Source organism: Phyllobacterium sp. TAF24 (genome assembly GCF_052113785.1).
Taxonomy (GTDB): Bacteria; Pseudomonadota; Alphaproteobacteria; order Rhizobiales; family Rhizobiaceae; genus Phyllobacterium.
Map to the genome: position 1 here is coordinate 1 of NZ_JBFRDN010000019.1, position 112271 is coordinate 112271.

Annotated in this window: 111 protein-coding genes and 1 tRNA gene; 47 read left to right on the top strand and 65 right to left on the bottom strand. The window is 54.2% G+C overall.

What is annotated here, in order from left to right:
* Nucleotides 1–668 precede the first annotated feature (668 nt).
* Complete coding sequence (locus AB4Y96_RS16435) at nt 669–1187, bottom strand: hypothetical protein (protein WP_441918512.1); 519 nt, start codon at nt 1185–1187, stop codon at nt 669–671.
* Between the two features lie 260 nt (nt 1188–1447).
* Entirely contained in the window at nt 1448–3364 is a 1917-nt protein-coding gene (dnaK, locus tag AB4Y96_RS16440; protein ID WP_091879277.1) for a molecular chaperone DnaK, read from the bottom strand.
* A gap of 226 nt (nt 3365–3590) precedes the next feature.
* On the opposite strand from dnaK, the gene AB4Y96_RS16445 reads away from it, so the two are divergent.
* Nucleotides 3591–4751 carry a zinc metalloprotease HtpX gene (locus tag AB4Y96_RS16445; protein WP_091879278.1) on the top strand — a complete coding sequence of 387 codons (1161 nt, stop codon included), beginning with the start codon at nt 3591–3593 and terminating at the stop codon, nt 4749–4751.
* A 12-nt stretch (nt 4752–4763) separates the two neighbouring features.
* On the opposite strand, the gene AB4Y96_RS16450 is transcribed toward AB4Y96_RS16445, so the two are convergent.
* From AB4Y96_RS16450 to AB4Y96_RS16460, 3 genes are all read right to left on the bottom strand, one after another.
* Nucleotides 4764–5264 (bottom strand): YegJ family protein, encoded by a 501-nt coding sequence (locus tag AB4Y96_RS16450; RefSeq protein ID WP_441918513.1) that lies wholly within the window; start codon nt 5262–5264, stop codon nt 4764–4766.
* The gene (locus AB4Y96_RS16455; RefSeq protein WP_441918514.1) at nt 5261–6250 is read right to left on the bottom strand and encodes a Gfo/Idh/MocA family protein; all 990 of its coding nucleotides are present in this window, start codon (nt 6248–6250) and stop codon (nt 5261–5263) included. Before AB4Y96_RS16455 ends, AB4Y96_RS16450 begins: the two co-directional genes overlap by 4 nt.
* A 69-nt stretch (nt 6251–6319) precedes the next feature.
* Entirely contained in the window at nt 6320–7204 is an 885-nt protein-coding gene (locus tag AB4Y96_RS16460) for a LysR family transcriptional regulator (protein ID WP_441918515.1), read from the bottom strand.
* A gap of 98 nt (nt 7205–7302) precedes the next feature.
* On the opposite strand from AB4Y96_RS16460, the gene AB4Y96_RS16465 reads away from it, so the two are divergent.
* Entirely contained in the window at nt 7303–8298 is a 996-nt protein-coding gene (locus tag AB4Y96_RS16465) for an aldo/keto reductase (protein WP_441918516.1), read from the top strand.
* A gap of 24 nt (nt 8299–8322) precedes the next feature.
* On the opposite strand, the gene AB4Y96_RS16470 is transcribed toward AB4Y96_RS16465, so the two are convergent.
* A complete protein-coding gene (locus AB4Y96_RS16470; RefSeq protein ID WP_441918517.1) occupies nt 8323–9108 on the bottom strand; it encodes an MmyB family transcriptional regulator in 786 nt (261 codons plus the stop codon).
* A gap of 125 nt (nt 9109–9233) precedes the next feature.
* Between AB4Y96_RS16470 and AB4Y96_RS16475 the strand changes: the two genes are divergently transcribed.
* The gene (locus AB4Y96_RS16475; RefSeq protein WP_441918518.1) at nt 9234–9632 is read left to right on the top strand and encodes a hypothetical protein; all 399 of its coding nucleotides are present in this window, start codon (nt 9234–9236) and stop codon (nt 9630–9632) included.
* Nucleotides 9633–9840: 208 nt separating this feature from the next.
* On the top strand, nt 9841–10653 hold the full coding sequence (locus AB4Y96_RS16480; protein WP_091879288.1) for an aspartyl/asparaginyl beta-hydroxylase domain-containing protein: 813 nt from the start codon (nt 9841–9843) through the stop codon (nt 10651–10653).
* A gap of 232 nt (nt 10654–10885) precedes the next feature.
* Here AB4Y96_RS16480 and pheT read toward each other — a convergent pair whose 3' ends face one another.
* The 6 genes from pheT to infC all read right to left on the bottom strand — a co-directional run bounded on the left by pheT (nt 10886) and on the right by infC (nt 16688).
* Nucleotides 10886–13300 (bottom strand): phenylalanine--tRNA ligase subunit beta, encoded by a 2415-nt coding sequence (pheT, locus tag AB4Y96_RS16485; protein ID WP_441918519.1) that lies wholly within the window; start codon nt 13298–13300, stop codon nt 10886–10888.
* 109 nt (nt 13301–13409) lie between these two features.
* Nucleotides 13410–14492 carry a phenylalanine--tRNA ligase subunit alpha gene (gene pheS, locus AB4Y96_RS16490; RefSeq protein WP_091879293.1) on the bottom strand — a complete coding sequence of 361 codons (1083 nt, stop codon included), beginning with the start codon at nt 14490–14492 and terminating at the stop codon, nt 13410–13412.
* 134 nt (nt 14493–14626) lie between these two features.
* Nucleotides 14627–15028: a 50S ribosomal protein L20 gene (gene rplT / locus AB4Y96_RS16495; RefSeq protein ID WP_091879294.1), complete on the bottom strand. Its 402-nt coding sequence runs from the start codon at nt 15026–15028 to the stop codon at nt 14627–14629.
* A gap of 30 nt (nt 15029–15058) precedes the next feature.
* Entirely contained in the window at nt 15059–15259 is a 201-nt protein-coding gene (gene rpmI / locus AB4Y96_RS16500) for a 50S ribosomal protein L35 (RefSeq protein ID WP_008127399.1), read from the bottom strand.
* 193 nt (nt 15260–15452) lie between these two features.
* Nucleotides 15453–16076 carry a methyltransferase family protein gene (locus AB4Y96_RS16505; RefSeq protein ID WP_091879296.1) on the bottom strand — a complete coding sequence of 208 codons (624 nt, stop codon included), beginning with the start codon at nt 16074–16076 and terminating at the stop codon, nt 15453–15455.
* Nucleotides 16077–16151: 75 nt separating this feature from the next.
* On the bottom strand, nt 16152–16688 hold the full coding sequence (infC, locus tag AB4Y96_RS16510) for a translation initiation factor IF-3 (protein WP_091879298.1): 537 nt from the start codon (nt 16686–16688) through the stop codon (nt 16152–16154).
* Nucleotides 16689–16913: 225 nt separating this feature from the next.
* Here infC and AB4Y96_RS16515 point away from each other — a divergent pair, with 225 nt between their 5' ends.
* The 10 genes from AB4Y96_RS16515 (at nt 16914) to AB4Y96_RS16560 (ending at nt 26327) form a co-directional block, all read left to right on the top strand.
* A complete protein-coding gene (locus tag AB4Y96_RS16515) occupies nt 16914–17705 on the top strand; it encodes an alpha/beta hydrolase (protein WP_091879299.1) in 792 nt (263 codons plus the stop codon).
* Nucleotides 17706–17730: 25 nt separating this feature from the next.
* The gene (locus tag AB4Y96_RS16520; RefSeq protein ID WP_441918520.1) at nt 17731–18876 is read left to right on the top strand and encodes a benzoate/H(+) symporter BenE family transporter; all 1146 of its coding nucleotides are present in this window, start codon (nt 17731–17733) and stop codon (nt 18874–18876) included.
* A 115-nt stretch (nt 18877–18991) separates the two neighbouring features.
* On the top strand, nt 18992–19447 hold the full coding sequence (locus tag AB4Y96_RS16525) for a DUF2852 domain-containing protein (protein WP_441918521.1): 456 nt from the start codon (nt 18992–18994) through the stop codon (nt 19445–19447).
* A 123-nt stretch (nt 19448–19570) separates the two neighbouring features.
* Nucleotides 19571–20329 (top strand): M48 family metallopeptidase, encoded by a 759-nt coding sequence (locus tag AB4Y96_RS16530; RefSeq protein WP_091879304.1) that lies wholly within the window; start codon nt 19571–19573, stop codon nt 20327–20329.
* Nucleotides 20329–20970: a YdcF family protein gene (locus AB4Y96_RS16535; RefSeq protein WP_441918522.1), complete on the top strand. Its 642-nt coding sequence runs from the start codon at nt 20329–20331 to the stop codon at nt 20968–20970. The genes AB4Y96_RS16530 and AB4Y96_RS16535 overlap by 1 nt, the downstream gene beginning before the upstream one ends.
* Nucleotides 20971–21227: 257 nt before the next feature.
* Nucleotides 21228–21887: a phosphoribosylanthranilate isomerase gene (locus tag AB4Y96_RS16540; RefSeq protein ID WP_441918523.1), complete on the top strand. Its 660-nt coding sequence runs from the start codon at nt 21228–21230 to the stop codon at nt 21885–21887.
* Nucleotides 21888–21904: 17 nt separating this feature from the next.
* Nucleotides 21905–23155 carry a tryptophan synthase subunit beta gene (gene trpB, locus AB4Y96_RS16545; RefSeq protein WP_091880190.1) on the top strand — a complete coding sequence of 417 codons (1251 nt, stop codon included), beginning with the start codon at nt 21905–21907 and terminating at the stop codon, nt 23153–23155.
* 2 nt (nt 23156–23157) lie between these two features.
* A complete protein-coding gene (gene trpA, locus AB4Y96_RS16550) occupies nt 23158–23997 on the top strand; it encodes a tryptophan synthase subunit alpha (RefSeq protein WP_091879305.1) in 840 nt (279 codons plus the stop codon).
* 41 nt (nt 23998–24038) lie between these two features.
* A complete protein-coding gene (accD, locus tag AB4Y96_RS16555) occupies nt 24039–24956 on the top strand; it encodes an acetyl-CoA carboxylase, carboxyltransferase subunit beta (RefSeq protein WP_441918524.1) in 918 nt (305 codons plus the stop codon).
* A 42-nt stretch (nt 24957–24998) separates the two neighbouring features.
* Nucleotides 24999–26327 carry a bifunctional folylpolyglutamate synthase/dihydrofolate synthase gene (locus tag AB4Y96_RS16560; protein WP_441918525.1) on the top strand — a complete coding sequence of 443 codons (1329 nt, stop codon included), beginning with the start codon at nt 24999–25001 and terminating at the stop codon, nt 26325–26327.
* Between the two features lie 50 nt (nt 26328–26377).
* Here the strand turns inward: AB4Y96_RS16560 and trxA (AB4Y96_RS16565) are convergent, their stop codons facing one another.
* The 18 genes from trxA (AB4Y96_RS16565) to AB4Y96_RS16650 form a co-directional block, all read right to left on the bottom strand.
* Nucleotides 26378–26701 (bottom strand): thioredoxin, encoded by a 324-nt coding sequence (gene trxA, locus AB4Y96_RS16565; RefSeq protein ID WP_091879310.1) that lies wholly within the window; start codon nt 26699–26701, stop codon nt 26378–26380.
* Between the two features lie 76 nt (nt 26702–26777).
* Complete coding sequence (gene addA / locus AB4Y96_RS16570) at nt 26778–30281, bottom strand: double-strand break repair helicase AddA (protein ID WP_441918526.1); 3504 nt, start codon at nt 30279–30281, stop codon at nt 26778–26780.
* The gene (gene addB / locus AB4Y96_RS16575; protein WP_441918527.1) at nt 30278–33421 is read right to left on the bottom strand and encodes a double-strand break repair protein AddB; all 3144 of its coding nucleotides are present in this window, start codon (nt 33419–33421) and stop codon (nt 30278–30280) included. Before addB ends, addA begins: the two co-directional genes overlap by 4 nt.
* On the bottom strand, nt 33414–34145 hold the full coding sequence (locus AB4Y96_RS16580; protein ID WP_441918528.1) for a nucleotidyltransferase family protein: 732 nt from the start codon (nt 34143–34145) through the stop codon (nt 33414–33416). The genes addB and AB4Y96_RS16580 overlap by 8 nt, the downstream gene beginning before the upstream one ends.
* Nucleotides 34146–35657, bottom strand: coding sequence for a tRNA (adenosine(37)-N6)-threonylcarbamoyltransferase complex ATPase subunit type 1 TsaE (gene tsaE / locus AB4Y96_RS16585; protein WP_441918529.1), 1512 nt, complete (start codon nt 35655–35657; stop codon nt 34146–34148).
* A 7-nt stretch (nt 35658–35664) separates the two neighbouring features.
* On the bottom strand, nt 35665–38196 hold the full coding sequence (locus AB4Y96_RS16590) for an ATP-binding protein (RefSeq protein WP_441918530.1): 2532 nt from the start codon (nt 38194–38196) through the stop codon (nt 35665–35667).
* A gap of 207 nt (nt 38197–38403) precedes the next feature.
* A complete protein-coding gene (ahcY, locus tag AB4Y96_RS16595) occupies nt 38404–39804 on the bottom strand; it encodes an adenosylhomocysteinase (RefSeq protein ID WP_441918531.1) in 1401 nt (466 codons plus the stop codon).
* A gap of 142 nt (nt 39805–39946) precedes the next feature.
* Nucleotides 39947–40744 carry a glutamate racemase gene (locus AB4Y96_RS16600; RefSeq protein ID WP_441918532.1) on the bottom strand — a complete coding sequence of 266 codons (798 nt, stop codon included), beginning with the start codon at nt 40742–40744 and terminating at the stop codon, nt 39947–39949.
* A 1-nt stretch (nt 40745) separates the two neighbouring features.
* Entirely contained in the window at nt 40746–41060 is a 315-nt protein-coding gene (locus AB4Y96_RS16605) for an HPr family phosphocarrier protein (RefSeq protein WP_091879320.1), read from the bottom strand.
* Nucleotides 41061–41073: 13 nt separating this feature from the next.
* Nucleotides 41074–41475 (bottom strand): PTS sugar transporter subunit IIA, encoded by a 402-nt coding sequence (locus tag AB4Y96_RS16610; RefSeq protein WP_091879322.1) that lies wholly within the window; start codon nt 41473–41475, stop codon nt 41074–41076.
* Nucleotides 41476–41659: 184 nt separating this feature from the next.
* Entirely contained in the window at nt 41660–42118 is a 459-nt protein-coding gene (locus tag AB4Y96_RS16615; protein WP_441918533.1) for an HPr kinase/phosphorylase, read from the bottom strand.
* On the bottom strand, nt 42118–43905 hold the full coding sequence (locus tag AB4Y96_RS16620; RefSeq protein ID WP_091879325.1) for a sensor histidine kinase: 1788 nt from the start codon (nt 43903–43905) through the stop codon (nt 42118–42120). Before AB4Y96_RS16620 ends, AB4Y96_RS16615 begins: the two co-directional genes overlap by 1 nt.
* 146 nt (nt 43906–44051) lie before the next feature.
* Nucleotides 44052–44771, bottom strand: coding sequence for a response regulator transcription factor (locus AB4Y96_RS16625; protein ID WP_162700334.1), 720 nt, complete (start codon nt 44769–44771; stop codon nt 44052–44054).
* Between the two features lie 179 nt (nt 44772–44950).
* Nucleotides 44951–45676, bottom strand: coding sequence for a ribonuclease activity regulator RraA (locus AB4Y96_RS16630; protein WP_441918534.1), 726 nt, complete (start codon nt 45674–45676; stop codon nt 44951–44953).
* A 15-nt stretch (nt 45677–45691) separates the two neighbouring features.
* Entirely contained in the window at nt 45692–47428 is a 1737-nt protein-coding gene (araD, locus tag AB4Y96_RS16635; RefSeq protein WP_441918535.1) for an L-arabinonate dehydratase, read from the bottom strand.
* 46 nt (nt 47429–47474) lie between these two features.
* Nucleotides 47475–48344, bottom strand: a complete 870-nt coding sequence (locus AB4Y96_RS16640; protein ID WP_091879331.1) for an ABC transporter permease — start codon at nt 48342–48344, stop codon at nt 47475–47477.
* 4 nt (nt 48345–48348) lie between these two features.
* On the bottom strand, nt 48349–49161 hold the full coding sequence (locus AB4Y96_RS16645; RefSeq protein WP_091880193.1) for an ABC transporter ATP-binding protein: 813 nt from the start codon (nt 49159–49161) through the stop codon (nt 48349–48351).
* An 88-nt stretch (nt 49162–49249) separates the two neighbouring features.
* Nucleotides 49250–50251, bottom strand: coding sequence for an ABC transporter substrate-binding protein (locus tag AB4Y96_RS16650; protein WP_441918536.1), 1002 nt, complete (start codon nt 50249–50251; stop codon nt 49250–49252).
* 140 nt (nt 50252–50391) lie between these two features.
* Here AB4Y96_RS16650 and AB4Y96_RS16655 point away from each other — a divergent pair, with 140 nt between their 5' ends.
* The 5 genes from AB4Y96_RS16655 (at nt 50392) to AB4Y96_RS16675 (ending at nt 54684) form a co-directional block, all read left to right on the top strand.
* Nucleotides 50392–51084 (top strand): GntR family transcriptional regulator, encoded by a 693-nt coding sequence (locus AB4Y96_RS16655; RefSeq protein WP_441918537.1) that lies wholly within the window; start codon nt 50392–50394, stop codon nt 51082–51084.
* 199 nt (nt 51085–51283) lie between these two features.
* Nucleotides 51284–52897 (top strand): phosphoenolpyruvate carboxykinase, encoded by a 1614-nt coding sequence (locus tag AB4Y96_RS16660; protein WP_441918538.1) that lies wholly within the window; start codon nt 51284–51286, stop codon nt 52895–52897.
* Nucleotides 52898–52990: 93 nt separating this feature from the next.
* Entirely contained in the window at nt 52991–53428 is a 438-nt protein-coding gene (arfB, locus tag AB4Y96_RS16665; protein WP_091879337.1) for an alternative ribosome rescue aminoacyl-tRNA hydrolase ArfB, read from the top strand.
* 109 nt (nt 53429–53537) lie between these two features.
* The gene (gene lysM / locus AB4Y96_RS16670; protein ID WP_091879338.1) at nt 53538–53996 is read left to right on the top strand and encodes a peptidoglycan-binding protein LysM; all 459 of its coding nucleotides are present in this window, start codon (nt 53538–53540) and stop codon (nt 53994–53996) included.
* A gap of 73 nt (nt 53997–54069) precedes the next feature.
* Nucleotides 54070–54684 carry an alpha-ketoglutarate-dependent dioxygenase AlkB family protein gene (locus AB4Y96_RS16675; protein ID WP_441918539.1) on the top strand — a complete coding sequence of 205 codons (615 nt, stop codon included), beginning with the start codon at nt 54070–54072 and terminating at the stop codon, nt 54682–54684.
* On the opposite strand, the gene coaA is transcribed toward AB4Y96_RS16675, so the two are convergent.
* From coaA to hisB, 7 genes are read right to left on the bottom strand one after another with little or no spacing between them, the layout of a single operon-like run.
* Nucleotides 54671–55627, bottom strand: a complete 957-nt coding sequence (gene coaA / locus AB4Y96_RS16680) for a type I pantothenate kinase (RefSeq protein WP_091879341.1) — start codon at nt 55625–55627, stop codon at nt 54671–54673. The genes AB4Y96_RS16675 and coaA overlap by 14 nt on opposite strands.
* Before the next feature lie 53 nt (nt 55628–55680).
* Entirely contained in the window at nt 55681–56004 is a 324-nt protein-coding gene (locus AB4Y96_RS16685; RefSeq protein WP_091879343.1) for a phosphoribosyl-ATP diphosphatase, read from the bottom strand.
* Entirely contained in the window at nt 56001–56807 is an 807-nt protein-coding gene (gene hisF / locus AB4Y96_RS16690; RefSeq protein WP_441918540.1) for an imidazole glycerol phosphate synthase subunit HisF, read from the bottom strand. The genes AB4Y96_RS16685 and hisF overlap by 4 nt, the downstream gene beginning before the upstream one ends.
* Nucleotides 56804–57547: a 1-(5-phosphoribosyl)-5-[(5-phosphoribosylamino)methylideneamino]imidazole-4-carboxamide isomerase gene (hisA, locus tag AB4Y96_RS16695; RefSeq protein ID WP_441918541.1), complete on the bottom strand. Its 744-nt coding sequence runs from the start codon at nt 57545–57547 to the stop codon at nt 56804–56806. Before hisA ends, hisF begins: the two co-directional genes overlap by 4 nt.
* Nucleotides 57544–58194 carry an imidazole glycerol phosphate synthase subunit HisH gene (gene hisH, locus AB4Y96_RS16700; RefSeq protein ID WP_091879347.1) on the bottom strand — a complete coding sequence of 217 codons (651 nt, stop codon included), beginning with the start codon at nt 58192–58194 and terminating at the stop codon, nt 57544–57546. The genes hisA and hisH overlap by 4 nt, the downstream gene beginning before the upstream one ends.
* A 2-nt stretch (nt 58195–58196) precedes the next feature.
* A complete protein-coding gene (locus tag AB4Y96_RS16705; protein ID WP_441918542.1) occupies nt 58197–58691 on the bottom strand; it encodes a DUF2628 domain-containing protein in 495 nt (164 codons plus the stop codon).
* Nucleotides 58692–58709: 18 nt separating this feature from the next.
* Complete coding sequence (gene hisB, locus AB4Y96_RS16710; protein ID WP_182509196.1) at nt 58710–59318, bottom strand: imidazoleglycerol-phosphate dehydratase HisB; 609 nt, start codon at nt 59316–59318, stop codon at nt 58710–58712.
* A gap of 203 nt (nt 59319–59521) precedes the next feature.
* Here hisB and hslV point away from each other — a divergent pair, with 203 nt between their 5' ends.
* From hslV to AB4Y96_RS16730, 4 genes are all read left to right on the top strand, one after another.
* Complete coding sequence (hslV, locus tag AB4Y96_RS16715) at nt 59522–60076, top strand: ATP-dependent protease subunit HslV (protein WP_091879351.1); 555 nt, start codon at nt 59522–59524, stop codon at nt 60074–60076.
* A complete protein-coding gene (locus tag AB4Y96_RS16720) occupies nt 60066–60548 on the top strand; it encodes a GNAT family N-acetyltransferase (protein ID WP_441918543.1) in 483 nt (160 codons plus the stop codon). The genes hslV and AB4Y96_RS16720 overlap by 11 nt, the downstream gene beginning before the upstream one ends.
* On the top strand, nt 60548–61855 hold the full coding sequence (gene hslU, locus AB4Y96_RS16725; RefSeq protein ID WP_091880195.1) for an ATP-dependent protease ATPase subunit HslU: 1308 nt from the start codon (nt 60548–60550) through the stop codon (nt 61853–61855). The genes AB4Y96_RS16720 and hslU overlap by 1 nt, the downstream gene beginning before the upstream one ends.
* A gap of 173 nt (nt 61856–62028) precedes the next feature.
* Entirely contained in the window at nt 62029–62997 is a 969-nt protein-coding gene (locus AB4Y96_RS16730) for a DUF1402 family protein (RefSeq protein ID WP_441918544.1), read from the top strand.
* A 22-nt stretch (nt 62998–63019) separates the two neighbouring features.
* Here the strand turns inward: AB4Y96_RS16730 and AB4Y96_RS16735 are convergent, their stop codons facing one another.
* Genes AB4Y96_RS16735 through AB4Y96_RS16750 form a run of 4 tightly spaced genes read right to left on the bottom strand, consistent with a single transcriptional unit; the run spans nt 63020 to nt 65768 of the window.
* Entirely contained in the window at nt 63020–63391 is a 372-nt protein-coding gene (locus tag AB4Y96_RS16735; RefSeq protein WP_441918545.1) for a helix-turn-helix domain-containing protein, read from the bottom strand.
* On the bottom strand, nt 63388–63945 hold the full coding sequence (locus tag AB4Y96_RS16740; RefSeq protein ID WP_441918546.1) for a Smr/MutS family protein: 558 nt from the start codon (nt 63943–63945) through the stop codon (nt 63388–63390). Before AB4Y96_RS16740 ends, AB4Y96_RS16735 begins: the two co-directional genes overlap by 4 nt.
* Nucleotides 63942–65042, bottom strand: coding sequence for a murein transglycosylase A (mltA, locus tag AB4Y96_RS16745; protein ID WP_441918547.1), 1101 nt, complete (start codon nt 65040–65042; stop codon nt 63942–63944). Before mltA ends, AB4Y96_RS16740 begins: the two co-directional genes overlap by 4 nt.
* Before the next feature lie 24 nt (nt 65043–65066).
* Nucleotides 65067–65768 carry a Tim44/TimA family putative adaptor protein gene (locus AB4Y96_RS16750; protein WP_091880196.1) on the bottom strand — a complete coding sequence of 234 codons (702 nt, stop codon included), beginning with the start codon at nt 65766–65768 and terminating at the stop codon, nt 65067–65069.
* A gap of 191 nt (nt 65769–65959) precedes the next feature.
* Between AB4Y96_RS16750 and AB4Y96_RS16755 the strand changes: the two genes are divergently transcribed.
* The gene (locus AB4Y96_RS16755; RefSeq protein WP_441918548.1) at nt 65960–66445 is read left to right on the top strand and encodes an FxsA family protein; all 486 of its coding nucleotides are present in this window, start codon (nt 65960–65962) and stop codon (nt 66443–66445) included.
* Nucleotides 66446–66561: 116 nt separating this feature from the next.
* Nucleotides 66562–67068 (top strand): protein-export chaperone SecB, encoded by a 507-nt coding sequence (gene secB, locus AB4Y96_RS16760; protein ID WP_091879362.1) that lies wholly within the window; start codon nt 66562–66564, stop codon nt 67066–67068.
* Between the two features lie 54 nt (nt 67069–67122).
* On the opposite strand, the gene dnaQ is transcribed toward secB, so the two are convergent.
* From dnaQ to AB4Y96_RS16785, 5 genes are all read right to left on the bottom strand, one after another.
* The gene (gene dnaQ / locus AB4Y96_RS16765; RefSeq protein WP_091880198.1) at nt 67123–67830 is read right to left on the bottom strand and encodes a DNA polymerase III subunit epsilon; all 708 of its coding nucleotides are present in this window, start codon (nt 67828–67830) and stop codon (nt 67123–67125) included.
* Between the two features lie 81 nt (nt 67831–67911).
* On the bottom strand, nt 67912–68496 hold the full coding sequence (gene coaE, locus AB4Y96_RS16770; protein ID WP_091879363.1) for a dephospho-CoA kinase: 585 nt from the start codon (nt 68494–68496) through the stop codon (nt 67912–67914).
* Entirely contained in the window at nt 68493–69344 is an 852-nt protein-coding gene (locus tag AB4Y96_RS16775; protein ID WP_441918549.1) for a shikimate dehydrogenase, read from the bottom strand. Before AB4Y96_RS16775 ends, coaE begins: the two co-directional genes overlap by 4 nt.
* Nucleotides 69337–69930: a Maf-like protein gene (locus AB4Y96_RS16780; RefSeq protein WP_441918550.1), complete on the bottom strand. Its 594-nt coding sequence runs from the start codon at nt 69928–69930 to the stop codon at nt 69337–69339. Before AB4Y96_RS16780 ends, AB4Y96_RS16775 begins: the two co-directional genes overlap by 8 nt.
* A gap of 29 nt (nt 69931–69959) precedes the next feature.
* Nucleotides 69960–70781 (bottom strand): pyruvate, water dikinase regulatory protein, encoded by an 822-nt coding sequence (locus AB4Y96_RS16785; protein WP_091880199.1) that lies wholly within the window; start codon nt 70779–70781, stop codon nt 69960–69962.
* 413 nt (nt 70782–71194) lie between these two features.
* Here AB4Y96_RS16785 and hemE point away from each other — a divergent pair, with 413 nt between their 5' ends.
* From hemE to rho, 3 genes are all read left to right on the top strand, one after another.
* Nucleotides 71195–72220, top strand: coding sequence for a uroporphyrinogen decarboxylase (gene hemE / locus AB4Y96_RS16790; RefSeq protein WP_441918551.1), 1026 nt, complete (start codon nt 71195–71197; stop codon nt 72218–72220).
* Between the two features lie 20 nt (nt 72221–72240).
* On the top strand, nt 72241–72780 hold the full coding sequence (gene hemJ / locus AB4Y96_RS16795; RefSeq protein ID WP_441918552.1) for a protoporphyrinogen oxidase HemJ: 540 nt from the start codon (nt 72241–72243) through the stop codon (nt 72778–72780).
* Nucleotides 72781–72977: 197 nt separating this feature from the next.
* Nucleotides 72978–74243, top strand: coding sequence for a transcription termination factor Rho (rho, locus tag AB4Y96_RS16800; protein WP_091879370.1), 1266 nt, complete (start codon nt 72978–72980; stop codon nt 74241–74243).
* Here the strand turns inward: rho and AB4Y96_RS16805 are convergent.
* Nucleotides 74240–76258, bottom strand: coding sequence for a thioredoxin domain-containing protein (locus AB4Y96_RS16805; RefSeq protein ID WP_441918553.1), 2019 nt, complete (start codon nt 76256–76258; stop codon nt 74240–74242). The genes rho and AB4Y96_RS16805 overlap by 4 nt on opposite strands.
* 73 nt (nt 76259–76331) lie before the next feature.
* Here AB4Y96_RS16805 and mnmE point away from each other — a divergent pair, with 73 nt between their 5' ends.
* The 5 genes from mnmE to AB4Y96_RS16830 all read left to right on the top strand — a co-directional run bounded on the left by mnmE (nt 76332) and on the right by AB4Y96_RS16830 (nt 82097).
* A complete protein-coding gene (gene mnmE, locus AB4Y96_RS16810) occupies nt 76332–77666 on the top strand; it encodes a tRNA uridine-5-carboxymethylaminomethyl(34) synthesis GTPase MnmE (protein ID WP_441918554.1) in 1335 nt (444 codons plus the stop codon).
* A gap of 144 nt (nt 77667–77810) precedes the next feature.
* Nucleotides 77811–79679: a tRNA uridine-5-carboxymethylaminomethyl(34) synthesis enzyme MnmG gene (gene mnmG / locus AB4Y96_RS16815; protein ID WP_441918555.1), complete on the top strand. Its 1869-nt coding sequence runs from the start codon at nt 77811–77813 to the stop codon at nt 79677–79679.
* Nucleotides 79676–80320, top strand: coding sequence for a 16S rRNA (guanine(527)-N(7))-methyltransferase RsmG (gene rsmG / locus AB4Y96_RS16820; RefSeq protein WP_441918556.1), 645 nt, complete (start codon nt 79676–79678; stop codon nt 80318–80320). The genes mnmG and rsmG overlap by 4 nt, the downstream gene beginning before the upstream one ends.
* Before the next feature lie 54 nt (nt 80321–80374).
* A complete protein-coding gene (locus tag AB4Y96_RS16825) occupies nt 80375–81169 on the top strand; it encodes a ParA family protein (RefSeq protein WP_441918557.1) in 795 nt (264 codons plus the stop codon).
* 40 nt (nt 81170–81209) lie between these two features.
* A complete protein-coding gene (locus tag AB4Y96_RS16830; RefSeq protein WP_091880202.1) occupies nt 81210–82097 on the top strand; it encodes a ParB/RepB/Spo0J family partition protein in 888 nt (295 codons plus the stop codon).
* Nucleotides 82098–82173: 76 nt separating this feature from the next.
* On the opposite strand, the gene holA is transcribed toward AB4Y96_RS16830, so the two are convergent.
* Together holA and AB4Y96_RS16840 are read right to left on the bottom strand one after the other, a co-directional pair.
* Nucleotides 82174–83223, bottom strand: a complete 1050-nt coding sequence (gene holA / locus AB4Y96_RS16835; protein WP_441918578.1) for a DNA polymerase III subunit delta — start codon at nt 83221–83223, stop codon at nt 82174–82176.
* 1174 nt (nt 83224–84397) lie between these two features.
* Nucleotides 84398–85195, bottom strand: a complete 798-nt coding sequence (locus AB4Y96_RS16840) for a hypothetical protein (protein ID WP_441918558.1) — start codon at nt 85193–85195, stop codon at nt 84398–84400.
* Nucleotides 85196–85409: 214 nt separating this feature from the next.
* Here AB4Y96_RS16840 and AB4Y96_RS16845 point away from each other — a divergent pair, with 214 nt between their 5' ends.
* Nucleotides 85410–85649 carry a helix-turn-helix domain-containing protein gene (locus AB4Y96_RS16845; RefSeq protein WP_441918559.1) on the top strand — a complete coding sequence of 80 codons (240 nt, stop codon included), beginning with the start codon at nt 85410–85412 and terminating at the stop codon, nt 85647–85649.
* Between the two features lie 24 nt (nt 85650–85673).
* Here the strand turns inward: AB4Y96_RS16845 and AB4Y96_RS16850 are convergent, their stop codons facing one another.
* The 7 genes from AB4Y96_RS16850 to AB4Y96_RS16880 form a co-directional block, all read right to left on the bottom strand.
* Nucleotides 85674–85973 (bottom strand): PAAR domain-containing protein, encoded by a 300-nt coding sequence (locus tag AB4Y96_RS16850; protein ID WP_441918560.1) that lies wholly within the window; start codon nt 85971–85973, stop codon nt 85674–85676.
* A gap of 149 nt (nt 85974–86122) precedes the next feature.
* Entirely contained in the window at nt 86123–86482 is a 360-nt protein-coding gene (locus AB4Y96_RS16855) for a hypothetical protein (protein ID WP_441918561.1), read from the bottom strand.
* A gap of 70 nt (nt 86483–86552) precedes the next feature.
* A complete protein-coding gene (locus AB4Y96_RS16860; RefSeq protein ID WP_441918562.1) occupies nt 86553–87299 on the bottom strand; it encodes a hypothetical protein in 747 nt (248 codons plus the stop codon).
* Nucleotides 87296–88255 (bottom strand): DUF4123 domain-containing protein, encoded by a 960-nt coding sequence (locus AB4Y96_RS16865; RefSeq protein ID WP_441918563.1) that lies wholly within the window; start codon nt 88253–88255, stop codon nt 87296–87298. Before AB4Y96_RS16865 ends, AB4Y96_RS16860 begins: the two co-directional genes overlap by 4 nt.
* Nucleotides 88256–88261: 6 nt before the next feature.
* Nucleotides 88262–90637, bottom strand: coding sequence for a type VI secretion system Vgr family protein (locus AB4Y96_RS16870; protein ID WP_441918564.1), 2376 nt, complete (start codon nt 90635–90637; stop codon nt 88262–88264).
* 111 nt (nt 90638–90748) lie between these two features.
* Complete coding sequence (locus AB4Y96_RS16875; protein WP_441918565.1) at nt 90749–91225, bottom strand: Hcp family type VI secretion system effector; 477 nt, start codon at nt 91223–91225, stop codon at nt 90749–90751.
* A gap of 363 nt (nt 91226–91588) precedes the next feature.
* Nucleotides 91589–91663 (bottom strand) — tRNA-Gly (locus AB4Y96_RS16880).
* Between the two features lie 234 nt (nt 91664–91897).
* Between AB4Y96_RS16880 and AB4Y96_RS16885 the strand changes: the two genes are divergently transcribed.
* From AB4Y96_RS16885 to AB4Y96_RS16910, 6 genes are all read left to right on the top strand, one after another.
* Nucleotides 91898–92407 carry a prolyl-tRNA synthetase associated domain-containing protein gene (locus tag AB4Y96_RS16885; protein WP_441918566.1) on the top strand — a complete coding sequence of 170 codons (510 nt, stop codon included), beginning with the start codon at nt 91898–91900 and terminating at the stop codon, nt 92405–92407.
* 66 nt (nt 92408–92473) lie between these two features.
* Nucleotides 92474–93454, top strand: coding sequence for a thioredoxin (trxA, locus tag AB4Y96_RS16890; protein ID WP_441918567.1), 981 nt, complete (start codon nt 92474–92476; stop codon nt 93452–93454).
* A 61-nt stretch (nt 93455–93515) separates the two neighbouring features.
* Nucleotides 93516–94178: an LON peptidase substrate-binding domain-containing protein gene (locus tag AB4Y96_RS16895; protein WP_091879382.1), complete on the top strand. Its 663-nt coding sequence runs from the start codon at nt 93516–93518 to the stop codon at nt 94176–94178.
* Between the two features lie 22 nt (nt 94179–94200).
* Nucleotides 94201–94395: a Trm112 family protein gene (locus AB4Y96_RS16900; RefSeq protein ID WP_112522786.1), complete on the top strand. Its 195-nt coding sequence runs from the start codon at nt 94201–94203 to the stop codon at nt 94393–94395.
* Nucleotides 94396–94468: 73 nt separating this feature from the next.
* On the top strand, nt 94469–95041 hold the full coding sequence (locus AB4Y96_RS16905; RefSeq protein ID WP_091879385.1) for a TetR/AcrR family transcriptional regulator: 573 nt from the start codon (nt 94469–94471) through the stop codon (nt 95039–95041).
* A gap of 67 nt (nt 95042–95108) precedes the next feature.
* Nucleotides 95109–95531, top strand: coding sequence for a metallopeptidase family protein (locus AB4Y96_RS16910; protein ID WP_441918580.1), 423 nt, complete (start codon nt 95109–95111; stop codon nt 95529–95531).
* A 102-nt stretch (nt 95532–95633) separates the two neighbouring features.
* Here AB4Y96_RS16910 and AB4Y96_RS16915 read toward each other — a convergent pair whose 3' ends face one another.
* On the bottom strand, nt 95634–95840 hold the full coding sequence (locus AB4Y96_RS16915) for a DUF1737 domain-containing protein (RefSeq protein ID WP_091879388.1): 207 nt from the start codon (nt 95838–95840) through the stop codon (nt 95634–95636).
* Nucleotides 95837–96766, bottom strand: a complete 930-nt coding sequence (locus AB4Y96_RS16920) for an HpcH/HpaI aldolase/citrate lyase family protein (protein ID WP_441918568.1) — start codon at nt 96764–96766, stop codon at nt 95837–95839. The genes AB4Y96_RS16915 and AB4Y96_RS16920 overlap by 4 nt, the downstream gene beginning before the upstream one ends.
* Before the next feature lie 105 nt (nt 96767–96871).
* Here AB4Y96_RS16920 and leuD point away from each other — a divergent pair, with 105 nt between their 5' ends.
* Entirely contained in the window at nt 96872–97477 is a 606-nt protein-coding gene (gene leuD, locus AB4Y96_RS16925; protein ID WP_091879391.1) for a 3-isopropylmalate dehydratase small subunit, read from the top strand.
* Nucleotides 97478–97575: 98 nt separating this feature from the next.
* Here the strand turns inward: leuD and AB4Y96_RS16930 are convergent, their stop codons facing one another.
* The gene (locus tag AB4Y96_RS16930; RefSeq protein ID WP_091879392.1) at nt 97576–98610 is read right to left on the bottom strand and encodes an aspartate-semialdehyde dehydrogenase; all 1035 of its coding nucleotides are present in this window, start codon (nt 98608–98610) and stop codon (nt 97576–97578) included.
* 549 nt (nt 98611–99159) lie between these two features.
* Between AB4Y96_RS16930 and AB4Y96_RS16935 the strand changes: the two genes are divergently transcribed.
* Nucleotides 99160–101043: an MFS transporter gene (locus AB4Y96_RS16935; RefSeq protein ID WP_441918569.1), complete on the top strand. Its 1884-nt coding sequence runs from the start codon at nt 99160–99162 to the stop codon at nt 101041–101043.
* 64 nt (nt 101044–101107) lie between these two features.
* Here the strand turns inward: AB4Y96_RS16935 and leuB are convergent, their stop codons facing one another.
* Entirely contained in the window at nt 101108–102220 is a 1113-nt protein-coding gene (gene leuB, locus AB4Y96_RS16940; protein ID WP_441918570.1) for a 3-isopropylmalate dehydrogenase, read from the bottom strand.
* Between the two features lie 220 nt (nt 102221–102440).
* Here leuB and AB4Y96_RS16945 point away from each other — a divergent pair, with 220 nt between their 5' ends.
* From AB4Y96_RS16945 to AB4Y96_RS16955, 3 genes are all read left to right on the top strand, one after another.
* Nucleotides 102441–102827, top strand: coding sequence for a hypothetical protein (locus AB4Y96_RS16945; protein WP_244518306.1), 387 nt, complete (start codon nt 102441–102443; stop codon nt 102825–102827).
* A 110-nt stretch (nt 102828–102937) separates the two neighbouring features.
* Complete coding sequence (locus AB4Y96_RS16950) at nt 102938–103612, top strand: response regulator (protein WP_091879399.1); 675 nt, start codon at nt 102938–102940, stop codon at nt 103610–103612.
* Nucleotides 103609–105045, top strand: coding sequence for a sensor histidine kinase (locus tag AB4Y96_RS16955; RefSeq protein ID WP_441918571.1), 1437 nt, complete (start codon nt 103609–103611; stop codon nt 105043–105045). Before AB4Y96_RS16950 ends, AB4Y96_RS16955 begins: the two co-directional genes overlap by 4 nt.
* Nucleotides 105046–105052: 7 nt before the next feature.
* Here the strand turns inward: AB4Y96_RS16955 and AB4Y96_RS16960 are convergent, their stop codons facing one another.
* On the bottom strand, nt 105053–105529 hold the full coding sequence (locus tag AB4Y96_RS16960) for a MarR family winged helix-turn-helix transcriptional regulator (RefSeq protein ID WP_441918572.1): 477 nt from the start codon (nt 105527–105529) through the stop codon (nt 105053–105055).
* Between the two features lie 154 nt (nt 105530–105683).
* Here AB4Y96_RS16960 and AB4Y96_RS16965 point away from each other — a divergent pair, with 154 nt between their 5' ends.
* Complete coding sequence (locus AB4Y96_RS16965) at nt 105684–106106, top strand: organic hydroperoxide resistance protein (RefSeq protein ID WP_441918573.1); 423 nt, start codon at nt 105684–105686, stop codon at nt 106104–106106.
* A gap of 193 nt (nt 106107–106299) precedes the next feature.
* Nucleotides 106300–107121, top strand: coding sequence for an alpha/beta fold hydrolase (locus AB4Y96_RS16970; protein WP_441918582.1), 822 nt, complete (start codon nt 106300–106302; stop codon nt 107119–107121).
* Between the two features lie 51 nt (nt 107122–107172).
* Here AB4Y96_RS16970 and AB4Y96_RS16975 read toward each other — a convergent pair whose 3' ends face one another.
* The 4 genes from AB4Y96_RS16975 to AB4Y96_RS16990 form a co-directional block, all read right to left on the bottom strand.
* Complete coding sequence (locus AB4Y96_RS16975) at nt 107173–109224, bottom strand: M3 family metallopeptidase (protein ID WP_441918574.1); 2052 nt, start codon at nt 109222–109224, stop codon at nt 107173–107175.
* A gap of 144 nt (nt 109225–109368) precedes the next feature.
* On the bottom strand, nt 109369–110592 hold the full coding sequence (locus AB4Y96_RS16980) for an argininosuccinate synthase (protein ID WP_441918575.1): 1224 nt from the start codon (nt 110590–110592) through the stop codon (nt 109369–109371).
* An 84-nt stretch (nt 110593–110676) separates the two neighbouring features.
* Entirely contained in the window at nt 110677–111471 is a 795-nt protein-coding gene (locus tag AB4Y96_RS16985) for a phosphatase PAP2 family protein (RefSeq protein ID WP_441918576.1), read from the bottom strand.
* Between the two features lie 202 nt (nt 111472–111673).
* Nucleotides 111674–112271 (bottom strand): methyltransferase domain-containing protein (locus AB4Y96_RS16990; RefSeq protein ID WP_441918577.1); only part of this gene is annotated, 598 nt, incomplete at its 5' end.

Sequence of the window (112271 nt, forward strand, 5' to 3'; positions counted from 1 at the left end):
AAGAGCGGAACCTCTMCAGCTTGCGAGACTACCACCCGCAAACAGAAGCGCCGGTCCTTTCCTGACTTCGAATAGTTTCCGGAAGCATTCCCGCCGGAAAGGACATGAGTAGAATAAGGGAGGCGGAGGAAACGTGGATAAGTTGGTGGTGTTTTTTTTGAGAATGGTGGTTTGGTAAGGATTCACAGTGGTGCTCACCCCCCTCTGTCCTGTCGGACATCTCCCCCACAAGGGGGGAGATCACATTGACAGTAATGCCTTTGCACAGCAGAAAACGTTTCAGATTGTGCAAAGACAGTCATGTAGGCTGATCTCCCCCCTGTGGGGGAGATGCCCGACAGGGCAGAGGGGGATGATTGCATCTGCCAATGTTGCAGGTGTTGTTGAACACAATTTCTCGTTGCATCAACATCGTGCGTGGTTCGACAGGCTCACCATGAGGGAGAGCGTTGGCTGCAACGCTAATCGCGAACGTCGCAGATCATAGCACCCTGCAACCTAACCATCTCCCTCATGGTGAGCCCGTCGAACCATGCACGATCTTGATGCAAATATTTGAAAACGATACGGAAAATGCGATGCCGTACGCGATTCATCCTTCGGCAGGCTCAGGAAGCGCCATGAGAGACGTATAAGCTCGTCAACAGGATGCGAGACGATTTTGAACCTTAATCCCATCCCTCGAACTCGTGATACTCCAATTCTCGCCATGTGAGGTCGCTGTCACCTGCAATCAGATCCCGTGCGGCTTCCATGATGGAGGCGCCATCATAGAGGACTTTACAATCGCAGTCTGACAGTGCGCCGTGGGTCAGCGTCGCAATGATCGCACTGGTCAAACTTGCAAAGCGAAGTTCAAAACTGTCGGAAGCACCGGTGAAATAGAAACTGACCAGCTTGCGATAGGTTTTAAGTTTCTCCTGATCTTCCTCGCTGTGGCCATCGTCTTCATCCATTTCGTTGTCATCAACAGAAAGCTCAAAACCGCTCACGAGATCCTTGTCTCTCATGTTCTCGAATGTAGAACTCGGCACGCGAAACCTGATTGGCAGGAAGCCTGATTGGCTCTCCAATGAAAAATCGGGAGGAAACTCACAAATCATGCCAAACTTGTTCAGTTCCTCTAGAATCGCTGGAATAAGATCGTCAGAAATTTCGTTCGTATACACATTGATATCGATACTCATTGCGTAATCCTTTGAAAAATTTTGATAAAATAATCGGCTTCAACCTCCGGAGCGCGAATAAGCCGGAGATCGCGATGGGAATATTGATTCCAATAGGCACTCTAAAAATCTGCACATGTTCTTCATATGTTCACACGCATTTGACGTCAATTAGGCGAAAGTCGCACCTCGTTTTCCGCACTGCGCGCAAGCCGGAAACAAACAGGCAAACAAAAAGCCCGGCACAAGGCCGGGCTTTTCATCAGATTATGTGCTGCAGATTATGCAGATTTCTTCTTGCCGTTTTCGTCGATTTCTTCGAAATCGGCATCGACAACATCGTCATGTTCCTTGGCCGTGGCTGCGGTCGCCTCGCCTTCGCCTTCGGCAGCCTGTGCGGCTTCGTACATGGCCTGACCAAGTTTCATTGAAACTTCGGCCAGAGTCTGTGTTTTTGCCTTGATGGCTTCGGCATCTTCGCCTTCGGTAGCAGTCTTCAATTCGGCCAATGCCGTTTCGATGGACTGCTTGTCCTCGGCAGAAACCTTGTCGCCATAATCCTTCAACGACTTTTCAGTCGAATGGATCAGAGCTTCGGCCTGATTCTTGGATTCGACGGCATCACGGCGCTTCTTGTCGGTTTCCGCATTGGCTTCGGCATCCTTGACCATCTTTTCGATATCGGCATCGGAAAGACCACCGGAAGCCTGAATGCGGATCTGATGTTCCTTGCCGGTGCCCTTATCCTTGGCCGAAACATTGACGATACCGTTGGCATCGATGTCGAAACCGACTTCGATCTGCGGGATACCGCGTGGTGCCGGCGGAATGCCAACGAGATCGAACTGGCCAAGTGCCTTGTTGTCGGCAGCCATTTCGCGCTCGCCCTGGAAGACGCGGATCGTCACGGCGGACTGGTTGTCCTCTGCCGTGGAGAAGGTCTGCGACTTCTTCGTCGGGATCGTCGTGTTACGGTCAATCAGACGGGTGAACACGCCACCGAGTGTTTCGATGCCGAGGGACAGCGGTGTCACGTCGAGCAACAGAACATCCTTGACGTCACCCTGCAGAACGCCGGCCTGAATGGCTGCGCCCATGGCAACAACTTCATCAGGGTTCACGCCCTTGTGGGGTTCCTTGCCGAAGAAAGCCTTTACGACTTCCTGAATCTTCGGCATGCGGGTCATACCGCCGACGAGAACTACTTCATCGATTTCACCAGCCTTGAGGCCCGCATCCTTGAGCGCTGCCTTGCAGGGCTCGACGGTACGCTGAACCAGATCGTCAACCAGGCTTTCGAACTTGGCGCGCGACAGCTTCATCGTCAGGTGCTTCGGTCCGGAAGCATCAGCGGTGATGAATGGCAGGTTGATTTCGGTCTGCTGTGCCGAGGAAAGTTCGATCTTGGCCTTTTCCGCAGCTTCCTTGAGGCGCTGCAGGGCAAGCTTGTCGTTCTTCAGGTCGATGCCCTGTTCCTTCTTGAATTCGGCTGCGAAATATTCGACCAGACGCATGTCGAAATCTTCACCGCCAAGGAACGTATCGCCATTGGTCGATTTTACTTCGAAAACGCCGTCGCCGATTTCCAGAACCGAAACGTCGAACGTGCCGCCGCCCAGATCGTATACGGCAATGGTTTTGCCTTCCTTCTTGTCGAGGCCATAGGCCAAGGCAGCAGCGGTCGGCTCGTTGATGATACGCAGGACTTCAAGACCGGCAATCTTGCCCGCATCCTTGGTGGCCTGACGCTGGGCATCATTGAAGTAAGCAGGAACGGTGATAACAGCCTTCTCGACCTTTTCGCCCAGATAGGCTTCCGCCGTTTCCTTCATCTTCTGCAGAATCATCGCGGAAATCTGCGATGGCGAATATTTCTGCTTGTGAACTTCTACCCATGCGTCGCCATTGTCGCCTTTGACGATTTCGTAAGGCACAAGCTTCTTGTCTTTTTCAACGGTCGGATCGTCAAAACGGCGACCGATCAGACGCTTGACCGCAAAGACAGTTCCTTCCGGATTGGTGACAGCCTGACGCTTGGCCGGCTGGCCAGCAAGGCGCTCATCGCTATCCGTAAAAGCGATGATCGAAGGTGTTGTGCGTGCACCTTCCGCATTCTCGATGACCTTCGCGCTCTTTCCGTCCATGACGGAGACGCAGGAATTGGTCGTACCCAAATCGATACCGATAACTTTAGCCATTATACTTCTCTCCATTCAGCAGGCTGCCGGGACCTCTGCCGAGCATTCCATTCAGCAGCCCCTAGGGGGGTTAAACAATGCAAGACGACTACGGCGAGCCATACTTACGTGTTGTTGGCTATATAAGAAGGCTGAAATTACCATGCAAGTCAGAAGCTGCGGCATTTACACGCCTAATTGCCTTAAAAGACTCGGCAAACCGGCTTTTTAGCGCCATATATCGCCTATGACCGATGATACCCTTCACTTCAACCTTCCCGAACACCGGCGCAGCCAGTTGATCAATACACTGCACACATGGCTGCTTCTCGCCGGAAGTCTGGCATTGCTCGTTGTCTGCGCTTTTACGCTGGCGGGTCCTGCAGGCATTATCTACGCCTTTGTTTTCGGCGCAATAAGCCTTGTCGCCATCAGGCGCATTAGTCCTCAAATGGTGCTGAAAATGTATAAAGCAAGGGCGGTTACGCGGGCCGAGTTCCCGCAAGGTCTTGCCATTGTGGAAGAATTGTCCCGCCGCGCCGGTTTGCCTGATGTCCCCGAACTGCATGTCATACCGTCAAGGATGATGAATGCCTTTGCGGTCGGGCGGAAAGACAATTCCGTGGTTGCCGTCACTGATCAACTGATTCGGGTGCTGACCGCTCGGGAACTTACCGGCGTGCTGGCCCATGAAATCAGCCATATCCGCAATGAAGACCTCAAGGTCATGGCGCTTGCCGATACGGTCTCGCGCTTTACCTCGCTGATGTCGACAATCGGCATCGTATCGCTGCTGTTCAATATCACTTTTCTGGCAAGCGGCGCGCACGCACAAATTCCCTGGCTTGGCGTGCTGATTCTGCTTGTCGCCCCCACGGTTGGCGGCCTTTTGCAGATGGCATTGTCGCGCACCCGCGAATTTGATGCGGATCTTGGCGCCGCACTTCTAACCGGAGATCCCGATGGGCTGGCACAGGCGCTGGTGAAACTGGAAAAAGCCCAGGGCAAACTCTGGGAAAATCTCATCCTGCCGGGCGGGCGCATTCCCGATCCGTCAATCCTGCGCACGCACCCACTGACAGACACCCGCGTGGAGAGGCTGAAGGCGTTGAAAGATGCATCAGGTGTTGTCGCGCGCGGCGAGGCGCTGCCTGACGATATTCTGCTGACGCTTGCCGTCAAGCCGCAGGACCGTATCCGCACCCGCCCTTCGCCTGTGCCGCAGATCAGCGGTCAGCACGGGCGCTGGAATTCCAGCAATCTGGAAATCCTGTCGCTGCTCAACACCCAGTCCGGCAAGCCGGTGGTGTCAGGACCGGAAGCGGAATGCGAAGCTTGCCCCAGAAGTCTCAATACACCGGATGCCAACCCGCGCGTGCATGTGGCGCGAGGCGGCGTCTATTGGTAGCAGCCTCCGGCTTCAGCAGTCGAAACCGTAATTATTGCGATAGAAGTCGGCTTCTTCTTTCGTCATCTTTTTGAAGAGTACACAGACCGTGTAGCTGCCGATCTGACGATCGTTTTTGGTGTATCCCCAGTCGGATATGTCATTGCGGGTAAATTTGAGATTCTGGCCGGCCGTTACATTGGTAACGACCTCTGGCTCGTTGGCCAGGGTGCCCTCAAACCCATCCTTGGTTGTGTGAAATGGCGTAACCCAGAAATGCTCCACTTTAGCTCCATCGTGGACCATGACCTTGAGTTTGTACCCGTTCGTTCCTTTTGGCGGTGTCTTTGACAGCACAATGAATTTATCAAGGCCTTTGCGTGCCTGCTCTATCGCCACGTTCATATCCGGGTCTGCATTGTCAACGGAGATGACTTTGTCGTTGCTTTGCGCATAGGCTGGAAGGGCCGCGACCGACAGGGTAACAGCCAATATCGTGCAGGCGATACGCTTGAGGGAATGATGACCAATCATGCTACGGCCTCCCAATTGCCGGTTTCCCCGGCGCGATAGATTGCATCGATCAGCTTCTGGTTGAGAACTGAACTCTCAAGCGTAAACACGCCAGCATCTTCGCCCTTTGCCGCACGGGCAAACGCCTCGATCTGCAGGCGATAATGGTTCACATCGCCGAAAGTCCATTCGGTGGCACCGGTGTGGTTCTGATTGTGCAGGGTGATTCGGGCGTGATCATATTTGCCCGTGTTGAACGGTCCATGCACCTCGATAAACCCTTCATCGCCATGGAAAACCATCAGTTGGCGCGCGGCGAGCTGGGTGGCGATATAGAAAGACAGCTCGAAACCATTGAAATCGGCACGCACGCTGGCATAGCAATCGGTGCCGAAATCCGCATCGCGGTCCACATTGGCCGAAACCCTGACCGCCTCCTTGCCGGTCACGAAGCGAGTGACGACGGTTGGATAAACCCCGATATCCGGCAGGGCACCGCCGCCAAGCGACAGCTGATTGCGCATATTGCCGGCATCCTTGTTGAAATAAGTGAAAGCACCCTGAACCTGACGCAGGCGGCCGATGGCACCTTCGGCGATAAGATCGCGCACTTTCAGCCATTGTGGGTGGTAGGTCACCATGAATGCCTCGGCGATCAGCACGCCATGGGTATCACGCGCGCGCTGCAGAGCGGCGATTTCACCCGAATGCAGCGAGATCGGCTTTTCGCAGAGAACATGCTTGCCAGCTTCCGCCGCTTTCACCGACCATTCCACATGCTGAGACGTCGGGAGCGGAATATAGACCCCATCAATATCGGACGAAGCGAGCATCGCCTCGTAGGAACCAAAGGCGTGCGGTGCGCCGAATCGCTCGGCCACGGCCTGCGCCTTCAAAAGATCGCGGCTGGCGACACCTGAGAGGATCGAGTTCTCCGCATCGCATATGGCTGGAATAACAGCCGTAACCCCGATTTTTGCTGTCGACAGAATACCCCAACGGAACATGATGACTTCTCTCCTCTTCGTCGGGTGGCAACCTAGACAAGGCAAGACGGAATGGAAAGAAGCGCAGGCTTAGACTTTGAAGAAATCGATAAAAGCGCGCAAGGCGGGCCGCATCTGGCGGCGGCTGGGGTAATAGAGATAGACCCCGGGGAATGGCGCGCACCAGTCATCAAGCACGCACTGCAACCGGCCATCGGCAATGGCTTCGGGTGCCATATATTCCAGCAGGAAAGCCACGCCCGCTCCATCAAGCGCTGCCTGAATGACCAGATGGTCATCGCCGAGAATCAATGGCCCGCCCATTTCCATGACGATTTCCTCGCCATCCTTCTCGAACTCCCAGCGATAAATCTGTCCGCTGGCAAAACGGCGGCGGATACACTGATGATTGGCAAGATCGTGCGGATGCAGCGGAATTGGGCATTTTTCGAAATAGTCTGGCGAAGCGACGATGCTGGCCTTGATCGGATCACTCATCCGCACGGCGATCATGTCCGGTTCCAGACTTTCGCCGAGCCGCATGCCCGCATCGACGCCTGCGGCAACAATATCGTTGAACGGCTCCTCTACGCGCACTTCCAGAGTTACCCCCGGATAGGCCGCAGCGAATGCAGCCAGGCGTGGCGCCAGCAGCCAATGGGCGGCAAAGGGCGGCACACTTAAGCGCAAAGTTCCGGCTATGCGGTTGTTGGCTTCCTTGGCTGCGTCGAGCGCTAGATCGATTTCGGCCAGTGCCGGGCGAAGCCGCCGCAAAAGCAGCGCGCCTTCCTCCGTCACTTTAACACTGCGTGTGGTTCGCGCCAGAAGCCTGACGCCGAGATTCTGTTCCAGCGTTGAGATTGCATGACTGACTGCTGATGGTGCGATGCCAAGCTCTTTGGCCGCGCCACGAAAGCCACCGCAGGCGGCAACGGTGGCGAAGACAGCGAGTTGAGGCAGATGAGAGCGATCCATTGATCTATTATATAGAACAAGCTGTAAAAACTTAAGGGAATTATCGAACACTGATCCGCAGCCTAAGTTGCCTCCACCACATCAAAAGGAGATCAGTGATGGAAAAGCGCAAACTCGGAACGGAACTTAGTGTATCAGCAGTTGGCCTTGGTTGCATGGGCATGACCTTTGCCTATGGCGGACAGGATGAGGCGGATGCGATCCGCACGCTGCACCGCGCAGTGGATCTCGGTGTGACCTTTTTCGACACAGCCGAAGTCTATGGTCCCTTCGACAATGAAATCCTTGTCGGCAAGGCTTTGAAGGACCGTCGCGACGAGGTCGTGATCGCCACCAAATTCGGTTTCAAGATTTCGGATGAAGGGGTTGGCCTATCACGCATGATCGGCGTCAACAGCCATCCGGAACATCTCAAAGCGGTGGCTGAGGCATCACTCGGACGGCTTGGCATCGAACAGATTGATCTGTTCTACCAGCACCGTGTTGATCCGACTGTCCCGATCGAGGACACGGTTGGCGCTATGGCAGAGCTGGTACAACAGGGCAAGGTGAAAGCCCTTGGTCTGTCCGAGGCCAGCGCCGCCACGATCCGCCGCGCCCACAAGGTGCATCCTATTGCTGCGGTCCAGAGCGAATATTCCCTATGGAGCCGCGAACCCGAGGATGAAGTGCTTGCCGTCTGCCGTGAGCTTGGCATCGGCTTTGTCCCCTATAGCCCGCTGGGTCGTGGACTTCTTACCGGCACGATCAACAAGCCGGATGAGCTGGGTGCCGATGATTGGCGCAAGACCTTGCCGCGCTTTCAGGCTGAAAACATGGATGCCAATGCGGCCCTGATCGCCACATTGCGGGGATTGGCCGAGGACAAGGGCATCACACCGGCACAACTCGCCCTTGCCTGGGTGCTGCATCAGGGTGACTTCATTGTGCCAATCCCCGGTGCCCGCAAGATCAAGCATCTGGAAGAGAATGCGGCGGCGGCCAATATTTCCCTCTCGCCAGCTGACTTGAAAAAGATTGGTGATGCATTGTCACCGACGCAGGTTGCCGGCAATCGTTATACTGACGCCGCCCTTGCTCTCGTGAACGGCTGATATGAACAATGGGACGCTGTATGCTCAGCGTCCCATACTTCCAGCGATTACCCGCGTAGCATCATCTGCCGGGAAATATTGCTCAATGAAAATGCCTTCCGTCAAAACCTCCTGCGCGGTGCCGAATGCCGTGAGCGTGGTGATCCAGTTGGTCACCGCATCGCCGAAATGCAATTCGACTGTGATAATCGGCGGTGGATTTCGTTCGCTTTCATCATTGCGCAAAAGGGCTGAAATCTCCGCATTGCTTTCGTAATCAGCAATACGTTTGGCCAACTGGCTTTTCGGACCATAAAGCCGTGCCTCGTTGCGCGCGCGCTTGAGAAACAGCAATGCAACCTCTGGCCAATTGGCGACTGCCCTGCGCACGGGGCCCGGATCAAGCACCAGCGCCAAAATGTTGACACCCGGCGCAACGGGGATGCCCAGAGTTTCCGCCAGAGCCATGAACCCCACATTGGCCGCAAGAATATCGTGATCCGCATTGAACGCGACAGCTGGCCATGGCGCGTGCCGTTCAAGGATCATGTTAAGCGTGTCGCGGATTAGCACAGGCAGCCCTGCCACACCTTCCCGCTCAGCGGAGAGATAACGCGGTGCAAAACCGGCGGCACCGAACAGTTCGTTCTGAATCTTGAATGGCAATTCCAGCGCTTCGCAAATGCGGATGATCATGCCTTGCGAGGGCCTGGCCCGACCGGTTTCCAGAAATGACAGATGACGCGAAGATATACCGGCCTCCAATGCCAGATTCATCTGGCTCATATGCCGGTGCGAACGCCATTGCTTGAGGTGGTCACCAAACTCCATCATCGCTCCTTGTTGCCCATAATATTTGCAGTAAACACTTCGTATTAAACACTACCTCAGAGGTAATTGTTTTGATTACTTTACCCTTGCATTCTCCAATACCAACGCAAACGAAGGAGAATGAAATGACCAAAGTCAATTTGAAAGATGGCCTGATGATCAATGCAGTACTGACTGCTGTTACCGGGCTTGGCCTTGCGCTTTTTGCTGAACTATCCGGAGAATATCTGATACCCGGCGCGCCGATCTGGTTGATCGCGACTCTGGGTATTGCGTTGGTTCTGTTTGCGATTGATGTCGCCCTGATCTCCCGGTGGAAAGCCCAATCGCGGGCACTCGTCGGCTTTGTTTTCATTGCCGATCTCTTATGGGTTATTGGTGTTCCAGCCCTTCTTATGGCGATGCCGTCTGCTTTTACAGCTCTCGGTATTGTCGCCAGCCTTGCAATTACGGCTGTCGTTGCCTGTTTTGCCCTGATCGAGTGGCAGGGGTTGAAAATGATCGCCGCAACAAGAACAATCTAGCCCGTTGCGGTTATTTGTTGACAACTGTATTCATATTATAAAACCACATGCTTGACAGACGGTACGGCGTGAGGCCTATTTCACGCCGTTGCCGGGATCAAAAAACATTCACGGCGGCTATGCAATATGCATGCAATTTATTCGTTCTAACACGCCAAACCACCCCTGTTCGTTCATCGATGGTCAGGCCTTCTGAAGCTGGAATATAATGGAAAAAGCAACAAAAAAGTCGATCAGACGTTGGGCTATCGGTTTGGTTCTACTGGCGATTCTCGCCTATTTCGTTCCCTATCTGGTGATCTTTTATCTGATCTGCGGAATTTATGACTTGTCGCGTAACAAGAACATCGATCTGCAGATGGTCGAACAATATTTCATGGGCAATGGCCTGTTCACCTGGATCCTGTCGCCGCTGAATATCGTTCTCGACATCCTGTCGCTGCCCTATATCAACAAGGGCGTCTACAAGCTGGAAGACCTTCCAACGGCCTATCAGGCGGAAGTACAGCGGCTGATCACAGCGACGCAGAAGGAAAATCTTGTCGGTAAGTTGCAGGAGCGCGCGGAGAAGCAGGCCCGCAGCATGTTCTTCTTCAAGTGGTACGGAAAAGACCAGCCGAGTTTTGCCAATGTGCCGTCCTTCTATGAGAAGTACAATTTCGTGAAGACTATTGGCGTGTCAGTGTTCAACAAGAAGAACTCGACCTCGAAGCACTTTGGCCCGATCCGCGCCACCATTCGCGTGCTCTACAACATCAATGATATGAACGACCGCACGGCTTATATCTGGTGCGGCGATACGACGAGCTACTGGAAAGACGATAAGCTGTTCATTTTCGATGACACGCTGATGCACCAGTCCGTCAACCAGACCGACCAGACCCGCTATTGCCTGTTTGTCGACATCCTGCGGCCGTCCTATCTGCCCGGGCTTTATGCTGCCGTTGTTTCGTTTATGGGTCTCATCCTCAAGGGCAGCAATTCGATCTTCTATAAAAACTGGAAAGTCATCCAGAAATAGATTTTGGTTTGAGCCAAATGAAAAGGGGCGCAGTGCGCCCCTTTTTTGTTGATTCAGTTGCAAGACTGTTGTGCGTGGTTCGACAAGCTCACCATGAGGGAGAGGGGTGATGAAAGGGAGTCAAGTTCTGCTCCCTTTGCGCAGCAAGCTTTGCGATTATCGTTGCATCCACCAATCTCCCTCATGGTGAGCTTGTCGAACCACGAACCACGCACCACAATCCTACAGTCTGTTACCCGCGCAGAACACCGCCCGTCTGCTTGCCAACGCTCTCAACAATCCGCTTGGTCAGCGCATCGAGATCCTCGTCATTGAGCGTGCGCTCCTGTGGCTGGATCGCGACTTCAATGGCAACAGATTTCTTGTCGGCACCCAAGGACGGACCTTCGAACAGATCAAACACCTGAACGCCCGCGATCAGCTTCTTGTCGCCGGCCAGCGCCGCGCGAACAATCGAAGCCGCATCCACGGACCTGTCGACAACGAATGCAAAATCGCGGCGCACCGTCTGGAAGTCTGACAGTGTCAGCGGCGGCTTGGTGCGGGTTGCTTTCTGCTTGGGTTCGGGGATGGCATCCACATAGATTTCAAATCCGCACAGCGCGCCCGATACATCAAGCGTTTCCAGCGTCTTTGGATGGAATTCACCGAACGTGCCAAGAACGACCTTTGGTCCGAGCTTGATCGTGCCGGAGCGGCCGGGATGATACCAGGCCGGGCCACCGCTTTCGATCTGCAGCTTGTCAACAGGCGCACCGCAAGCTTCAAGCACGGCAAGGGCATCGGCCTTGGCATCGAACACACCGACAGGTGAGGCATTGCCGGACCAATGGCGGCCGGAACCATCCAGCTTCGCCGTGCCGCGCCGTATACCCGCAGCAACGCGGCGCTGGGTTTCCGGTGTATTGCCTTCATAGGTGCCGGAAACCTCGAACAGCGCAAGGTCATTGAAGCCACGGTCGGCATTGCGCTGGGCAGCGGCCAGAAGGCTCGGCAGCAGCGAAGGCCGCATATCGGACATGTCTGCGGCAATCGGGTTGGCAAGCTTCAACGAAGGCTGACCGCCGCCGAACAGCTTTGCCTGTTCCTCCGAAATGAACGACCATGTGACAGCTTCCATCATCCCGCGCGAGGCGAGCGCCCGCTTGGCATTGCGGGTACGGATCTGCAGGATCGTCAGGATCTTGCCATTGACTGTCGCATGGGTTTGCAGTGGCTGCGGTTCAATACGGTTGACGCCATGAATACGCATGACCTCTTCCACCAGATCAGCCTTGCCATCCACATCCGGCCGCCACGATGGAACCAGCACATCGACCACTTCACCGGTGCCTTTTGGCTGGAAGCCGAGACGGGTGAGAATATCGAGGCTTGTCTGTGTTGGCACTTCGATACCGGTGAGGCGCTTCACCTCTGCCGCCGGGAACGTAACCGACTTTGGCGTGAAGCCCTTATACCCGACAACCTCAGCTGCTGACGGCGTACCGCCGCACAATTCAAGAATCATATGCGTTGCAAGCTCGAGGCCGGGCACCATGAATTCCGGATCAACACCGCGCTCGAACCGGTAGCGCGCATCGGTGATGATACCGAGATTGCGGCCCGTACGGGCAATATTCATCGCATCCCAAAGGGCGGATTCAACCACAACATTGGTTGTGTTCTCGTCACAGCCGGAATGTTCGCCGCCGAGCACACCCGCAAGCGACTCCACACCTTCCGCATCGGCGATAACGCCGATTTCAGGGTTCAGCGTATATTCTTTGCCATTAAGACCAAGGATACTCTCGCCTTCCTGCGCCCAGCGCACGGTGAGATTGCCTTTGACCTTGTCGGCATCGAACACATGCAGCGGACGGCCACGATCGAAGGTGATGTAGTTGGTAATATCAACAAGCGCATTGATGGGACGCAGGCCAATGGCAATCAGCCGCTGCTGCAGCCATTTCGGGCTCGGACCATTCTTGACACCTTTGACGGTGCGCAGCGCGAAGCCTTCGCACATCGGCGCACGATCACCGAAATCAAGCGATACGCTGACCGATGCAGCGCCGGTGCCTTTGACGGGCTCCACAGCGCCGCTTTTGAGCTTGCCAAGACCCGCCGCAGCCAGATCACGGGCAATGCCGTAAATGCTGGTGCAATCGGGACGATTTGGCGTCAGATTGATCTCGATGACCGGATCGTCAAGACCGGCATAGGCAGCAAAGCTGGTACCGACAGGCGCATCATCTGGCAGATCGATAATGCCATTGTGCTCATCAGACATTTGCAGCTCGCGCTCCGAGCACATCATGCCGTGGCTTTCGACACCGCGAATCTTGCCGACAGACAGAGTGACATCGATGCCCGGAACATAGGCTCCGGGTGCAGCAAACGCACCAATCAGGCCCGCACGCGCATTGGGTGCGCCGCAAACAACCTGCAACGGCTTGCCGTCGCCCGTATCAACGGTCAGCACCTGCAGCTTGTCCGCATCCGGATGCCGCGCGGCGGTCAACACCTTGGCGATGACAAACGGCTTTAACGCCGCCTTGTCATCCAGCGATTCCACTTCAAGACCAATCATGGTCAGAGCATCGACAATCTCGCCGAGGGAAGCCTCGGTTTCGAGATGATCTTTTAGCCAGGAGAGGGTGAATTTCATGATTTCACTCGTTTCTCGATTTCAGCGTCTGAGGATTTCGACAAGGCGAAACCGCTCGCATAAAAGTTCCATGTCAGGCGAAACCCGTCAGCATTGCCTGGAAGCGCGGTCACGCGCTCAGGCCACCGAACAATGTCGGCATGTCGAGCGGGCGGAAGCCGTAATGCTGCAGCCAGCGAACATCGGCGTCGAAGAAGTCACGCAGATCCGGCATGCCATATTTGAGCATGGCGATGCGATCAATGCCCATGCCCCAGGCAAAGCCCTGATACTCATCAGGATCAAGCCCGGCGTGACGCAGGACATTCGGATGCACCATGCCGCAACCCAGGATTTCCATCCAGTCGGTGCCCTGACCAAACTTCACTTCATTGCCGGAGCGGTCGCACTGGATATCGACTTCCAGCGATGGCTCGGTGAACGGGAAGAAGGATGGGCGGAAGCGCATCTGCAGTGAGGGAACCTCGAAGAAGGATTTGCAGAACTCCTCCAGAACCCACTTCATGTTGGCGACATTGGCCGTCTTGTCGATGACAAGCCCCTCCACCTGATGGAACATCGGTGAGTGCGTTGCATCTGAATCCATACGATACGTCTTGCCGGGAATGACAATGCGAATCGGCGGCTTCTGCTTTTCCATGGTGCGGATCTGCACGGGGCTTGTATGGGTGCGCAAAAGCTTGCGCTCGCCATTTTCGTCCGGGTTGAAGAAAAACGTATCGTGCATCTCCCGTGCCGGATGCCCTTCCGGGAAATTCAGCGCGGTGAAATTATAATAGTCGGTCTCGACATCAGGGCCTTCAGCAATTGAAAAACCCATATCCGCGAAGATCGCCGTGATTTCATCAACGACCTGACTGATCGGATGAATGCGCCCGCGCTCGGCCGGTGCTGTGCGCACGGGCAGGGTGACATCCAGCTTTTCTTTTTCAAGGCGTTCGGTAATCGCAGCGTCTTTCAGGGTGCCCTTGCGGCTGGCGAGAGCCTCGGTGACACGGTTCTTCAAACCGTTGATGGCCGGTCCCTGCGTCTGCCGTTCTTCCGGCGACATGGAGCCCAGCGATTTCAGCTTTTCCGAAATCGAGCCTTTCTTGCCAAGCGCGGCGACACGGACGGCCTCGATGGCCGCTTCGTCATTGGCTGCCTCAATCTGCGCGACCAGCGCGCTTTCCAGTTGTACCAGATCGTCCATGCTTCTCACCTGTTTCGCGTCTTGAGCGATTATGCGATCAATTCAATGCAGAAAATTGAAAAACCCGCGCCAGCCGAGCCAGCGCGGGTTTCCCAAGTCTATATTCCGAATGTGCTTTGGGAGCGGCGGCTGGCTTAGTGGACAGCGCCTTCAAAAGCATTCGGTGTGGTGTTCTTGAGGTATTCGAGTGCCTTCTTGGCAGAAGCCACGAGTGCGCCGAATGCTGCTGGCTCGTGGATCGCGAGATCCGACAGAACCTTGCGGTCAACCTCGATACCGGACTTGCTCAGACCGTCGATGAAACGGCTGTATGTCAGGCCATGCTCACGAACAGCAGCGTTGATACGCTGGGTCCACAGAGCGCGGAATGTACGCTTCTTGTTCTTGCGGTCGCGGTAAGCGTACTGCTTTGAACGATCGACGGCAGCTTTTGCAGTCTTGATGGTATTCTTGCGGCGGCCGCGGAAACCCTCAGCCTGCTTCAGAACTTTTTTATGCTTGGCGTGGGACGTAACGCCCCGTTTTACACGTGCCATGATATGATCTCCTTAAACGTCGCTGTCGGCTTAAAGGCCGTTGGGCAAGAACTTCTTCACGATTTTCGCATCGGCATCGGCGAGTACCATTGTGCCACGTGCGTCACGAATGAATTTGTTCGAACGTTTGATCATGCCATGGCGTTTGCCAGCGGCGGCGGCTTTGATTTTGCCAGTTCCGGTGATTTTGAACCGTTTCTTGGCAGCCGATTTGGTCTTCATTTTGGGCATTTTGCTACTCCTATTTCTAGGGTTCCCTGTCACTCCAATGGAGCCGGACCCTTCTGATTTCACTTCAGACCGACCAAAGTCTGAAAGCATGCAAAACCGCCACGGCATGCCCTGCCGGGCGGTTTGAACGCGGCCTTATACCCAGAAGCCGGAAAAAGCGCAACTGTTGAATCATCAGAGACGTCTGAAAAATTCAATACAATCGGAAGAGAACAGGCACGATATTGGTTGATTGCAGATATTCGACGAACTCGAGCAATGGATAGGAAATGAAAAAAACCAGTCCATCGGCCAATGTCTTGTAGAGCATGGAGGACTTTACGGTCAAAACCTCGGCTTCCCGGTACAGTCTGATATTGGGGAAGAAACGCGGTACTTCACGCTTGTAGGCAAGATAAGTCTCACCGAAAACACTCTCCAGATAACCTTCCTCGGCGACGATGACGAAATGGAAGGCAATATAGCAAAGAGCAGCCAGTATGAATGCCACGGTCAGGCTGCCGGTCATCATGCCAATACCAAAGGCACCGAGTGTGCTGAATACATAAAGCGGGTTGCGGCTCATGGAGTATGGCCCGAGACGAACGATCTCCGAACTCTTGCGCCCACCGATATACAGCGTGCACCACATGCGCCCGAGGATCGCCAGAACGATCACACCAATGCCGAAATCCTCGATATATTCGTGCGTCCAGCCATCGGCCCAGGCGGAGCGAACTGTCAGAAGGGCTGCGAGGATCAACAGAATGACGATTGCCAGCGCCAAGCGGCGGCGGCGTTGAAAACGGGCCATGTCTTTTGGAGATGTGAGCGTCATGTCAGCCCTTGGAATCCAGTTCGTTCAAGACAAAAGCCGCCCGAAGGCGGCTCTTGTCAAAAAGTATGTTCAGTTTTAGCGCGGCGCCAGAACCATCATCATCTGACGGCCTTCAAGCCGTGGCTCAGCCTCGACCTTGGAAATCTCAACCGTATCTTCCTTGACCCGGTCGAGCAGTCGCATTCCGAGTTCCTGGTGGGCCATTTCACGACCACGGAACCGCAGTGTTACCTTGACCTTGTCACCTTCCTCAAAGAAGCGCTTGATAGCCTTCATCTTCACATCATAGTCATGTGTGTCGATGTTCGGTCGCATCTTGATTTCCTTGATTTCGACCGTCTTCTGCTTCTTGCGCGCCTCGGCAGCCTTCTTCTGTCCCTGGTACTTCAGTTTCCCAAGGTCAACAATCTTGCACACCGGCGGCTCGGCATTGGGCACGATCTCGACGAGATCGAGTCCGGCCTCATCGGCCATAGCCAGCGCGGCCTGAATGGTAACGATACCGTGGTTTTCACCTTCGGCATCAATGAGCTGTACCTGGGGTACCCGGATATCACGGTTTGAACGAGGTCCATCTTTCTGGACCACCTGTGCTCTAAAGGGTCGGCGAATGGCAGTAGTCTCCTTGAATTATTTCGGTCCCGCAAATAGCACCGTCGGGCCTCGCCTGCAATGCTTTGTCTGCGGGGCTTAGCTCATTAACATCTTTTCACGGATAAATCATCCGGTTCAGATATAGGAATATCCACATTCTATACAATGAAGATTGCTGTTTGACAGCTTTATTGATCCGCCATTGCATGGCAAAAGCACGCGGCTCACCGAGGAGACTCACAGATGGCGGCTCATCAGCCGGAATTCCTTACGGTCAATGAAATCAGGATAGCCCTGCGCCACCGCGAGGGACGTCAGCCGGGCATTGTCTGGCTGGGCGGATACCGTTCCGACATGCGCGGCAGCAAGGCGGAGTGGCTGGATCAATGGGCTGAGGCCAATAACCATGCATTCCTGCGCCATGACTATTCCGCCCATGGCGAGTCGGGAGGAGAATTTCGTGACGGAACGATATCGCTCTGGCTTGAACAGAGCCTTGCTGTGTTCAGGCAGTTTTCATCAGGCCCGCAAATCCTTGTCGGTTCGTCCATGGGTGGATGGATCGCCCTGCGTATGATCGAGGAACTACAAAAGGCTGGCGAGCGTGACCGTATCGCCGGACTGGTTCTGATTGCACCTGCCCCCGACTTCACGTCTGAACTGGTCGAGCCGGGCCTGACGCAGGATCAGCGTCGTCAGCTTACCGAGCGGGGCTATATGGAAGAGCCATCCGAATATTCGCATGAGCCCTATATCTATACCAAAGCCCTGCTTGACGACGGCAAGGCCAATCAGGTTCTCAAAGGTGTTATCCAGACCGATTGCCCTGTTCATATCCTGCAGGGCATGGAAGACAAGGATGTTCCCTATACACACGCTCTGAGACTGCTTGATCACTTGCCGGTTGACGATGTGACGATTACGCTGGTGCGCGATGGCGATCATCGTCTGTCACGTCCGCAGGATCTCGAGCTTCTCACCCGCACCGTGGCATCCATGGTCGAACACTCAAAACCCCGCCCACCGCTCCGTTAAGTTTCTTCCGAAACAGGTTTCACCCATGCGCTCCTCCGTGATTGCTTCTGCTGTCGTTGCTGCCATCGTTGGCTTTGGCGGAACGCTCGCGCTGATCATCGCGGCTGCAAACGCGCTTGGGGCAACACAGGCAGAGACAGCAAGCTGGGTTACGGCGCTCTGTCTCGCCATGTTTGCCGGCACTGGTTATCTGAGCTGGCGCTATAAAATGCCCATTATCACCGCGTGGTCGACACCGGGTCTGGCGCTGATCGGGGCAAGCACCGGCTTTACCATGCAACAGGGCGTTGGCGCCTTCATTGTCACGGCGATCGCCATCATCATCACAGGATTGGTCAAGCCGGTCTCGGGTCTCGTCTCCAAAATCCCCGCATCGATTGCTTCGGGCATGCTTGCTGGCGTTCTCTTCGCGTTCCTTACCGGCGCAGCGCGAACCATTCCTGTCGATCCGCTGTTTGTATTACCGCTGATATTGCTCTTCTTCGTCATCCGCCTGTTCAGCCCCGCCATGGCTGTGCTCGCGGTGCTTTTCGGCGGAATTCTGTTTGCTTTTGCAAGCGGCCGTGTCGCCAATGTGCCGGATATCGGTCTTTCTACTCTCACGCTCATCATGCCGGTGTTCGATACCAGAGCGATTATCGGTATTGCCCTTCCCCTCTACCTTGTCACAATGGCATCGCAGAATTTGCCGGGCTTCGCAGTTCTGCGTGCTGCCGGTTACGAACCGCCAACATCAGCGGCATTGCAGGTTACAGGATTCATCTCGCTGCTAACCGCGCCTTTCGGTGCGCATACCAGCAACATGGCGGCGATTTCGGCGGCAATCTGCACGGGACCCGACGCCCATCCAGACCCGGCGCAACGCTGGTTGACGGGACCGTTCTACGCACTCTCATATCTGATACTGGCAATTTTCGGCGCTTCACTGGTGGCGCTCTTTGCAGTCCTGCCCGCTCCATTGATTGCACTCGTTGCCGGACTTGCCCTTATCGGCGCCTTTGCCAATGCGTTGACCATTGCCCTCAAGAATGAGACGGAGCGGCTTGCCGCCGTTGTGACCTTTGCGGTGACCGCATCGGGCATTTCGATTGCCGGAATTGGCGCGGCCTTCTGGGCGCTGGTTGCCGGCCTGCTTGTCGTTGCCTTCGATCACGCAAAGAAACATATCTGATTTCAAACCCTTATCGCATTCCCGCTCACGATTTCTTGAAAAGCCGCAATCTGTCTCCCATGTCGTATTCAATCGACCAATCGGGGTCGGGCTTTCGTGAGAAGGAAGAGGTTTTATGAACACTGCTGCTTTGATCCGGCCAGGCTGGACCCCTGCAACCATCGCCCTGATGATTATTGGTTTCATGCTGTTCTGGCCGCTTGGTTTCGCCATGCTCGCTTATATCCTTTGGGGTAACCGGCTGGATGGTTTCAAGCGCGACATTAATCGCGCCACCGATGGCTTCTGTGGCGCGTTCCGCCGCGGCAATGGTCCATCTTTCGGACGTGGTTCCTTTGGCACAGGCAATGTTGCCTTTGACGAATGGCGTGAGAAAGAACTTGAGCGCCTCGCTGAAGAGCGTCGCAAGCTTGAGGAAATGCGTGCCGAGTTCGAAGACTATGCGAGCGAACTGCGCCGTGCCAAGGACCGGGAAGAGTTTGATCGCTTCATGGCCGAGCGCAATGCCGCGCCGAAAAAGCCGTCATCGCGCAAATCGGTTCCAGGCGTTACCGACGCCGAAGAGGAATAACCACTCTGCGGGCGGTTTCCTCCGGTGCTGCCCGCAACCTGACACTAAAGCGGCGTCGGAGCCTTCCGGCGCCGCCTCTGTTTTGTCTCACGGCTTTCACCCGAATCAATTAAAGTCCTGCACATGATCCTGTCTCTGTTCAAAAGCCCGCCGAAAAAATCCGCGACGCTGAAAGTCGAGCGGAGCTACGAGGTTGCCGGTCGTATTCTGCCCTTGCGTGTGATGGAGAATCCCCGGGCAACGCGGCTAACCCTGCGCATCGATGCGGGCGGCAAGGGCTTGCGAATTACCGTGCCACCGGGAATGCCTGTGCGCGAGGTTGAAAAGTTTCTGGCGCGGCATGAGGGCTGGATCGAAACCCGCATTGCCAAAATGCCGGATCAGCCGAAAGTGCGCCCCGGTGTCAAAATCCCGATCCGCGGTGTCCCTCATCTTATCGTGCATGAACCCGGCAAGCGCGGGACTGTCCAGCAGGAAAACGGCGCAGAAGGCCCGAGATTGATCGTGCATGGCGACCGGCCACATCTCGCCCGCCGTGTTGGCGATTTTCTCAAGCGCGAGGCGCGGCACGATCTCGATATGCTTGTGGCCCGGCATACGGCAACGGTCGGGCGGCGTGCCAAGGTCATTCGGCTGAAAGATACCAAGAGCCGCTGGGGCTCTTGCACATCAGATGGAACACTCTCTTTTTCATGGCGCATCATGATGGCACCGCCGCCGATCATCGATTATCTCGTTGCCCACGAAGTGGCACACCTGAAAGAGATGAATCACGGGCCAAAATTCTGGAAACTCTGCGGCGAACTCTGCCCCGATACCGAACGGTGCAAGGCTTGGCTGAAACGCAATGGCAGTGCCTTGCAGGCGATTGATTTCAGTTGATGTCAGAGTCCCTTACGCCAGCTGTAGAAGCAGCTGCCCGCACGCTGTGGGATTTTCATCTCATCTATGACCCGCTTGAAAAGGCTGATCTCCTTATAGGATTGGGCAGCTATGACCTGCGCGTTGCAGATCGTTGCGCTGAATTGTTTCATCAGGGATTGGCACCGAAAATCCTGTTCACCGGCAAGGCTGGCAATTGGACCGATCATCTTTACAAAACGTCAGAGGCGGAAGCCTTTGCCGAGCGCGCCAGAGATGCTGGCGTTCCTGCCGAAGCCATCATCATTGAACCAAACGCCACCAATATTGGCGAGAATATCCGGTTTGCCCGGTCGATGGCAGGCGATGCCATGAAGCGGATCATCTTTGTGACCAAGCCGCAGACGCAGCGCCGGGCATTTGCGACCGTAAGAGCGCAGTGGCCGGAAGTTCATGCAGATATCACCGCGCCACTCATCAATTTCGAGCAGCAGCCAATTCCTGCCTACCCGCGCGACAAGCTGATCCATGAAATGGTCGGTGACGTCAAACGTATGATCGATTATCCGGCCAAAGGCTTTCAGATTCCGCAATCAATCCCTGCGCCTGTCGCAGATGCCTTCGATTTTCTTGTCAAAGCGGGTTATGACCACCATCTTTAGAGCTGCGGTCGTGAATAGCACTTTGCAAAGCGGTGGTGCGTGGTTCGACAAGCTCACCATGAGGGAGAGCGAGGATGCAACGATAATCGCAGAGATTGCAGATCATAAAGGTTGCAGAACTCAGCTCCCCTCATCCTGAGCTTGTCGAAGGGCCTCATGGTGAGCTTGTCGAACCACGAACCGCGAACCTGCACCACCAACCATAAACCAAGCAAAACACTCGACTCCTGCGTGTTTTCATGGCACTGGCACCGATTATGAGACTTGATATCAAAATATGCGGTTTGAAGACCGAGGATGCGGTTGCGGCAGCGCTTGATGAAGGTGCGTCGCATATCGGTTTCATCTTCTTTGGCAAAAGCCCGCGCAATATTGATCCGCAGACTGCCGGCCGCCTGCGCCAAGCAGCACAAGGCCGTGCCAAGGCGGTTGCTGTAACCGTGAATGCGGATGACGCGACGCTTGATATGATCGTTGCCGGAATGAAGCCTGATATGCTGCAACTGCACGGCGATGAGAGTCCCGCTCGGGTTGCCGAGGTAAAACAACGCTACGGATTGCCTGTCATCAGGGCACTTGCCCTGCGCGAACGCCGCGATCTTGACGCGATTACCTCCTATATCGGTATAGCTGACCGGTTTCTGTTCGATGCCAAGCCCCCCAAAGGATCGGAACTTCCGGGCGGAAATGGTGTGTCTTTCGATTGGCAGATCCTCGGTGCCCTTGACGCCTCCATTGATTACATGCTTTCCGGGGGCCTCAACGCTGGCAATGTTGCCGAGGCGCTGGAAGCGACGAATGCGCGCGGTGTCGATATTTCGTCAGGTGTCGAGTCCGCGCCCGGCGTAAAAGATGTTAGCCTGATCAGAGAATTTTTCCGGGCTGTGCGCGCTGCCAAAAGCGCAGACGCAGCCTGAACAAACGGAGCGGAATGGTGGACAAGGCGGTTGAACCCAATTCATTCAAGACAGGCCCTGACGAAGAGGGCATGTTTGGTATTTTCGGCGGGCGCTTTGTCGCCGAAACCCTGATGCCGCTGATCCTTGAATTGCAGCAAGCCTATGATGACGCCAAGAACGATCCGGCTTTCAAGGCTGAACTGCGTGAACTGTCGACCAATTATGCCGGACGCCCTTCAAAACTCTATTATGCTGAAGGCCTGACCAGGCATGTCCGCCAGCTCGCCAAAGACAAGGGTCTTGATGGCGGTGCAAAGATTTACTTCAAGCGCGAAGACCTCAACCACACCGGCAGCCACAAGATCAACAATTGCCTCGGTCAGATTCTGCTGGCCAAGCGCATGGGCAAGACCCGGATCATTGCCGAAACCGGCGCTGGCCAGCATGGTGTTGCCTCTGCAACAGTCTCGGCGCGCTTCGGTCTTCCCTGCGTTGTCTATATGGGTGCGACAGATGTTGAACGGCAGGCACCCAATGTTTTCCGCATGAAATTGCTCGGTGCGGAAGTGAAGCCGGTTGCGTCAGGTCATGGCACGCTGAAAGATGCGATGAACGAGGCCCTGCGCGACTGGGTGTCAAACGTCGATGACACCTATTACCTGATCGGTACTGCCGCAGGTCCGCATCCCTATCCTGAACTGGTGCGCGATTTCCAGTCGGTGATCGGTGAAGAAGCCCGCGAACAAATACTGGAGCGCGAAGGCCGCCTGCCCGACACGATTATCGCTGCCGTCGGCGGTGGTTCAAACGCCATTGGCCTGTTCCATGCTTTCCTTGATGACAAGAGCGTCGAGATCATCGGTGTTGAAGCCGGTGGCCGTGGCCTTGATGGCGAAGAACATTGCGCTTCGATGAGTGCTGGACGGCCGGGCGTCCTCCACGGCAACCGTACTTATCTTTTGCAGAATGCAGACGGCCAGATTCTCGACGGTCATTCTGTGTCCGCCGGTTTGGATTATCCGGGTGTCGGCCCTGAGCATTCATGGCTGCGCGACACGGGCCGGGTTTCCTATGTGCCGATCCTCGATAACGAAGCTCTCGACGCGTTCCAGCTGACGACGCGCGTTGAAGGCATCATCCCGGCACTTGAATCCGCTCATGCCATTGCTCAGGCTGTGAAAATCGCGCCCACCATGGCGCAGGACAAAATCATGATCGTCAACCTGTCAGGTCGTGGCGACAAGGACGTGCATACGGTTGGCAAATTGATGGGTATGGAGATTTAAGCATGGCGAGCCGTATCGACAGAAAATTTGCTGCGCTGAAGGCTGAGGGACGTCCGGCGCTCGTGACCTATTTCATGGGCGGTGATCCGGATTACGACACCTCGCTGAAGATCATGAAAGCGCTGCCCGGCTCCGGTTCGGATATTATCGAACTCGGCGTTCCCTTCTCAGACCCTATGGCCGATGGTCCGGCCATTCAGGCCGCTGGTCTGCGTGCGCTGAAAAAGGGCATGTCACTGACAAAGACGCTGGCACTGGCCGCAAGCTTCCGCGAGAGCGACAATACCACACCCATCGTTCTCATGGGGTACTACAATCCGATCTATATCTATGGCGTCGACCGCTTCCTTAAAGATGCGGTAGCATCTGGCATTGACGGCCTGATCATTGTCGACCTGCCACCTGAGATGGATGCGGAACTTTGCATTCCTGCCATCAAGGCGGGTATCAATTTCATTCGCCTTGCCACCCCAACCACAGATGAAAAGCGTCTGCCTAAAGTGCTGCAAAACACATCGGGCTTCGTCTATTACGTCTCGATGAACGGCATTACCGGTTCCGCCCTGCCCGATACGAGCAAGGTGGCGGACGCCGTCAAGCGCATCAAGGAACACACGGATCTGCCTGTCGTTGTCGGCTTCGGCGTCAAGACTGCCGAACAGGCCAAGGTCATTGGCATGGCGGCTGACGGCGTTGTCGTCGGCACGGCAATCGTCAATGCGGTCGCCAATACAATCCGTCCGGATGGCTCGCTCGTCGCCGATCCGGCAGAAGCCGTCGCCACGATGGTGCAGGGACTTTCCAGCGGCGTGCGCGCCGTGCGCCTTGCAGCGGCGGAATAGAAGCCCTAAATCAAAATATCGACGAAAGAACAGGACCGATCATGAACTGGATCACAAATTACGTCCGGCCGAAGATCAATTCGATGCTTGGTCGCCGTGAAATGCCCGAAAACCTCTGGATCAAGGATCCGGTTTCTGGCGAAATGGTCTTCCATACCGATCTGGAAAAGAACCAGTGGGTTGTGCCATCGTCCGGTCACCACATGCGCATTCGTGCCAAGGACCGTCTGCGGTACTTCATGGATGACGGTGCCTACGAATTGCTGGAACAGCCGAAGGTAGCAACCGATCCGCTGAAGTTCCGTGATGAAAAGCGCTATATTGATCGCCTGAAGGAACATCGCGCCAAATCAGGCGTGGAAGATACAATCATCAACGCACTCGGCACGATCGAAGGTTTGCCGATTGTTGCGACTGTGCAGGATTTCAGCTTTATCGGCGGCTCTCTCGGTATGGCGGCGGGTGAAGCGATCATCAAGGCGTTCGAAACGGCAATTGCGCAAAAACGGCCACTGGTGCTGTTTGCCGCATCAGGTGGAGCGCGTATGCAGGAAGGCATTCTTTCGCTGATGCAGCTGCCGCGCACGACCGTTGCTGTGGAAATGCTGAAAGAAGCGGGCCTGCCCTACATCGTGGTCCTGACCAATCCGACCACCGGCGGCGTTACAGCTTCCTATGCCATGCTCGGTGATATCCACATTGCTGAGCCGGGTGCGATGATCGGGTTTGCCGGACAACGCGTTATCGAACAGACCATCCGGGAAAAACTGCCTGAGGGCTTCCAGACCGCAGAATATCTGAAGGCACACGGAATGATCGATATGGTTGTGCCGCGCACCGAACTTAAAGCCACCATTGCCCGCCTTCTGAAGATGCTTATGGGCGAAAAAGCCACGGAAGTTCCCGTAGCCAAGCCAAATGGTGCCGCACTACCGGCAACGATTGAAGCCGAAGCTTGATTCATTTGATGGTTCTGGAGGCTTTTGCCATTGGTTTTGTCCATGTCATCCAAGGCTGAGGCGATCATTGCGCGGCTGCTCGGGCTGCATCCCAAGGGTTTTGATCTATCGCTGGGGCGTGTCACGCGTTTGCTTGATACGCTGGGCAATCCGCATCTGAAGTTGCCTCCCGTCATCCATGTGGCGGGAACCAATGGCAAAGGCTCCTGCGTCGCCTTTTCGCGGGCTCTGCTGGAAGCCGCCGGTTATACTGTTCACGTTCACACTTCACCCCATCTTGTTCATTGGCACGAGCGCTACAGGCTCGGCGCACCGGGTGGCGGCAAGCTGGTTGAAGATGCTGTGTTTGCCGATGCACTGATGCGGGTCGAGGAAGCCAATGCGGGCCAAGCCATTACCGTCTTCGAGATACTCACGGCCGTTACGTTCGTGCTGTTTTCCGAGCATCCCGCCGATGCGGTGATCCTTGAGGTCGGTCTGGGCGGCCGTTTCGATGCCACCAATGTCATCCCGGAACCCGCAGTCAGCGTCATCATGCCGATCTCGCTTGATCATCAGCCCTATCTTGGCGATCGCGTGGAACTGATTGCCGCCGAAAAAGCCGGGATTATCAAACCGGGATGCCCGGTTGTTATCGGAGCGCAGGAAGAGGACGCCGCGCGCATTGTGCTGATCGAAACAGCCGAGCGCCGGGATTGCCCCTTCGCTGTCTATGGGCAGGACTTTTTGGCCTTCGAAGAACGCGGGCGAATGATCTATCAGGACAATACCGGCCTGCTGGACCTGCCCTTGCCCTCCCTGCTTGGCCGCCACCAACTGTCCAATGCCGCTGCGGCCATTCAAGCGGTCAAGACGGCTGGCTTTACCCTGCCCGATTATGCCATCGAAACAGCCATGACGACGGTCGAATGGCCAGCACGCATGCAACGCCTGGTCAGGGGAAAGCTGATTGAGCTGGCAGTGCCGGGTTCCGAGATATGGCTCGACGGCGGTCACAACCCCGGTGCAGGCATGGTGATTGCCGAGGCCATCGCCTCGCTGGAAGATCGCAGCCCGCGTCCGCTGTTTTTGATAACAGGCATGATCAACACGAAAGATCCGGTTGGCTATTTCGCTGCTTTCACCGGCATGGCACGGCACGTCTATACGGTGCCGATCCGTTCCAGCGATTCCGGTATTCCCCATGACGAGCTGGCGATTGCCGCAGCGGAAGCCGGGCTTTCTGCCGAACCGGTGCATTCCGTCGAGAATGCCCTGAAAATATTGCGCGACAGTTGGGACAAGTCAGAACCGGCTCCGCGTATTCTTATCGGCGGCTCTCTCTATCTTGCTGGTGACGTTCTGTCAGAAAACGGAACACCGCCGCAATAATAAAAAGCCCGGCACAAGGCCGGGCTTGATAATAGCAAACGTCTTTCAGCTTATGCAGCTGAATTGCGAATCCAGTCGCTGAGCTTGCTCTTGGGAGCAGCGCCAACCAGATTGGCAGCCAGTTCGCCGTCCTTGAACATGAGCAGTGTCGGAATGGAACGCACGCCAAACTGGGCTGCAAGTTCAGGATTCTCGTCGATATTGACTTTCGCGATCGTGACCTTGCCTTCCATCTCCGAAGCGATTTCTTCAAGGGCTGGTGCGATCATCTTGCATGGGCCGCACCACTCGGCCCAGAAGTCAACAACAACAGGCTGACCGGCCTGAAGCACATCGGACTGGAAATTGCTGGTGTCGATCTTGACGGTAGCCATCGGCTTTTCCTTATTACGTTATTGAATGTTGCCCATCATGTGGTGAGTCTACCCACCCGCGTCAAGCTCGCTCATCTCACGATGCGGTGAGACGGACAAGTGCGGCCTGCATCTCATTCACTGGTATATCGATGATATGGGGACCTTCGGTGAACAGCAAGGCCGCTTCCACACTCTTTCCGGGATAAAGCGGCTCCAGTAACTGCCGGTAGAGTGCAAGCTGGGCCACATAGGCGTCAGGCACGTCCGCAAATGTGCGCGGAGCGGGGCGATTGGTCTTGTAGTCGACAATCAGCACTCGGCTTTCGCTCACGGCGAGCCGGTCGATAACACCTGAAACCGCATGATCCTTGCCGCGCAAATGCAAGGTTCCCATAATGGCGATTTCTGCCAGAGAACCGGGCGCGAATACGGGCGCAAACCGTGGATCATTCATAACGCCGAACGCCGATTGCAGGGCGTTGTCGATTTCTTCCGGCTTCCAGTCGAAAGCAGCGCGGGAGAGATAGCGTTCGGCGGCAACCAGCCTTTGATCAACTGGCAGATTGGGCAAGGTTTGCAACAGCGCGTGAATGACCGTACCCCGCCGGATCGCGAATGACGGGTCAGTGCCACCAGAGCCAAGAACTGGCGAACCAGTGACCAGCGGCTCCTCCTCCTCGGGCTCGATCAGAAGTGAAACGCCTGAGGGGGCGAGGGGACGTGGCAACCCCGCTTCGCGCGCCATGGGCGACCGGTATGAACTTGGGAAAGGTAGAACAGGTCTTAAAGGGAGGGGCTCCGGTTCCTCCACCGGAACGCTTGAGCGCGCTGTCTTACGATAGCGTCTGGCAACGATATCCCCCACCGGATGTTCAAATGGTTCGCTCAGTTCTGACAACGCCGCATCGACAAGGCCGTGCCAGGTATCTGGAGATTGTCTGGCACCGCGATAACCGCAGACGATGAGGCGATCTTCCGCGCGGGTCATCCCGACATAGAGAAGACGGCGATATTCCTCTTCCGACCGGATCTTGAGGCTTTCCACGATAGATCCAGTAAAGGCTGTTGCATAGGATTTCGATGGCACGAAGAGGAAACCCTTACCCTCCCATCCCTCTTCTTCCTTCATCGGGAAAGACAGAAGGTTGGGTGTTCGCCCGCCTGACGAGGCGGAACTACCGGAATCAACCAGAAACACCACCGCAGCTTCAAGACCTTTCGCCGCGTGAACGGTCATGATGCGCACTTCATCCCGGCTCTGATCAAGCTCACGCTTGATCTCCGGGGTTGCCGCATCGAGCGTTTCCAGAAATGCCTGAAGTCCGGGCAGGCCGGTTTTCTCGGTCGCAATTGCATAGTTCTGGAATTCATCGATAACGTCGCCAGCCTCGTGGCCAAGCCGCGCGAGAAGGTCGCGGCGCGCCCCGCCATTGCCAAGAATGTCGGCATAGAACTCGAACACCGGCACCGTATCGGCGCGGTTCCGCCATTCCTGCAAGCGTTTGGCAACGGCGGCCAATGCTGGATCGCTCTTCGCCCGGATCGTCAGACGCTGATGTAGTGTTTCATTCTCCGCGCGCCCATAGGCCAGATCGAAAAGCTGATCATCATCCCATTTGAAAACAGGGCTTTTGAGAAGCGCGGCCAGAGACAGATCGTCCGATGGCAGCAGCATAAACCGCCCGAGCGCCATCAAATCCTTGACGGCAATATGGTCTGTCAGCTTCAACCGGTCAGCACCGGCAACCGGTACCTGACGCTTCTTCAGCTCGCGCGACAGGGCTGGCATGAACTGGTCGCGCTTGCGCACCAGAACCATGATGTCCCGTGCCTGCAAACGCCGGTTCTTGCCTTCAATGATTTCGCCATTCTTCAGCCAGAGATCAATCGTCCTGGCAATCTGTTCGGCAAGGCGAACGGGCGGTGCGGGAAGACTATCGACAGGCGTTCGCCAATCTTCCTCCTGCTGCGTGGTCTCAGGCGTGAGCATGTCCCATATCTGTACTTCGCCGGGATCATTGGAGCGGATCGCCGTATGAACAGTCGCACCATGATCAACGCCAAAGCCGCGATTGGCTTCGGGCCGTTTGAAAACCTCATCAACCGCAGAAAGCACATCTGGAACGGAACGGAATGAGAAATTGAGATTGACCTTGGAGAAACTCAATTTGGCATTATCGGCATTTTTCTCGGTTGTCTTGCCGTGGCGGGCAAAATCCTCCGGGATAGCGCCCTGAAAGGAATAGATGGACTGCTTTTCGTCACCGACAGCAAACAGTGTACGGCGGATGTTGCGCGCGGTATTGCCGGAAAAGAACTCTTCGCTCAAAAGGCGAATGACCCGCCACTGATTGGGGCTCGTATCCTGCGCCTCATCGACCAGAATATGATCAATGCCCTTGTCGAGCTTGTACTGCACCCACGGCCCGGCATCCTGCCGCGCCAGCAATGTCACCGTGCGTACAATCAGATCATCAAAATCGAGAAGACCACGCGCCCTCTTCATGTGCTGATAACGGCCGATCAAGTCGTCAATCAGGACAAGTGCCGACAGGGTGAGCCGTATCTGCCGCAATTGCTTGAGGCGGTCGAGACCGTTGAAAACTCTGTCCGCAGCCCGATCATACCGCTCCACAAAATCAGGAATGCGATCCGTGACGCCCTTCGATCCGACATAACTGCCGCTCTTGGGATCTCCCGTAGCCTTCAGAAAAGCCGATCGCAGAACCTCTTCGCGTTGATCGACCTGCTCATTTACTTTGGCAAAACGCAGTAAAAGGGCAAATTCCTGCGCACGCGAGGCGCCTTTCGGCACCGCCATAATGTCTTCAAGCACCCCTTGCGGAAATTCTGGAACGGGCCACAGCGTTGAAAGGATATCCGTTTCGGTCTCATCGCCGCTAAAACCAAACTGGGCGAAAAACAGCGGCCGTCGCAGTGCATCATGGCCGACTTCGCGAATAAACTGGGTGAGGTCATAACGCTTATTGACCGCTTCATCGAGCAGTTCCTGCAGACCGAATTCTCCGGCCGCATCCAGAACATCTGCAAAGGCGGTTGCGAGTTCGATATTGCCGTCAAGTCGCGCTGTTTGCAGCAACTGGCGTCTGGCTTCACCGACCAGCGCCATCTGCATCATGTCATCCATCAGTTCGAAGTGACCGGCGATGTTCGCTTCCAGTGGAAACTGATGCAGAATGGCTTCGCAAAAGGCGTGAATGGTCTGAATTTTCAATCCGCCCGGCGTTTCCAGTGCGCGGGCAAACAGACGCCGGGCCTGTGCGAGGCGAGCCGGGCTTGGGCGCTTGTCATCGATCTTCGCAATCGTCTGTTCAAGCGCCTCTTCGTCCATCGTCGCCCAGTCTGACAATCGGGCAAAAACGCGATTCTGCATGACGGCAGCTGCGGCCTTGGTGTAGGTCAGGCACAATATTTTGGATGGATCGGCACCATCGAGCAGAAGGCGGATGACGCGCTCCGTAAGGACGTGGGTTTTGCCGGAGCCTGCATTGGCTGACACCCAGACGGAATCCACAGGATTGGCGGCGCGGTTCTGGTCGGTAATCGTTTCATGCGGGATATTAAGCGGCTTTTTCATTCGCCGCCCTCCCCGCTGTCATCGGCTCCGCCTGCCGACCATTCCAGCACGCGCGCGAGATGGTCATAATCCCCGGTCAGATCGCTTTCCTTGAACGGCAATGCGCGCGACAGATAGCCCTTATGCGGGTCTTGGTAGGCAAGAAGCAATTCATTCAGCCGCAGCCAGGAAAGTTCACCCAGTTCAGGCGCTGTTTTCTCGCTCTTGTTTGCCGCCGTTCCAACTTTGAGGATCGATTCCGGATCAACCCTGCCATTTGGACGCAAGCGGACATAGAGCAGATCCGAAGCTTGACGCTTGCCGACCTCATGAAAGGCACCGCGCGCAAGAAGCGCTGCTTCCAACGCCAGTTGCGGGGAGAGCAACACATGGGCCTGTTTACGTGATGGCGTGGAGCCTGTCTTGTAGTCGATGATTTCAACAGTTCCATCGCTCATCAGATCAACACGGTCAGCGCGGCCTGATAGCGTGACACCAGTTGCTTCGACTGGAATTTTCTTTGATGCAATTTCCGGGTGGCGTACGGCAAGCAGCGGCGCGCGTTCCCGTTCCCACTGCAGAAACTCCGGCACAAGGCTGAGGAACCGCGGCCACCACACCGCATCGATTTCTTCCGGAAGGGCTATGTCATCGAAATAGCGGCGCCCGATCTGCGAGAGGCGCGCCGCCGCATCGGCCTGAGCAGGATTGATGCCCTGCTCGGTGAAGTGGGCCAGGATATTGTGAAACAGTGAGCCGCGCTCTGCCGCGTCAGGGTCGCGGATCAGTGGCTCAATGGGACGCAGACGCAGGATTCGCCGGGCAAAGATCGCATAGGGATCGCGCCGCAACGTCTCGATTTCGGTGACGGAAAAATGCCTGGGTCTCGCTTCCAGCGGGGGCTTTGGCTCCGGGCGTTTAACAAAATCCTCATCCGGCGCATCATCAATCGCGCGCGCCCAATGCAGATATTGCGCACCGCGCGCACGCAGCTCATCGCTGGCTTTCTTCCCCAATACCGTTTCAAGCCGTTGCAACCAGCGCGAAGCAACGGTTGGCGCATTGGCTGAGCGCTGTGCCCGGCTAAGGATCACCCGCTCCATGCCAAGCGCCATCTGGAAGTCATGTGCCGCAAGGCCCGTACGCCGCTCCGGCGGCTCCAGATTGATGATGGATTTCATCGGCCGGGACATGAAAGGATCATTGCGGGTCTTGCCCGGCCACGAACCCTCATTCAATCCGCCAATAATAACCGTATCAACCGTCTGCAGACGCGCTTCCAGCGCACCCCAGATGAACAGGCGGGGATGCGCACCCGCCTTTGGCTTGACCACTTCACCCGCCATCAGCGCTTCGATCATTGACGGCCATTCAACCGGCAGGAAATCGAGGCCGGAATCGGCAGAAACGAGATTGCGCAGGAAAGCAGCGAATTGTTCACCCGCAGCACCGGAATAAAGCCCGCCGATATCACCCTTGTCATCGCGAACGAGATTTTCAAGACTGGCAATGGTCGCCTTGATGATATCGGTTATGCCGACCGGCTCACCAATCTGCGTGAAGGCGCCAAGCTCATTCATGCATTTCCCGAGCGCCGCACAGACAATGCGGGTAGCTTCAATCCGTTGCACGGAGATCTGGCGTAACCAGACAGGTTCAAACGGAGAATCGCTGCCTTCGGCAAGACGCCGTTCAAAGAATTCGGCGAGTCCGGCCAAGGTGGCGCGTCCGGTACCGCCGCGCAGGGCGATCAATTCAATTGTTTCGGCGGCCTGACGCACGGCGTTACGGTCCATGCCAAGCCGGGTGAGCGGATGCTTGAGCAGGGCGAGCAACACAACAGGATCGCCGGGATTGAAGACCGTTTCCAAGGTCAGCCGCAAAAGCGTTGCAGGCTGCGTCTCACGCAGGGCATGGCCGCCAGAATCATCGGCGGCGATGTTGAAGCGCGCAAGCTCGCTGGCAACGCGCCGGGCGAGATCACGATCGGCAGTGATCAGCGCCGCTGTCTTGTCTGGTTTCTCAATAGCATCGCGCAGGGCAATGGCAACGGCGAGCGCTTCCTCGCGCTCATTGGCAGCTTCAATCAGGGCAACCGGCGCGACCGCGGCAGAGAATTGACTGCTTTCCCTGTTAATGGCGCTCCACGCTTCGCTTGTCTCGGCGGGGCGCATTGCTTCGGCGAGCAGGTGCTCGCGCGCACGCTTCTGTGGCGCAACTGCGCCAAGACGAACCACATCCTGACGAAGAACACCAAGTTCACCCAGAAGTTTCTTCAGACCGAATTGCGGATGTCCGAATATGGAAGGGTTGTCTTCTGTATTCGCCAATACCTGCCAGCTTGCCTCATCCATATCGCGATCAAGTCCCGGCAGGACCACGGCACCCAGCGGCAAAGCTGCAATTGCCGCCAGTAGATGCGCCGTTGCGGGAATCGAACCGGTAGAACCGGCCGCTATAACCGGGCCATCCGGAGGGCTACGCACAAGCCGCTCCGCTTCCAGCTCAATCAGGCGGTTGCGATGAGCAGCCGGATTGGAGCGGTGCCGTTCGTTGAGAATTTCCGGCCACAGGCTGGTAACGATATTCAGAAAATCCAGCGTGACCTGCCACCAGTTCGGCAGCTCCTCCGAGACGATATTGGATAGCGTGCTCCAACCGCTGGCTTCAGTCTCCACCTGATCCATGAGTCCAGCCAGATCGCGCGCCAGCCAGATCGCATCCGCTGTTGTCGCGGGGATGGCAATATCCTCATTGCCGAACAAGGCACGGACATGCTCCGGCAAGCGTTCGCGCCACGGGCGAACAAGCCGTGCAAGCAGCAAGAGCCGTTCGGCGGAACCAACCGGTGGAAGCAGATCGAAAAATGCATCCGATCCCATATCAAACATGGCCGCATCTTCATCCACATCGCCGAGCGGACGAATGACCGGCAGAATGGCGGACTTTACCGGGCTCTTTTCAACGAGCAATGACCGCAGCGTGCGTGCGGCGCGGCGGGTAGGCACATAGATGGTGGCCCGGGCCAGAGCCAGCGGATCAGCAGGGTTGACGGGAAAGCCTGAAATAAGGTTGCCAGAAAGGATCGCATCAACCAGAGCGGGAAGAAACGGTTCTCCGGGCGCTATTGAAAAAATGCGGGGGTTGTCGCGGTCAACCATGGCTCTCCTGCCCGAGACCAGCAATCGCGGCTTCCGCCTCGCCGATCGCCTCGGGCGTGCCGACAGTCAGCCAATGACCCTGCATGGGCATCCCGTAGAGCCGCCCGGCGCTGATGGCTTCGTCAAAATAGCGGTTGAGCGAGGAGCGAGCCGCGGTCTTTCCGGCAAACAATCGCGGGTGGGTGATCGCAGCGCCGGCATAGATATAGGGTGAGGCATCATCGGTGCGGAACCGCTGCAATGTTCCATCAGGAGCCACGGTGAAATCCCCGTGCCCTTCGTAGCCGGTTGCCTGATCCATTCGCGCGATCATCAGAAGGATATCCATCTTCGAAGCATCCCACGCTTCGGCAAGCCGAACAAGGTTAGGGCGAGATCCTTCGATCCAGAATGTATCGGCATTGAGGATATAGAACGCCTCCGAACCAATCAGCGATAGAGCGTTGATGATCCCTCCTGCAGAATCAAGCAATTCGGCTCGCTCGTCCGACACAGTAATGGCTGGTGTTCGCCGCAATTTGAGATGCGATTCCACCTGATCGGCCAAATAATGGACATTGACAACCGTTCGCCCAACCCCTGCTGCGGCAAGTGAATCCAATCCCCAGTCGATCAATGATTTGCCGGCTACCTTTACCAATGGCTTTGGTATTGTATCCGTGATGGGGCGCATACGCTTGCCCAGCCCCGCAGCCAAAATCATTGCCGTACCGGGTATCGCCATTTACTGCAGCTCCAGGGAAAGAATGCCCATCTTCTCGCACCATTCACGTACAGGTTTCAGCGACGGATGAACAAGGGCGCTGGCAAGATAGGTTTGAATGCGCGGAAGATGTTTCAGATAATAGGGTTTTCCGTCGCGTTCATCCAGCCGCACAAAAATTCCAAGGATTTTGGCATTGCGCTGCGCTGCCATAATTGAAAATGCTTGCAGAAAGGCCGCTTCGTTAAATGCTGTGTCGCGCGACCGCCGTTCTTCGATATACGCGTCAAGCAGATGTTTCTGGAGGGCGGGGTCAATTGTGACACGCGCATCAAGTACCAGTGATGCAACATCATAGGCCGATGGTCCGATCATAGCGTCCTGAAAGTCGATAAGCCCAACGCGGTCCATACCTGTTGCCTCACTGCGCCAAAGGATATTGGGCGAGTGAAAATCCCGCTGCACGAGGCTCTTCTCAGAATTAATAAGCTGACTAAATACCATATCCCAGGCGCCCACATATTCGTCTTTCTGTTCAGGCGTCAGCGACTTACCAGACATGCGCCTGACATACCAGTCAGACAAAAGTTCAACCTCAATCATCATGGCATCGCGGTCAAAATCGTGCACATGATGGGAGTGATCCTTGGCGACTTCAATGTCCCGCGCCCACGAACGCTCATGCATCCGCGCAAGCAGCCGCACTGAGGCTTCGTAGCGTTCGACAATCGGCGCTCCGTCAGCATCAAGGATGCCTTCACTTCCAAGGTTTTCCAGCAGCAGGAAACCATTATCAAGATCATCAGACATGATTTGCGGAACGTAGAAACCATTCGACCGCAGAAGTTGGTTGATAGCGACGAAAGCCGTAACAGACTGGGAAAGGTGAGCAATCTGCATATAGGTTTTGCCGTCACGCAGGACAGGCCCGCCGGGATTATAAGGTGAGTTCATCAGGATAAGCGGACGCACGCAGCCGGTATCAACCGTTTCATAGCCGCGTGCAGAAGCATCACCGAGCAGGTAGCGGCGATCAGCTGTGGCATATCCCGCCCGACCGAGAAAAGTCCGGATTGAAAGGGATCGTTGTAATCTTGCAAGCGAGGCAGCCTCGCCTTCAATTTCCGCCTTGCGGCCATCGCCATCATTGAGAAGATTGATACGGATGGTCGGCTTTGCCAGAGCATCATCAGCCCGTTCAGGCCATTCCACCAGCACCGCGCCATCTTCGAGCGCTTCATCAAGTCCAAGCTCGTCTATCTCTTCGCCGGAGGAGAGCCGGTATAGATCCACATGACTGATCGGCAGACGCAGTTCAGGATAGGATTGCACGATGGTAAAGGTAGGGCTTGGAACTTCGTAGGCACCATCATCGGCGATGGTGCGGATGAGCCCACGAGCAAGTGTGGACTTTCCTGCGCCGAGATCGCCGGAAAGGGTAACAAGGTCGCCCTTGACCAGCGCCAGTGCCAAGTCCTGGCCAAGCCGTTCCGTATCTTCTGCCGTTGCAAGCTGGATAATCAAAGACGTCATGGGCGCCTTATTCGGCAGCAATGCTGAAAGTGCGCGCTTCCAGCGGGAAGCGGCAAGTGACCAGCGTTCCCCTGCCAGCGGCACTGCTGATGTCCACCTTGCCGCCATGCAACTCCACAAAACCCTTGACGATAGACAGACCAAGACCGGCGCCGCGCTTGCGCCCGCCATTGGGATAGGGCTGGAAGCGCTTGAAGATGCTGTCGAGAACATAGTCAGGCATGCCGGGACCATTGTCCTGAACACTGAAAATCATCTCGCCCGGCTCGCGCCTGCAGGTCAGAGTAATCGTGCTGCCTTCCGGCGCATAATTGACGGCATTGCTCAGGAGATTGGAAAGTACCTGCTTGACCCGGCTGGCATCGGCGCGGAAAGAACCGGCGCCTGAGGCAATGTGTGTGTCGAGCAGGATATTGTGCTCCTTCAATCGCTCAGCCACTTTTTCAGAGGCTGTCGCGACGGCATCGGCAACGGAAACGTCACTGATATCAAGCTCCATAATTCCGGCGTCAACGGTAGCAAGGTCGAGAATATCGTTGACGATGGTCAACAGGACCGAAGAGGACGTGCCGATATGATCAAGATAATCGCGCTGGCGCTCGTTGAGCGGTCCGGTCATCGGCGTCTGCAACAGTTCGGTGAAGCCCATGATGTTGGTAAGCGGCGAGCGCAGCTCGTAGGACACATGCTGAACGAAATCATTCTTCAATTCGTCCGTGCGCTCCAGTGCTTCATTCTTCTCTTTCAGAGCCCGTTCGACCTGTACGGAATCCGTCACATTGACAAATGTCAGCATGGTTTGGCCGCTCGGCAAAGGCGCGGAAGCGAAGTAGAGAATCTTGCCGGTTGTCAGCTCAATATGGCCTGACAGGGATTCCCGCTTGTCATCGAAGCCCGTGACAGTGGTTACGAAATTCTCCCACTGCCCTGCATTTGAGACCGGTTCGCACAGGCGGCGAATAGCCGAAATATGCATGCCCTCGGCGATCTGCTCGGCTTTTAGCGACCAGAGCGAGGCGAAGGCTGGGTTGGACAGCCTGATCTTGCCGTCAGAACCAAACACGGCCACACCTTCAGCCAGATGGTCCAATGTCTGGCCCTGTACCTTGATGAGCGTATTGTACCGGCTTTCCAGTTGAAGCTTTTCAGTCAGGTTCTCGAAGACCCAGGTCACGCCGCCCTTTGGCTGCGGATTAACAATGACGCGCAAGGTGCGGCCATCGGTCAAATGCCATAAATGCTCCTGCGATTCGACCGAATGATAGGCCGAAAGCATGGATTCCTTCCATCGGCGCCAATCCGGCTGCTCAGGCAAGGTGCCATCGCTGCGGAAACGGTCCAGCAGCATGGCATTGTCAGGCTGGCTTTCGAGCAATGCGGTTTCCAACCCCCACAGCTTGGCAAAAGCCTGATTGAAGAATTGCAGCTTCCTGTTCGCGTCGAACATCGCAACAGCGGAATTCAACTGATCCAGCGTGTCCGAATGATTAAGGACCGTGCGTTTGAATTCCTCACGCACCAGTTCAATATCGCTCACATCATTGGCAAGACCGGCGGAGCCCGCACTGCTGGCCACATCCGTGACCCGGAACACATGGCGATCGCCGCCCACAACCGTGGAAAGCTCGTCTCGGAACGCTTGGGCCGTAGCTTTCTCACGCTCGATGCGTTCGCGCGCCTGAACGCCGAAAAGTTCGCGGGCTTCCGCCACGGCAATATTCACATCATTGCCGTCAACGGCCTTGGCATAGGCCATATTAACCCAATTAAGCTTGCCGCTCCTGTCGCGGCTCCACGCGGGCATTTCCAGCTGTTCCAGCAAGCCGCGCAAGGTCGTCAGCGCTTCATTGAGCTGATAGTTTTCCGTTTTGAGCAAGGCCTGCGTCGCGCGCGCTTCGCCGAGACTGATAAAGCGAACAATGGCATAGCTGCCGGAGGTACGACCCTGAATTTCCAGCGGCGTGCCCTTTGATGTTTCAACGACAATGTCGAAGGGACGAGCCTTGCCACGCAAAGCCTCGATGGAGCGATCAAGCAAGGTCGCGGAATCGATCCGCAACCAGCGCCCATAGGCAAGAAACAGGGAGCGGTCTTCCGGAATGCCTATTTCCTGCGGCAGACTGCCGACGAGATTGGGCGTCGTGGAATTGCCTTCCCAGACAACGACCCGTTGATCTTTGAGATTGAGCAGAGCTTCGCTGCGCTGAACGGCAACATTGAGATCGGCGACTTTATCGCGCAACTGCCGGTTTTCACTGGCGATACGGCTGCGCTCGCGGATCAGCCAGCCGGCTGACAAGAGGGCCGCGCCCATTGCGCCCAAAAACATGGCAAACTGGATGACTTCAAAAGTGCCGAATGCCACGCCGAACGGGGTGTTGATCTTGCCAAGCGGGTCATTGGCATGGGCAGCGATGCATGTCGCACCAAGGAATGAAAGGGTCGAGCCGGCTCCTGCCAGCGCAGTCCGCAGTTTCTTCAGCACCCGCCTTCCGCGTGCTGCATCTTTTCCGCGAACATCCCCATCAACAATTTTCATAACAGCCGTCGTCGCCCCATCCTGAGAGATATCTCATGTTCCAACCCATCTGATTGATCCAACCATTTGGCCCATCTGGAAGAAAGCTATCCCGAATCACTACAATAAACCCTTGGCGAATCGACGGGAAGAACTCAGCGCAAAAAAGAAAGCCGAAGAATTTGTCAATCCTTCGGCTTCCATATATTGTGGGTATTGGTTAACGGATTAATACCTGTAGTGGTCCGACTTGAAAGGACCAGTCGGCGTTACGCCGATATAGGCAGCCTGCTCGTCCGAAAGGGTCGTCAATTTTACACCGAGCTTGTCGAGATGCAGGCGCGCGACCTTTTCATCAAGGTGCTTTGGCAGAACATAGACCTCATTCTTGTACTGTTCACCACGGCTGTAGAGCTCGATCTGAGCCAGAACCTGATTGGTGAACGAAGCTGACATGACGAAGCTTGGATGACCTGTGGCGTTGCCCAGATTGAGCAGACGACCTTCGGAAAGAAGCAGCATACGCTTGCCATCAGGGAAGGAAATCATGTCGACCTGTGGCTTGATGTTGTTCCACTTGAGGTTGCGCAGTGCCGAGACCTGAATCTCGTTGTCGAAGTGACCGATGTTACCAACGATCACCATATCCTTCATCTTGCGCATGTCATCGAGCTTGATGACATCCTTGTTGCCTGTGGTGGTGATGATGATGTCTGCGGTCGGCGCAGCATCTTCAAGTGTAACCACTTCAAAACCGTCCATGGCCGCCTGCAGGGCGCAGATCGGATCAACTTCTGTGACCTTGACGCGAGCACCAGCACCGAGCAGCGACTGTGCCGAGCCCTTGCCGACGTCGCCATAGCCGCAAACCACGGCAACCTTGCCAGCCATCATGACGTCAGTGGCGCGGCGGATGCCGTCAACCAGTGATTCCTTGCAGCCATACTTGTTGTCGAACTTCGACTTGGTCACGCTGTCATTGACGTTGATCGCCGGGAAAGGCAGGAGGCCCTTCTTCTGCAGCTGGTACAGACGGTTTACACCGGTCGTTGTTTCTTCCGTCACGCCCTTGATGGCATCACGCTGCTTGGTGAAGAAACCTGGGGTTTCCTTCATGCGCTTCTTGATCTGGGCAAAGAGAATTTCTTCTTCTTCGCTTTCAGGCTTGGACAGAACGTCTTCACCAGCTTCAGCGCGTGCGCCGATCAGGATGTACATGGTGGCATCGCCGCCATCATCGAGAATCATGTTGGAAGGCTGACCATCTGGCCACTGGAAAATCCTGTCGGTATAGGTCCAGTATTCTTCCAGCGACTCGCCCTTGACGGCGAAAACCGGCGTGCCAGTTGCGGCGATTGCGGCAGCGGCGTGGTCCTGTGTCGAGAAGATGTTGCACGATGCCCAGCGCACGGTAGCGCCAAGAGCCTGCAATGTTTCGATCAGAACTGCCGTCTGGATCGTCATATGAAGCGAACCGGTGATGCGTGCGCCCTTGAGTGGCTTGGACGTGCCAAACTCTTCGCGGCTTGCCATCAGGCCCGGCATTTCGGTTTCGGCGATTTCAATTTCCTTGCGGCCCCATGCGGCCAGCTCAAGGTCCTTGACAATAAAATCCTGGTTATCGGCCATCTGTTGTCAGCTCCGTCTTTGTTTTTCGGGTCCAGCCGCCATTCCGAGGCGACCGGAGGTGGCTGTTGACTATCAGATTAGGGTGGATCGCACAATGGGATATAAAGAAATCCTTATGCGTGCATATCCGAAGGCATTGGTTCTATTGAAAAGGCGTCGGGACGATACGGATTGGAATATCAATCTGCAGCTTTGCCAGCATCGCCCGGAATGCATCCGCAGGGTATTCCGGGCTTTCTGTCACCAGCGCATTCGTCATGCCGGAACCTGACGTTCCCGCACCAATCGTTTGGACAATCGCATCAGCCGGATCAAGAAACCGGCATGACGGGCGGCCATTCTCAAAATAGGAACGCAGCCATGGCAAATGCGTGCTCGACAGGGTGAGCACATCGATATCCGGATGATCCAGAAAAACGTCGCCCAGAAAATCATCGGCCTTTCGCTGCGTCCCAACGGGATCGAAGAGAAAGTCGCCGTTTTCAACAAGATCAACCATGAGAGAAGCATTGATCAACGCGACGGCATCTGGATCACTCGTATGCTTGCCAACAAATTGTCTTAGCTGCGGGCTCTCGACCATGGATTGAACACCCATGATACCGACCTTGCCGGTTTGGCTTTGCGACAAAGCGTCCGCCAGAGGCGGCAAAACAACAAAAAGCGGCACCTCCACCATGGATTTCAACTCATCCATAACTGTGATGGACGGCACGTTGGACGCAACAATAATGGCTGACGGCTCATGCTGCGAGAGGAATCGCATCGTCCGGCCCATGACCGTCAGAAGCTCGTCACGGGATTTCCGTCCATAGGGGAAACTCGCACGATCAGCAAAATAGAGAATATCCTGCTTTGGCAGCCTACGCCGGATCAGATCAACGATCGAATAGCTGCCAATGCCCGCATCAAACACCGCAATCGGACGGACAAGCGACAAATCAGGCTTCTTCGCCAAATTTGTCGGCGATGAGCGCGCCAAGCGCCATCATGACGTCGCTGGCCTGACGGCCTGATGCGCTGACCTTGATGCAGCACCCCGGTGAAGCGGCAAGCATCATCAATCCCATGATGGAGGTCCCACCCACGGTCATGCCGTCCTTCTCGACGCGCACATGGGCATCGTAGCCATCGACCAGCTGGACAAATTTGGCAGAAGCACGCGCATGCAGCCCGCGCCGGTTGACGATCTCAAAAGATGACACCAGCGCATTATCAGGATCGAATGTCCCGGTGGTTTCTCCTGTCAGGCGCATGCTTGTTCAACCTCTATTTCGCTGTCAGCACCTGACTGGCCACATTGATGTATTTACGTCCGGCATCCTGACCTTCGCGCAGCGACGCAGCCATATCATTGGTCACGCGCACGCTGGAAAGCTTGATCAGCATGGGCAGGTTAACGCCGGCTATGACCTCAATCCGCCCCGATTCCATCACTGAAATTGCCAGATTGGACGGAGTGCCGCCAAACATATCTGTCAAAATAATGACGCCATTGCCGCTGTCAGCACGCGCCACGGCGTCGACAATGTCGCGCCTGCGTTGCTCCATATCATCATCGGCACCGATTGAGACGGTTTCCAAATACTCTTGCTGGCCGACAACATGCTCAACAGCATGATGAAATTCTTCGGCCAGTCTTCCGTGCGTCACAAGCACGAGTCCGATCATTCTGAAACTGCTCCTGTCGCGCCAGCCCATTGGGATCAGGCTTTTTTCTGCGCATTGAATGCCCCACTTGGCAGGTGTCGCATTTTGGCAGGACGAATTGCGAAGGCAAGCGGAAAAATGACTTGAGGGTAAGTGTCAGTCATTTTATCGCAGGCTAATAACGCAACCAATTGATCTCAATACATTATTTTTTCCAGACAGGCCGAAAAAGCCTGGCTTCAACCGCACGGCAGGCAGCATTTATCGCCCATTTTGACAGAATAAGATGTGCGATTGCGACGCCGTGAAGACAAGTTATAGCATCTTCGCCAAAACGAACCGATTGGTTCGGTTCGACCAGATCGACCACAAGGTGAATGACAGCGCTTTCTTCAAAATCTGCAGCGTGTAAACCGGACCCGCGTACTTCCAGACCGCCATGCAGGGCACGCGGCGTTGTACAAAGCAGGCGACCTGACTCCGCGCGAATTCGGCACTGATCGTCACTGACAAGGATTGCGAACATGCCTCTATAGGCAGCCCGATCCATAAGCGCCTGAACGAGCGATGATTTTCCCGATCCGGAATTTCCGCAAACGAGCACGCCGCGATCACCGACGAGCACGGCGCTGGCATGAATCAGCTCACCACCTTCGCTTTGCATCAGATCTCGGCCGGTAGAATCGCGGTGAAGCGGGCACCGAGATAATTTTCAGAATCATTTGGATCGATAATGTTTTCCGCATTCAGCGTGCCGCCGTGAGCCTCGATGATCTGGCGGCTGATGGAAAGACCAAGGCCGGAATTCTGGCCAAAAGCTTCGCCCGACGGCCGATCCGTATAGAATCGCTCAAAAATACGATCAATCTGCTCGACACGAATGCCCGGGCCATTGTCTTCGACCAGAATGCGGACACGATCACCCATATGTTGCAGTGAAACGGTGATGGCGCCATGTTCTTCCGGCACGAAAGATCGCGCGTTTTCAATCAGATTGGAGACGACCTGACCAAGGCGCAGATCATGGCCAACAACAAAAAAGCCCTTTTTGTTTGGTGGCAGCTTGCCCACCACAAAGTCGATCTGCGTGTCTTTCTTGTTGCGGCGCACTTCGCGCGCGGCAGTCACTAGATTGCCAAGCAGGAACTTAAGATCTACATGCTCCGAATCTTCGCGCGCCAGTTCCGCGTCGAGACGCGAGGCATCGGAAATATCCGTGATAAGACGATCCAGTCGGCGCACATCGTGCTGGATGACATCAAGCAGTCGCTTGCGTGAATCATCATTCTTGGCCAGCGGCAAAGTCTCCACCGCACTTCGAAGCGACGTCAGCGGGTTCTTCAGTTCGTGGCTGACATCAGCGGCAAAACTCTCGATTGATTCGATACGGGCATAGAGCGCATTGGTCATGTCGCGGATAGAGGTGGACAGATGTCCGATCTCGTCCTGACGTTCGGAGAAATCAGGAATTTCTTCGCGGTTTTTGACGCCGTGGCGGACGCGATCCGCTGCGGCGGCAAGACGGCGCAAGGGATTGGCAATCGTTGACGCCAGAAACAGCGAAAGAATGGCCATAACCAGCGCGGCAACGGTAAACACACGAATAATCGCATAGCGTTCGCCCTGAACGATCTTATCGATATCGCCGCCTTCGGTGGAAAGCAGCAGAACGCCAAGCACAGCGCGGAAGCGCTGAATTGGCACGGCAACCGAGACGATCTGCTCGCCCTTTTCCGTCATGCGAACAATGGTGGCGGGTTGTCCGGTCAATGCCTTGACGATTTCAGGGAAGGACGCACCGTTACCACCGGGTTGCTCCTGATAGATCGGCAGATCGCTCCGGCGAAGCAGCCGGGTCATACGATTGGTAAGCCGCTCCAGAAAAGTGGGCTGATCCCCCTCAATGGGCGGCAGTTCGTAACGCAGCACCTGACCGCGCGAATAAAGATGGCGTGAATCCAGCAGGAGGTTGGAATCGCGATCGTAAATACGCGCGCGGGTTCGGGTTGGCTGGATAAGTTGCCGCAACACAGGGGCAACCCTTTCCGGATTGATCGGGAAATCAAGATTATCCAGCACATCCGGCGATGGCGTTATGCTCTGCCCGGCCTGAAGCTCCAGCAGCTTCTCCGGATCAACCGAGATGGAGTTTGTATCGACAGTGGCTTCCGAGGCTATGGCTGCCGCGATGATCTCACCCTGCGTCATCAGGCTTTCGACACGCGCATCAATCAGCCCGTCGCGGAACTGATTGAGATACATGATGCCGGACAAGAGCACTGCCAGACCCGCAAGATTGAGAAACAGAATGCGGCGGGTCAGGCTTGAAAACAGATAATTGCCAAACAACCGATTGAGTGGTTGCAGGAATCGCCTCACGGCAAGCGAACGCTTCCGGCGCATGACGGCGCTCTTGCGCGTAACATTGCTGCCTTGGAGTCCGGCTACCATTTCTGCCTCAGAACATCGTAAATGGGCTGTCTCATCGCACTCAAAACGCGCCGAGACAATCTTATTCTACAGGGGATCACGCATGCGTGAAATTCCCATGCGAGATCTTTAGCCCATTTATACGCAAACAACAGGTATAATCAGGATCACGTTTCCCTGAAACGATACCCGACGCCGTACAATGTCTCGATCATATCGAAATCATCATCGACGACCTTGAACTTCTTGCGCAGGCGCTTGATGTGACTGTCAATCGTCCGATCATCCACATAGACCTGCTCATCATAGGCTGCATCCATCAAGGCATCGCGGCTTTTGACAACGCCCGGGCGCTGGGCCAGCGAGTGCAGAATGAGGAATTCGGTCACAGTCAATGTCACAGGTTCACCCATCCAGGTGCAGGTGTGGCGTTCCTGATCCATGACAAGCTGACCACGTTCCAGTGATTTGGCCTGCGGGCTGCCGGGCTTGGCGGCGCCTTCACGCGCAGCAACACGGCGCAATACCGCCTTGACGCGTTCGACCAGAAGACGCTGCGAGAACGGCTTGGTGATGAAATCATCCGCGCCCATCTTGAGGCCGAAGAGTTCATCGATCTCGTCGTCCTTGGACGTCAGGAAGATAACAGGCAGGTCGGACTTCTGGCGCAGACGGCGCAGGAGTTCCATTCCATCCATGCGCGGCATCTTGATATCGAAAATGGCAAGATTTGGCGGACGAGCCATCAGGCCGTCGAGTGCCGAAGCGCCGTCGGTATAAGTCTCGACACGATAACCTTCCGATTCAAGCGCAATCGATACGGACGTCAGAATATTGCGATCGTCATCAACGAGCGCGATGGTCTGCATTGCGGGTACTTCCCTCATGCCCTGCTTTTCCTTGTTTAAAAGGTTAAATCCGATCGTGCTTGTGCCGGACAAATTAGGTACAAAATGTGGCACAGATCGAAAGTCATGTCATCCCGTGTCATTTTCACACGACAATTGCAGGCAATTGCTGAAGTCTTACTCATCAATTTCAGCTGGAAAAGCAGATGAAAACGGGTTTACCGCCCATTCTTTTTGCGCCAGACAGCAAATTCAGCTTTGGGTTTGTCGCTCGTTGCAGGGTAAAGCCCGATAATTGAAGCGCCACCCATCACCTGTTCAGTGACGAAATCTTCATAGGCCGTCATCTCGACTGTTTCATCGGCTATCTCGTCCGCAAGATGCTGAGGTATGACAATGACACCCTCATTATCGCCGACCAGTACATCGCCAGGAAACACCGCAACGTCGCCGCAGCCAATCGGTGCATTGATGTCATAGGCCTGATGATGTGTGAGATTGGTGGGGGCCGATGGCCGGTTGTGATAGGCATGGATAGACAGACCAGCAATTTCCGGACTGTCGCGGAAACCACCATCGGTGACAACACCGGCGACGCCGCGAACCTGCAGCCGCGAGATCAGGATGGAACCTGCCGAGGCTGCACGCGCATCTTTGCGGCTGTCCATCACAAGGACTGCACCCTTCGGACACTGCTCGACGGCAGCGCGTTGCGGATGATTGGGATTCTTGAACACATCGATGGTGTTCAGGTCTTCACGGGCCGGGATATAGCGCAGGGTGAAGGCTTGGCCGACCATATTACGGCTTTTCGCAGAAAGCGGGCGGACGTCCTGAATAAACTGGTTGCGTAGTCCACGTTTGAACAGTGCTGTGGCAATGGTCGGCGTCGCAACGCCCATCAGTTTTTCGCGCGTTTCTGGCTTTAGATCATAGTTTGTCATGTCAGATCCTTGGGGTCAGTAAATATCTGGTTCAGGGGCGGATGGTCCGAATCGTGTCTCAAGAAAGTCAAAATCCGCGCCCGTGTCAGCCTGTCCCACATGGCGGGCAAACATCCAGCCATAACCTCGGCCGGCTTTCTCGGCTGGTTTTACCCAGTTCCGGCGGCGATGTTCGAGTTCGCTATCATCAACAAGCATGTCGATCCGGCGTGCGTTCAGGTCGAGCCTGATAATATCGCCGGTTTTCAAAAGTGCGAGCGGACCGCCGACATGCGACTCGGGAGAGACGTGGAGAACACAAGCGCCATAGCTGGTGCCACTCATCCGGGCATCGGAAAGGCGAAGCATGTCGCGATGGCCCTGTTTTAACAGAGCCTTTGGCATAGGCAGCATGCCCCATTCAGGCATGCCAGGCCCACCCTGCGGTCCGGCGCCGCGCAGCACAAGAACGTGGTCCGGCGTCACATCCAGATTCTCATCATCAATCGCGGCTTTCATCTCGGGATAGCTGTCAAACACAAGGGCGGGGCCCTCATGTTGATGAAAACGCGGATCGCAGGCGGCAGGTTTTATCACTGCCCCCGTTGGCGCCAGATTGCCCTTGAGCACTGCAAGCGAGCCCTCCTGATACACAGGATTATCGAGCGAGCGGATGACATCATCATTGAAACACTCGGCTCCTTCCAATGTCTCTCCGAGCGTTCGTCCGGAGACGGTAAGCACGGAAAGATCAAGTTTGCTGGCAAGCTTTGCCATAAGTGCCCGCAGGCCTCCGGCGTAATAAAAATCCTCCATCAGATAGGTATTGCCGGTTGGCCTTATGTTGGCGAGAACAGGCGTCGAGCGACCCGCTCTGTCGAGATCGTCCATTGTCAGGTCCACCCCGGCACGGCGGGCCATGGCGACCAGATGAACAATAGCGTTGGTTGAGCAGCCGGTGGCCATAGCCACCGCAACCGCGTTATCGACAGCCGCCTTCGTCAGAATTTTGCCGGGAACAAGATCCTCCCACACCATATTCACGATACGCCGCCCGGCGGCGGATGACATGCGGATATGGTTGGAGTCTGCCGCAGGTATTGAACTCGCACCGGGCAATGTCAGCCCCATGGCCTCGGCGATTGCTGTCATGGTGCTTGCCGTCCCCATGGTCATGCAGTGTCCATAGGAGCGGGCAATCCCGGCCTCGACCTCAACCCATTCCTCAGTCGAAAGATTACCTGCACGCCGCTCGTCCCAGAATTTCCAGGCATCGGAGCCCGAGCCCAAAGCTTTACCGCGATAATTGCCACGCAGCATGGGTCCGGCGGGCAGATAGATCATCGGCAATCCGGCGCTTAATGCGCCCATGACCAGCCCCGGCGTGGTCTTGTCACAACCGCCCATCAACACAGCGCCATCGACCGGATGGGAGCGCAGCAATTCCTCGGCCTCCATGGCCAGCATGTTGCGATAAAGCATGGTCGTTGGCTTGACATAACTTTCGGACAGCGACAGCGCTGGCAATTCCAGAGGAAATCCTCCCGCCTGAAATACACCGCGCTTTACGTCTTCAACGCGATGCTTGAAGTGAGCATGGCACGGATTAGCATCGGACCAGGTGTTGAGGATAGCAATCACAGGTTTGCCAGCCCACTCTTCCGGCGCATAGCCCATCTGCATCGTTCTTGAGCGGTGCCCGGAACTGCGCAGATCATCCGGGGCGAACCAGCGCGCGCTCCTCAACATGTCCTGTGTTTTCTTGACTGTCATGACTGAACCTCGAGGCGTATGCGGCTTTGGCAGAAGGAAAATCCGTTCATTCCTTCATTCCCCATTTTTGAATCGTGTGGCGTTCAATCGTCTGAAAGACGAGGTTTTCAACGACAAGACCAATGATGATGACGGTCAGCAAACCGGCAAACACGGCCGGGATATCCAGCAGATTGCGGTTCTCGAAGATGAACCAACCAAGACCACCCTGCCCGGATGAAACGCCAAATACGAGTTCGGCGGCAATTAGCGTGCGCCAGGCAAAGGCCCATCCGATCTTCAATCCGGTTAAAATTGACGGAAAGGCCGCCGGCACCAGAATCCGCAAAACATAAGAAAGTCCCGTTAGCCCATAATTTCCACCAACCATGCGTAGTGTTCTGGAAACGCCAAGGAATCCCGCATGGGTGTTGAGCGCCACAGCCCAAAGCACCGAATGGATAAGAACGAAGACAAGACTGGAAGCACCGAGCCCAAACCAGATCAGTGCCAGCGGCAGCAGCGAGATGGCAGGCAAGGGATTGAACATCGCCGTCATGGTTTCGAGAAAGTCGGTGCCTATGCGCGTATTGATCGCGAGAATGGTCAACAGCGCGGCAAGTGCCGTGCCCGCCACATATCCAGTTATCAGCACTTGAAGCGTTGTCCAGATGCGCGCTGGCAATACGCCATCGGCAAAACGATCATACATCGTAATGAGTGTATCGCTGAGCGTCGGGAACAGCAGAGGGTTATCGAGATAAACAGCATATGCTTGCCAAATTAATGCCAGCACGATGATCAGCACCGTCTTGCGTACGGCACTGATGCCCCACACCAGTTCCAGTGTTCCGAGTTTCTGTTCGACTTCAGCCACATTGGAATGCGGCCGGTTCGTCGTGACGTCGGAAGCGAGTATGATTTGTGGATTGGCCATAGTGTTATTCCCTGTGACCCGGTTCAGAAAAGAGCAGATTGTGAATGTCGCGTTCCAGTGCAGCGGCACTACCGTCATCCGTGCGTGCCTGATCAACATCGATAACTTCGGCCTTGACGCGCCCCGGATGTGGCGAAAGCAGAAGAATCCGATTGGAAATCTTGATGGCTTCGGCAATCGAGTGGGTCACGAAGATGACGGTGAATTTCGTATCGTCCCAAAGCTGTAGAAGCTCATCCTGCATCTGGCGACGGGTGAGCGCGTCAAGGGCAGCAAAGGGTTCATCCATCAGCAGGATATCCGGTTGCATGGCCATGCCTCGGGCGATAGCCACGCGCTGTTTCATGCCGCCTGACAATGTATGGGGGTAGCTATCAGCAGCGCGTGTCAACTTCACCTTGTCGATATAATCGCGTGCCCTTTCTTCCGCTTCGGCGCGCGGTAATTTCCGTGCAACCAGCAAAGGAAACATCACATTCTCAAGCACCGTCTTCCAAGGCAGGAGCTGGTCGAACTCCTGAAAAACCATCATCCGATCAGCACCGGGCTTTTTAACAGGACGTCCATTAATGTGAATGGAACCGCTGACCGGCGTCATATAGCCGCCCACCGCCTTTAAAAGCGTAGACTTGCCACAACCGGATGGTCCCAGAAGAACGAAGCGATCGGACTGTTCGACGGAAAAACTCACATCTTCAGTCGCTGTGACCAACAGATTTGGCGTCTTGTACCGCAGCGTTACCTTGTCGACAGTGAGAAGCGATCTGCTCGCCCCTTGCCCGTGGGCATCGGCAGTTTCGGTTATTCCATGGGTCATTCGCTGAGTGGCCTGCAACATATCGGCTCCATAGATTTGAACGGGCGCAACCACGGCAGATGTGCCGGGGCGCTTGCTTGTCCGGATGTCAGTTGCCTTTGAGATCGGCGGATTCAGGCAGATAATAATCTGTCCAGGCCGCAGGCATTGTCTTGAGCGTCCCGATCTTGTGCAGGTGCGTCGCGAATTTCATCGTCCCCTGAGGATCGGTGCGAAATTCCATCATGTCTGGCTGTTCAAGGATTTTCACCAGCGCATCAAGATCGGTCTTATCACCGGATATTTGCTTATATTCACTCAAGGCTTCCCGCGGATTTTTCTTGATCAGGTCAATTGCTTCGACTGTCGCTTCCCGCAATGCCTTGACAAGCACCGGATTTGACTCAGCAAAAGCTGTTGTGGTGAAAAAGGTTGCCTGTGTCAGCGGCCCGCCAATAATGTCCTTGGAATTGGCGACGACGTGATTTCCCGCGGCAATCTCAAGATATTGAAACGGCGGAGCAGAAAAATGACTGGCGACTTCATGGTTCTTGTTTGCCAGTGCCGCCATTGCGTCCGGATGGCCGAGTTGCACGGTGTTCGGGTCAAAATGCTTGGTATCAGCTTCACCGAACATTTGCGCCGCGGCCATCTGCAACAAAATTGCCTGTGTTGAAACACCCACTGTCGGCACGGCAATCTTGTCAGTCGGCCCGATATCTTTCAACGATTTGATCCTGGGATCACGGGATACAAGGATCACGGGCTGCGCCGAGCTGGTGATTATCCCCTTTACCTTTCCGCGCGTCCTGTCCCACAGAAGCAACAGATTGCCTGTGCCGGTATTGACCACGTCGACATTGCCTGAGAGCAACGCATCGGTTTGCGCGCCGCCGCCGCTGAACGTCCGCCAATTGACGGTGACGCCCTTGAGCCCATCTTCAGCCGCGTGTTTTTCAATAAGCTTCTGGGTCTCCATGACATGACTTGCCAGATAGAGAATACCCGGCTGGCGTGTGATCGAAATCTCGGTTTTTTGCTGAGCGAGTGCCGCAGAGCTCAAACCCAATATCAAACCAAGTGCGGTAATCCCGCGAACAAGCAATCGCATTTTTTTCCTCCCGATTATTTCTTTGATTTCCGATTGGCGACGATCCTCCATCCTCGCTTATTTACATTAAAGCACTAATGCATCAGTACATCAACAAAACAATTGTGCTAATGTCGCAGGAGCAAACGAGAGAATCAGACATGAGCGACAGGGTGAACGGCGGCATTCTGGATCGGACCCGGCAAGTGGCCCATCAAATCCATGAAATATTGCGGGAGCGGATTCTCGCGGTGGAGCTTGTTCCGGGAACCATCTTGTCGCGCGCATCCCTGCAGCTGGAATTCGGAGTCAGTCAAACACCTGTCAGGGACGCACTAATGCGCCTGGAAGAGGAAGGGATTGTCGAAGTCTATCCGCAATACGCCACCGTGGTTGCACGAATTGACCTCAACCATGCACGGCAAGCGCAGTTTCTCAGACTTTCAATTGAACTGGAGGCCGTGCGACGATTGACCTTAGAATGCCCCGAACAATTGGCTGATGACCTCGATCATATTTTGACCCGCCAGCAAATGGTCGCCTCCCCGCAGACATTTGATCTGTTCGATACACTCGACAAGGAATTTCACCGCAAAATTTACGAACGAGCCAACATTCTCAATCTGTGGGCGACGGTGCGTCGCCAAAGTGTGCATCTTGATCGCCTGCGCCGCCTCAATCTCCCCATGCCCGGAAAGATGCAGACGGTATTGGCCGATCACAGAGGCATCATCGATGCGATCAGATCGAAAAACCCCGGCGCAGCGGAGAGTGCCGTTCGCAAACATCTTTCCGGAACACTGTCCATCATTGATCTCATCAGCGAGCAGTTTCCCGACTACGTCCGTCAGTGATGCGTAAGGCAAACCCGTCCTGTGGATTTTGATCATTTAAAACGATTTAGATATTTTTTAAATTCTTTAAATCGATTAAACATTTGATACTACTCATTTTTTCTGCTTTTGACGTGATGTACCCGCATTCATGCTGGAAGATGTGTGAGGCGGCGTATTCTAATATTGACCCTGAACCTTCTTAAACAACGGCGGACACATGACTAGAGAGACCGGTATCCATAACGCGTCGATCGCGCTCGGCACCTCAGGCTTGAAGGAGCTTTCGGCGGTCTATTATAATTTCGGGGCCGCTGAGCTTTACGAAGAGACTTTGCGCCGCGGCGAAGCACAGCTGACGGCACAAGGCGCACTGGTTGCCAAGACCGGCCAGCACACAGGCCGCTCGCCCAAGGACAAGTTTGTCGTGCGTGATGCATCGACGGAAGATCATGTCTGGTGGGATAACAATGCCCCGATGACTCCAGAAGCATTTGAATTGCTTTATGCAGACTTTGCCGAACATGCCAAAGGCAAGGAAGTTTTCGTTCAGGACCTCATTGGCGGTGCTGACAAGGATTACAGCCTGAACACCCGCGTGATCACGGAATTCGCTTGGCATTCCCTGTTCATTCGCAATCTTCTGATCCGTCCGGAACGCGAAGCACTCGCAAGTTTCGTGCCCAAAATGACGATCATTGATCTTCCTTCATTCCGCGCCGATCCCAAGCGGCACGGAACCCGTACTGAAACGGTTATTGCCGTTGATCTTACACGCATGATCGTTCTCATCGGCGGCTCGGCCTATGCGGGTGAAATGAAGAAGTCTGTCTTCACCGCCCTGAACTATCTCCTGCCTGCCAAGGGCGTCATGCCTATGCATTGCTCGGCCAATGAAGGTCCAGATGGTGATGCGGCAGTGTTTTTCGGTCTTTCGGGCACCGGCAAGACGACACTTTCAGCTGATCCAACCCGCACATTGATCGGCGATGACGAACATGGCTGGGGCGAACACGGCGTTTTCAACTTCGAAGGCGGCTGTTACGCCAAGACAATCCGGCTTTCGGCAGAAGCAGAACCGGAAATCTACGCAACAACACAGCGTTTCGGCACAGTTCTTGAGAATGTCGTCCTCGACGAGAACCGGGTTCCGGATTTCAATGACGGCTCCCTGACCGAGAACACCCGCTGCGCCTATCCGCTGGATTTCATTCCGAACGCATCCAAAACTGGCAAAGCGGGCCACCCGAAGAATATCATCATGTTGACGGCAGATGCGTTCGGTGTGATGCCGCCCATTGCCAAGCTGACGCCAGCGCAGGCCATGTACCACTTCCTTTCCGGATATACGGCAAAGGTCGCTGGCACTGAACGCGGTGTCACGGAACCGGAAGCGACTTTCTCGACCTGTTTCGGTGCGCCGTTCATGCCCCGGCACCCTTCGGAATATGGCAATCTCCTGCGCCAGCTCATTGCTGAACATGGTGTGGATTGCTGGCTGGTCAATACTGGCTGGACAGGCGGTGCCTATGGAACAGGCAAGCGCATGCCCATCAAGGCGACACGCGCTCTTCTGAGTGCTGCTCTTGACGGTTCGCTGAAGGATGCAGAGTTCCGCACTGACCCGAACTTCGGTTTTGCCGTACCGGTTGCTGTACCCGGCGTGGACACATCGATTCTCGACCCGCGCTCAACCTGGGCTGACAAACAGGCTTACGATGCCCAGGCCAAGAAGCTGGTTGGCATGTTCGTCACCAATTTCGGCAAGTTCGAAAGTCACGTCGATAGCGATATCCGCGCTGCGGCTCCGCACACGCCGGTTGCTGCCGAGTAATCCGGGTTCTACTTCCCAAACTGAAGCCCCGCTGTTCACCAGCGGGGCTTTTTTGTGCTTTCCGCCCGGAAAAGATTAGGTTACCAATCCCGCATGGAAGAGAACCGCAACCAGATCAAAATCACCAACCGGATCTACGTCCATGAGGATGATCTGGAGGAGAGTTTCATTCGCTCCGCCGGCCCGGGCGGACAGAACGTCAACAAGGTTTCCACAGCCGTGCAATTGCGATTTTTCGCAGCACGGGCTGGACTGCCCGACGAAGTGCTGGCACGGCTTTTGAAACTTGCGGGTCAACGGGGCACCAAGGATGGTGACGTGCTCATCGAAGCCAGCCGGTTTCGCACGCAGGAGCGCAATCGCGAGGATGCACGCGAACGCATGATCGCCCTGATTGCCAAGGCAGCAGAACCACCGCCGCCGCCACGCAAGAAAACCAGACCGACAAAAGGGTCTATCGAGCGCCGCCTTAAAGTAAAAGCGGGTCGTTCTGACGTGAAAAAGATGCGCGGACGGGTCAAAGGAGATTAGTGTCGGGAACAGAACGTGACTGAACGTTGTTATTCTTTGCTTTTCAAGCTCGACGGGTAATGTAACAACCCTAATCGTCGGTTTGAACAATCAACAAGGAGAGCCAGACATGGGACTATTCGATTTTGTTAAATCAGTCGGCAAGAAAGTCGGTATCGGTGGTGACGAGCCTCAGGCAGACGATCTGAAAAAAGAGCTCGATTCGCACAACCTCGGTACTGATAAGGTCGACGTTGTGGTCGAAGGCGACAAGGCTATCCTCAAGGGCAGCGTCACCAATCAGGAAATTCTGGAAAAGGCCATTATTGCTGTCGGCAATTCACTCGGCGTTTCCAAAGTCGATACTGGCGGGCTCGCAGTCGATAACACCACCACCGGTTCTGTAGCCAAAGACCCGGTTTTCTACACCGTCAAAAAAGGCGACAATTTGTGGAAGATCGCTGAAGCGGTCTATGGCAAAGGCAAGGGCGTGAAGAACACGGCAATCTTCGAAGCCAACAAGCCGATGCTGACCAGCCCGGACAAGATCTATCCCGGACAGGTCCTGCGCATTCCGTCGATCGACTGATCGCGCTGACTCATACAAGGACCCGGCCTTCTTTGACGTCCGGGTCTTTGTTTCTCATTCATCAGGTCACGCCATGCTACTGCTTGCGCCCGGCATCCGATATTTCCCCGATTATCTTGATTTGAACGAGCAATCCGCTCTGGTTGAAGAGATCAGGACCATCGTTGCCCAAGCACCACTCTATATCCCTGCCATGCCAAAAACCGGCAAGGAAATGAGCGTGCGCATGACCAATTGCGGTTCACTTGGCTGGGTAACGGATAAGGAACGCGGCTACCGCTATCAGGCCATTCATCCGGTCACGCAAAAGCCATGGCCAGATATCCCGCAGCGCCTGCTCACCCTTTGGAACAAGGTCGGAGATTTCGCACTTCCTCCGGAAGCCTGCCTCGTCAATTTTTATGCTGAAACCGCGAAGATGGGCTTGCATCAGGATCGCGACGAACAGAACCTTGTTGCTCCTGTCGTTTCCATATCCCTGGGTGATACCTGCCTTTTCCGCTTTGGCGGCGTGGAACGCAATGACAGGACTCAGTCCATCAAGCTTAAGAGTGGCGATGTGATTGTACTGGGCGGTGAAGGCCGCCTTGCGTTTCACGGCGTCGACCGCATCTATCCCGGCACATCGACCCTTCTGAAAAATACCGGCCGCATCAACCTGACGCTGCGGCGGGTTACAGCTTCCTGAGCGCAACTTCCTCAATGAGATGATTGCCGCCCTTGCGCAAGATGAGGTCCGCACGCGGACGCGTCGGCAGGATATTATCCTTCAGGTTCTTCAGATTGATACTGTTCCAAAGATTCTCGGCGATCGCGAGGGCAGAATCGTCCGATATGGTCGAGTAACGATGGAAGAAGGAGCTGGGGTCCTTAAAGGCGGTTTCCCGCAGCCGCATGAAACGGTGGATGTACCACTTGTGAATCTGCTCTTCATCCGCATCGATATAAATCGAAAAATCAAAGAAGTCGGAAACGAATGGCACCATTTTTCCATCTTCCGGCAGATCACGAACCTGCAGCACATTGATGCCTTCAAAAATCAGAATGTCAGGCGCATCGACGGTCTGGTACATCCCCGGCAGCACATCATAGGTCAAATGCGAATAGAGCGGCGCATTGACATTGCGCTGACCAGCCTTGATCTGCGACAGGAAACGCAGGAGCATGCCGACATCATAGCTTTCCGGGAAACCCTTGCGCTCCATCAGGCCTTTCGAACGCAAGACATCGTTCGGATAAAGAAAGCCATCTGTTGTGACCAGATCGACCTTGGGGCTTGAGGGCCAGCGGGCAAGCAATTCCTTCAGAATACGGGCAGTTGTCGACTTGCCAACGGCAACGGAACCGGCAATGCCAATGATAAAAGGCGTCTTGAAGGCGTCACCCGTGTTGAGAAACTGGCGGCGCTGGTAAAATAGCAGCTGGCTGGCTTCGACATGGGCGGACAAAAGCCGTGACAATGACAGGTAAATCCGGTTGACCTCATCAAGGTCGATGGGATCGCCGAGCGAGCGCAGGCGCTTGACCTCATCATAGGTCAGCGTCATCGGCGTGTCGGCACGAAACTCCGCCCAACGCTCGGCACTAAAAAACCGGTAGGGCGAAAATTCGCTGGGTGCCAGTTGATCCATGACGTCCCCATCCCTTTGTCGTTCTAGCGCCTGTGATTTAAACATGGCTTTGGTCAACCATGCTCACGGGCGGCTTTTTCTTCAAGCCCGGTTTGCGCCGTACGTCGTTCCAGTTCTTTGAGGACGTCATCAAGTTTGACTCCGGAAAGTCCAAGAACAACAAGTAGATGATAGAGCAAATCTGCGCTTTCGGAAACAACGCCTTGCGCATCTCCAGACACGGCTGCAATAACAGTTTCAACGGCCTCTTCGCCAAGCTTCTGGCTGGCTTTGCCGATACCCTTGGCATAGAGGCTGGCCGTATAGGATTTGGCATCCGAAGAAGCAGCCCGTTCGGCTACGATCCGCTCAAGATCGGCAAGAGTGAATGCTGTCATCGTGCAACTCCGGTGGATGGGCGGATGGGATCAAGCCGCATGGGAATACCCGCGGCTGCCATATGGGCTTTCGCCTCGCTGATCGTATAGGTGCCAAAATGAAATATGGATGCGGCAAGCACCGCCGTGGCATGGCCTTCGCGGATACCCTCGACCATATGATCGAGATTACCAACACCGCCGGAAGCGATAACCGGCACACGTACCGCATCGGCAATGGCCCGCGTTACCGGAATGTCGTAACCGATCTTTGAACCATCACGATCCATTGACGTCAGAAGAATTTCGCCGGCGCCAAGATCAACCACCTTGCGGGCAAATTCAATTGCATCAATGCCGGTTGCCTGCCGCCCGCCATGGGTGAATATTTCCCAGCGATCGATTTCACCTGCTTTTGACACTTTCTTGGCGTCAATCGCAACGACAATGCATTGATTGCCGAATTTATCAGCCGCCTCGGCGATAAACTCCGGGTTTTTCACCGCTGCTGTGTTGATCGAAACCTTGTCGGCACCGGCGAGCAACAGCTTGCGGATATCAGCAACTGTCCGAACCCCGCCACCAACGGTCAGCGGCATGAAACACTGTTCGGCGGTGCGGGCCACCACATCGAATATGGTTTCGCGATTGTCTGATGAAGCGGTGATATCGAGAAAGCACAGCTCGTCTGCACCCGCAGCATCATAGGCCTTGGCCGCTTCAACGGGATCACCAGCGTCGACAAGATCGACAAAGTTGACGCCTTTGACGACACGGCCATCTTTCACGTCGAGACAGGGAATAACGCGGGCTTTCAGGGTCATGCGGCGCGCTCCCGCGCTTCACGCAACACTTGCAGTGCCTCATGCGGATCAATACGCCCATCATAAAGCGCACGGCCTGAAATCGCGCCCTCAAGCTTGCGTGCATCAGGCATGGTCATGCGAACGACGTCAGCGAGGGAAGCAAGACCTCCCGATGCAATCACTGGTATGGAAACCGCTTCCGCCAGTTGCAGCGTCGATTCCCAATTGATTCCAGCCAGAATGCCGTCGCGATCAATATCGGTATAAATGATCGCTGCTACACCAGCGCCTTCGAACTTCTTTGCCAGTTCAACGACCTCTAATGTTGACGCTTCCGCCCATCCTTCGACGGCTACCTTGCCGCCCTTGGCGTCGATACCGACAGCAATCTTGCCGGGAAACCTTTTACAGGCCTCGATAACCAGCCCCGGATCACGCACAGCCACCGTGCCGAGAATGACGCGCGACAAGCCTTTGGCCAGCCAATTTTCGATATGGTCAAGTGTGCGAATGCCGCCACCAAGCTGAACCGGGTTTTTTGTTGCCTTCAGAATGGATTCTACCGCCGCACCATTGACGGACTGGCCAACGAAAGCGCCGTTGAGATCAACCACATGCAACCACTCAAACCCTTGATCTTCAAAGGATTTTGCCTGATCTGCCGGGTCTTCGTTATAGACCGTTACCTGATCCATATCACCCAGCTTCAGCCGCACGCACTGACCGTCTTTCAGATCGATCGCGGGGAATAAAATCATGGCTGCCACCTCAGGAAATTGGCGATAAGGGCAAGACCCAGAGCCTGGCTCTTTTCCGGGTGAAACTGCGTGCCCACCATATTGTCATTGGCTACGGCTGCCGTAACCGGTCCACCATAGTCGGTTACCGCCAGCACATCATTCTCGATTTCAGCATCCAGAAAATAGGAATGCACAAAATAGGCATGCAAGCCGTCCGGGCCCGTTTTTATGCCATCGAACAGCGGATGCGGTCTGTTGAGGCGAAGGGTATTCCAGCCGATCTGAGGAATCTTCAGATTGGGGTCCGATGGTACCATTTCGCGGACATCGCCCTTGATCCAGTCGAAACCAGTGGAGATTGTCTTTTCCAATCCGCGGGATGACATGAGCTGCATGCCAACACAAATTCCCAAAAATGGCCGGGCTTTTTCGATAGCCACTTCGTGGATCGCTTCAGGCATGCCTGGCACCGCATGCAAGCCACGCCGGCAATCCGCATAGGCGCCGACGCCCGGCAAAACAATGCGGTCTGCGGTGCGCACGCGCTCGGCATCATCGGTCAGGTCGATGGTGGCATTGATACCGCTTTCCCGCGCAGCCCGTTCAAAAGCCTTGGTGGCCGAGCGCAGATTGCCCGATCCGTAGTCAATAATGGCAACACGCATACTCAACGCTCTCCCCGATAGCCGACAAGGCCGAGCATGCCGCCCGCAATCGGTTTGCTGTCAGCAGACATCGCTAAAGGAGCGTCATGGTTCAGGTCGGGCAAAACAGGTGCTGGAGTTGAAACAAAATTACCACCATAGAAATAGGCTGTCTCTGCATCGGCGGCACTGCGCGCATCGACAATTGCAGCCTGATCGAAGCCGCGGCGCTCAAGTGCCTTGATGCGCCAATTGCAAGCTTCGAACGCCACCAGTAGCGAGAGTAGTGCAGCAACGATTTCTGCCAGAACCGCATGATCCGTATAGGTGCCAACAACAGAAATAGCCGCAATAGCTGCAAAAACCAGTGCTGCCTCAAACCACAGTCGATTGAAGAGCAGCCAAGGCACCGGCAGGAAGAAGGCGAGTATGGCAAAACCATCCCTGACAAAAACGGTCTTGTCATCTTGCCGCTGATTATTCAGTAGCGGTGGCACCAAAACAATGTAACTGGCCATATACCCTAGCCCTTCTTCTCAGCCGTTCAGCGTACCCTTGGTCGAAGGGATAACACCCTTCTGGCGCGGGTCCGTCTCGATAGCCGTGCGCAACGTGCGCGCAACAGCCTTGAAACAAGTTTCGGCGATATGGTGGTTATTGGCACCATAGAGATTGGATACGTGCAGCGTGATACCCGCGTTCTGGGCAAGCGCCTGGAAGAACTCCCGCACCAGCTCCGTATCGAATGTACCGATCTTCGGCGCGGAAAACTCCACCTGCCACACCAGAAACGGGCGGCCCGAAACATCAAGCGCTGAACGGGTCAGTGTTTCGTCCATAGCAAGATCAAGCGACGCATAGCGGTTGATACCACGACGGTCGCCGAGCGCCTTGGCAATTGCTTGTCCAATGGCGATACCAGTGTCTTCGACCGTGTGGTGATCATCAATATGCAGATCACCCTTGGCCTTGATGTCCATATCGATCAGCGAATGGCGGGAGAGCTGTTCCAGCATATGATCGAAGAAACCCACACCGGTGGAAATATCGAACGCACCGGTCCCATCCAGATTCACCGAAACGGCAATGCTGGTTTCCTTGGTGGTCCGTTCTACTTTCGCAGTCCGTGTGCTGGCACTGGTCATCCCTGTTTCCCGCTATATGGGTTTCTCGAAACGGCACTAATCTTGGCCTTCTAGATCAGGATTGCCGAATCTCCAAATGCTTTGATGGCGCAGTCTCAACTCCGGATTTGCAATTCCGGAGCGGCATCATACATAAGTTGCACAGAAGGGGTTCGATCTGCTGCCATTTGGGGCATAGTCGGACCTGCTTGAAGGAGAATCGAATGCAAGAACACAACCCCTCCACCATGTATGGGACCACGATTGTTACCGTCCGCAAGGGTGGCAAAGTGGTCATTGCCGGCGACGGACAGGTCAGCCTTGGCAATACCGTCATGAAAGGCAATGCCCGCAAGGTGCGCCGGATTGGTAAAGGCAATGTCATTGCCGGATTTGCTGGCGCGACGGCTGACGCTTTTACCCTGCTTGAACGGCTTGAAAGCAAGCTTGAACAATATCCTGACCAGCTTATGCGCGCCTGCGTCGAACTCGCCAAGGACTGGCGCACTGATCGCTATCTGCGCCGCCTTGAGGCGATGATGCTGGTTGCAGACAAATCCGTCACCCTTGCATTGACCGGCAATGGCGATGTTCTGGAACCCGAACATGGCGTCATGGCCATCGGTTCTGGCGGCAATTTTGCCCTGGCTGCAGCCCTTGCGCTTGCTGACACGGACAAGAGTGCGGAGGAAATAGCCCGCAAGGCCATGGAGATCGCTGCGGATATCTGCATCTTTACCAATACGAGTGTAACGCTCGAGACGATCGATGCCGAGTGAACCAACCCACCGCTACCGCTTCATGCCGTTGGAGCCGGATGTCGCGCAATGGTGGGGTGCTGATCCCAAGGAAGAGTTCGACGCCATTGTGGCGCATATGGACAGTATTTCGGTTGAGCCATTCATCATTATGCTGGGTGAACGGCCAATTGGTTATATGCAGACCTATGATCCGCATCTGGAGGATGATCATCCCTATCAGGATCAGCCAACAGGTACACTTGGCCTCGACCAGTTCATTGGTGAACCGACACTGATCAACGATGGACATGGCTCGCGGCTGATCGATGAGTTTGTTTCCCTGCTCTTTGAAGAGGGCGTGCCCCGCGTGATCCTCGATCCTGATCCAGCCAATGCGCGCGCTATCAGAGCTTACACAAAGGCGGGTTTTATCCCTTTCGATACCCGCACAACCGTTTATGGCCCTGCCCTGATGATGGCACGGGATAATCCAGATGAAATGAGACCATGATGACAACATTTTCCCCTCGCGAAATCGTCTCTGAACTTGACCGTTTCATTATCGGTCAGAAGGACGCGAAGCGTGCCGTCGCTATTGCCCTGCGTAATCGCTGGCGCCGCCAGCAGCTCGAAGGCCAGATGCGCGAAGAAGTCATGCCAAAAAACATTCTGATGATCGGACCGACCGGCGTCGGCAAGACGGAAATTTCCCGCCGTCTCGCGCGGCTGGCGGGGGCGCCCTTCATCAAGGTGGAAGCCACCAAATTCACCGAAGTCGGCTATGTTGGCCGCGACGTCGAACAGATCATCCGTGATCTCGTTGAAGTTGCGATTGGTCTTGTCCGCGAGAAAAAGCGCGAAGACGTCAAGGCCAAGGCCCATATCAATGCGGAAGAACGTGTTCTCGATGCGCTGGTCGGCAAGACAGCCAGTCCGGCAACACGTGATTCATTTCGCAAGAAATTGCGTGACGGCTTGATCGACGACAAGGAAATCGAAGTAGAGATCGCCGACTCGGGCTCTGGCATGCCGAATTTCGAGCTTCCGGGTATGCCGGGCGCCAATATCGGTGTGCTCAATCTCAGTGATATGCTGGGTAAAGCCATGGGTGGACGCACCAAGACCGTCAAGACAACGGTCAAGGAGTCCTATGGTGTTCTAATCAATGACGAGTCGGACAAGTTGCTCGATCAGGATCAGATCACGCAGGAAGCACTACGCTCGGCAGAAAATGACGGCATCGTGTTTCTAGATGAGATCGACAAGATCGCTGCTCGCGATGGCGGCATGGGTGCTGGTGTTTCACGCGAAGGCGTGCAGCGCGATCTCTTGCCCCTGGTCGAAGGCACAACCGTTGCAACAAAATATGGCCCGATCAAAACCGACCATATTCTGTTCATCGCGTCGGGTGCTTTTCACGTATCAAAGCCATCCGACCTTCTGCCGGAGTTGCAGGGCCGTCTGCCTATCCGCGTGGAACTGAGCGCCCTGACGCGCGATGATATGCGCCGCATTCTCACCGAGCCGGAAGCAAGTTTGCTCAAGCAGTACATTGCGCTGATGGCGACGGAAGAGGTGAAACTCGAAATCACCGACGATGCAATTGATGCATTGGCCGACATTGCTGTTGATTTGAATTCAACCGTCGAGAATATCGGCGCGCGCCGCCTGCAAACGGTGATGGAACGCGTGCTTGACGATATCTCGTTCAATGCCCCCGATAAGGCCGGTGCGGAATTTACAATCGATGCCAAGTACGTCCGTGAAACAGTCGGCGATCTTGCGAAGAACACCGACCTATCCCGGTTCATTCTTTGACCCTGTGACAGATAAGCACCGTTCTAAGCTTATTACCGATGCCCCCTCGACTTATGAGGGGGCATTTTTTATTTTCGCGCAACTTTGGCCGGAACCTGTTACGGGGAGCGGTGTTTATCCATCTCCCGGGCGCGTGTCCGTTCCTATGACTTGATCGAAAATCTGGACTGACAATGAAACGCCATCTGATCCTTTTCGCGACCACCTGCCTTCTTTCACTGTCCGTAGCACTGCAGCCCGCCGCAGCTGTAACGGTTGTGCCCGAAGGCAATCGCAATGCGACCCAGCCAAGTATTCCTCTCGCCTCAATCAAACGCACGGGTGATTTGAATACGACGCATGAAGCGAAGTATCAGAAAATCTACAATCTCCTGAAATCGGACCCGAAGCTGCGTTCGAAAATCTCGAGCGTTGCCAAAACCTATGGCGTTGATCCGGTTCATATTGTCGGAGCCCTCGTCGGCGAACACACCTATAATGTTGACGCCTATGACCGGCTTCAGACTTATTATGTAAAAGCCATTTCCTATGTAAAACAAGGAATTAGCTTTGACTATCAGGGTGAGAACATCAGCGATTTCATCAAGCGCCCGCAGTTTTCTGAGTGCGCGCAATATAAGGACAGCCTTCGCCTGTGGACATGCCGTGAAAACGTCTGGGAATCGGACTTCCGTGGCAAGACAGTGGGTGGTAAGCGTTTTACCGATAACCGGTTCGCTGCCGTGTTCTTCCAGCCATTCTACGCCGGACAGACCTTTGGCCTTGGCCAGCTCAGCCCTCTCACAGCCTTGCAAATGACCGATATGGTCAATCGCTACTCTGGTCTGCCGAAACTTGATGCCGACCATGCGGCAGATGTCTACAAGACCATTATGGATCCGGATTTTACGCTTCCCTATATGGCGGCGACCATCAAGGAATCCATTGACGTCTACAAGCGGGTTGCGGATTTCGACATTTCAAAAAACCCCGGCATCACGGCAACGCTCTACAATACGGGTGGAGCTGATGCGCGCGCACGGGCGCTTGCCAATGCCAATGCAAGCCGAGTGGCGGCTGGCCAACCGGCTCAAATGCCTGAGGAAAATTATTATGGCTGGCTCGTCAACAGCAAGCTGGATCAGTTGAAAGCTCTGTTCTAGGCCTTTCCGAGTAAGAACGGCTCTAGCGGCGGCGCTTGTCGGTGGATTTTTTCACCTGGTCGATCAGAGACTGAACGGCGCTGGTATCGAGATCGCGTATATGCGCGGCGATCAGATTGGTCAGTTCTGTTGCTGCGGATGACAAGCCGCCCGTATCAATCGTAATACGCGGATGCGAGATCATTGCGAGGCGTTGCAGTTCCTCGGCCTCGTCCCAGATGATATTGAAGTATTGAATAATTCGCTGCAGTTTGTCCCAAGTTGGCTGACCGCGCCTTCCATGTTCCAGCGCCGAGAGATAGGCAGCTGAAACACCAATGGCTTTGGCCATGTCTTTCTGCGAGACGCCACGCTGATCCCTAAGCTGACGTAGTTTCTCACCAAACGGCGTCATGGAGCCTCCGGTATCCGGCGCATACGCACATAAATGGCACCTGTGCCGCCATGATTGCGGGCCGCATCTTCATAGCCATTGACGAGTATGCGGAACGGCGGCGTGGTAAACCACAGGGGCACAGCCTGACGCAAAACCCCATCACTTCCTAAAGACGATCCCTTGCCGGTGATAACAAGCACATGCCGCAGTTCGCGCTGATGCGCGCGGCGAAGAAAGCCAAGAAGCAACCCATAGGCCTCGCTTTGTGTCAGACCGTGCAGATCAATCCGGCCTTCAATGACCACGCGGCCGCGCGAAATCTTCTTATGAGTCGGCCGATCGATTGGATGCAGGCGATGGGTGGGGGCTACCGGTTTTGCAGGAGCCGGCGTTGGCATCGCCTTTGATTTGATCTTTTCAGGCGCCGATGGGTTGAGCGCGGCTTGATCCTGCATCTCGTCAAGCAGGAATTCCATCTTGTCCTTGCCCTTCAAAGGACGGGCGGATTTCGCGACCTTCTCCCAGAGGATACGATCTTCAACATTGGCAAATTCGTCTTTGGATCGTCTCATATCTGGCCCGCCAATAGTGATCGGGGTACGAGCGCGTAAAAATCGGCCTCATGGCGGATTCCACCAGCAATTTCACCCGCCGCATCGCCGGAACCGGCAAAAAGATCACCACGTGCTGGACCTACAATAGCCGAGCCGGTGTCCTGCGCGATCATCAAACGGGCAAAACCTTTGCCGCCAAAAGCGTTCAACGTAGGGGCGGAGATGTAGAACGGGGTGCCAAATGTATGCAGAAGCCGGTCAACCGCCAGGGATCGACCTCCTGTCAATGGCACTTTGGCCGCTGCAATGGGACCAAGCGTAACGTCATCGACAGCTGCTTCACGAAAGAAAATATAGGATCTGTTATTCCACAGGAGGTTCTGAGCCTGATCGGGGTTCTCGGCAAGCCATTGGCGAATGGCCTGCATCGACATTTTTTCCAGTGGAATTTCGCCGCGGTCCAGAAGAATTTTACCGACGCCCGTGAAACGGTGACCTGTTTTTGCGGCATAGGTGATGCGGCGCAAACGTCCATCAGTCATTTTCAGTCGGGCTGCGCCCTGAACGTGAATGAAAAAGGCGTCCACCGCACTTTCAACGAAGGCTATTTCCAGATTCTGGTCCTTGATCGCACCGGTTTCGATGGCGGCACGGTCGAAATATTCGACAAGTCCTGTCGCAGTCTGCCGGGCGAAAGCAAAGTAAGGATCAAAATTCTCAGGTCGATTATTGTCATCAACATCGACAAGATCGGAGGGGCGGCTAAGAAATGGAACGGAGAAACGTTCTGTCCGAACAGGCGAGGCAATCACTTCTGGCTCGTAGAACCCGGTGACAAAACCCTGCTTCATTTCCGGGGTTTCAACGCGGGCCGGATGGAACCATTTTTCGAAAAACTGCCGCGCCTGCTCGTCATTTTCGATCAATGTTTCACGTGAATCAGTAAAAATTGGAGCCAAGGCTTCGAAAGAGATCCCGAGAGAACCGCTTTTATAGGGTTTCTCCAGGACTCTTGCCGCGGAACGCGCAAAGGCTTGAAACGCTTCAAGCTGGTTGTCGTCCCCCCAACCGGGGCACTCGGTGAATGCCACCGGTTTGAAGAAAGGGGAAAGCATTGTCTTGTGCTCGCGACAGGAGAATCAATCTTCGGCTTCGGTCGCGACAAGCTTCCAGTTCGGATCTTTCGAACGCGTGTCGCGCGAATAGGTCCAGACATCCTTGACTTCAGCAACCGCTTCCTTGTCGCCGTCGATAACGGTGCCATCCTTATCAAGCGTTGCCGAAATCAACTCACTGACAACACGCACAGTTACATGTGCTTCTGTTCCCTTCATCTCGGCACCGGTAATTTCAGCTTTGTTGATACCGACGAATGAGGATTGCACTTTCTCGCCGCGCGATTCGCGATCAGTAATGGCCGAAACGAAGCCATCAAACACTTCGCGGGACAGAAGTGATTTCAATGTCTTGCGATCACCATCGGCAAAGGACATGACAATCATCTCGTAGGCCATCTTCGAGCCTTCGAGAAACTTGACCGGATCGAATGCCGGATCAGCATTCTGGATAGCCCGCAGACCATCATTGAGCGGCGTACCCGGTTTGGCCAGCGTATCGACTTTCTCGAACTGGTTTTCCTTAGGCTCGCCACGACGCGGCAAAGACACGACATTATCGCCAGGCTTGGTCTTGTCATCGACCTCGGCCGTGCGCGAAGACGTGTACGGATTGAATGGTGGACGCTCGCTACCCGTGCGACGACCAAGGACCTTGCGCAGCTGCAAAAAGATCACCACTGCTGCTACGAAGAAGAAAATCGTTCCGAAGTCCAGATATTCCATGTCGCCTGCCATTCATCCCTAAATTCGTTGGCCATTGGTTTTGCGGCCATCACGGTTTTGTCGAATTACCAAAAACATATAGATTGCTGAAGGCAATCATACAAATGCTCATGTTCAGTCCCTATATATAGGCATGAAATCGACGCCGGGTATGGATTATAACCGGATAAGTCATTTGAAAGGTAAATTAGTTGCGATCCTCTTTTGTGCCCCTGTTGCTCCTAGCGCTTCCATTTCTGGAAATTGCCGGTTTCATTGTGGTTGGCAGCAAGATCGGTGTCCTGGCGACGCTCGGTCTGATCATACTGTCGATCTTCCTCGGTGTTTTTCTGCTGCGCCTGCAAGGCTTTGGCATTTTGCAAAAAATTCGATCTGAAACGGCAGCCGGACGAACACCGAGCCGGGAGTTGGTGCATGGTGTGATGCTGTTCTTCGCGGCATTTCTGCTGATCGTTCCGGGTTTCATTACGGACATTATCGGTCTGCTGCTGTTCATCCCCGCTGTCCGCGATATTGGCTGGCGTTTTGTCCAAAGCCGCGTGGTTGTTGTCAATTCGGGAACTGCTGATTACTCGCGCACAAGGCCCACTCGCAACGCGGACCGTGTCATTGAGCTTGATCCCGAAGACTATTCCAGAAAATCTGATCCTAACTCTCCTTGGAAACCGAAAGAATAGGCCTAGTACCATAGGATGAGCGCTCGCGGCTTGCCTCGCTGGAACACTCATGCTAGCCAGCCATCATTCATTCGATAACCGCCAACGCGGACGCAACGAGAGAAGGTTTCCAGACAATGGCTCAAAAGCCTGATGAAAAGGCCGAAAACGGCAATGAAGCGACCAATGGCAATGGGAGCGTCCAGCAGCAGACACTGAACATCCTTGCGCAGTATGTGAAGGATCTTTCCTTCGAAAGCCCCGGCGCGCCTTTGTCGCTGCGTCCGCGTGACAAGGCTCCTGGCATCAGCATCAATGTGAATGTCAACGCTAATCCGATTGCTGAGAACGATTTCGATGTTGTTCTGACCCTTACGGCGCGTGCCGGCGAAGGCAAGGAAGTTCTGTTTAATGCAGAACTCGTCTATGGCGGTGTTTTCCGTCTGGAAGGTTTCCCGCAGGAACATCTCCTGCCGCTGCTTTTCATTGAATGCCCACGCCTACTCTTCCCGTTTGCGCGTCAGATCATTGCGGAAGCAACCCGCAATGGCGGCTTCCCGCCACTGATGATCGACCCGATCGATTTTGCGCAGATGTTCCAGCAGCGTATGGCTGAAGAACAAGCCAAGTCGATGGTCAGTTAAATCATTGATCCGTAAATAGCAAAAACCCGGGTCTGGCCCGGGTTTTTTGTTGTTCTAAAGAGCGGCTATACGTTCGTTCCAGATGGCTTTTTCGCCAATCTTCTCGACCAGTTTTTCATGGGCCTGCTTTTCAGCATCCGTCAGGCGTGATGCAAGCGGCGCAGCGCGGCGGGCAATAATAACCACTGTTTCGGTATTTGCCGATTGCTTGTTGTCCGACTGTTCGGCGACAGTCAGCCCCAAAGCCGCCTGCTTCCCACCAATCAGTTCGATATAAACTTCCGCGAGCAATTGCGAATCGAGCAATGCGCCATGCATTGTGCGGTGGCTATTATCAATTCCGTATCGACGGCACAGCGCATCCAGCGAGTTTGGACCCATTGGATGTTTGCGGCGCGCAAGCGCAAGCGTGTCGATAACCCGGTCATTGCTGATAGCAGGCTGACCGAGCCGCCCGAGCTCAGCATTGATAAAACCCATATCGAATGTGGCGTTGTGGGCGATCAGCTTTGCCCCGTCGATGAATTCAAGAAACCTGTCGACAACACCTGCGAAAACAGGTTCGTCCTTCAGACGGTCATTGCTGATGCCATGAACCGCAAGAGCATCTGGATGGACCTGTTTACCCTCAGGGTTGATGAAAACGTGGAATGTATTGCCGGTGGGGAAACGATTGACCAGCTCGACACCGCCAATTTCGATCACGCGATCGTCCAGCCGGTCGAGGCCCGTTGTTTCCGTATCGAATATGATTTCGCGCATGGAATCATCCTTTTGTCCAAATTTCACGAATCGGACAGGATACGCAAGATGAGGAGCAACGGTTTCCCCGCCTTCCCTTGATCAAGACTCCGTAAGAACGCGAATAATATCGTTGATTTCGGCCCGCGTGGCGTCAAATGACTGATCTGTATTGACGACAAAATCGGCGCGGCTGCGTTTTTCCGCGTCGGGCGTCTGGCGCTTAAGGATCGCTTCCAGTTTTTCGGGTGTCATATCGGACCGCGCCAGAACCCGCTTTTTCTGCACGTCAGCCGGTGCGCTGACAACCAGTATCTTGTCCACCCGCTCGTCGCCGCCCGTTTCAAACAACAGTGGAATATCGATCACGACCAGTTTGGCTCCCTGCGATTCGGCCGTCTTGCGAAAGGCGTTCTCTTCCGATCGAACCAGCGGATGAATGATGGATTCCAGCTTCTTTAGAGCCTCAGGATTGCCAATGACGGCTTTTGACAGTTCGGCGCGATCCACGACACCATTCTCAGTTACTCCGGGAAAGGCCGCTTCAATCAATGGCGCAGCGACACCGGAATAGAGCTTATGAACCGTTTCATCGGCGGAATAGACTGGAATGCCCGCGTCCATAAACATCTGGGCGGCAGTTGATTTGCCCATACCGATCGAGCCTGTGAGGCCAAGTACGATCATTTTGCTTTCTCCGCCGCCGAATCCATATCGGCCAGCACAAGGTTTCGCAGTTCCGGCGTCACTTCGGGCCGCCTGCCGAACCAATGTTCAAAACCGGGCACTGCCTGATGCAGCAGCATACCAAGTCCGTCGACAGTTTTAAGACCGCGCGAGCGTGCTGCTTGCAAAAGCGGTGTTTCCAGCGGCACATAGACAATATCGGTTACCAGCGCATCCGAATCAGCTCCGGACAGATCAATATCGAGTTCATCCTTGCCCTGCATGCCGAGCGATGTGGTGTTTACAATGAGAGCCGCGCCCTGCAGCAATTCAGGAATCGCATTCCAACCATGCGCACCTCCGGCGATCCCAAATCGGTCGGCCAATTCCCTAGCCCGCTCCACAGTCCGGTTGACGATCCGAATATCGGTGAAGCCACGCTGTTTCAAAGCAAAGACAACAGCCCTGCTTGCACCGCCCGCCCCCAGCACCAGCGCACTCTTGCGTTCGCTCCAGTCAGGGCTGCCTGCATCGAGATTTGCCACAAATCCGTAAGCATCCGTGTTTCCACCATGAAGCAGGCCATTTTCAAACCAGAGTGTATTAACAGCTCCAATTTCCTCAGCCGCGGCATCACGTTTTTCGCACAGGGAAAAGGCCACTTCCTTATGGGGAATTGTAACATTTCCACCGACAAACCCATTGTCCCGCAAACCATTCATGAACTGCGGGAAGGCTTCAGGAGCAACTTCCACCGCCTGATATGACCCTTTCAGCCCGAACTGCTCCAGCCAAAATCCATGAATGAGCGGCGAGCGTGAATGACGGATTGGAAAACCCGTTACGAATGCGCGAGGATTATCAGCCATCGATGGCTCCTTCCCGGCGCAATTCAGCCAGCAATGGCAGCAGCGGAAGACCGACAATGGTGAAATAGTCGCCATCGACCTTTTCGAAAAGCTGCACGCCTTCACCTTCATATTGATAGGCGCCGACACTTTGCAGGGCGATTGGTCCGACGCGCGACAGGTGGCGACCGATGAAAGCGGCATCGAGATCCCGCAATGTCATGCGCGCCACTGATACGTGCCGCCATAGGGTCTGTCCGCCTTTGGCCAGAACAACCGCGCTATTCAGATGATGCGTCTGGCCCGAAAACTTGAGCAATTGTCGGCGCGCAGCATCCATATCCTCAGGTTTGTGCAGAACTTCATCGCCCAGTGACAATGTTTGGTCCGAGCCGATAACCAGTGCATCCGGGTTGCGCTCGCTTACATCGAGGGCCTTTGCTTCGGCCAAAACCAGCGCTACATCTTCGGGGGTTGCGCCGGTTTTATAAAGTGGCGCTTCCACAGCCCGCTCATCGATATTGGCCGACTCTGCAATGAAGGAAACGCCAGCATTCTTCAGTAACGTTGCCCGGAAAGGGCTTTTGGACGCGAGGATGATCTGCATTTGTCTTCTTCTGTGTTGCTAAAATCTGGTTATCGCCCTTGCGAACGCAGGGCAAGAACGGCCGCGGCGGTTTCTTCAATAGACCGGCGCGATACGTCAATCATAGGCCAATTGTAGCGGTGGCAGATCTGCCGGGCATAGGAGAGCTCTTCTATAATATTGGCCCGGTCGAGATAATGATCCGTGTCGAAACCCGGCGTTGCTCCGAGAACGCGGTGCTGGCGCACCTGCGATATCCGTTCTGCCGACGCGATCAGTCCGACGATCAGCGGTCTTTCCGCATTGATAATGACATCTGCAATGGGCACGCCGGGTACGATTGGAACATTGGCTGTTTTGACGCCTCGATTGGCAAGATAAATGCTGGTCGGCGTCTTTGATGTCCGCGAAATTCCAATCAGGATGACATCGGCTTCTTCTATATCCAGTGGCAGCTGACCATCATCATGTTCCATGGTGAAATTCAGTGCATCAATTCGCCTGAAATATTCAGCATTGAGGACGTGCTGCGCACCAACACGCCGTCCAGCTGGAGCACCGAGATAGGACTGGAAAATACTGAGAACCGGTTCAAGCACCGAAACACAGGGTACACCGATGGTTGCACAACTTTCGTCGATCATTGCCGCCAGCCGCTTATCGACAATCGTATAAAGGACAATTCCCGGCTCAGCATCGATCCCGTCGAGCACCTTTTTGATCTGCTTTTCCGTACGAATAAGCGGATAGACATGTTCAATGGCGCGCGCATGTACATATTGCGCCGCTGCCGCCCGCCCGGCCGCCAAGAGAGTCTCTCCGGTCGCATCAGAAATCATATGAAGATGGAAGTAGTTTACTGGCTTTGTCACAGAAAACTCCACTCCCTGTTGATGACTGGGGAGAAATCTCCCGGTTTTGAACAAGCAATGGCAGCCATGTGAATTATTGGCAAGTCATCCACAGCGAGCCCACTTGTGGATGACTCTTCCCAAGCGTGTTGCGATCTGGGGATTGTTGCGACTCTTCGTCCATTATTCCGTGTTTTCCCACACCAATATCCACAGGTGTATGCGCCATAACTCGTTGATAAATAATGTTATTCTTCTTTATTTCCGCTTTCTCAGAATTTTGCTTTATGGTTTTCCCAGTTTGGCTTCGATGTTGTTGCCTGTGGGAAAATGCTGGCAATCTGGTAATTCCCGATACAAACAGACTCTAAGAATCAGAAAATCAGAAAATATCAAATTTTCTTTTTTGTAGGACAAAGCTGGAGAGAGACGGAATGGTTCGCAAAGTGATGAAAGTCCTTAGAGGCGAGACAGTCTTTCCGCCTCCTATCTGGATGATGCGCCAAGCGGGTCGCTATCTTCCCGAATACAGGGAAGTGCGAAAGAACGCCGGAACCTTTCTTGATCTTTGTTATTCACCGGATCTGGCCGTTGAAGTGACACTCCAGCCAATTCGCCGTTTTGGCTTTGATGCAGCTATCCTGTTTTCGGATATTCTTGTGGTACCGCATGCACTCGGGCGCGATCTTCGCTTTGAAGAAGGCAAAGGCCCATTGATGACTCCGATTGATGCGGAAGGTATCTTCTGGCTCGAACCCAATGGTGCCGTAGAACGGCTGGAGCCTGTCTACGAGACGGTGCGGCTCCTCCGGCAGCAACTGCCTCAGGAAACCACATTGCTTGGCTTCTGTGGGGCTCCCTGGACCGTAGCGACCTATATGATAGCGGGGCACGGTACGCCGGATCAGGCGCCGGCCCGATTGTTCGCCTATAGAAATCCTGAAGCCTTCCAGAAATTGCTGGATGAACTGGCAGATGTTTCGGCTGAGTATCTGATCAGGCAGATTGATGCCGGTGCTGATGCTGTGCAGATTTTCGATTCCTGGTCTGGCGTTCTGGACGAAACCTGCTTTGAACAATTCTGTATCGCTCCGGTGGCCCGAATCGTCAAAAAAGTACGCGCTTCTCATCCTGACGTTCCAATTATAGGTTTTCCGAAGGGGGCCGGGGCACTCTATGTGAATTATCGTGAACGAACCGGTGTTACAGCTCTTGGTTTGGACTGGACCGTACCGCTTTCACTGGCATCATCGCTTCAAGGCAACGGCGCTATTCAGGGTAATCTTGATCCTTTGCGCRTGGTTGCGGGTGGCCGGGCTCTGGATGAGGGTGTCGATGCAATTCTGGATGGGCTGGGTCACGGACCCCTCATCTTTAACCTGGGCCATGGCATCACGCCGGATGCGCCGGTGTCCCATGTGGAACAAATGGTTGCCCGCGTGCGGCAAGCCAAGTCCTAGGAAGCAATGAAGGATCGATTATGAGTAATAACCAGATACCGGCGCAAGGTTCGAAGAAAACGGCGCCAATGGCTATGGCAATTGGTGTTATTCTCGCCCTCATCATTGTTACTCTGGTTTATCTATATCCCGATGAGGCCTATCTCTGGGTCAAGGCGTTGCATGTGATTGCCGTTATTTCATGGATGGCGGGAATGCTCTATCTGCCACGCTTGTTCGTTTATCACTGCGCTGCGGAAAAAGGTTCGATCCAGTCGGAAACCTTCAAGGTGATGGAGCGTCGCCTGCTCAAAGCAATTATAACGCCGGCAATGATGGTAACCTGGGCGGCTGGACTTTGGCTTGCCTGGAAAACTACTGCCTATATGGATGGCTGGTTCCATGTTAAATTTCTGGCCGTTCTGATTTTATCTGGCCTTCACGGCTATTTTTCCAAAGCTGTACGGATGTTTGCCGAAGATAAAAACGAAAAACCTGCTCGTTTTTGGCGCATGATGAACGAAGTGCCGACGCTCCTGATGATCATTATTGTCATCATGGTCATCATAAAGCCATTTTGACTCATCATTTTATTTTCTGCCTGATATCAATACTACTCATGAAACCTCTTGCCCTTGCAGTCATGATTGGCTAGATAAGGGCTCCTCTCTGGAAATACCGCCATAGCGATCTTCAGCCATTCATACATGGCACTGCATTCCGGCATCGTCATTTCCCTTCCCCATTTCAAACCTATAGAATTAAGAGTTCCGCACACATGCAGGAAATGAAACTACAAGAACTCAAGAACAAGACGCCAGTAGACCTTCTGGCGTTTGCTGAAACACTGGAAGTTGAAAACGCCAGTGTCATGCGCAAACAGGAATTGATGTTTGCAATCTTGAAAAAACTGGCTTCCCAGGATGTCGAGATTATCGGCGAAGGTGTGGTCGAGATATTGCAGGATGGCTTCGGCTTTATGCGTTCTGCCAATGCAAATTATCTCCCAGGCCCTGATGACATCTATATTTCACCGTCGCAAATCCGGCGGTTTTCACTGAAAACCGGCGATACGGTTGAAGGTCCGATTCGTGGACCCAAGGAAGGCGAACGTTATTTTGCTCTTCTCAAGGTCAACACGATCAACTTCGAAGACCCGGAAAAGATTCGCCACAAGATCCATTTTGACAATCTGACGCCGCTCTATCCAAATGAGCGCTTCAAGATGGAACTGGAAAACCCGACTACCAAAGATCTGTCGGCTCGTGTCATTGATCTGGTGGCACCACTTGGTAAAGGCCAGCGCGGTCTGATCGTCGCTCCGCCCCGTACCGGTAAGACTGTTCTTCTTCAGAACATTGCTCATTCAATCACCGCAAACCATCCGGAATGCTATCTGATCGTTCTTCTTATTGATGAACGTCCGGAAGAAGTGACGGATATGCAGCGCTCGGTGAAGGGTGAAGTTGTCTCTTCTACGTTCGATGAACCGGCATCCCGTCACGTTCAAGTGGCAGAAATGGTCATCGAAAAGGCAAAGCGCCTTGTTGAGCATGGCCGTGACGTCGTTATTCTTCTCGATTCCATTACCCGCCTTGGCCGCGCCTACAACACCGTCGTGCCATCATCCGGCAAGGTACTGACCGGTGGTGTGGATGCCAACGCATTGCAGCGCCCGAAACGTTTCTTTGGTGCTGCGCGTAATATCGAAGAAGGTGGATCGCTCACCATTATTGCGACGGCTTTGATTGATACCGGCAGCCGCATGGATGAAGTTATCTTTGAAGAATTCAAGGGTACAGGCAACTCGGAAATCGTGCTCGACCGCAAGGTTGCTGACAAGCGCATCTTCCCGTCAATGGATATTCTCAAATCCGGTACACGTAAGGAAGACCTGCTGGTACCGCGTCAGGATCTGCAGAAGATCTTTGTTCTGCGCCGTATCCTCGCTCCGATGGGTACAACAGATGCAATCGAGTTCCTTATCGACAAGCTCAAGCAGACCAAGACGAATGGCGAGTTCTTCGATTCAATGAATACCTAATGCTCTGACGGTTTCGGCTTAAGCAGCTCTGCGAGCGCCTCCGCCGTTTCCACAGGAGCCAGACAAACAAGCCCGCGGCACAGATAGGCCGCGGGTTTTTTTATGGTGAATTCACCGGCGCCGGGCACGAGCTCAATTTTTGTATTCTCTTCGAACTTTATCCATATGTCGGTTCGCCGCGGATCTGGGTGGCTATTCGCAATACGGATAAGTGGATGCTCTTTATCGGTGGTGACAAGGACAAGCTTCATCGGTTCAAGCAACAGGCTGGCGCTGTTGAGAACGCCGGCCTGGCCATAGCGCTGTTCAAGAACGCGGCCAATAGCATTCTCTGCAAGTTTCTCAGCTCTCTGTTGTAGCGCATAGTCCGCAGTGGTTGTTGCCAGACGGATAATTGCTTCGAGGATCTGTCCCGTAGCGCTGGGTATTGCCTCGTCTTGGTCGCCACGCACGCGGATGATAACGTCAGTGCTGTCGGCGGCACTGAGGGCGTAATTTCCTTCAGCGGTCATGTGCCAGCGATCAAGGGCTTCGAGCCAGCGGCTTGCGTCGCTGAGAAACGTTTTGTCCTGCGTGGCCTCATACAGAGAGACTGCCGCGTTAATCATAGCTGCGTAATCCGATGAAAGACCGGGAAAAAGTTGCGATTGGCCGAGAACGGAATGTGGCAAGCGTCCGTCGACCATCGATTCGGATATGGAACGATAAGAGTTGATAGCCAATTCGAGCCAATCCGCGCGCTCAAAAACACGCGATGCTTCCGCCAGCGCGCGAATCATGAGCCCATTCCAATCAGTCAATGATTTGTCATCGCGATTGGGATGGATGCGTTTTTCACGTTGAGCAAAGAGGATTTGCCGGACCTTCAATAGATCTGTCTCAGTATCGGTGTTGAAGGCATCCGGAGATTTAAGGCGGTTCAGAATTGTCTTGCCTTCCCAATTTCCTTCAGGCGTGACGTCATAGGTTGTTCTGAACGCTTGAAACTCCGTAGCGTCTGAAATTTCGCTCGCGGACCAAACGTAGAAACGTCCCTCCTCCCCTTCGCTATCCGCGTCAAGGCTTGAGGCAAAACGCGCACCATTTGCCAGCATTTCCCGCCTCAACCAATCAATGGTCTCTTCGATTCGTATGCGGAACAATTCATCTTTGGTTTCCGCATAGGCATAAGTCGCATGACGAATGAATTGCGCATTATCGTAAAGCATCTTCTCAAAATGCGGGACAAGCCAGTCATCATCGACGGAATATCGCGACAGCCCGCCGCCGAGATGATCATAGATCCCACCTTGGAGCATCATTCGCAGGCTTTTGAGGAATGCGTCGCGGTGCTGAATATTGCCGCTCCGAAGCCAGGAAAGCCAAAGTGTGTCCATAAAAGGAGCATTGGGAAATTTAGGCGCGCCGGTAAGACCACCCTTTTTCATGTCAATCATGCCCGCTATATTGACGGCGAATTGATCAAAGAGCTGCCTGTCGAGCGGGATGGCCGTCGCTTTTGCATCAAGGCGCGCGCTGACATGATCCGTAAGCGCATCGACATTCTGGACAACGCGGGCACGGTCTTCGCGCCATACCCGGTCAATGGATTGCAGCACATCTATGAAACCCGGCCGACCATAGCGCGAGTTCTTGGGAAAATAGGTTCCCCCCCAGAAGGGTTTTGCATCCTGGGTGAGAAACATTGTAAGCGGCCAGCCGCCTTGTTCTCCCATAGCTCCAAGCGCTGCCATATATATCTGGTCAATATCCGGCCGCTCTTCCCGGTCAACTTTGATGTTGACGTAGTGGGCGTTCATGAGATCAGCCACTTGCTGGTCTTCGAAACACTCGTGCGCCATGACGTGACACCAGTGGCAGGCGGCATAGCCCACGGAAAGCAGTATGGGTTTGCCTGTTTCCCGTGCTTCCTGCAATGCAAGCTTCCCCCAAGGTCGCCAGTGAACGGGATTATGGGCGTGTTGTCGCAAATAGGGACTGGATTCCTGTCCGAGCAAATTGGCTTGCTGATACATTGGAGACTGTGCTCTTTCCGAATGGTGCCGTGAGGTCTATCAAGGCTGCGAGTGTAGACGCGGATAGCAACAAATGAAACAGAACGAGAATTTTCCTGAAACCATCTTCGCCCTGTCGAGCGGGCGTTTGCCGTCGGGCGTGGCGGTGCTGCGTATTTCCGGCTCCCAAACTCGATTCGTTATCGAAACAATTTGCGGTCGACTTCCAGAACCACGCCGTGCCGAGCTGCGGTCGTTCAAGGATAGAGAAGGAAATCTCGTTGATCGGGGACTCGTAGTGTTCTTCCCCAATCCGAACAGTTTTACCGGCGAAGATTGTGGTGAATTTCATCTGCACGGCGGGCGCGCCGTCGTGGATTCCATGATTTCACTTCTCTACACATTCGAGAACTGCCGGCTTGCCGAGGCGGGCGAATTCACGCGGCGCGCTTTTGCCAATGCAAAATTCGATCTGACCGTAGCGGAAGGCCTCGCAGATTTGATAGCGGCGGAAACCGATGGGCAACGTCGCCTCGCCCTGCAGATTGCGTCCGGGTCACAGGTTCAACTCTACTCTTCCTGGCGCACGGAAATGATCCGCGCACGCGCTCTGATTGAAGCGGAGCTGGATTTTGCCGATGAATCCGATGTGCCCGGCTCGGTCTCCGATCAGGTCTGGCTATCCATGCGGGATTTGGCAGAGAGGATTGAAAAGCACGTTGCGGACGGCAAGCGCGGTGCAATCATCCGTGATGGTTTTCGGGTCGTCATCATTGGCGCTCCGAATGCAGGTAAATCCAGTCTGTTGAATGCACTGGCCGGGAGTGATGTTGCTATTGTTTCGGATGAACCTGGCACAACGCGGGACCTCATTGAGATCAAGCTTGATCTGGGCGGCCTTCCTGTACTCATTACAGATACAGCGGGCCTACGGGAAACAGAAGGCAAGGTGGAGAAAATCGGCATTGATCGGGCGCTTGAACGCGCCTCGTCTGCAGATTTGGTTCTGGCACTTATCGATATATCTCACCCCCTACCCGTTCCCTTGGAGCAGCTTGCAGGCAATGACATCTTGCGGGTCGGCACGAAAACAGATCTACGCCATCAAACAACGTCAGATGATTTTGATCTAACATTGTCGACTCAATCCAATACTGGTTTGGCTGAACTCCTTGATACCCTGAAAACCAAAGCCGAGGCGGCCGCGGGCAATCTCTCAGATCCCCTGCCAACACGTCGGCGTCATATGGAACTGCTGACTGAGACCAGCCGTGAGATCAATCAGGCGGTGGTGGATGAGGATGCTCCGCTGGAGGTACGGGCGGAGTATCTACGCCGGGCTTCCCACGCACTGGGACGGATTACCGGCGACGTGGATGTTGAAGATATTCTGGATGTGGTATTCTCCCAGTTCTGTATCGGGAAATGATTCACGTGAAACAATTGAGGATCAGTTGCCAGATTGACTTCATCGAATTGTTTCACGTGAAACATCGTTCCTTGACTCACACTTGACTCACGGCGCTGTTTTGCTCATCAAGGCACTAAATTCGAATCTCAGAAAGTTTGGCTCGTGGAAGACAATTTCGACGTTATTGTCATTGGGGGTGGACATGCAGGCTGTGAAGCTGCAGCAGCCTCCGCTCGCTTTGGTGCGCGAACCGCTTTGGTTACGCATAAAGCTGGCACGATTGGCGTGATGTCCTGCAACCCGGCGATTGGTGGTCTGGGAAAAGGCCATCTTGTCCGCGAAATTGATGCTCTGGATGGTTTGATGGGCCGCGTCGCTGATGCTGCCGGTATTCAATTTCGTCTGCTCAATCGGCGAAAGGGCCCGGCTGTGCGTGGTCCCCGCACACAGGCCGACCGGAAATTGTATCGTCTTGCCATGCAGTCGGCCATTGCTGAACAGCCGAATCTGACCGTTATCGAAGGGGGGGCCAATGATCTCGTCATTCAAGATGGAAAGATTTCGGGCATACAGCTGATGGATGGACGTGTTCTATCTTGTGGTTCGGTTGTTCTGACAACGGGAACATTTCTACGTGGGCTCATTCATATTGGTGAGAAGAAAATACCGGCTGGACGAATGGGTGAAGCCCCGGCGCTCGGTCTATCCGACACATTGGCCAAGCATGAATTCGCTTTGGGGCGCCTAAAAACCGGAACACCCCCACGTCTGGATGGGCGCACAATCGATTGGAAGGCTCTTGACGTTCAGTCTGCGGACGAGGATCCGCTGCCCTTTTCATTGATGACGGATGCTATCACCAATCCTCAGATCGATTGCGGGATCACACGTACAACAGCCGCTTCGCATGCGGTGATCCGGGCGAATCTGCATCGTTCAGCCATGTATTCAGGATCGATTGAAGGCATTGGACCGCGTTATTGCCCGTCGGTAGAGGACAAGATCGTCAAGTTTGGCGATCGCGATGGCCACCAGATTTTTCTGGAGCCCGAGGGCTTGGATGACAATACGGTTTATCCGAATGGTATTTCCACTTCGCTTCCCGAAGAAGTGCAACTGGAAATTCTCAAGACAATACCTGGTCTCGAGCATGCGATTATGCTGCAACCGGGTTATGCCATTGAGTATGACTTCATTGATCCACGCGAGTTGGATCGGAGCCTTCAGACGCGACGTATTGGTGGTCTGTTTCTTGCCGGACAAATCAACGGAACGACTGGATATGAAGAGGCAGCTGCACAGGGTCTGTTGGCCGGCCTCAATGCGGCCCGACTATCAAGCGGCAGTGAACCGTTCGTTATACAGCGTACCGAGGCTTACATTGGTGTGATGGTCGATGATCTGACATCGCGCGGCGTCAGCGAACCCTATCGAATGTTCACCTCTCGTGCGGAATTTCGACTTTCTTTGCGTGCTGATAATGCAGATGAGCGGCTTACCCCAATGGCGGATGACTTGGGAATTCTTGGCTCTGCGCGCAGAGCGCGGTTCGAGAAACGCACGCAGGAGTTGGATGCGGCGCGGCAGATGGCTAAGCGACTGAATATCACGCCAAATGCAGCAGCTTCGGTGAATTTGCATTTGAACCAAGATGGCGTCCGCCGATCAGCCTATGAGCTTCTTGCCTTTCCCGATATCGACCTTGCCCGCCTCACCGCTATCTGGCCAGAACTAACATCAGTCACAGGGCGGATAGCAGAAGCGCTCGAGATTGAAGCGCAATATGCTGTCTATCTCGAGCGACAGAAAGCCGATGTTGCGGCGATGGAACGCGAAGAGGCACTGCTCATTCCAAAGAGCATCGATTTTTCGGCAGTTTCGGGACTGTCCAATGAATTGAAACAAAAGCTTCAGCAGCGTCAGCCCAGATCCATTGCCGAAGCACAGCGTATTGATGGCATGACGCCTGCAGCACTCGCTTTAATTATTGCGCAAATACGTCGCAGCTCTATTGCGAGAGATGTAGCGTGAGCGATCGGCGCGAGAAGCGACTGCGGGAAGTCTTGCCAACTGTTTCACGTGAAACAGTGGCGGACCTGATAGGCTTTGAAGACCTGTTTCGAAAATGGTCAAAAGCAATCAATCTTGCCTCCCCTGCCACGCTGGATGAGTTGTGGGAGCGGCACATTATCGATAGTGCTCAGCTCTATCCCTTGCTCCCTGATGCTAAACAATGGCTTGATCTTGGTTCGGGCGGTGGCTTTCCGGGCGTTATTCTCGCCATTCTTTTGAAGGAAAAGGCAGGCGCAAAGATCGACCTCGTGGAGAGTAATGGCAAGAAAGCAGCTTTTCTTCGCACTGCTTTGGCTCAATTCGCGACGCCTGGCATAGTTCATTCCGCCAGAATTGATGCTGTTTGGGCGAAAATTCCAACTCCTGATGTTATTACCGCGCGCGCGCTTGCTCCCCTTAAGGAGCTGTTTGTACTTACTGAGCCTTGGCTGGCAGGTGGTGCAACGGCTCTTTTCCAAAAAGGCCGGGATTACCGGCGGGAGATCGAGGAAAGCCGTGACGGCTGGTCCTTTGATCTGGTACAACATCCAAGTGTGGTTGATGTTGAGTCGGTCGTGCTGCAGATCAGCAATGTGCGGCGCAATTCGGCGGTAAAGTAACACCACTTTTCGATTTCGGTCGTCGATAACGATGATTTGCTTGGGAAGACAGTGATGAACAGTCAGACTCGTATCATTACCATAGCCAACCAAAAGGGTGGTGTGGGCAAAACCACGACCGCTATTAATCTGGCCACGGCGCTCGCGGCCATTGGCGAGAATGTGTTGATTGTCGATCTCGATCCACAGGGTAATGCCAGCACCGGGCTTGGAATTGACCGCAAAAATCGTGAATTGTCGTCCTACGACGTTCTCATGCAGACTGCGTCGGTTGAAGAGGCAGCAATTGCAACGGCAGTTCCCAATCTCTCATTGATCCCATCGACACTTGACCTTCTTGGTGTTGAAATGGAAATCGCCGGGTCCGGAGATCGTGCCACCCGTTTGCGTAAGGCGTTTCGGGGTAACAATGTGGCCTCCCCTTTCACCTATATTTTGATTGATTGCCCGCCATCCCTCAACCTTTTGACGATGAATGCTATGGCGGCTGCCGATTCTGTCCTTGTCCCCTTGCAGTGTGAGTTCTTTGCTCTGGAGGGTTTAAGTCAGTTGCTGGAAACGGTAAATCAGGTGCGCACGGCCCTCAATCCGTCTTTGACCATCCAGGGTATCGTGCTGACAATGTTTGATGGCCGTAACAATCTTGCGACGCAAGTCGTTGATGATGTGCGCTCATTTATGGGCGATAAGGTGTATCGTACCGTGATCCCACGCAATGTTCGGGTATCAGAAGCACCATCCTATGGAACACCGGCCATCCTTTATGATTTGAAGTGCGCCGGTAGTCAGGCTTATCTGCAGCTTGCATCGGAAGTTATTCAAAGAGAGCGGCATTTGCGCGCCGCTTGATATCGATTCGAATACGAAACATTTATGAGAGCCTATGACAATGAATGAAGATCCGTCAAAAAAACGCCTCGGTCGTGGTCTTGCCGCGCTCATTGGAGAGATGGACCGTCTACCGGAAGAAAACGTTCCTCCGCGTATTGCAACGTTGGATCGTCAGGTTCCTATTGAGTTTGTCAGCCGCAATCCACGCAATCCGCGCCGCCTGTTCACGGAAGCTGATCTTGAAGACCTTACACAGTCGATCCGAGAGCATGGCATCGTTCAGCCCGTTGTCGTTCGCCCTGCCAAGGATTCGGCGGATCGCTACGAACTGATTGCCGGTGAACGGCGCTGGCGTGCCGCGCAACGTGCCGGTCTGACAACTGTTCCTGTCATTATCCGCGAAGTGGATGACCGCGTTGCACTTGAACTGGCTATTATCGAGAACGTACAACGTGCCGATCTCAACCCGATCGAAGAAGGTATGGGGTATCAGCAGCTTATCGATGATCATGAATACACGCAGGCGGATCTGGCGCAGGTGATCGGCAAGAGCCGCAGTCATGTGGCCAATACGCTGCGTTTGCTGAAATTGCCTGAGCCAGTGCGCGACCATATTACGAACGGTGCTCTTTCAGCCGGGCATGCGCGCACGCTGATCACAGCGGAGAATCCCGGGCTTCTTGCTGATCGGATTATTCGCGATGGTCTTTCGGTTCGTCAGGCTGAAGCTCTGGCACAGGGCGGCGGAAACAAACCAGCGGCACCCAAAGTCAAGGCCGACAATGATGAGAATAAAGACGCCGATACGCGGGCATTGGAAAAGCTGCTCTCCGACGTCACGGGGATGCGTGTTACGGTTAACCACCAGGCAAAGGGTGGGGATGTGCGTATTCACTATACGACGCTGGAGCAGTTGGATGAAATTTGCCGGCGCCTGCAAAGCTAGCGTGACGTAACGGTATATTATCGTTTTAATTCAAATGCTTATTCTCTGGCTAGTCGCGGATTCTTGCGTGCGTTACCTAACGCCCGCTCCGCCCTGCTCGCGCAGCCTCGGCAGCCAAAGCTATGAGTGATTGCCGAATGATCGGAATGGATAGTACCGCGTTGCGACGACTTTCCAGAACGGTTTTTTGCAATCTTTCAATGGCTTTGGCGCATGTCTGCGTTGTCCAGCGCTGCAATGCTGTCTCGACAAGTCGACGTCTGGAGAAAAATACCGGCGGACGTGCACCTGCCACGGCGGAACCGGCATTTTTGCCTTCTGTCTCCATGCCGTAACGCAGGGACTGAAGCGTCTGGAACTGCCGTATAGCTGAGCTTAGAATGAGGAAGCTTGATGAACCCGAGCCGATTACCCGATCAAATGCGTGGGTGAAATCGTTGAGATTGCCAGTCATGAGCGCATCGATAATCGTTTCGTAGGATGTTGCACTGACATCGCCGATGATATCGCGAACATCCTCAATGGTGATACGTTCCCGGCCATGAACGTAAAGGCAAATTTTCTCCAGCTCGGCACGGGTCGCCAAACGGTCACCGCCAAGGCTTTCCTTGAGCAGATTGCGGGCATCCAGCGTGATCTGCAACTGATTCCTTGCAAGCATATCGTCAATGGTTGCATCGATCCCCTTGGCATCGTCGCTATAGCAAGGCAGTGCCATGGCACTGGCGCTTTGTTCGACAATGCCACGCAGGCCTGCGCCCTTTTTCAGATCGCCAGCCTCGATGAGGATAAACGTGTCTACGGGTGGTGTTTTGGTCAGATGCGTTACGGCATCGGCCAATCCCTTTTGCCCTGATGCGTTACGGACCCAGATCAGGCGCTCGCCACCAAACATGGAAATTGTATTGGCTTCATCGGAAAGACGGCCAGGTTCTGCCTGAATATCATCGGCGTCCAGACGGATGACGGCGAAGGGATCATCCTGTGAGAGCCCGGTTAGTTTGATGAAACTCCTTGCCCTTTCGCTCACCAGGCCTTTGTCCGGACCGTAAAGAAGCACAATGGGATAGGCTCGATCGAGCCTTTTCAGGAAGGAATCAACCTCATGCGCTTTCTTCTGTGCCATGGTTGTAGGGTTTAGCGCATTGAACACGGATTGCAATTGCACATTGCTTATCAAAGCAGCGCTTTAAGGGCAGGGAATAAACTCCAGATAGCAAAAAGGCCCAGGTGAACCTGAGCCTTTTGATCTTCGGACAACTGGAGCGGGAGAAGGGATTCGAACCCTCGACCCCAACCTTGGCAAAGGCGAAATAAGATTGTCCGACTGGTTTAAGGGGGTCGTGGGTTTCATCCAAAATTCCGGTCTGTACGAATTCTTCCAATGTGAGAGAGTGTGAAACGATGAACTAGATACGATTTCAAGTAATTCTCATGTAGTATGGCAAAGGCTGTAAACGGTAACCACACTGGAACCGCAACATTTTCCAGTGCACACAATAGTTCTCAGAAATTTATAGATGTTCCAGTAACAAATATGAAATAACAACAATGCATGTACCAAATTGGGTCTGCCTTATGTGACGCCGCATAGTGCTCGGCATTCATTTATCTCGACAATATGCAGGCGAAGGGTATTGGGGTTGGGCTTGTAGCTCGGCTTGCTGGTCATGCCAACGCAACAGTTACATTGGGTCACTACACGCAAGCTGTTCGTGGTGGGGAGGTGGCTGTGGAAACACTGGAGGAAGCCTATGGTGCTGCTGGCTAGCGGCCAGTGGTATAGCCCTGCCACGCCGTGGTGCCACGGAACCGCACTAGGCCGCTGGCGAGCGGCACGTAGCTGCCCGCCAGAGGCCTGCACGGGAGTGCCGCTTCCTGGCTCACTGAAATTAGCTAAGCAAGTGTTCTTTGGTGAGGGTTCAACGCGACAATGATCTCGACAACAGTGTGACGCGCAGTCTCGCAGATTCCATACTCCGCCAGTACAACCTCAAGATCATTAGTGCTCATTTGAGCGAGGTTTGACGCTTCATCCAGATTTAGAATCTGTGTTTGTTGCGTGACGATATCCGTGACAAGAAATTGCTGCATTTCACTTTTCCGATTGCTCCAATCGAGTAAAACACAGCGGATATATTGTGTGCAATTATACGAGTTTTATCAAATGCTTAGTTACTTCCATGGAGCGCATCCGGGAATGTTTGACCCTCCCCTAATTTTGATAATCGGGAGAGTTGAGGCCGGGACCCGTGCGGCCTTGTAATTCAGTCGAAAATGAATACGCAGTACGCGCCCAACTATGTTGGCGACGATTCCTTGCTGGAAACGCTCCATAATTTGTCATCAATTTCGGTCAGCCATATAAGTATGATCACCGATGCCACAAATAACGCCGTGGACGTAGACGTGTATTGAATGGCAGCACTGACAATGCCTATGCAAACGACACCAATGTATTTTCGCCACCAACGTCGTTTGGGTTTTGTTATCTCACTCTGCAGTGTCCGCGCCAGTGATCTTGTGACGGCAATTCCATGGCAGATGAACGTGACGTTTTCACCTTGTGTAATAAATAGTTTTGGTAAGCTTTGTTCTGCAATTGCACCATTTTTCACGCTGCTCTGAAGGCGATCCAATTGAAAGTCCGCTTTGATGGTTTCATCAGGTGTAGGAGAGTTTAAAATTTGGTCGAACAAGTCATCAGGCAAGAAAACATTTGCTGTGTAGCTTTTGACCTTATCGCGAAGTGGCTCTTTCCATATCCGGCTCGCGCTAACAATGAATTCGTGAATGTTCCTAGATTGTCTATCGTCTTTGCCGTGAGGGAAGCCCAATCTGCCTGATGCACGATAGAAATGAATCTGTAGATGAGAACAATAATCCAATCGCTTACCATTCGCGTCTATAACATCAATCAAATCATCAAGCTCGCACGAGGCCAATAGCACTTCCGACTTCTCTATTTGGTTCGGTATGGGGGCGTCGATGACGCCCATTACACCACTCACATGGTGATACGCGGAGGACGTGTATTGCACATTGGTTAGAGTGCCGCGAACTGGCCAAAATCTCAAATCAGGATCATCGCTTATCATTTTACCCCCTGCAGTAAATCAGCGCATGTTATGGTCAATCAGAACACGCCAAGAGAATTTTTGTCAATTATTTCAGTATGATAACGCTCCAACCCGCGCTTTCAGTGTTGTCTCGAATCAACTCTGCCAAGATAGTATAATCGGAATACCCGATTTTGGGGTACTATAAATTCGGGTTTCTAAAGAACGCTGGTCTCAATATCGGCGTTTCATCGTGACATCTATCCATTCTGATCTTTATCGAAAGATGATTGAGCTTCTCGTAGAGGCTCGCAAGGATGTCGGCGTAACCCAAGTTGAATTGGGAAAGCGTCTTGGCCAGCGACAAACTTTTATATCTAAAGTTGAATTGGGTGAGCGTCGTCTGGATGCAGCGGAGTTTATTATGATGTGCAGAGCGGTGCCTATCGATCCATACACGGTTATGCAAAAGGCCGAAGAAAGTTCCGAATAGTCGCAACTTCTTCCTGCGTAATTTTCATTCGAAGGTCAACCAATCCACACCTTGAACAAGCTTGCCGCCGTGCTCGCAACCATCGGTGGTGCGGGCAACTTTCTTACCGTCGATCTTGGCGACTGAAGAGCCGCCGGTAATGGCCGCTGTTGTCGGTACGCCGCTACACAGGCATTTGGAGCCAACGGTTGCAATCGGAATACCGTTTACCTTGACGAAATTTTGGGCAGTTGAAATGACGGGACCACCAACATGCGGCCTCGGCCCCGGATCAACCATCGGACAAGTATGCATGTGGCCTAAAAGGGTGACGGGAAGTCCCATACTTGTTCAAATTCTCCATAACAACCTATTCATCCATTTTCCCGCATTATCGTTCCGGGCAACGTAAAATACTCCATAGTTCGGGGTTGTTTGTTTATCATATGCAAACAACCCATTTGTCGAGGTAATGAAATATATTATACTTAAATTTAGAGGGATGTTGCGTTTCTGTTCATGACAGAGACAAATATATCATCATCTCTCAGTGGCTCTCGATCAATTCGCGATCCTATTTCTTTTAATTTTTCTTCATCATATATCTCGTCTCCTTCTAAGTATTCAATAAATAGCTTCTCATTTTCCTCTATTGCTGAAAATGAAACAGTGCATTTCACTGTATCCCATTTATTCTTAAATCCTTTTATCTGCTCCCGAAAAACGATTAAGCTCTGACCAGAAGATTCGGCTTTATCGACTAGAATCCAAAAGCAAGCCTCGTTGAAGTGAAGCTGTAGTTCTCCAAGGGCCATTTTCCAGTCCACACCGTCGTGCGACTGAAGATTGGCCATAAGGGAATTCATGTCGTCGTATATATCATTCATATTACTATCTCTAAACTTTCATGTCGGACGATAGTGGTTAAGGCGGTGTAATAGTTGGGTATCTAAATTTGGGGGATTGTGGTGGGCTATTCGTCGCCCATTCCTCAGCGTCCGGAGTATCTATTTTGCAACCGGCTTTTTCTGCATCTTGCATCTGACGAGCTAAATTCTTCTGCTTATCGCGATACTGTTCAAGATGGCCTTCCCATGATCTATATTGTGGATGTGCTTGCCATTTGTAATAGTGATTATAGAAGATATTTGCTTTATCCTCTACCATATCATTATACCGCTCTTCAAGTTCGTCTCTGCGCTCCTTGATCTTCTTGTTTCTATCATTGCAGTTGGGACCTGGTGGTGGGCAATTGCCTGTCGCGCAGGTTGCAGCCACCGCACCAGTTTGAGTTTGCGTCTGTGTACCTGCGGTAGCGGGAACGGGAGTCGCTTGTGCCTGATTTGCGACTTGATCGCTATTCCACCAATCACTAATGGCCTTGTCTAAAGTAGCACCGGCTTCTGTACCTTTGGTATAACCATAATATCCACCCGCGCCCGCTCCTGCAATTGCTCCTGTTGTAGCACCGGGCGCGCCTGTCGCTATTGCGCCTCCGATTGCCCCTGGAATCGCACCGATGCCTCCAGCAAGTGCTCCGGCCCCGCCACCTACAACCGCGCCAGGAACGGCGTCAACCGCGCCTCCAACGACGGCGCCCCCTACGCCACCAACAACACCCCCACCTACGGCCCCTCCAGCGCCAAACAGATATTCGAAGAAACCGCTCATTGGCCAATTCCCTTGTGGTTGCTTTGCTCAAGCCATCTCAAGGTATCAGACATGAATTGCTTTACCCGGTTGTCAGGGTGATCACCTCCATTTGAGATATAATTTTGCGCATCCTTTGATTTCAGGACGCGCCCATTTGACTTGCATACAATAAACGCCCACCGGCAATGAGCAGCTTCAGACTCTAGTCCTAACTTTAATCCGGTCTCCTCGCTAATGCGTATGTGTTCTGCAATCGCGCCCTCACTTGCGTTGGCTACTTCATCTTTACAAGTCTGACGCAGGTAAGTAGCACGGCGAGCGCGAGATGCCTCCAAACGGCGAGATGCGATTACTTGTATTACATCGGGCGTAAGCTTCAATGGCCCAATCTTAGGTCTTGGCAATTCTCTGGAGTGACCTGCACGCATTAAGGCGCTTCTCCATTCATTGCTCGGCGCAAATAGTACTTCTGCGGCCGCCCCCACGAAACGCGTATATTGCGCTGCCTCAAGCGCTGGCAAGACTTGGGCCAGTACGTTCGGATCCCAATGGCGGAACAGCACCCACTCATATTTGACAGGCCTACCTAAACTGCCGTCATTCCCCGGAATTTGGTCATCAGGAACAAGCACTTTATTGATTGATCGCAGGTGTTGCCAAAGCGCCTGCTCGCCATCGGGACAGGACCAAAACACGGCGCAGGGTTTTTTGAGAGCAAGTTCTTCGATGCGGTCGCGAACGTGATTGTCATCGAGCGCGACCATCCATGGTCCGTCGCGGCGAATGTTGTCATCACCACCCTTGAGAAACAACGAGCGGCTCTTGATACCCGCATCACCAAGTTCATCTTCAAGGTCATCGAAATGTGCGCCATCAAGCACAGCAAAAATGGGTCGTGGCATCCTGTCTAAAGCGACACTTAGCGCCCGAGCAATTTCGTTGGAACTCGATGCATCAGACTCCGGCTTTTGCATTTGTGTCTACACTCCCCTCACAAACGGTGTTTGTGACTGCGACATCTTCTTGAGGCACGAAGCCCCCTTGCCCGGCCCTCCTTTTTTGAAGTTGATTGCATTGCCTTCAATGTCAATTTTGAGGGCATACAGCTTGATACCCTTTTTGTTGATGGCAATATATCCACCGGGGGCCGATAGGCGTATTTCATCGTCGGCATAAATCTCCCAGACTTTGGCCTCGCCGTGATATTTCTCACCGGAAACAATATTGTAAAGCTGGCCAACCTCTACCTTGATTGTTTTGCCAACCTTGGTGTTTTGCTCTTTACCAATCTGGGTGAAGTGCGTTGATCCGATATTCGTTACTTTGCTCACGCCAATCTGCTCGGCTCTGGCAACACCGATCGTGTCGGATTTGAAATTGCCGACGACAGTGTTCATGATGCCGGGAAGTTGGAACAACGCTCCGGTGGCTTGCCCCATGCCGTCGCCGGAAGCCGCGAGTGCTGTGCCCTGATCGAAGCGTGGGCTTGGCCCGGAGACAACGCCATTGCGTGCGCCAAGACCGGTTGCCGAGAGAAAGCCAAGTGCAGATTGGCCCAGTGACATGGCGAAGTTGACAAGGTTGGGGGCACCGCCTGCTATTTGTCCTGCCTGCTGCATCAGACCGGACGTTTGTCCGGCCAGACCGGCAACCTGTGCGACGAGGCCCAATGCACCAGCGCCGGTCCCGCCGACAACCATGTTCATGGAGCCGCCGATCTCGTGCTTCTGGTTGCCCGCAACCTCAACGGCACGGTTAGCGCCTACGGACGAAACCTCATTGGCGTCAACGCGTTTCGTGCGGTTATTCAGAACCCGTGTTGTCTGATCCTTTTGAGCATGGAAGAACTGGTTCTCCTTGCCCTTCTCGTCTTCGAAGGAAACTTCGTTAAAGCCTTGTCCCTTGTGTGTATTGGACCTTAAAACAGTACGTGTCTTGTTCTCGGGCAGCGTATAAGGAACCTTCGTGCTGGGATTGGGCACGATGCCTGTCACGACGGGTCTGTCCGGATCACCTTCGAGATAGGTGACCATCACTTCCATGCCGATACGTGGAATGACTTGTGCGCCAAAACCGCCGCCCGCCCAGGATTGCATCACACGGATCCAACAGGTGTCAGAACCGTCCTTCTTGGCGCGGTTTCTCTGCCATGGATACCAGACTTTAATTCTCCCATATTCATCCGGATGGATTTCTTCACCTGATGGTCCGGCGACAATGGCCACCTGCGAGCCATCTATGCGTGGCTGCGGCGTTGTCCGGTGGGGCGTCGCCGGAAGCCTTGAGGGAAGGGCAATAAAGCTGTTAGAATAATCAAGCGTGCCGTCTTCCACCGTCTCATAGGAATGATCAACGATCCGGTGTACGATAGCTGTGACCACATATTCTTCAAACACATGGTCCGCATGGGCGACTTCGTAGGGTTTGAACTTCCGTCCAGCAGCAAGGGTCCTGACGGTCGAATTGCCTTCAATCTTTTCATGATCCGCTTCAACGGCCTGCATGCGCAACTTGGAGGCCTGGTCATTGGCAGATTGGTCGAGTGCCTTTGACGGATAGTGGAACAACTCATACTCGGCATTTTTCGGCAGGGACACGAGCGAGGGTGTTGTTGCCCCCTGCGGTCCCTGCGGTTTTTCAAAGTTCCAGTCACCTCCAGCACGTTTTCCCGGCGTGAACTGGTAATCTCTGGTAAATTCATTAATATGATTTCTATCGGTGGAACCAGCTGCAAACCGCACGTCCGTATCCGGTCCTTTCGTATAACCGAAGGAATGACTGGCGATCTGTAGCGTATGTTGACCATCTTCATGTTCGAACCAGTAGAACAGTCCGTCATATTCCAAACGCCGGGTGAGATAAGCAAGGTCCGTTTCGTTCCATTGAACCGAATAATGGATCGGTTCCGGTGGATTGACCACACCGCCTATTACAGCCGCCTTTATGCCATGCTCGGACAGCAGGGTTTCGACAATCTGCAGCGTGGTCATGTCCATCCAGATACGGCAATCCGAACGCTGCGACAGCAACCACAGTTGCGGTCGGATGACGAGACGATAGGATCGCAAGCCGCGTGAAACAGGCGGCCCTTCCCGAAATCCTGAGATCAGTCCGTTCCACGGGCGGCGCTGCCCATAGGCAATCTCAAGCGAAACATCGGCTATTGTTCCAACAAGCTCTTCCGGCTTGATGTCAGTGCGCTTGGATTTGACATCCACATGCATTTCAAACAGCCCATTGATCTCTTCGCGCAGATCAACCTTCTCCGCCAGAAGCACGTCCAATCCCAGCGAGGTCGAAATACGAAGAATTCGGTCAGCCTGAATCAAGCCAGCATCGGTGAAGTCAAATTCCATTTTGGTCCGATACCCTAAGATTGAGATAAATCGACAGGTTAAAGTGGACGATCCCCCGCCCAATAACAAGCGAAGCGGACGATAGCCCGCCCCACTTTCTCATGTTTGTCTTTACGCAGCGCGCGTTGTGGCGAGATCGTAAGAAGCAATCATTGGCGACTGCGGCTTCTGGTTTTCATCGTATGGTGTGTACTTCACTTCCATCTTCGTGAAGTTCAAACGCAGCGTCTCAACCGGACGATCACCATTGGAATCAACCGAATAGTTGGCGATCAAAGTGTTGGTCAGCTTGTATTCGATATAAGTCTGGCCGGGATTGCCTGTGGTCACCAGATGAATGGTGGCAAGCTTGCCCGAGCTGCCGGAAACGGCTTCCTGAAACAACTTCGTCGAAGATGAATCACTGACCTTGGTCAGGACAACTTCGCTGATTGTCGGCTCGGATGCTTCGCGGTTCGCTGCCGAACCAGCCGAAGTGCTCATTCTACGGCCTACGTTCCAATGAATGGCTTCGATATCCATCCACTTCTTGTGCGTTTCTTGGGTCGCATCACCCTGAATTCCATCAAGCTGCAAGTAAATCGGCATGCTCTCTCCTTTGGTGCGGCCCTAGCAACAAATTGCTAGCAATACGGAAGTATCTTTTAAAAGAACAATCGATGCAAGATACAATGGGGTGGCAATTCTGCGACACACTCTACGGCTATTGGACGCGCATTTGCAGGGTAAAATGCACGAGTACCCAAACTGTTATACTTGGAGTTATGGTCACAGCGGTTTAGCAATCAGCAATTATAAATTGTCCAAGTTGCTGGTCATGATTGGGCGAGTTGTAGATGTAACCGCGAAGTAACCGAGACCGGGAGAATGCCTTCTCATATTAGTGGGATAAAGGGGCCTCAAATAGCAAAAAGGCCCGGTGAAAACCGGGCCTTTTGAACTTCAAACAACTGGAGCGGGAGAAGGGATTCGAACCCTCGACCCCAACCTTGGCAAGGTTGTGCTCTACCCCTGAGCTACTCCCGCATGTGCCAGTTTGTCTTGCGAAGCGGGGCCTATATGACCCAAGCACAGGGCAATTGCAACAGTGAATTTTCGACTTTATGACGATATTCGAAAAAATTGTTGAATGATTGCGTTGGCCTAAAGGTCGAACACTTGTTTAAACGCCGTATCGCTGGCTTTTCGCTTGAGAGCGCGCGTCGAAGTGATTAGGACAAGAAAGCTTATTTCCTGATGATCGGTGCCGCGAGAGCCAGAATGCCCAAGACATATGACGAGCTGATGCAGAAACTCGATGAACTCGGGATCAAAACGTCAACGATTCGCCATGCACCGGTATTTACGGTCGCCGAAGCACAGGATTTGCGCGGGCAGGTTGCCGGTGCTCACACCAAGAACCTTTTTCTTAAAGACAAGAAGGATAAATTCTTTCTTGTGACTGGTGGCGAAGAGGCACTGGTCGATCTCAAGACGATTCATACAAAGATTGGTGCTTCAAGCCGGGTGTCCTTTGGAAAGCCGGAAAAGCTGATGGAATATCTTGGGCTTGTTCCTGGCTCCGTCAGTGTGCTGGGCGTGATCAATGACGAGGACCATCAGGTAAAGGTGGTGCTCGATGAAAATCTTATGCGCAACGATATCATTAATGCGCATCCCCTGAGCAATGATGCGACAACCTCTATCGCAAGCGATGACCTCAAGCGCTTTCTGAAGGCGACGGGTCATGAGCCCCTGATCTTGAAAATTGACGAATCGAACCCAACCTGAGTGCAGACATGCGCCAGTCCAACCGGACTTGGCAAATACGTGACCAGCGGATGCGGGAGAACTTTCATGAGCAATACAGATAACCCGTTCAGTGGCGGCTATGGCAGCGCGTCTGGCACGACGACCGTATCCTATGGCGGCTCGGCTCCATCTGCGCCCTCAAAACCTGTGGGCGCCCTGATCAAGGATACAACCACCGCAGGATTTGCTACCGATGTGATTGCCGAATCGAAGAACCAACCGGTTCTGGTTGATTTCTGGGCGCCGTGGTGCGGTCCGTGCAAGCAGCTGACCCCTATCATCGAAAAGGTGGTGAATGCCGCTGGCGGGCGTGTAAAGCTCGTTAAAATGAACATTGACGAACATCCGGCGATCGCCGGTCAGTTGGGTATTCAATCTATACCGGCTGTAATTGCCTTTTCGGACGGCAAACCTGTCGATGGTTTCATGGGTGCCCTGCCTGAATCCAAGGTGCAGGAATTCATCGATCGTATTGCATCACCCGATGGTGACAGGGATGCGGCCATCCAGGCAGCGCTGGATGCGGCGACACAAGCGGTTGCGGCCGGTGATGCCGAACAGGCTGCCCAGATATACTCCGCGGTTCTTGACGAGGTGCCTGATCATGTCGGCGCGCTTGCCGGATTGGCAAATTGCCTGATCGAGCTTGGTGATCTCGATCAGGCTAAGGCCGTTCTGGCGCAGGTTCCAGCGGATAAGAAGGAAGATGCCGGCGTACGGGCAGCAGAAGCAAAGATCGCCTTGGCCGATCAGGTGGCCAAACTGGGTGATCCCGTTGCTTTGGAAGCAAGGCTTAAAGCTGATCCAAAGGATTATCAGGCACGTTATGATCTCGCCATGATCCTGAACGCCACCGGAGAGCGTGACGAGGCTGCCGATCATCTTCTTGCCATCATGAAGGCCGATCGCGCGTGGAACGATGATGGTGCCCGCAAACAGCTGTTGCAGTTCTTCGAAGCATGGGGGCCGGCTGATCCAGCGTCACTTACCGCGCGCCGGAAACTGTCTTCCCTGCTGTTTTCCTGAATAAAATAGGGCACAATAGCGATCGGTCCGTGTTTCAGCGGATCAATCACTGGAGCTGGTAATGCAAGCAGGCAATGTTCGTTATCGGACGCTGGAGAATATTCCGGAAAGTGTACCGATTTTTCCTCTTTCGGGAGCACTGTTGCTCCCCGGCGGGCAACTGCCTTTGAACATCTTCGAGCTGCGCTATCTGGCGATGGTGGACGCTGCTCTGAGCGGTAAGCGTATTATTGGTATGATCCAGCCCCGCTTCGATCAGGGCGAAGAGGAAACGGATGAATTATGCGAGGTCGGGTGCCTTGGCCGCATCACGTCCTTTGCTGAGACAGGCGATGGCCGTCTTTTGATCACGTTGCAGGGCATTTGCCGCTTTCGGATTGTCAAGGAATTGTCCAGCAGAACACCGTTCCGGCAGTGCAAGATCGCGCCGCTTCTGGCTGATCTCGACGAGGCAGATGATTCGGAAGTGGATCGCACTGCTCTGCTGCGTGTTTTCAGGGCTTATCTTGATGCAAATAATCTTGAAGCGGATTGGGATGGTATTTCCCGTGCGGGCAACGAAACGCTGGTGAATGCACTGGCAATGATGTCGCCTTTTGGTGCGGCGGAAAAACAAGCCCTGCTTGAAGCGGCCGACCTGAAAACCAGAGCTGAGACTCTGATTGCAATCACTGAAATCATGCTGGCAAAAGACAAAGATGATTTTGGGTCAAACCTGCAATGACCCACTTCAAGGGAGCGCACCCGTGATTGAACCAAAACGCGAACCGGCAATAGATCGCAAGTTGCTAGAGCTTCTGGTCTGCCCCTTGACCAAGGGGCCCCTTGTCTACGATCAAGAAAAGTCGGAGCTGATTTCAAAATCGGCGCATCTTGCTTATCCCATCCGCGACGGCATCCCGATCATGCTGCCATCAGAGGCGCGGACCATCGAAGATTAGATATTTTAACTCCATTTTTCACGGAAACTGTGAGAATATGAGTCAGTTGAATAACTGAATCAGAGGCGGTTCCTTGACCAAGCGGAATGACAAACGCGATATTCTTGTCGCTACAGCCGCCGGGTTGTTCTGGCGTCGGGGTTTTGCGGTGACAAGCCTTGCGCATATCGCAGCGGAGTCCGGCATTCCGCTTGGCAATATTTATTATTACTTCAAGACCAAGGCCGAGTTGGCGCGCGGTGTTGCTGATATTTTCGTGGCTGAAACCGAGGATATGCTGACGGAAATTGTTGAAGCGGATCAGGAGCCGCGCAAGCGTCTGCAGCTACTCATTGAAAAACTGGCGCATTCCCTAAAAAGCCGAGTGGAGAACGGGTGTCCGATCGCCTTGGGCATTCGCGACTTTCGACATGAATCACCGCAGGCGGCTGAACGGGCTGCGGAAGTTTTCAGTCTTCTCATCGGATTTATCGGAAGAGAACTCGGGAGAACGGGACTGCGGCCTTCAACGGCGCTTGCAACAGCGCGCAATGCGGTGGCGGAGTGGCAGGGCGGCATCATGCTTGCCCATGGCTTGAAAGACCCAACGGTCCTTGCAGAAAGCTTCCGGCGCATGGAACGGCTTCTGGTGCCTTCGCGGAGCTAGTTCGCATGGCACTCGCATCCTTGGTGTAAAAGCACTATATCAAGCGAAAAGTGCTCCGGGAGTTTTAATGGCCAGAAGTAACCAAACTGCAGATTGGACTCATCGCTTGTCACCGGCTTTGAGCGAAATCGAATCCCTTGCGATTGAAGCCTATGCGCATCTGCCGGAGGATTTTCGAGCTCTCTGCGGTGATATCACCATTCAGGTATCCGAATTCCCCGAGGACCAAATCGTTGAAGATATGGGTCTGGAATCGCCGTTTGATTTGCTTGGCCTGTTCGAAGGCCGGGGAATCGGTGAACGTTTTTCGCTACAGACGGGTGAACAGCCCAATAAAATCACTATTTATCGTCGTGCTGTCCTTGATTATTGGGCCGAATATGAGGAGGCTCTGGGCGATATTGTCACGCACATTCTCATCCATGAGATTGGCCACCATTTCGGCCTTTCAGATGAGGATATGGAACGGATTGAAGCAAGCGTCGACTAATCAGCGATTGCGGGAAAGGCTGCTCTCAAGACGAAGACCCACAATGGATATGTCAGAGCAGCAATATGGAGCACCGAAAAGCCGCCTGAGTAATGCTGCGGCTTAATAGTCGCTGAGCTTGATACCCGGATCATAATCGACCCCATCAACATCCTTTACCACCGCTTGGCCACACTGCATTGTGCCGGTGACGGAGTTGAAGGCATAGGTAGGCGAGCCGTAAATGTGCCAACCTTTATTAACGGCAGCCGTAACCTTATGACAGAAGCTGGCATCATCGGGGCCGGTCAAAAAGCGGTACAGTTTCATGCTTTGTCTCCTTTGATTTGCACTTTCGCCAGCGTCTTTTCCGCATTGGCGAGATGCAGGCGTTCAACCATTTTTCCATTCAGGGCAATCGCCCCCTTGCCAGCATTTTCAGGCAAGGCGAAGGCTGCAACAATGGATTCGGCTTCTGTAAGGGCCGCCTCATCCGGCTGAAAAGCGCGGTTTGCTGCATCGATCTGCGAGGGATGGATAAGTGTTTTACCGTCAAAGCCCATTTTCGAGCCCTGAGTGCATTCAGTTGCAAAACCGGCAGTGTCCGCAAAGTTGTTATAGACGCCATCTATGACATCAAGGCGCCCGGCTTTGGCGCAAAGAACGATCTGCATCAGCCATGGTATGAGATAGGAACGGCCTTCGCTCAGACTCATACCCGTTTCCTTGGCGATATCATTGGTGCCGACGACAAAACAATCAAGACGACCCGTGGACCGTAAACCAAGCTCAGCGATCTCATCCACGTTCAGAATGCCGCGCGGTGTCTCGATCATCGCCCAAAGCCTGATATTTTCTGAAGCATCGGTCTCTTCGAGTATTTCGGTAACGCCGGTTATATCATGCGGTGTCTCGACTTTCGGCAAAAGGATTGCGTCGGGTTTGCAGGCCCGCGCAGCCAGAAGATCTTCGGCGCCCCACTCACTTGCAAGCGCATTGATACGAATGATCCGTTCAGCCTTGCTTGCCGGATTGGCACGGAAATAATCGCGCAAAGCCTCGCGGGCCTCATCTTTTGCATCCGGCGCAACAGCATCTTCCAGATCAAAAATAACCGCATCAGTATCAAGGCTGGCAATCTTGGCGAGAGCCTTGGCATTTGAGGCGGGAACGTAAAGAACCGAGCGGCGAGGGTGAGACGTTTTGCGCATGTCACTTTTTTGCATTGATCTGTGAGCCAAGACAAGAGCAATCATGCGCAGCTGACTGCCCCAATCTGCCACAGGCGGAAGGTCTTTGATTTGCCGCCAAGCTGGTGTAAAGCCAACATACTCATCTTATGAACACCACAGGCAGAGATTATGGACAAGTTTACCAAGCTCACCGGCGTTGCCGCACCGTTGCCGATCATCAATATCGACACGGATATGATCATTCCCAAGGATTACCTGAAGACGATCAAGCGCACAGGACTTGGTACCGGACTTTTTGCCGAAATGCGCTTCAATGAAGACGGCTCGGAGAATCCGGATTTCGTCCTCAACAAGCCAGCCTATCGCAAGGCGCAGATTCTGGTTGCCGGTGATAATTTTGGTTGCGGTTCCAGTCGTGAGCATGCGCCTTGGGCGTTGCTCGATTTCGGCATCCGCTGCGTTATCTCGACCAGCTTTGCCGATATTTTCTACAATAACTGCTTTAAGAACGGCATTCTGCCGATCCGTGTCAGCCATGAGGATCTCGACAAGCTGATGGACGATGCACAGCGCGGTGCCAATGCAACGCTGACGATCGATCTGGAAGAGAAGACGATCAGGGGTCCTGATGGCGGTCAGATCAGTTTCGACCTTGATGAATTCCGTCGCTACTGTATGCTGAACGGTCTTGATGATATTGGTCTCACCATGGAAAAAGCCTCGAAGATCGACACCTTTGAAGCGGCCAATGCCCAAAGGCATCCCTGGGCTTAAGCGCTGAACCATGCAGGTTTAAGCCTGTTGATACTATCGATTATTCAAAGAAAAAGGGCGCAGAAACTGCGCCCTTTCTTTTTTGCGGCATTGCCTGTTTAAGCTGCAAGCTGCTTGGGCTGGATCAGCCCACGAGCCACCAGAAGCTCGGCGATCTGAATGGTGTTAAGCGCGGCACCCTTGCGCAGATTGTCAGAAACAATCCAAAGCGATAGGCCATTCTCGACAGTGATGTCCTCACGGATACGCGAAATATAGGTCGCGTCTTCACCCGCTGCCTCGTAAGGCGTGATGTAACCGCCATCTTCATGCCGGTCGATGACAAGACATCCTGGAGCATCGGACAGGATATCGCGGGCTTCCTCTGCGCTCATCGGGCTTTCGAACTCAATGTTGACGGCTTCCGAATGACCGATAAAAACAGGTACACGCACGCATGTCGCCGTCAGCTTGATCTTGGGATCAAGCATCTTCTTGGTCTCAGCGACCATCTTCCACTCTTCCTTGGTGTAACCATCTTCCATGAAGACGTCGATATGCGGAATGACGTTGAAGGCTATGCGCTTGGTGAATTTCTTGGCCTCGACAGGATCAGCAACAAAGACAGCGCGTGACTGCTGGAAGAGTTCGTCCATGCCTTCTTTGCCGGCGCCGGAAACGGACTGATAAGTGGAGATGACAAGACGCTTGATCTTTGCCTTATCGTGCAGTGGCTTCAGAGCCACGACGAGCTGGGCAGTCGAGCAATTCGGGTTGGCAATGATGTTCTTCTTGGTAAAGCCGACGATGGCATCGGGATTTACTTCCGGAACGATCAACGGAACGTTGGAATCGTAACGCCAGGCGGAAGAATTATCGATGACGACGCAGCCCTGCGCACCAATCTTCGGTGACCATTCCTTGGAAATATTGCCGCCAGCCGACATCAGGCAGATATCGGTGTCGGAAAAATCATAGGTGTCGAGGGCCCTGACCTTCAGTGTGCGGTCGCCAAAGGAAACTTCGGTACCCTGTGACCGGCGCGAGGCAAGCGCAACAACTTCACTCACTGGAAAGCCACGCTCTTCCAGTATTGTCAACATTTCGCGGCCCACATTGCCCGTGGCACCTACAACCGCAACCTTGAAACTCATGTGCTATCTCCTGTCCCTCACCGCTCTTTGCAAAAAACCCGCTGGCCACTGCGGGTCTTTTCCCCCGGGCCGGACCCGGGAGGGGGCGAGCAGGCCAAGGGAAATCAGACCGTTTTTGTGGTCGTTTTGGCCGACATTTTGGTGGAAAGAACAGACGCGCCTGCGCATCCGGCATGAAAGCCGGAACCGCTCGTCAAAAAGTGTGCAGTTGATTCGCTGCTCACGGGGGCGTCTCCTTAACCTGACACGCTTGTATCCGCTTTCCAAAAAGAGTCAATTGTCCATGCAAAAGATAAGAATATGTCGCGTTACACACAATTTTGGACTTTTGCTGCCAAAAGCAGTCTTTGCTTTCGTGAATATTTGTTCAACACTTGGGCGGTGCATGGGGTGCATGACCTTTGGGGGGAGAGTTCCGGAGGACATTCACCGGCGTGAGATCAGTTGAAGCCAATGGGCTTGGCCAATGAAATCCTGCGCAGTGACAAAAACTGAAGATATGACCGGACCTTGGGGCCGGGCAAATGCTGTTTTCTGGGAGGAATAGAAATGGCGACCACTTCTGTGGCTGGCGACGCCAGCCGGGCTATGACGAGAGAAGAGAAGAAAGTTATCTTCGCTTCTTCTCTTGGAACTGTTTTCGAATGGTACGACTTTTACCTGTACGGCTCACTAGGTCTTTTCATAGGTCAGGCCTTTTTTAATGAGTACCCTGAAACAACCCGTAACATCTTCGTGTTGTTGGCTTTTGCAGCAGGCTTTCTTGTTCGTCCATTTGGAGCGTTGGTTTTTGGCCGCATTGGTGATCTGGTCGGACGTAAATATACGTTCCTTGTCACCATCCTGATTATGGGTACGTCGACCTTTCTGGTCGGTTTTCTTCCCGGATCTGCAACGCTGGGTATTGCAGCACCAATCATCCTGATTGTACTGCGCATGTTGCAAGGATTGGCACTTGGCGGAGAATATGGCGGTGCGGCAACCTATGTCGCGGAACATGCGCCAAACAACCGGCGCGGTTACTACACCTCCTGGATTCAGACCACCGCAACGCTCGGTCTGTTTTTGTCATTGATAGTTATTCTGATTGTTCAGAACATGCTTGGCAAGGAAGCGTTTGCTGCATGGGGATGGCGCGTTCCCTTTGTTCTTTCCTTTGTGTTGCTTGGCATTTCCGTATGGATTCGTCTCTCCTTGAGTGAATCGCCTGCGTTCAAAAAGATGAAGGAAGAAGGCAAGGGCTCCAAAGCGCCGTTGACGGAGGCGTTCGGTCAGTGGAAAAATGCCCGGATCGCTCTGCTTGCGCTGTTCGGTTTGACTGCCGGTCAGGCTGTCGTTTGGTATTCCGGTCAGTTCTACGCGCTGTTCTTTCTGCAGAACGTGCTCAAGGTCGATGGACAGTCTGTCAATATCATGATTGCGATAGCCCTGCTGCTCGGCACCGGCTTCTTCGTCTTCTTCGGTTGGTTGTCGGACAAGATTGGCCGCAAGCCGATCATCATGGCTGGTCTCGCTCTGGCAATCCTCACATACTTCCCACTGTTTCAGGCGCTGACCAAGGCCGCCAATCCGGCATTGGCACAGGCCGAAGCAACGGTTCGTGCAACTGTGACCGCAGCGCCGGGTGACTGTAACTTCCAGTTCAACCCTGTTGGTAATGCCAAGTTCACCAGTTCGTGCGATATTGCCACGTCGTTTTTGTCCAAAAGTTCCGTACCCTACGACGTTGTCAATGGCCCTGCTGGCCAGCCAGCCACGATCAAGCTTGGCGATACGGTCATCCCGTCCTACGACGCTGTTGCCGCCGGTGCGGATGCAACTGCCAAGAATGCGGTCCTGACGCATGACCTGAACCTTGCCCTGCAAAAGGCCGGGTTCCCGCTGGTGCGGGCTGCTGCCAAGGTCCCGGACGTGAAGCTGGATGGCTTCGTCAAAGCTAATCCGGAACTCAATCTTGATGCTGCTGCCATTCGTGCCGGTGAAAAGGCCGTCACGCCGGTTGCCAATCTCGTTAAGGACAAGCTGCTTACCGCGGAACAGGCAGCCGGTGCCACCGAGATGGCTGTTTACACGATCGCCAATGGCGGCGCGTTCAGCGTGGTTGCCGACCCCAAGGCCGTGAACTGGCCGATGACCATCGCCATTTTGTTCGTTCTCGTGCTCTACGTGACGATGGTTTACGGCCCGATTGCTGCGATTTTGGTCGAGATGTTCCCGACCCGCATTCGCTACACCGGCATGTCATTGCCCTATCATATTGGCAATGGCTGGTTCGGCGGTCTGGTTCCGGCAATCGTTTTTGCGATGAGTGCGGCTAAGGGCGATATCTACTACGGCCTGTGGTATCCGATTGTTATCGCCGCCATGACACTGATCATCGGTCTGATCTTCGTCCGTGAGACCAAGGGACAGGATCTGAACGACATCAAGTGATTTGAGGCTGATAAAAAACCCGGCGCGATCACTCGCGCCGGGTTTTTCAATAAGATACCGCCGATCAGGCAGCGAGCGCCTTGAACTTGGCAAGGATCGCATCGCCCATCTGGGTGGTGCCAACCTTGGTGCTGCCTTCGGACATAATATCAGCCGTGCGAATACCGTCGCCAAGAACACCGGCAATCGCAGCTTCCAGCCGGTCCGCTTCTTCAACCATATTGAAGGAGTAGCGCAGGCACATGGCGAAAGATGCAATCATGGCAATCGGGTTGGCTGCGCCAGTTCCCGCGATATCAGGGGCAGAACCGTGCACTGGCTCATAAAGCGCCTTGCGGCTGCCGGTCTTGCCATCGGGCGCGCCGAGAGAGGCGGAGGGAAGCATCCCGAGCGAACCGGTAAGCATCGCGGCAATATCCGACAGCATGTCGCCGAAGAGATTGTCGGTGACAATCACATCGAACTGCTTAGGCCAGCGAACCAGCTGCATGCCACCGGCATCAGCCAGCATATGTTCAAGCTGAACATCGGAATAGCGTGCCTTGTGCGTGGCGGTAACCACCTCGTTCCACAGAACGCCGGATTTCATCACATTGCGTTTTTCCATTGATGTAACCTTGTTGCGGCGCGTGCGCGCCAGCTCGAAGGCAACACCGGAAATACGCTCGATTTCGTAGGTGTCATAAACCTGCGTATCGATACCGCGTTTCTGACCATTGCCGAGATCAACGATCTCCTTGGGTTCGCCAAAATAGACGCCGCCGGTCAATTCACGCACGATCAGGATATCGAGACCTTCGACCACGTCCTTCTTGAGGGAAGAGGAGTCGGCAAGTGCCGGATAGCAGATGGCAGGGCGCAGATTTGCGAAGAGTTCCATATCCTTGCGCAGGCGCAGAAGGCCAGCCTCCGGACGCACGTCATAGGGGACGCTATCCCACTTTGGACCGCCGACAGCGCCGAAGAGAACTGCATCTGCTGCCATGGCCTTTGCCATGTCGGCATCCGAAATCGCCTTGCCATGGGCGTCATAGGCGCAGCCACCGACAAGGCCCTCGTCCAGTTCAAAGCCGCTTTTGAGTTCAGCATTCATATAGGCGATGATCTTGCGGACCTCGGCCATTGCCTCGGGTCCGATACCGTCGCCGGGAAGAAGAAGGAGCTTTTTCGATGCCATTTCGGGGAAACCTCTAGGAGCGTTTGAAAGGGATGGCGGGTTCTTAGCGCAAGTTCAGCAAAGATGGAAAGCTTTCTGCGAAATTTTCTGACAGTTGATGCGCTCTGCAATGATTTGTGAAGCGGCAGTCATATCACTGCAACCCTCAGGTAATGTCGATGCAATCTTCGCAGCCTAGTTGCCGGGCATAAGTTTTGTCGATGGGGGTTTCCATATGTCCATGCACAATGCCCGTAATTGCAAACGGGTTATCGGAGCCGGTTTTGTAGTTAGCGCATTGATTTTGGCAGGATGTGCGTCCGACATCATGAAGAATTATATCGGGCAGCCGGTTGAATCGGTGGTTATCGATTACGGCCCGCCGACCGAAGTTCTCGATCTTGGTCCGGGAGAGCGCGCTTATCAGTGGCGCAAGATATCGACCAATGCTGTTTCAGGCACATCCAGCGGTGAGGTCCGCGATACACGGCATGGCAGGCGTTATGTGGAAACGGAAACGCCCGGCTATGTCGAGCAGAAGGAATGTTTTTATACATTCTACGCCCGTTCGTCCGGTGGTCGCTGGTACATCACCAATTTCCGCAAGCCAAAGCTGGAGTGTGAATGATGGGCGGATCATACAGTGCGAGCAACACTGCATTTATCTGCGAGTCATGATAAAGATTTTGTCACCACACGCGGGCCTTAGTGCCGGTGTTTTACCAATGGAGAATTTCAATGCGCATCTTGCTGCTTGAGGACGAGCCTGAGATGGCTTCGGTCCTGAAAGCCGCGCTGGAGCGTCGCGATGTGATCGTCGATCACGTATCGACATTGGCCGATGCCGAGGCTATGGCAAAATTTGGTCCCTACGACGCTGTGGTGCTGGATCGACGGTTGCCGGATGGAGAAGGTTTGAGTCTCATTCCACGTCTGCGGGCCCTGCATGTTGATGCGCCGGTGATCGTGCTGACGGCCATGAGCAGCCTCAATGATCGTGTTGCCGGACTGGATGCAGGTGCGGATGACTATATGGTCAAGCCGTTTGCCACGGAAGAGCTGATGGCCCGCCTGCGTGCACTGCACCGGCGTCCATTCACCCTACGTGCAGAGCAGACAGTCATTGGCCGGTTGACCTATGATTTCCGCCACCGTGAAGCGCTCATAGATGATCAGCCACTGGAATTGCCGCGGCGGGAGAGGCTGGTGCTTGAGACCTTGATCCGCCGGCCGGGGCGTACGGTCCTGCGTGCCACGCTCGAAGAATCAGTCTATGCCATGGATGATGAGATTGGCTCGAATGCGCTTGACGCCCACGTGTCACGACTGCGGCGCAAGCTGGAAGATGTGGCCGCAGGCGTCGAGATCCGGGCTATACGCAATCTTGGCTATCTGTTACGGGCAACTGCATGAAGAAAATCCGTCCGCGCTCGTTGCAATGGGTTCTGGTTCGCAGGCTCATTGTGCTGCAGGCAACGACGCTGCTTATCTTCATCGGGCTGTTTTCGCTGGTCTTGTGGGTGGCCAATCCAAAGTTGCTTGTCGATAATGAAGCGGCTGTGGATCTTCTGAAAAGCGCAATCGACCGGGATGCCGACGGCAAGCTGATCGTGCGTGAGACTGAAGAACTGAATGCATTCCGCGAGGAGTTCCCCAGACTTTGGTTCATTGCGCGCGATACAAACGGGCAGTCCGTACAGCAGGGCGATATTCCCGTTGGTTATGAGAATGATACCAGCGATCTTTTGAAGGCCGTAGACCACGCAACTCTCGGCTTTAGCGAGGGGGATTTGCGCCCTGAAGCTGTCGTCTCAAAAATCGATACCAAGGCCGGCCCCATACAGGTCATCACCTCTACGCGGGCATCTCGCGATGAAAATGAGGGCCTGGAAATCAATATTGATATGCAAGTGGACATGGCGCGAAATCCGGATGGTAGTACGGCCTGGATAAGGGTCGTTCCAGTTCTCATTATCGTTATCATCGCACTGCTTTTGCCCATTATCATCGTGATGGGCGTGACAACGCTGGTTACAACGCCAGCAGTTGTGCGCCGGTCGCTGGCTGGGCTTGTTGCAACGGCCACTCAGGCGGGACGTATTGATATCAATAACCGTGCCATGCAACTGCCCATCGAACAGGTGCCGCTGGAAATTACGCCGCTGGTTCAGGCTTTCAACCACGCGCTTGCCCGGCTTGGCCAAGGCTATGATCAGCACAATCGCTTTCTGACGGATGCGGCACACGAGCTGCGTACGCCCATTGCGATCCTGCGAACGCGAGCCGAGCTTTTGACGGAAGATCCGCAAAGTGCGCGTTTGCTCCAGGATATCGAGCGTTTGTCGCATCTGGCGCAGCAATTGCTCGACCGTCAATTGCTTGACCAGCCGGTTGGACCGGGTGAGGTTGTCGATCTTGTGCCGTTGGCTGGTCAGATCGCGGCAGATTTTGCGCCTTTGGCAATTGCTGCCGGTTACGATCTTTCCTTCGAACCACCGGCAAAGCCCGTCTATGTTCAGGTCAACACGTTGCAGATCGAACAGGCTGTTGCAAACCTCATCCGCAATGCAATCGAACATTGCGACGGGAAGGGAACTATTACCGTATTGGTTGACGAGGCGGGCGGTATTGAAGTTCGTGATGAAGGACCGGGTATTCCGGAGGAAGAGCATGAACACGTGTTCGAGCCCTTCTATCGTCTGCGCCCTCGCTCCAGCGGGGCTGGTCTCGGCCTTAACCTCACCCGTCAGATTGCCCGATTGCATGGTGGGCGTGTCGATATATTGACCGGACCGTGGCGTGGTGCGCGTATCCGCCTGCAATTGCCAATACAAAAAGCGGCTTGATCGGTCGCTATTTTACCTCGTCGATACTTTCCACCAGATTGTCCCGCATGGTGATCAGTTCCGATCTCAGGGATTTTGCCTCATCCATAGTGCATCCGAAGGCCTTACCCATGGCAATAGGTACGGCCTCGGCCTGTGCGCGCATCGCCCGCCCATCAGCAGTTAGACCAATTAAGACCTGACGCTCATCCACCGTGTCGCGGCGGCGTGTAATCAGCCCCGCGGCTTCCAATCGCTTGAGCAGAGGCGTCAGCGTACCTGAATCCAGACTGAGCTTGTCACCGATTGCCTTCACGGTCTGGTTTTCTTCTTCCCACAGGACGACCATCACAAGATATTGCGGATAGGTCAGGCCCAGCGCAGCAAGACGAGGCTGATAGGCGCGCGTCACCGCGTTGGCGGTGGAATAGATAGCGAAACAGAGGAAGTTCTCCAGCTTGAGGAGAGATTCCTGATTGTTCATGCCTGCCTTTTCCATTGTCATTACTCCGTCCGCATTGCCGCCTAACATACACAAAGCAATTAAATTGCGCACCATTTAATTTTTCGTAACTCATATGTAATTTTCTATTGCGCGCAATTCAATTGTGTGCAACTTAATATGCATCGAATAATCGATACAACCCAAGGAGCCCACCATGAGCATTCTCTACACCACCAAAGCGACAGCAACCGGCGGACGCGATGGCCGTGCATCCAGTGAGGATGGCCGCCTGAAAGTGACGTTGTCGACACCGAAGGAACTCGGCGGCAATGGGGCGGAAGGCACCAATCCCGAGCAGTTGTTTGGCGCCGGTTATTCAGCCTGCTTCATCGGTGCAATGAAGTTCGTTGCCTCGCAGAAGAAAATCAAATTGTCCGATGAAACATCGGTTACTGCGACAGTTGGCATTGGCCCGCGCGAAGACGGCAAAGGCTTTGGCCTTGATGTTGCTCTGGCGGTGACATTGCCCGGCATTGATGCGGCAACTGCACGCGAAATCGTCGATGGCGCACACATCGTCTGCCCCTATTCGGAAGCCACCCGCAGCAATCTGAACGTTCGTATCTCCATCAACTAGGCCGCGATTAATCCAGCGGTTCACGGGAATGACGACCATGAGCAAGAACGAAACTCTTCTGACGTCCCGCCGCTCCTTTCTGACAGCAAGTGCAGGTCTTGTTGCTGCCGTCAGTCTCAAGGTCGGCGATGCGCAAGCAGCAGACAAGCCGAACAAAACCAAATCCAGAGAGCCAGTCAAAGGACATAAGGTCATGACAACATTCACGACGAAAGATGGCACCGAAATTTACTATAAGGACTGGGGCAAAGGACAACCGGTTGTGTTCAGCCATGGTTGGCCGCTGAATGCCGATGCCTGGGAAGATCAGATGGTTTTCCTCGCCTCGAATGGCTACCGTGCCATTGCGCATGACCGGCGCGGCCATGGCCGTTCCAGTCAGCCGTGGAACGGCAATGACATGGATACCTATGCCGACGATCTGGCCGAACTTGTCGAAAAGCTTGATCTGAAAGACGCCATTCACGTTGGCCATTCAACGGGTGGTGGTGAAGTTGCCCGCTATATCGGTCGCCATGGCACCAAGCGCGTGGCCAAGGCTGTGCTGGTCGGCGCTGTGCCACCGCTGATGTTGAAAACAGCAGCCAACCCCGGTGGTCTGCCGATCGAAGTGTTCAATGGCATTCGCGATGGTGTTGCTGCTGATCGCTCGCAATTCTTCAAGGATCTGACGACACCGTTCTATGGAGCCAATCGTCCGGGCGCCAAGGTTTCGCAAGGTGTACGCGATGCCTTCTGGCTTCAAGGTATGCAGGGTGGGCTGAAGAATGAACTTGATTGTATCAAGGCATTCTCGGAAACGGATTTCACCGAAGATCTGAAGAAGTTCGACATACCGACCCTGTTTATCCATGGGGATGACGATCAGATCGTGCCAATCGACGACTCGGCCAAGATCGCCACAACTTTGGTCAAAGGCTCGAAGCTGACGATCTATCCGGGCGCACCGCATGGTCTGGCAACGACCCACAAGGATCAACTCAACAAGGATCTCCTGGCATTTGCCAAGGCTTGATCGATCAGAAAAACCCGCCGCGCTCTACCGAGTGCGGCGGGTTTTTTGATTTCAGGCGAGACCGCGCTTTTCGATCATCGCGTCAGGTGTTGGCATCTTGCCGCGGAAGGCCTTGTACAATTCTTCCGGATCGCGGCTGCCGCCGGCCGAATAGATATATTGCTTCAGTTTCTTGGCAAGCTCAGCGTTGAAAACATCGCCGGTCTCTTCAAACGCCTTGAAAGCATCGGCATCAAGCACTTCCGACCACATGTAGGAATAGTAACCGGCGGAGTAACCATCGCCTGAGAATACGTGGGTAAAGTGCGGGGTGCGATGACGCATGATGATGGCGTCAGGCATGGAGAGGCTCTTCAACGTATCAGCTTCAAATTGGATCGGATCAACTGGCGGCGTGCCGTCCGCATGGAAGGCCATATCGACCAGTGCGGAGGAGGTGAACTCCACCGTATTGAAACCGGCATTGAACGTGTTGGCTGCAAGTACCTTGTCGAGCAACGCCTTTGGCATGGCTTCACCGGTCCGATAGTGAACAGCGTATTTTTCCAGAACTTCCGGCACCGTCAGCCAATGTTCGTAAAGCTGTGATGGCAGTTCGACAAAATCCCGTGAAACCGAGGTTCCCGATACGGCAGGCCATGTCACATCTGACAGGAGGCCATGCAACGCATGACCAAACTCGTGGAAAAGCGTGCGTGCGCCATCCAGCGAAAGAAGCGCTGGTTCACCCTTTGGAGGTTTGGCAAAGTTCATAACGTTGTAGATAATCGGCTTCTGGCCGCCATCAAGCTTGTGCTGCGATTGCAACGCGCTCATCCATGCACCCGAGCGCTTGGATTGCCGGTTGAAATAGTCGCCGAGGAAAAGGCCACGACGACTGCCGTCAGGATTTTGCACTTCCCAGACGCGCACATCGGGATGCCAGGTTGGAATGCCGGTCTTTTCTTCAAAGCGGATGCCGAAAAGACGCGTAGCCACATCAAAGCAGGCTTCGATAATCTTTTCGAGCTGGAGATAGGGCTTGAGTTCCGCCTCGTCGAAGGCAAAGCGCTCGGTGCGTAGCTTTTCGGCGTAATAGCGCCAGTCCCACGGCGCCACCTTGTGGTTCCGGCCTTCTGCAGCGATCAAGCGTTCCAGATCAATCTCTTCTTCAGCAGCCCGGTTGCGCGCCTTGTCCCAGACAGGTTCCAACAGATCCATGACGGCCTTGGGTGTCTTGGCCATAGTATCGTCAAGCTTGTAGGCAGCAAAGCTGTGATATCCAAGCAACTTGGCTTTTTCGGCACGCAGCGACACCATTTCGGCAACGATGGCGCGATTATCCGTTGCTCCACCGTTCTCGCCGCGTGCGGCCCAGGCTCGAAACGCCTTTTCGCGCAGGGAACGGTCCTCTGAAAAGGAAAGGAAGGGCTCAATGATCGAACGGGAGAGGGTGACGGCCCAGGCGTCTGGCCGGTCCCGTTCTTCAGCAGCGCCACGCATGGCGGCGCGGACAAAATCGGGTAAACCTTTCATCTGTGCTTCATCGGTTATGAACAGCGCCCAATCAGCTTCGTCCTTGAGGACATTTTGACCGAACTGCGCACCGAGGCTGGCCAGCTTTTCATTGATATCGGCAAGACGGGTCTTGCCTTGCTCATCGAGCCGCGCACCGCTGCGTACAAAGCCTTTCCATGTCTTTTCCAGAACGCGGTCGGTTTCCGCATCGAGGCCAAGGAAATCCCGCTGCTCGTAGAGCGAATCAATACGGGCAAACAGCTGCGGGTTCATCATGATTGATGAGTAATGGCGCGACAATTTGGGCGCGAAGACGCGCTCCAGTGCCTGAATCGCCTCGTTGGTGTGCGCACCGGCGCGTAACCAGAAAATGGAGGAAACGCGATCCAGACCCTCACCTGATAGTTGCAATGCCTTCAGCGTGTTCTCAATGGTCGGCGCTTCGTGATGATTGACGATAGCTTCCACATCGGCAAGATCAGCCGCAAGAGCTGCGTCAAAGGCTGGAGCGAAATCGTTGTCTGTAAAGGCTGTGAAATCAGGGAGCCCGAGCGGTCCGGTCCAGTCCGTCAATGCAGGGTTGTTAGACGTTTTTTCTAAGGACATGGGAAAGCTCCGGCATAGATGATGAACTGTGGTTCTAACATCTAAGGCGGCAATAGAGCGACCACAAGTCAACAGTGCCAGAAAGCTTGGCACCCAAACGAAAAACGGGGCTCGCGCCCCGTCATCATCTGCATTTTGCTAAAATCAACTGTTACGCTTGCGCGCGGCCAGTGTCCGGAGGCGCAGGGCGTTCAGGCGGATGAAGCCCGCTGCATCCTTCTGGTCGTAGGCGCCGCGATCATCCTCAAAGGTGACGAGTGCATCGGAATAGAGCGACTTCTTCGATTTGCGGCCCGATACCATCACATTGCCCTTGTAGAGCTTGAGGCGCACGACGCCTTCCACATCGTCCTGGCTCTTGTCGATCATGGCCTGCAGCATCTCGCGCTCCGGTGAGTACCAGAAGCCATTGTAGATGAGTTCCGCATAGCGGGGCATGAACTCATCCTTGAGATGGGCCGCACCGCGATCCAGCGTGATCGATTCCATGGCGCGGTGCGCCGCGAGCAGGATCGTACCGCCGGGTGTTTCATAGACGCCGCGTGATTTCATCCCAACAAAGCGATTTTCGACCAGATCGAGACGGCCAATGCCGTTGTCACGGCCCAGATCGTTGAGGGTCTTCAGCAGTGTTGCCGGTGAAAGCGGCTTGCCATCAATGGCCACGGCATCGCCTTTTTCAAACGCGATCTCGATTTCGGTCACCTTGTCGGGTGCATCCATGGGCGAAATGGTGCGCTGATGCACATATTCAGGCGCCTCCTGCCACGGGTCTTCGAGAACCTTACCCTCGGAAGACGAATGCAAGAGATTTGCATCGACGGAGAACGGAGCTTCGCCGAGCTTGTCCTTGGCGATCGGGATCTGATGCTCACGGGCAAATTCAATAAGGTCGGTGCGGGACTTGAAAGTCCAGTCACGCCATGGGGCGATAACCTTGATGTCGGGGTTCAGCGCATAGGCGGAAAGTTCGAAGCGCACCTGGTCATTGCCTTTGCCGGTCGCGCCATGGGCGATTGCGTCGGCGCCGGTACGGGCGGCAATTTCCACGAGGTGCTTTGAGATCAATGGGCGGGCAATGGATGTACCGAGCAGATAGACGCCTTCGTAGACGGCATTGGCGCGGAACATCGGAAAGACGAAATCGCGGACGAACTCTTCGCGCACATCCTCGATATAGATTTCCTTGATGCCGAGCATCTCGGCCTTCTTGCGCGCTGGTTCCAGCTCTTCGCCCTGACCAAGGTCAGCGGTAAAGGTAACGACTTCTGCGCCGAGTTCCGTTTGCAGCCATTTAAGGATGATCGATGTATCGAGACCGCCCGAATAGGCCAGCACGACTTTCTTGACGTCTTTCCACTTGTTCATTCTGTTTCCCTGACTGCCTGGCAGCCCTGCTGTCGTTTTAATGAAGGTGGGGTTCTTTTATCAGTTGGGGCAATGTTGGCAAGATCAGCTTTGATCGCGCGTATCAGGCAGTGGAAAGCGGCGCGAGGTCCACATCTCGCAAAGACAGGTCAACACACAAAAGACGATCACCGTTGAGAGAGACCCCAGTATCACGTCGGAAATGTAGTGCCGACCGAAAGCAACCCGCAGCACGTCGGTGACAATGATGATGACCATTATGGGCAATGCCAGTCTTCGCCTGACTTCATGTGGCCACAGAGGGAGTAGACAGATAAGCCAGGCTATGCCCGCGGCCTCTCCCGAAACGAAAGAGCAATTGTGCTGGCAGGCATTCGACCACTGCGCAGCTGCCACGAAGGGTTGTTCGCCGCCAAAAAGCAGGGCGTTCGCCGGGCGAGGACGTCCAATGAATTCTTTCATGAAAGCATTGACCAGCAGTCCGGGTCCTACGGCCAGTGTGATGAGGGCCACGGTTGAGATGCGGATTCTTTCATGGCTCCAGCGCAGACCGGAGGCGAGATCGCGCAAGGCAATCGTGACAATCACGGAAGCTGCCACGATTGGAAGCGCATAAAAAGCGCGCCGCAATGTCTTGAGGAGAGGAACCTCTGCCGCCGGGAAATCTCCACAAATCTTGGCACCAATAGTCGTTACGCAATCAGACGCAAAAAAGAACAGTGACGTGACTGATTTATCGATCTCCGGCACATGGTTGAAAAGGATAGCCAGTGCTGCCCACAGGATAATAAGGCTGATAGCAAGCGCTGGTTGGCTCCAGGCGCCAAAACCATAGGGCGCCTTGCCACATGCGGCAGATGTTGTTCGATAATAAACCATACGGCTCTCTGGCTGAAATACTGGTCCGTTCTGGCGTGCAATGATTGCAGTGTCATTACAGAACACGTCTTTCAACTGACTGGGGAAAGGTATTTAATTAAGGCTGCCTGATGTCAGCATTTTGAAACTCTAAATGCAAATGGCGGCCAATTGGCCGCCATTTGCGTTGGAAGTTTGCTTTGCGTGTTTTGAAAGTTTGCTTTCAGCGCGTGGCGACCATGAACAACCGTGGAAAGGGGAGAAGGACAGTGCCATCCGGCAGTGCCGGATAAGCCTTTGCGACCGCCCGTGTGTATCGTTCGAGATAGGCCGCCCGTTCATTTTCATCAAGTGGATCAAGATATGGCCGCAGACCCGTCCCCTTGAACCATTCTACAACGGCTGGCGCACCACCGGCGAGTGGGTGGTGATAGGTGGTTTGCCAGATATCGACCTTGGAGGATATTGGGCGCAATACGCGATAATACCATTCCGCGCTTTGCCGGGGCGACCGCTGGCCAGCCGCTGCCGACAACTTGGCGGCCCATGGCCCGTCGGATGCGATTTCCCGCATCAGCCGATGCGTTGGCTCATCGAGATTGTTAGGGATCTGGACGGCAAGACTACCACCCGTTGCCAGCTTGCTGATCAGATTCGGCAAGAGCGTGGCGTGATCGGGAAGCCACTGGATGACGGCATTGGCCAAGATGACGTCATAGGGTCCGTTGCCGTTCCAACGTGCGATATCGGCCACCTCGAATGTGACTTCAGGCAGCCGCTTGCGGGCCGCTTCTACCATATCTTCAGAACTGTCCATTCCC

Bases quoted from the DNA above. Each gene is read 5' to 3' on its own strand.
- AB4Y96_RS16460 (WP_441918515.1), bottom strand. From the start codon at position 7,204: ATGGATCGCTCTCATCTGCCTCAACTCGCTGTCTTCGCCACCGTTGCC.
- AB4Y96_RS16610 (WP_091879322.1), bottom strand. From the start codon at position 41,475: ATGATCGGACTCGTGCTTGTGACGCACGGAAGACTGGCCGAAGAATTT.
- AB4Y96_RS16655 (WP_441918537.1), top strand. From the start codon at position 50,392: ATGAGCGACAGGGTGAACGGCGGCATTCTGGATCGGACCCGGCAAGTG.
- AB4Y96_RS16750 (WP_091880196.1), bottom strand. From the start codon at position 65,768: ATGGAATATCTGGACTTCGGAACGATTTTCTTCTTCGTAGCAGCAGTG.
- AB4Y96_RS16885 (WP_441918566.1), top strand. From the start codon at position 91,898: ATGCCCAAGACATATGACGAGCTGATGCAGAAACTCGATGAACTCGGG.
- AB4Y96_RS16470 (WP_441918517.1), bottom strand. From the start codon at position 9,108: ATGGAGTTTGGTGACCACCTCAAGCAATGGCGTTCGCACCGGCATATG.
- arfB (WP_091879337.1), top strand. From the start codon at position 52,991: ATGGAAGAGAACCGCAACCAGATCAAAATCACCAACCGGATCTACGTC.
- AB4Y96_RS16480 (WP_091879288.1), top strand. From the start codon at position 9,841: ATGGAAAAAGCAACAAAAAAGTCGATCAGACGTTGGGCTATCGGTTTG.
- AB4Y96_RS16560 (WP_441918525.1), top strand. From the start codon at position 24,999: ATGTCATCCAAGGCTGAGGCGATCATTGCGCGGCTGCTCGGGCTGCAT.
- coaA (WP_091879341.1), bottom strand. From the start codon at position 55,627: ATGGATCAACTGGCACCCAGCGAATTTTCGCCCTACCGGTTTTTTAGT.
- AB4Y96_RS16535 (WP_441918522.1), top strand. From the start codon at position 20,329: ATGTCAGAGTCCCTTACGCCAGCTGTAGAAGCAGCTGCCCGCACGCTG.
- addB (WP_441918527.1), bottom strand. From the start codon at position 33,421: ATGGTTGACCGCGACAACCCCCGCATTTTTTCAATAGCGCCCGGAGAA.
- AB4Y96_RS16950 (WP_091879399.1), top strand. From the start codon at position 102,938: ATGCGCATCTTGCTGCTTGAGGACGAGCCTGAGATGGCTTCGGTCCTG.
- AB4Y96_RS16590 (WP_441918530.1), bottom strand. From the start codon at position 38,196: ATGAAAATTGTTGATGGGGATGTTCGCGGAAAAGATGCAGCACGCGGA.
- AB4Y96_RS16475 (WP_441918518.1), top strand. From the start codon at position 9,234: ATGACCAAAGTCAATTTGAAAGATGGCCTGATGATCAATGCAGTACTG.
- AB4Y96_RS16920 (WP_441918568.1), bottom strand. From the start codon at position 96,766: ATGATTGCTCTTGTCTTGGCTCACAGATCAATGCAAAAAAGTGACATG.
- AB4Y96_RS16805 (WP_441918553.1), bottom strand. From the start codon at position 76,258: ATGTATCAGCAAGCCAATTTGCTCGGACAGGAATCCAGTCCCTATTTG.
- dnaK (WP_091879277.1), bottom strand. From the start codon at position 3,364: ATGGCTAAAGTTATCGGTATCGATTTGGGTACGACCAATTCCTGCGTC.
- hslV (WP_091879351.1), top strand. From the start codon at position 59,522: ATGCAAGAACACAACCCCTCCACCATGTATGGGACCACGATTGTTACC.
- AB4Y96_RS16945 (WP_244518306.1), top strand. From the start codon at position 102,441: ATGCACAATGCCCGTAATTGCAAACGGGTTATCGGAGCCGGTTTTGTA.
- trxA (WP_091879310.1), bottom strand. From the start codon at position 26,701: ATGGCTACCGTCAAGATCGACACCAGCAATTTCCAGTCCGATGTGCTT.
- araD (WP_441918535.1), bottom strand. From the start codon at position 47,428: ATGACAGTCAAGAAAACACAGGACATGTTGAGGAGCGCGCGCTGGTTC.
- trpA (WP_091879305.1), top strand. From the start codon at position 23,158: ATGGCGAGCCGTATCGACAGAAAATTTGCTGCGCTGAAGGCTGAGGGA.
- AB4Y96_RS16605 (WP_091879320.1), bottom strand. From the start codon at position 41,060: ATGCGCCTGACAGGAGAAACCACCGGGACATTCGATCCTGATAATGCG.
- AB4Y96_RS16775 (WP_441918549.1), bottom strand. From the start codon at position 69,344: ATGGCTGATAATCCTCGCGCATTCGTAACGGGTTTTCCAATCCGTCAT.
- coaE (WP_091879363.1), bottom strand. From the start codon at position 68,496: ATGATCGTACTTGGCCTCACAGGCTCGATCGGTATGGGCAAATCAACT.
- AB4Y96_RS16850 (WP_441918560.1), bottom strand. From the start codon at position 85,973: ATGGGACTTCCCGTCACCCTTTTAGGCCACATGCATACTTGTCCGATG.
- AB4Y96_RS16630 (WP_441918534.1), bottom strand. From the start codon at position 45,676: ATGACAAACTATGATCTAAAGCCAGAAACGCGCGAAAAACTGATGGGC.
- rplT (WP_091879294.1), bottom strand. From the start codon at position 15,028: ATGGCACGTGTAAAACGGGGCGTTACGTCCCACGCCAAGCATAAAAAA.
- AB4Y96_RS16970 (WP_441918582.1), top strand. From the start codon at position 106,300: ATGACAACATTCACGACGAAAGATGGCACCGAAATTTACTATAAGGAC.
- AB4Y96_RS16525 (WP_441918521.1), top strand. From the start codon at position 18,992: ATGAACACTGCTGCTTTGATCCGGCCAGGCTGGACCCCTGCAACCATC.
- AB4Y96_RS16910 (WP_441918580.1), top strand. From the start codon at position 95,109: ATGGCCAGAAGTAACCAAACTGCAGATTGGACTCATCGCTTGTCACCG.
- AB4Y96_RS16685 (WP_091879343.1), bottom strand. From the start codon at position 56,004: ATGACAGCATTCACTCTTGCCGATCTTGAGCGGATCGTAGCCGAACGG.
- mnmE (WP_441918554.1), top strand. From the start codon at position 76,332: ATGAAACAGAACGAGAATTTTCCTGAAACCATCTTCGCCCTGTCGAGC.
- leuD (WP_091879391.1), top strand. From the start codon at position 96,872: ATGGACAAGTTTACCAAGCTCACCGGCGTTGCCGCACCGTTGCCGATC.
- AB4Y96_RS16735 (WP_441918545.1), bottom strand. From the start codon at position 63,391: ATGACGCCGTTTGGTGAGAAACTACGTCAGCTTAGGGATCAGCGTGGC.
- accD (WP_441918524.1), top strand. From the start codon at position 24,039: ATGAACTGGATCACAAATTACGTCCGGCCGAAGATCAATTCGATGCTT.
- AB4Y96_RS16860 (WP_441918562.1), bottom strand. From the start codon at position 87,299: ATGAGCGGTTTCTTCGAATATCTGTTTGGCGCTGGAGGGGCCGTAGGT.
- AB4Y96_RS16705 (WP_441918542.1), bottom strand. From the start codon at position 58,691: ATGGCCAGTTACATTGTTTTGGTGCCACCGCTACTGAATAATCAGCGG.
- hemJ (WP_441918552.1), top strand. From the start codon at position 72,241: ATGAGTAATAACCAGATACCGGCGCAAGGTTCGAAGAAAACGGCGCCA.
- AB4Y96_RS16520 (WP_441918520.1), top strand. From the start codon at position 17,731: ATGCGCTCCTCCGTGATTGCTTCTGCTGTCGTTGCTGCCATCGTTGGC.
- leuB (WP_441918570.1), bottom strand. From the start codon at position 102,220: ATGGCATCGAAAAAGCTCCTTCTTCTTCCCGGCGACGGTATCGGACCC.
- hslU (WP_091880195.1), top strand. From the start codon at position 60,548: ATGACAACATTTTCCCCTCGCGAAATCGTCTCTGAACTTGACCGTTTC.
- lysM (WP_091879338.1), top strand. From the start codon at position 53,538: ATGGGACTATTCGATTTTGTTAAATCAGTCGGCAAGAAAGTCGGTATC.
- AB4Y96_RS16640 (WP_091879331.1), bottom strand. From the start codon at position 48,344: ATGGCCAATCCACAAATCATACTCGCTTCCGACGTCACGACGAACCGG.
- addA (WP_441918526.1), bottom strand. From the start codon at position 30,281: ATGAAAAAGCCGCTTAATATCCCGCATGAAACGATTACCGACCAGAAC.
- AB4Y96_RS16645 (WP_091880193.1), bottom strand. From the start codon at position 49,161: ATGACCCATGGAATAACCGAAACTGCCGATGCCCACGGGCAAGGGGCG.
- dnaQ (WP_091880198.1), bottom strand. From the start codon at position 67,830: ATGCGCGAAATCATATTCGATACGGAAACAACGGGCCTCGACCGGCTG.
- AB4Y96_RS16620 (WP_091879325.1), bottom strand. From the start codon at position 43,905: ATGGTAGCCGGACTCCAAGGCAGCAATGTTACGCGCAAGAGCGCCGTC.
- AB4Y96_RS16530 (WP_091879304.1), top strand. From the start codon at position 19,571: ATGATCCTGTCTCTGTTCAAAAGCCCGCCGAAAAAATCCGCGACGCTG.
- trxA (WP_441918567.1), top strand. From the start codon at position 92,474: ATGAGCAATACAGATAACCCGTTCAGTGGCGGCTATGGCAGCGCGTCT.
- AB4Y96_RS16975 (WP_441918574.1), bottom strand. From the start codon at position 109,224: ATGTCCTTAGAAAAAACGTCTAACAACCCTGCATTGACGGACTGGACC.
- hisF (WP_441918540.1), bottom strand. From the start codon at position 56,807: ATGACCCTGAAAGCCCGCGTTATTCCCTGTCTCGACGTGAAAGATGGC.
- AB4Y96_RS16540 (WP_441918523.1), top strand. From the start codon at position 21,228: ATGAGACTTGATATCAAAATATGCGGTTTGAAGACCGAGGATGCGGTT.
- AB4Y96_RS16625 (WP_162700334.1), bottom strand. From the start codon at position 44,771: ATGAGGGAAGTACCCGCAATGCAGACCATCGCGCTCGTTGATGACGAT.
- secB (WP_091879362.1), top strand. From the start codon at position 66,562: ATGGCTCAAAAGCCTGATGAAAAGGCCGAAAACGGCAATGAAGCGACC.
- AB4Y96_RS16955 (WP_441918571.1), top strand. From the start codon at position 103,609: ATGAAGAAAATCCGTCCGCGCTCGTTGCAATGGGTTCTGGTTCGCAGG.
- AB4Y96_RS16435 (WP_441918512.1), bottom strand. From the start codon at position 1,187: ATGAGTATCGATATCAATGTGTATACGAACGAAATTTCTGACGATCTT.
- AB4Y96_RS16840 (WP_441918558.1), bottom strand. From the start codon at position 85,195: ATGATAAGCGATGATCCTGATTTGAGATTTTGGCCAGTTCGCGGCACT.
- AB4Y96_RS16730 (WP_441918544.1), top strand. From the start codon at position 62,029: ATGAAACGCCATCTGATCCTTTTCGCGACCACCTGCCTTCTTTCACTG.
- AB4Y96_RS16825 (WP_441918557.1), top strand. From the start codon at position 80,375: ATGAACAGTCAGACTCGTATCATTACCATAGCCAACCAAAAGGGTGGT.
- AB4Y96_RS16960 (WP_441918572.1), bottom strand. From the start codon at position 105,529: ATGACAATGGAAAAGGCAGGCATGAACAATCAGGAATCTCTCCTCAAG.
- AB4Y96_RS16720 (WP_441918543.1), top strand. From the start codon at position 60,066: ATGCCGAGTGAACCAACCCACCGCTACCGCTTCATGCCGTTGGAGCCG.
- AB4Y96_RS16505 (WP_091879296.1), bottom strand. From the start codon at position 16,076: ATGACGCTCACATCTCCAAAAGACATGGCCCGTTTTCAACGCCGCCGC.
- AB4Y96_RS16985 (WP_441918576.1), bottom strand. From the start codon at position 111,471: ATGGTTTATTATCGAACAACATCTGCCGCATGTGGCAAGGCGCCCTAT.
- rho (WP_091879370.1), top strand. From the start codon at position 72,978: ATGCAGGAAATGAAACTACAAGAACTCAAGAACAAGACGCCAGTAGAC.
- AB4Y96_RS16930 (WP_091879392.1), bottom strand. From the start codon at position 98,610: ATGAGTTTCAAGGTTGCGGTTGTAGGTGCCACGGGCAATGTGGGCCGC.
- pheT (WP_441918519.1), bottom strand. From the start codon at position 13,300: ATGAAATTCACCCTCTCCTGGCTAAAAGATCATCTCGAAACCGAGGCT.
- hisB (WP_182509196.1), bottom strand. From the start codon at position 59,318: ATGACCAGTGCCAGCACACGGACTGCGAAAGTAGAACGGACCACCAAG.
- AB4Y96_RS16965 (WP_441918573.1), top strand. From the start codon at position 105,684: ATGAGCATTCTCTACACCACCAAAGCGACAGCAACCGGCGGACGCGAT.
- pheS (WP_091879293.1), bottom strand. From the start codon at position 14,492: ATGGACGATCTGGTACAACTGGAAAGCGCGCTGGTCGCGCAGATTGAG.
- mltA (WP_441918547.1), bottom strand. From the start codon at position 65,042: ATGCTTTCCCCTTTCTTCAAACCGGTGGCATTCACCGAGTGCCCCGGT.
- AB4Y96_RS16780 (WP_441918550.1), bottom strand. From the start codon at position 69,930: ATGCAGATCATCCTCGCGTCCAAAAGCCCTTTCCGGGCAACGTTACTG.
- AB4Y96_RS16660 (WP_441918538.1), top strand. From the start codon at position 51,284: ATGACTAGAGAGACCGGTATCCATAACGCGTCGATCGCGCTCGGCACC.
- ahcY (WP_441918531.1), bottom strand. From the start codon at position 39,804: ATGGCCGATAACCAGGATTTTATTGTCAAGGACCTTGAGCTGGCCGCA.
- AB4Y96_RS16915 (WP_091879388.1), bottom strand. From the start codon at position 95,840: ATGAAACTGTACCGCTTTTTGACCGGCCCCGATGATGCCAGCTTCTGT.
- AB4Y96_RS16455 (WP_441918514.1), bottom strand. From the start codon at position 6,250: ATGTTCCGTTGGGGTATTCTGTCGACAGCAAAAATCGGGGTTACGGCT.
- tsaE (WP_441918529.1), bottom strand. From the start codon at position 35,657: ATGACGTCTTTGATTATCCAGCTTGCAACGGCAGAAGATACGGAACGG.
- AB4Y96_RS16445 (WP_091879278.1), top strand. From the start codon at position 3,591: ATGACCGATGATACCCTTCACTTCAACCTTCCCGAACACCGGCGCAGC.
- AB4Y96_RS16855 (WP_441918561.1), bottom strand. From the start codon at position 86,482: ATGGCCAATCTTCAGTCGCACGACGGTGTGGACTGGAAAATGGCCCTT.
- AB4Y96_RS16615 (WP_441918533.1), bottom strand. From the start codon at position 42,118: ATGCAAAGCGAAGGTGGTGAGCTGATTCATGCCAGCGCCGTGCTCGTC.
- AB4Y96_RS16830 (WP_091880202.1), top strand. From the start codon at position 81,210: ATGAATGAAGATCCGTCAAAAAAACGCCTCGGTCGTGGTCTTGCCGCG.
- AB4Y96_RS16740 (WP_441918546.1), bottom strand. From the start codon at position 63,945: ATGAGACGATCCAAAGACGAATTTGCCAATGTTGAAGATCGTATCCTC.
- holA (WP_441918578.1), bottom strand. From the start codon at position 83,223: ATGGCACAGAAGAAAGCGCATGAGGTTGATTCCTTCCTGAAAAGGCTC.
- AB4Y96_RS16450 (WP_441918513.1), bottom strand. From the start codon at position 5,264: ATGATTGGTCATCATTCCCTCAAGCGTATCGCCTGCACGATATTGGCT.
- hisH (WP_091879347.1), bottom strand. From the start codon at position 58,194: ATGCGTGTTGCCATTATTGACTACGGATCGGGCAATCTGCGCTCGGCC.
- AB4Y96_RS16875 (WP_441918565.1), bottom strand. From the start codon at position 91,225: ATGCCGATTTACTTGCAGCTTGATGGAATTCAGGGTGATGCGACCCAA.
- AB4Y96_RS16465 (WP_441918516.1), top strand. From the start codon at position 7,303: ATGGAAAAGCGCAAACTCGGAACGGAACTTAGTGTATCAGCAGTTGGC.
- AB4Y96_RS16980 (WP_441918575.1), bottom strand. From the start codon at position 110,592: ATGAACAAGTGGAAAGACGTCAAGAAAGTCGTGCTGGCCTATTCGGGC.
- AB4Y96_RS16935 (WP_441918569.1), top strand. From the start codon at position 99,160: ATGGCGACCACTTCTGTGGCTGGCGACGCCAGCCGGGCTATGACGAGA.
- AB4Y96_RS16580 (WP_441918528.1), bottom strand. From the start codon at position 34,145: ATGGCGATACCCGGTACGGCAATGATTTTGGCTGCGGGGCTGGGCAAG.
- AB4Y96_RS16515 (WP_091879299.1), top strand. From the start codon at position 16,914: ATGGCGGCTCATCAGCCGGAATTCCTTACGGTCAATGAAATCAGGATA.
- hisA (WP_441918541.1), bottom strand. From the start codon at position 57,547: ATGATTTTATTCCCCGCGATCGATCTGAAAGACGGTCAGTGCGTGCGG.
- AB4Y96_RS16675 (WP_441918539.1), top strand. From the start codon at position 54,070: ATGCTACTGCTTGCGCCCGGCATCCGATATTTCCCCGATTATCTTGAT.
- AB4Y96_RS16650 (WP_441918536.1), bottom strand. From the start codon at position 50,251: ATGCGATTGCTTGTTCGCGGGATTACCGCACTTGGTTTGATATTGGGT.
- rpmI (WP_008127399.1), bottom strand. From the start codon at position 15,259: ATGCCCAAAATGAAGACCAAATCGGCTGCCAAGAAACGGTTCAAAATC.
- AB4Y96_RS16870 (WP_441918564.1), bottom strand. From the start codon at position 90,637: ATGGAATTTGACTTCACCGATGCTGGCTTGATTCAGGCTGACCGAATT.
- AB4Y96_RS16895 (WP_091879382.1), top strand. From the start codon at position 93,516: ATGCAAGCAGGCAATGTTCGTTATCGGACGCTGGAGAATATTCCGGAA.
- AB4Y96_RS16865 (WP_441918563.1), bottom strand. From the start codon at position 88,255: ATGCAAAAGCCGGAGTCTGATGCATCGAGTTCCAACGAAATTGCTCGG.